This is a genomic window from Citrobacter sp. wls619, from assembly GCF_005281345.1.
GTDB lineage: Bacteria > Pseudomonadota > Gammaproteobacteria > Enterobacterales > Enterobacteriaceae > Citrobacter.
Genome location: NZ_SZXJ01000005.1, coordinates 319 through 115,588, shown reverse-complemented (window position 1 = coordinate 115,588; position 115,270 = coordinate 319). Strand labels below are relative to the sequence as shown.

Sequence of the window (115,270 nt, the reverse complement as noted above, 5' to 3'; positions counted from 1 at the left end):
GACGGATGGGCTTTTTTGCGTCTGTGCGGGATAAAAACCGCCGGATGCGGCGTCCCGCCTTATCCGGCCTACAACTGTCTACATCATTACCCGAGCACCAGTTTCAGTAGCGGATACGGTCGTCCGAGATCGTCTACTTCCGTGCGTCCCGTCACTTTAAAGCCCATCTTCTTATAAAACCCCACCGCTTGATCATTTTGTTCGTTAACGTCAGTCGTCAGTGTCGATGTTAACGATAAAGCATGTTCAATCAGCAGCTTACCGACACCGCTACCGCGCATATCCGGATCAACAAACAGAGCATCTATATGCTGTTCGGTCAGCAGCATAAATGCGACTGGCTCATCATTTTCCGTTACCGCAACCCAGAGCGGAGCTTCTGGCAAAAACGAACGTACCAGCTCTTCCAGCTCAATTCGGTAATCAGGTGAGAGAAAATGGTGCGTGGCATCGACTGAACGACACCAGATAGAAACTAACTTCTCGCCTTCATCCCGGCGTGAACGACGAATGGTCAGGGCCATAGCATTCTCCTTTTATGTTAACTGCACTATTCTACAGCAAGGAACCGTGAAACTTTCTCAACTTGAACATGCAAGCTCGACATTCATATGATTCCTGGGTATCTTCAGCTATCTGGATGTCTAAACGTTTAAACGTATGTAGTGAGGTTATCAGGTTATGCCAATTCGCGTGCAGGACGAGCTACCCGCCGTCAGTTTCTTACGTGAGGAAAACGTCTTTGTCATGACGACATCCCGCGCTTCCGGCCAGGAAATTCGTCCACTGAAGGTGCTTATCCTCAACCTGATGCCAAAGAAGATTGAAACGGAAAACCAGTTCCTGCGTTTACTGTCAAACTCCCCCCTGCAGGTGGATGTTCAGCTGTTACGCATTGATGCCCGCGAGTCACGCAACACGCCAACGGAACATCTGAATAACTTCTACTGTAATTTCGAGGATATCTGCGATCAGAACTTTGACGGGCTGATCGTGACCGGTGCGCCACTGGGCCTGGTTGAGTTTAACGATGTGGCATACTGGCCGCAGATTAAGCAGGTGCTTGAATGGGCGAAAGATCACGTCACATCGACGCTATTTGTCTGTTGGGCGGTACAAGCCGCACTGAATATTCTTTATGGCATTCCAAAGCAAACCCGCACAGACAAACTCTCTGGCGTTTATGAGCACCATATTCTGCATCCTCATGCGCTGCTGACGCGTGGTTTTGATGATGCGTTTCTGGCTCCGCACTCTCGCTATGCAGATTTCCCTGCTGCACTGATCAGGGACTACACCGATCTTGAGATCTTTGCGGAAACAGAGGAAGGGGATGCCTACCTGTTTGCCAGCAAAGATAAGCGTATTGCCTTCGTGACGGGTCATCCGGAATATGATGCCCACACATTGGGTAGTGAGTATTTTCGGGATGTAGAAGCGGGTTTAACACCGGAAGTACCGTATAACTACTTTCCCAAAAATGATCCGCAAAACAAACCGCGAGCGACCTGGCGTAGCCATGGCAATTTGCTGTTTACCAACTGGCTCAACTATTACGTCTACCAGATCACGCCATATGATCTGCGTCACATGAATCCAACGCTGGATTAATCTTCTGCGGTAAACGATCCTTAAGCGTTTCAGCATGTTGAATCAGGCACCTTCGGGTGCCTTTTTTATTTCCGAAATGCACCTCACAGTGTAATTAATTTTTATTTTTATTGTTATCAATAAGTTAATTGATAATTAAATCAAAAATGGAAATTGTTTTTGATTTTGAAATTTAAATGGGTAGTCTTAGTTGTGCTGAACGAAAACCGCACAACGATCCTTCGTTCGCATTGGGGATGTGTTTGGATCAATGACGAGGAACTACGCAATGAATCAACAGGCAACAACAACCGATGAGCTGGTCTTTACCAGGCCGCATGGCGAGCAGGAACAGCAAATTCTGACTGCAGAGGCGGTTGAGTTTCTGACTGAACTGGTGACACGATTTACGCCAAAGCGCAATAAACTTCTCGCTGCCCGTATCCAGCAGCAGCAGGATATTGATGACGGTAAGTTGCCTGATTTTATTTCGGAAACAGCTTCCATTCGTGAAGGTAACTGGAAAATTCGCGGAATTCCTGATGATTTACTGGATCGCCGCGTAGAGATCACCGGGCCCGTTGAGCGCAAGATGGTGATCAACGCACTGAATGCGAACGTCAAAGTTTTTATGGCTGACTTTGAAGATTCGCTGGCACCTGAGTGGAGCAAAGTTATCGACGGGCAGATCAACCTGCGCGATGCGGTCAATGGCACCATCAGCTACACCAACGAAGCCGGTAAAATTTACCAACTTAAACCTGACCCGGCCCTGCTGGTGTGTCGTGTGCGCGGTCTGCATCTGCCGGAAAAACACGTCACATGGCGTGGCGAATCTATCCCTGGCAGCTTGTTCGACTTTGCCCTCTATTTCTTCCACAACTACAAAGCGTTGCTGGCAAAAGGTAGTGGCCCCTATTTCTATCTGCCGAAAACACAGGCCTGGCAAGAAGCCGCCTGGTGGAGCGAAGTATTCAGTTATGCAGAGGACCGCTTTAACCTACCGCGCGGTACCATTAAAGCCACGCTGCTGATTGAAACGCTGCCGGCCGTCTTCCAGATGGACGAAATCCTGCATGCCCTGCGTGACCATATTGTGGGTCTGAACTGCGGCCGCTGGGATTACATTTTTAGCTATATCAAAACGCTGAAAAATCACCCAGACCGCGTGCTGCCTGACCGTCAGGTGGTGACGATGGATAAGCCTTTCCTCAGCGCCTATTCGCGTCTGCTGATTAAAACCTGTCATAAACGCGGCGCGTTCGCGATGGGCGGCATGGCCGCGTTCATTCCCAGTAAAGACGCCGAGCGTAACAACCAGGTTCTGGCCAAAGTAAAAGCCGATAAATCGCTGGAAGCAAATAACGGTCATGACGGGACCTGGGTTGCACACCCTGGGCTGGCTGATACCGCGATGGCGATTTTCGATGAGGTACTGGGCGATAACAAAAACCAGCTGTTTGTGACCCGCAATGAAGATGCACCGATTACCGCAGAACAACTGCTGGCGCCTTGTGAAGGTGAGCGTACCGAAGAAGGCATGCGCGCCAACATCCGTGTCGCGGTGCAGTACATCGAAGCGTGGATCTCAGGCAACGGCTGCGTACCGATTTACGGTCTGATGGAAGATGCGGCCACCGCCGAAATCTCCCGTACTTCCATCTGGCAGTGGATCCACCACCAGAAAACGCTCAGCAACGGTAAGCCGGTGACCAAGCCGCTGTTCCGTCAGATGCTGGCCGAAGAGATGCTGGTGATTCAGGACGAGCTGGGCGAGCACCGCTACAGCAGCGGGCGTTTTGATGATGCCGCGCGCCTGATGGAGCAAATTACTACCTCTGATGAACTGATCGATTTCTTGACCCTGCCAGGCTACCGCCTGCTGGCGTAATCCACCACATAACAATATGGAGCATCTGCACATGAAAACCCGTACTCAACAAATCGAAGAATTACAGAAAGAATGGACTCAACCGCGCTGGGAAGGCATCACCCGTCCATATAGCGCGGAGGAAGTGGTGAAATTACGTGGCTCGGTCAACCCGGAATGTACGCTGGCGCAGCTTGGTGCAGCGAAAATGTGGCGTTTACTGCACGGCGAAGCGAAGAAAGGGTATATCAACAGCCTCGGTGCGCTGACCGGTGGTCAGGCGCTGCAGCAGGCGAAAGCAGGTATTGAGGCGGTCTACCTTTCTGGCTGGCAGGTCGCGGCGGATGCCAACCTGGCGTCCAGCATGTACCCGGACCAGTCACTGTACCCAGCGAACTCTGTCCCGGCAGTGGTGGACAGGATCAACAACACTTTCCGTCGTGCGGATCAGATCCAGTGGTCAACCGGTATTGAGCCGAACGATCCGCGCTACGTGGATTACTTCCTGCCGATCGTAGCCGATGCTGAAGCGGGTTTTGGCGGTGTACTGAACGCGTTCGAACTGATGAAGTCGATGATTGAGGCCGGTGCAGCGGCCGTTCACTTCGAAGATCAGCTCGCATCTGTCAAAAAATGCGGCCATATGGGCGGCAAAGTGCTGGTGCCGACCCAGGAAGCTATCCAGAAACTGGTAGCCGCTCGCCTGGCGGCTGACGTGATGGGCGTACCGACACTGGTGATTGCCCGTACCGATGCCGATGCGGCAGATTTGATCACCTCCGACTGCGATCCGTACGACAGTGAATTCATCACTGGTGAACGCACCAGTGAAGGCTTCTACCGTACGCATGCGGGTATTGAGCAGGCGATCAGCCGTGGTCTGGCGTATGCGCCGTATGCGGACCTGGTATGGTGTGAAACTTCCACGCCGGACCTCGAACTGGCGAAGCGTTTTGCCGATGCGATCCACGCTAAGTACCCTGGCAAACTGCTGGCCTATAACTGCTCGCCGTCATTTAACTGGCAGAAAAATCTGGACGATAAAACCATCGCCAGCTTCCAGCAGCAGCTGTCTGACATGGGCTATAAATACCAGTTTATTACCCTGGCGGGCATCCACAGCATGTGGTTCAACATGTTCGACCTCGCACATTCCTATGCGCAGGGTGAAGGCATGCGCCACTACGTTGAAAAAGTTCAGCAACCAGAATTTGCTGCAGCCAAAGACGGGTATACCTTCGTTTCCCACCAGCAGGAAGTGGGGACAGGCTACTTCGATAAAGTGACTACCATCATTCAGGGTGGTGCCTCTTCAGTGACCGCATTAACGGGCTCTACCGAAGAATCGCAGTTCTGATCACTGCCCGGTGGCGCTGCGCTTACCGGGCCTACAAAAGAATGTAGGCCGGATAAGCGAACGCGCCATCCGGCATGACGTTGTGCCGGATGGGAGAAATCGATGTCGCGTGGCCTGGAATTACTGATAGCTCAAACCATCCTGCAAGGTTTCGACGCGCAGTATGGTCGATTTCTGGAAGTTACCTCCGGCGCGCAACAGCGTTTTGAACATGCCGACTGGCATGCTGTTCAACAGGCGATGAAAAGTCGTATCCACCTTTACGATCATCATGTGGGTCTGGTGGTGGAACAACTGCGCTGTATTACTGACGGTAAAAGCACCGACGCGGGTTTTTTACTTCGCGTGAAAGAGCACTATACCCGGCTATTGCCGGACTACCCTCGCTTCGAGATTGCGGAGAGCTTTTTTAACTCCGTGTATTGTCGGTTATTTGACCACCGCTCGCTGACTCCCGAGCGGTTGTTTATTTTCAGCTCTCAGCCGGAACGTCGATTTCGCACTATCCCACGCCCGTTGGCGAAAGACTTTTTCCCCGACTCTGGTTGGGAATGGCTGCTGACGCGTGTCCTCAGCGATCTCCCTTTGCGTCTGCCGTGGCAAAACAAACAGCGAGATATCCACTACATCATCGAACACCTGACGGAAACCTTTGGCGGGGAGGTGTTGTCGCGCTGTCATTTGCAGGCGGCAAACGAGCTGTTTTATCGCAACAAAGCCGCCTGGCTGGTCGGGAAGCTCATTACACCTTCGGGGACATTGCCCTTTCTATTACCGATACACCGTACTGATGAAGGCGAGTTGTTTATCGATACCTGCCTGACCACGACGGCGGAAGCCAGTATCGTGTTCGGCTTCGCCCGCTCCTATTTTATGGTTTATGCGCCACTGCCTGCAGCGACGGTGGAGTGGTTGCGTGAGATCCTACCCGGCAAAACCACCGCTGAACTGTACATGGCGATTGGCTGCCAGAAGCACGCGAAAACGGAAAGCTATCGCGAATATCTGCTCTATCTTGCCGGGAGCGATGAACAGTTTATTGAAGCGCCGGGCATTCGTGGCATGGTGATGCTGGTGTTTACCCTGCCGGGGTTCGACCGGGTCTTTAAAGTTATCAAAGACAAATTTGCACCGCAGAAAGAGATGTCGGCTGCCCATGTTCGCGCCTGCTATCAACTGGTAAAGGAGCACGATCGCGTCGGTCGGATGGCGGATACCCAGGAATTCGAGAACTTTGTGCTGGATAAACGGCAAATCGACCCGGCGCTGATGGCGCTGTTGTTACAGGAAGCACCGGAAAAAATTACCGACCTCGGCGATCAGATTGTGATTCGCCATCTGTATATCGAACGGCGGATGGTACCGCTGAATATCTGGCTGGAGCAGGTTGAAGGCCAGCAACTGCGTGATGCCATTGAAGAGTACGGCAACGCGATTCGCCAACTGGCAGCGGCCAATATTTTCCCCGGTGATATGCTGTTTAAGAACTTCGGCGTGACCCGTCACGGACGGGTGGTGTTCTACGATTACGATGAAATTTGCTACATGACGGAAGTGAATTTCCGCCACATCCCTCCACCGCGTTACCCGGAAGATGAGATGAGCGCAGAGCCGTGGTATAGCGTGTCGCCGGGAGATGTTTTCCCGGAAGAATTTCGTCACTGGCTTTGTGCCGACCCGCGTATCGGGCCGCTATTTGAAGAGATGCACGCCGAGCTGTTTAGCGCCGACTATTGGCGGGGTTTGCAAACGCGGATCCGCGAAGGACATGTGGAAGATGTTTACGCTTATCGGCGAAAGCAACGGTTTAGCGTAAGGTTTGCATGATTCTCTGTAGGCCGGGTAAGGCGTAGCTGCCACCCGGCATCCCATCTTAACGAAACCCGCCGTACGCCAGCGTCACTTCTTTTGCTGCTTTGATAGCCAGTGCGCCAAACTCGGTAACGCGGTCGTCGGTAATCCGTGAGATTGGCCCTGAGATAGAGATGGCGGCGAACGGCTCGCGGTGCTCGTCATAGATGCACGATGCCACGCAGCGCAAACCCAGCGCATGTTCTTCATCATCAAATGAGTAGCCGCGTTTGCGTGTTTGCGCGAGATCTTCTTTCAGATGGACGGGGGAAACCAGCGTGGCGTGAGTATAAGCGTGTAGTCCTTTGCGGTGCAGCAGACCGGTAACCTGTTCTTCGCTCAGTTGGGATAAAAACGCCTTACCCGCGCCGGAGGCATGCATCGGCAGCTTGCCACCGATGGGCGCGGACATACGCATCAGCTGGGTACACTGCACCTGGTCGATAATAATGGCCTGATGGTCGCTCTGATCCAGCACGGCCAGATTTACCGTCTCACCAGAGTCTTCCATTAGCTTGCGTAGAATCGGGTGGACAATCGCCAGCAGGTTGCGGCTTTGCAAAAAGCTGCTGCCAACAATAAACGCATGTGCGCCGACGGCCCAGTGGCCTAATTCACCCACCTGGCGGACAAAACCCTGCTGCTGCATGGTCGTCAACAATCGGTGAGTGGTGGAGTTAGGCAAGCCAGCCTGCTGTGCCAGCTCGGTTAGCGCAACGCTACCGTTAGATTCCGCAATCCACTCGAGGAGTTTCAGGCCTCGGGTCAGAGACTGAACCTGCCCGGTTGCAGGCGTAGTAGTGGCGGCGGGTTTTCTTCCGCGTTTCGCGGGGACAGTGGCAACCATAGCAGACTCCTTTTCTGTATCGTGGAAATCATTTTCGTTTTATTCGATTATAATGCAAGAATTCCTGCACTGATCGGATGAGTGAAGCTGAACATGTCTCATGTTGCCCGTTGTTTGCTTTTCCGTCTCTCAGGTTTGTGCCAGTATGACCTGTTGAGTTTTTTTCGGTCTGGTTGAGCGTTGTCGGGAGCGAGTGTGAGCAGCAAAGTTGAACAATTACGTCAGCAGTTAAAAGAACGTATTCTGGTATTGGACGGCGGTATGGGCACCATGATCCAGGGTTACCGTCTGAGCGAAGAGGATTTCCGCGGCGAACGCTTTGCCGACTGGCCGTGCGATCTGAAAGGCAACAACGACCTGTTGGTGCTTAGCAAACCGGAGGTGATCACCGCGATTCATAACGCCTACTTTGAAGCCGGCGCGGATATCATCGAAACCAACACCTTTAACTCCACGACTATCGCCATGGCGGATTACCAGATGGAATCCCTGTCGGCGGAAATCAACTTTACGGCAGCTAAACTGGCGCGTGCGGCGGCTGACGAATGGACAGCGCGTACACCAGAAAAACCGCGCTATGTTGCGGGCGTGCTCGGCCCAACTAACCGTACGGCGTCTATCTCGCCTGATGTTAACGACCCGGCTTATCGCAACATTACCTTTGATCAGCTGGTGGCCGCCTACCGTGAATCCACCAAAGCGCTGGTGGAAGGCGGCAGTGACCTGATTCTGATTGAAACTGTTTTCGATACCCTCAACGCCAAGGCGGCGATTTTTGCGGTGAAAACCGAATTTGAAGCGCTGGGCGTTGAGCTGCCGATCATGCTCTCCGGCACGATAACCGATGCCTCCGGACGTACGCTCTCCGGCCAGACCACCGAAGCGTTTTATAATTCGCTGCGCCACGCCGATGCGCTGACCTTTGGTCTGAACTGCGCCTTAGGTCCGGACGAGCTGCGCCAGTATGTGCAGGAGTTGTCGCGCATTGCCGAATGCTACGTTACCGCACACCCGAATGCCGGGCTGCCAAACGCCTTTGGTGAGTACGATCTCGACGCCGATACCATGGCGGCGCAGATTCGCGAGTGGGCTGAGGCCGGTTTCCTGAATATCGTCGGCGGTTGCTGCGGCACCACGCCAGAACATATTGCCGCCATGAGCCGCGCGGTGGATGGCTTGCCGCCGCGCCAGCTGCCTGAAATCCCGGTAGCCTGTCGTCTGTCCGGCCTTGAGCCGCTGAACATTGGCGACGACAGTTTATTCGTCAACGTCGGTGAACGGACTAACGTCACCGGTTCTGCCAAATTTAAGCGCCTGATTAAAGAAGAGAAATACAGCGAAGCGCTGGACGTGGCCCGCCAGCAGGTGGAAAGCGGCGCACAGATCATCGATATCAACATGGATGAGGGGATGCTCGACGCCGAAGCGGCGATGGTGCGTTTCCTCAACCTGATCGCCGGGGAGCCGGATATCGCCCGTGTACCGATTATGATCGACTCCTCGAAGTGGGACGTCATCGAGAAAGGCCTGAAGTGCATTCAGGGTAAAGGCATCGTTAACTCCATCTCGATGAAAGAGGGGGTTGAGACCTTTATCCATCACGCGAAGCTGCTGCGTCGTTACGGTGCTGCGGTGGTGGTGATGGCCTTTGACGAGCAAGGGCAGGCCGACACCCGCGCACGTAAAATCGAAATCTGCCGTCGGGCGTACAAAATTCTTACCGAAGAGGTGGGCTTCCCGCCGGAAGACATCATCTTCGACCCGAACATCTTTGCGGTTGCAACGGGTATCGACGAGCACAACAACTATGCTCAGGACTTTATCGGCGCGTGCGAAGATATTAAACGTGAACTGCCGCATGCACTGATCTCTGGCGGCGTCTCCAACGTGTCGTTCTCGTTCCGTGGTAACGACCCGGTGCGTGAAGCTATCCACGCGGTATTCCTCTACTACGCCATCCGTAACGGTATGGATATGGGGATCGTCAACGCCGGACAGCTGGCAATTTACGACGACCTGCCTGCAGAACTGCGCGATGCGGTTGAAGATGTGATCCTCAACCGTCGCGACGATGGTACTGAACGTCTGCTGGAGCTGGCCGAAAAGTACCGCGGCAGTAAAACTGACGACACCGCAAACACCCAACTGGCGGAATGGCGTAGCTGGGACGTGAAAAAACGCCTCGAATACTCGCTGGTGAAAGGCATTACTGAATTTATTGAGCTGGATACCGAAGAAGCGCGCCAGCAGGCTGCCCGCCCGATCGAAGTTATCGAAGGACCGCTGATGGACGGTATGAATGTGGTCGGCGACCTGTTCGGCGAGGGAAAAATGTTCCTGCCGCAGGTAGTGAAATCCGCCCGCGTAATGAAGCAGGCAGTGGCCTACCTTGAGCCGTACATTGAAGCCAGCAAAGAGAAAGGCTCCAGCAACGGCAAGATGGTCATCGCGACCGTGAAGGGCGACGTGCACGATATCGGTAAAAACATTGTCGGCGTGGTGCTGCAATGTAACAACTACGAAATCGTCGATCTGGGTGTGATGGTGCCGGCGGAGAAAATCCTGCGCACCGCACGCGAAGTGAATGCGGATCTGATTGGCCTTTCCGGGCTGATCACCCCGTCGCTGGATGAAATGGTTAACGTGGCGAAAGAGATGGAGCGTCAGGGCTTTACCATTCCGCTGTTGATTGGCGGAGCGACCACATCCAAAGCGCATACAGCGGTGAAAATCGAGCAGAACTACAGCGGCCCGACGGTGTACGTGCAGAACGCCTCGCGTACCGTTGGCGTCGTTGCCGCGTTGCTTTCCGATACTCAGCGTGACGACTTCGTTGCCCGTACGCGTAAAGAGTACGAAACCGTACGTATCCAGCATGCGCGTAAAAAACCGCGCACCCCACCGGTAACGCTGGCCGCGGCGCGTGAAAACGATCTGGCGTTTGACTGGGAAAGTTATACCCCGCCGGTGGCCCATCGCCTGGGCGTACAGGAAGTGGAAGCCAGCATCGAAACTCTGCGCAACTACATCGACTGGACGCCGTTCTTTATGACCTGGTCGCTGGCCGGGAAATATCCGCGCATTCTTGAAGATGAGGTGGTAGGAGAAGAGGCGAAGCGCCTGTTCAAAGACGCCAACGACATGCTGGATACACTCAGCGCTGAGAAGACCCTGAATCCGCGCGGCGTGGTGGGTTTATTCCCGGCCAACCGCGTGGGTGACGACATCGAGATTTACCGTGACGAGACGCGTACGCACGTCATCAACGTGAGTCATCATCTGCGCCAGCAGACGGAAAAAGTCGGTTTCGCCAACTACTGCCTGTCTGACTTTGTCGCGCCGAAATTGAGCGGCAAAGCGGATTACATCGGTGCTTTCGCGGTGACCGGTGGTCTGGAAGAAGATGCGCTGGCGGATGCCTTCGAAGCCCAGCACGACGACTACAACAAGATCATGGTGAAAGCGATCGCCGACCGTCTGGCGGAAGCGTTCGCGGAATATCTGCATGAGCGCGTACGTAAAGTCTACTGGGGCTATGCGGCGAATGAGAACCTCAGTAACGAGGAGCTGATCCGCGAAAACTACCAGGGGATTCGCCCGGCACCAGGCTATCCGGCGTGCCCGGAACACACCGAAAAGGCCACCATCTGGGAACTGCTGGATGTGGAAGCGCACACCGGGATGAAGCTCACCGAATCTTTCGCCATGTGGCCAGGCGCGTCGGTCTCCGGCTGGTATTTCAGCCATCCGGACAGCAAGTACTACGCCGTGGCGCAAATCCAGCGCGATCAGGTTGAAGATTATGCCTTCCGTAAAGGGATGAGCGTGGCGGAAGTGGAGCGCTGGTTAGCGCCAAACCTCGGCTACGACGCTGACTGATTCACAAAACTGTCATCTTTCTTTACAACAAACAGGGCGCTCAATGAGTGCCCTGTCTCTTTCTTACGTTTAAACCCTTATACTGAAAGAACGTTCATCGTTACTGCTTGCCGGATGGCACATTTTTGTCGGCCTGATAAGCGTAGCGCCATCAGGCGGTATGTCATGGCGATGAACCTCAGGAACATATAACGATAAGGAGAACCTGATTCCGTGCTGACTCTGTTACACCTGCTTTCTGCGGTTTCTATGCTGGTCTGGGGTACGCATATTGTGCGTACCGGCGTGATGCGCGTCTTTGGTGCCCGTTTACGCACTGTGCTCAGCCGTAGTGTTGAAAAGAAGCCGCTCGCCTTTTGTGCGGGGATCGGCGTGACTGCTCTGGTGCAAAGCAGCAACGCTACCACTATGCTGGTGACCTCATTCGTCGCGCAGGACCTGGTGGCGCTTACCCCTGCGTTAGTCATTGTGCTGGGTGCCGACGTGGGGACCGCGCTGATGGCGCGTATCCTGACCTTCGATCTCTCCTGGCTGTCGCCCTTGCTGATTTTTATCGGCGTCATTTTCTTTCTTGGGCGCAAGCAGTCTCGTGCCGGACAGCTGGGCCGGGTAGGTATTGGTCTGGGGTTGATTTTGCTGGCGCTGGAGCTGATTGTGCAGGCGGTAACGCCGATCACTCAGGCCAATGGTGTACAGGTGATTTTCGCCTCGCTAACCGGCGATATCATGCTCGATGCGCTGATCGGCGCCATGTTCGCGATTATCAGTTACTCCAGTCTGGCAGCGGTGCTGCTGACGGCAACGCTGACCGCAGCGGGCATTATCTCGTTCCCGGTGGCGCTGTGCCTGGTGATTGGTGCCAACCTCGGCTCTGGCCTGTTGGCGATGCTCAACAACAGCGCTGCGAATGCCGCTGCCCGTCGCGTGGCGCTCGGCAGCCTGCTGTTTAAGCTGGTGGGCAGCCTGATTATCCTGCCATTTGTTCATCCGTTGGCGAATTTGATGGATGAGCTACCGCTGCCGAAATCCGAACTGGTTATCTACTTCCACGTGTTCTACAACCTGGTGCGCTGCGTGGCGATGGTACCGTTTGCCGAACCGATGGCGCGTTTTTGTAAGCGTATCATCCGCGATGAGCCGGAACTGGACGCGCATCTGAAGCCCAAGCATCTGGATGTCAGCGCGCTGGACACGCCTACGCTCGCTCTGGCGAATGCTGCCCGCGAAGCTCTGCGTATTGGCGATGCGATGGAGCAGATGATGGATGGGCTAAAAAAGGTGATGCATGGCGAACCGCGCGAAGAGAAAGAGCTGCGCAGGATGGCGGACGACATTAACGTGCTGTACACGGCAATTAAGCTCTATCTGGCGCGGATGCCAAAGGATGAACTGGCGGAAGAAGAGTCGCGTCGCTGGGCGGAGATTATCGAAATGTCGCTCAACCTCGAGCAGGCTTCCGATATCGTTGAACGTATGGGCAGCGAGATAGCCGATAAGTCGTTGGCGGCGCGGCGGGCATTCTCTGTCGAAGGGCTGAAAGAGCTGGATGCGCTCTACGATCTGCTGCTCAGTAACCTGCAACTGGCGATGTCGGTGTTCTTCTCTGGTGATGTGACCAGCGCCCGCCGTCTGCGCCGCAGCAAGCACCGTTTCCGTATTCTCAATCGTCGTTATTCGCATGCGCACGTCGACCGCCTGCATCAGCAGAACGTGCAGAGCATTGAGACCAGCTCCCTGCATCTGGCATTGCTGGGCGATATGCAGCGTCTGAATTCACTGTTTTGCTCCGTGGCTTACAGTGTGCTGGAACAGCCGGATGAAGATGACGAGCGTGAGTACTAACGAGGACAGGTGAAATGTTGCCCGGTGGCGCTGCGCTTATCCGGCCTACAGTGGTAGCCCGGATAAGACGAAGCCGCATCCGGCATCAGACAACCCATCAACTAAAAGCAGTGACCGGCCTCAACGGCAACCGCCTCTTCACCCGCTTTAAAGATGTACGTGGTGTTCGGGCCGCCGAGCACGGACTGACCGTTACTCACCTTGATCCAGTTACCTTCCGGCAGGCCAATCACCGTCAGCTCTGGTGCTACCACCAGCAGCTCGCGAATACGCTGTTCACGCGTTTCGCCTTTATGGCCTTCCGGCAGCGCGTTGGTGAAGTGTGGGTTAATCTGCAGCGGAAACAGACCCAGCGCATCAAAACCTTTTGGATCGACAATCGGCATATCGTTGGTAGTGCGAATGGTCTGGCAGGCGAGGTTGGAACCTGCGCTCCAGCCGATGTACAGCGCACCACGTTTGACGACATCCACAATCGGCGCCAGCAGTCCGCGTTCGCGGCTTTCTTTCAGTAACTGGAAGGTATTACCCCCGCCGACAATCACCAGCTCTGCATTTTCAATAGCGGCAATCGGATCGACAACGGTATGAATACCCGTAACGTTGACGCCCATTGGCGCAAAGATGGCTGCCGTTTTCGCCGTGTACTCATCCCAGGTTTGCGTCACGCCAGCGAACGGAATAAACACCGCCGTACGGCGACCATTCAGCTGCTCAGCAATTAGCGGCAGCGCATGTTCCATCCAGCCTTTGCCCGGCAGCGTCGAGTTACTCAATAAAAGCAGTTCCATCATTTCTCCATGTAATCAGAAAATTACCAACCGCAGTCATGTTACCACCGTCAGTATAACGCCTCACTGATATGGCTCACGATGTTGGAAGTGAGGTTCTGGAAAGCGGCTCGCAGACTGGCGTTTTAATTCGGCTGAAAGCGAGATTGTTGATTTATTCTTCTGGCGGGTGATGGTGTTTTATACCTATATGGATATAATCAAGGGGGAGGGATGACGAAACCACTTTACTGGGTTGGGCATGCCAGGAAAGATCTACAGGGAATGCCAGAACATGTTCGGGATATGTTTGGGTTTGCTCTTTGGCTGGCGCAGCAGGGTAGGCAGCATTCACAGACTAAACCGTTAAAAGGATTTGGTGGGGCGGGGGTTCTGGAAGTTGTAGAGGATTATCACGGCAACACATGGCGGGCGGTTTACACTATCCAGTTGAAAAATGCAGTTTATGTTCTGCATGTTTTTCAGAAAAAATCTGTTTCCGGGAAGGCAACGCCCAAACCCGAAATTAATTTGATTTACCAGCGGCTTAAGGCTGCACAGCGGCATGCGCAGGAGAGTGGATATGTCACATGATGTCGAAACCAGTAGCGGCAACGTTTACGCTGATTTGGGTGAGTATGACGCGGAACAGATGCAGTTGAAGGCGCAACTGGCAATGGTGATTGGTGAGATTTTGCAATGCAAAGGGTTAACACAGCAGCAGGCTGCACAGATGCTGGGGATGACGCAGCCCAAGCTTTCCAACTTATTACGCGGGCAGTTTCGCGGTATCAGTGAAGCAAAGATGCTGGAGTGTCTGGTGAAACTGGGCCGCGATGTGGAGATTGTGGTAGGAAAAGAGGGTAATGTGCAGGGCACGCTGAAAGTAAGCTTTGGCTGATATCCCCATTCAAGCTTAAATGGTCAATCCAATACCCAGCGCCTTCATCATTGCCAGCGTGGTTTTCAGCGTCGGATTTGTGCCAGAAGCGGACCTTTGGGATACGTGCTCCACTGTTAAAACAGTGATATACACAAGTACCAAAAAAATGCACACAACGAAAAGGGGACAATACAAAGGAAACGACGCTTGAGAAAACGAGGCCAAAGTGAAAATTATCGTCATAGCTTTTGAAAACATAAGTGTTTGTAAACTAGCCAGCTATAACGTCTTTGATAAGCATTCCCGGCCGAGAAGCGACCGGGAGAAAAGGCTAACAGTTAGTCGATCATTTCTCTACTACAGTTTTAAATGCTTTTAGGGCTGCCTGCCCCATCTGCTCATCCTGTTCCCAACTACCACCGCCAACCCCTAGCGCACCGACCACCTTACCTTTATAAGTCAGAGGATAGCCACCTGCGATCAGGATCAGTTTTGGATCTGCCGTGTTTATGCCGTAAAGCGGAGCACCCGGCGCGGTCAGTTTTTCCAGTTCACCCGAAGGCAAGCGGGTAATAGCCGAGGTGTAAGCCTTTTTGGGCACCAGCACGGTCGTTAACAGCATGGCTGTTATCGTAGCGTTGGAAAAATACCGGCCACCCTTTTTCATCTACTACGGAAAAGCTGATATCAACGCCCAGCTTACGTGCTTCATCGTGCGCTGCGGTGCTCATGGCATTGATGAGTTGCGGGTTCAGTACTGATGTGTCCTGAGCATAAGTCACTGCACTTGCAATAGACAAAGACAATACTATTGCTGTATTTCTAATATTTAACATTCTGATTCCTCATCAAATATATCAGGCAGTGGTTCTACAGACTCACTGACCGCCCAACCGGTTCAGGTCGTTATTATCAGGCCGGCTGATGTCTGATTACTTGCTCAATCATCGCGTTTTTTAATACGTTCCTTTCGCCAGTGGAATGACTGCGTCAGTGACATGCGGCGATAAATGAAGGAAGCAGGATCGTGTCTTTTTCTCACTGTTTCGGGCAAGCCTCTCTGAAAACACCTTTCTAAAATAAGCGTCACTTCGGTCATCTGATGAATTGTTCATCTGACCGTACTTTTAAAACACGCAATACAGGAGATGCCCTGACATGGCAAAAATGAAAGCGATTCAGGTTCTGGCAAAAGGCGAGCCGATGACACTTGTTGAGATCGACATCCCGGAACCACAGGAAGGACAGGTTCTGATCCGGGTTGAAGCCTGCGGCGTGTGCCACGGAGACGCTAAAGTCAGCGAAGGCATGTCCTCCGCCTTCCCTCGTATTCCCGGTCATGAAGTGGTGGGCATTGTGGAAAAATCAGGCCCTGGAGCCTCAAAGTGGAAAACAGGTCAGCGAGTAGGGGCTGGTTGGCATGGCGGTCACGGGCATACGACGGCTCTGACCATCGATGGGGGATATGCAGAATATATGGTGGCCTATGAAGACGGCCTTATTCTTATCCCTGACGATCTCTCCTCCACAGATGCGGCACCGCTACTTTGTGCTGGCGAAACTGTTTTCAGTGCGCTTCGAAACAGTAAGGCTCGTCCCGGCGATTTGGTTGCCATTTCTGGCGTTGGTGGCCTGGGGCATCTGGCCATTCAATACGCTAAAAAATCGGGCTTCCGTACCGTCGCAATTTCACGCGGGACTGATAAAGAAACGCTGTGTCGTGAGTTAGGCGCTCATGAGTACATCGATACTCAGACCACCGATATTGCTAATGCGCTGCAGGCAATGGGGGGGGCTAAAGTGATTATCGCAACAGCTCCCGTTGCCAGTGCCATCAATCCCTTAATCAAAGGCCTGGGTAAAGACGGTGAACTGATTATTGCTGCCGTTTCTGATGAAAAACTTGACTGGTCTGCAATGGACTTCCTGATGGGGCCAAATGCGGTAAAAGGGACATTCACCGACATTAACGAAATGGAAGCCGCAATCAAATTCAGCGTGCTGACGGATGTTCGCCCAATGACAGAAGTTTTCCCTCTCGAACGCGCAAAAGAAGCGTTTGATAAAATGATGGCAGCCAAAACGCACTTCCGTGCAGTTCTCAGCATGAATGCCTGATAGTTAGCATTTCTTACCGCAGCCCGCTCTTAAGCGGGCTATTTTTTTGTTGCGCTACGCAGTTGCTGAATATCTTTGAGAGGGGTGAGCCCAAACTGGCGGCGATAGTCCCGTATAAACTGCGAAAGGCTTTCGTAACCCACTTCCATGCCGGCTTCTGTGACGGACAGGTCTTGTACCAGCATAAGTCGCCTTGCTTCGCTCAGACGTAATTGCTTCTGGCACTGTAGCGGCCCCATACCGACTGCTGTTTTAAACTTTTGATGAAAGCGTGAAACACTCATCCGGGTTTTATCTGCGAGTTCCTGTACACTGAAAACATCTCTGAAATTCTGTTTTATCCAGCTGTTAACCTGATAGATATCCCCGGCATTTTGAATATTCATCACGCCTTTAAGCAAAGCATCACCAAAACGGCCAGTAAGAATGGCAAACATCAATTCCCGTTTAAGGTGATTCCCCATAAAGCCAACCCTTGACGGGTGGCTGCTCAACGACAACATACGCTCCAGAATGGAGAGTAAATACTCAGTATTTTCAATATCATCGTGATTTTTCTTGCCTGCTGAACTCTCAAAAGGTGTATCTCCTTCAGTATCCAGAATGACGCCAATGATATCTGCCAGGGAGAAATTCACTGATAAGGCTAAAAAAGGCTTTGATTCCTTTGCCTCAGGAAAAACGCCAGAGGAGGGAACATCGACAGGGGAAATAAAATATTGCCCCTGTCTGCATTCACTGATGCCATTGGCATTAAAAAGCAGAAGACGGCCTCTGATAACCATATACAGAAACGGCTCTCCGGGATCAGGAACAGGGATATGCATCGTATTGAACCGGTGAATGTGCATATAGGGCAGAATAGTTTCCGCCTCCCCGTTTTTTGAGACTAGTGCTTCGACAGATGCTTCGATGCGTGCGAGTAAGTTATTCATATCAGTTACCCGTGAATTCATGATAATGACGGTTCATGCCAGGAAGTCTAAGCGCACCAATGTTTTTTCCAGGGCCGATCGTTCTTTCCCAATCAGTGTCTGAAGCGGGAAGGGTAAGCAAGGAACTGGAACGGTACCGAGGAGCTCAGCGACCGTGGCGATAACCCTCAGGCTGCCGTGACGGCGGTAAAACACCCACAGAGGTTCAAGTGCCGTATTGAGCTGATGTGTCTCACTTTCATCCTTACTTAGCGCAGCCTGCGCCAGACTCAGGGAATAGTGAGGGAACAGCCCGCCAAGTACTGAATACCAGACATCACAGCCGGCAATCATACCGAAGGCAGACTGTGCGTCACCGCTGATCCCAATGGTAACGCCTTCAGAAACCCTGCTTTTCAGGCTTCCTACACGCCCCAGGGCTGCATTCCAGTCAGCTGGAAGATCGCCGATTTTAATCGAGCCAATGTTCTTGAGGTAGGAAAGTGCAACCAACAATTCATCCGTGAACTCGAACCCTGTGGTGGCCGCATTATCATAAATGCAAAGCGGTACAGACAGCTCTGTTGATACTCTGTCATACAGACGAAACACTTCATCGGATGTCAGTCTTTGATAGGACACCGGTGCCAGAAGCACACCGCTGACACCGGCGTTTTGTGCATCTTCCGCGAGCCTCATCACTTCATCAGTACTGACATGCCCAATACTGGTCATTACCGGGATTTCTGCAGCTGCGTTTACCGCCAGCCTTGTAGCTCTGAGCCGCTGTTCGCGAGTCAGATAGGCATAACTGCCTGTCGAACCCAGCGCGCCGATAGAATTCACTCCTGCGCCAGCCAGATTCTCAATCAACGATACAAATGAAGCTTCTGCTATTTCACCATCGGCAAGGGGCGTGAGGGGAAATGCACTCAGACCAGTAAACATGTTTGCTTCCTTATAAAAGAAATAATTATTCCCCGGACCAGGATGATTTCCGGCGAGCGTTTCCTATTGGGCGAACTTACGGGAACCGATCACACACAGAATGACTCCCAGTGTGATCAGCACCATCAGGGGGCTGACGGTTTCATGCAGGAGCGTGGCCGAAAGACCCAGACCAAAGAAAGGCTGCAGAAGTTGCAGCTGGCCGACCGCAGCAATGCCTCCGATTGCCAGCCCTTTGTACCAGAAGATAAAACCAATCAGCATGCTGAAGATCGACACATACCCCAGCGAGACCCAGGCTGACGTTCCGATGCCGGAAAATGTGGTTGGCATGGTGAGCAAGGACGCGATGAGCATGAAGGGCAGAGAAATAATCAGTGCCCAACTGATAACCTGCCATCCGCCCAGTACGCGGGTCAGTTTGGCACCCTCGGCATAACCCAGACCACAGGCAATCACAGCCGACAGCATCAGTAAATCACCGGTAAGCGAAACGGAGGCACCTTGCGAGAGAGCAAATCCCATCACCAGCAGACTGCCAATCACTGAGAAGATCCAGAAGGCCAGTTTAGGTCGTTCGCCACCCCGCAGGACGCCAAAAGTCGCGGTTGTCAGGGGCAGAAGCCCCAGAAAGACGATCGAGTGGGCAGAGGTGACATGTTGCAAGGCCATCGCCGTCAGCAGCGGAAAGCCAATCACCACGCCCAGAGCCACGATGACAAGTGGGATGAGGTGCGATGCGTGTGGGCGTTTTTCCCGGAAACCGAAGATCAACATGACTGCCAGTATTCCGGCAATGGACGCCCGGAGGAATGTCAGGAAAAACGGATCCATATCAAGTACGGCGACACGCGTGGCAGGTAACGAGCCACTAAAAATCACGACTCCCAACAGGCCGTTAACCCAGCCGGAAACTGAGCTGGGATCGGTTTTATGTACCACTGAATTAACCACGTTGACCTCGTTATCTACGTTTTGCCCGCAGGCTTGAGCATTTGTCAGACAGATGGTAATCTCAGTAATCTGATACAATCAAATTATTGTCATGGATACATTTGATGAAAGCGCGTTACAAAGCCATCGTGGATAAATTTGCGGAGATGATTCGCAGCGGGAAAATCCTAGCTGGTAGCCGTTTGCCGACTCACCGCGATCTTTCTGCTCAGGAACATATCTCGCTGGCTACGGCGACACGGGTCTACAGCGAACTGGAAGCAATGGGTCTTGTCAGCGGTGAGACCGGTCGGGGGACATTTGTCCGGGAAATTTCGTTGCCTTATGGCCATGGTATCGACCAGCTTGCCGTGGCAACGGACGTGCTGGATTTGAATTTCAACTATCCCGCCCTGCCAGGGCAAGGTGAGCTGCTGCGCGACGCACTCCGGCAGATATCTACCGCCGGGGATATCGAATCACATCTGCGTTACCAGCCTCATGCAGGCAGGCTCTCTGAGCGAGAGATCATTGCAGAACACCTGTCAGGAAGGGGGTTTAAACCGACAGCGGATAATGTTGTGATTGTGAATGGCGCACAACATGGGCTGACGGTGACAGCAATGGGCCTGCTGAGGCCTGGAGACGTTGTCGCTGTGGATGCACTTACCTATCCGGGGTTTAAAGTCCTGGCCGAGTTGTTCCATCTTGAACTCATCGCGATCCCATCACTGATCGATGGGCCGGATTTCAGCGTACTCAGGCAGTTATGTCAGAAAAGACATATCAAGGCAGTGTATGCCATGCCGACCTTACATAACCCCCTGGGATGGGTGCTGACACATCGTCAGAGAAAGGATCTGGCGGCCATTGCCCGTGAACATGACTTACTGATTATTGAAGATACCGCCTATTCCTGGCTAATCCGACGCCCCCCGCCACCGATTGCATTTTACGCACCTGAGCGTACGGTTTACGTCACCGGCTATTCGAAGAATGTCGCAACCGGTCTTCGGGTTGGTGCCGTTGTGTGCCCTGAAGCATACCGTCCCGCTCTCGAAAGGGCCGTTCGGGCAACAACTTGGAATACCCCGTCAGTAATGACCACGCTGGTGTGCAACTGGATACAGGATGGCACTGTTGAACGCTTTGAAGAACTTAAGCGACAGGATGCCCGTCAGAGACAAACGGTGCTCAGAGATGCTCTGGGCGATATTCCCTGTATTACACATCCAGGTTCCTATTTTGCCTGGCTGCCACTTTCCGATGAATCACGGGCCGATCGTGTCGTTAAGGTTCTGATGGATAGCCATATTTCTGTTTCAACTGCCGAACCGTTCTGCACCTCACAGACCATTCCCCAGGCTATTCGGGTAGCGCTTGGCTCTGTCTCGATTGAGAACTTGCACAAAGCATTATTGAAAGTACGCAACGCCGTTGAAAATGAACAATATCGTTAATTGCAGAGGTGGGGTTCAGTAATGAAAAAAGCTAATTTTGCCCAGCTAAAAACGGGAAAATTCACTATATAAACAATTATGTGAACGTCCGTTTTTCGCTCTAAACAGACCTTCAGAAAGGCGATATAAAGTACTGCCTCTTACACTTCAATTCCTTTCTGTTTCAGCTCTTTTCTAATCACTCGTTTAATCCAGGCTGCCAACGATTCGTCGCCATCCTGCCGTTGTGCTTCTTCCATCGCTTTGCGCAGTTCCGGGTCCAGACGGAATTGAAACGGGGGATTGCCTCTTCTTTCGTTCATGTGTGTTGACACCTTAATTACATGAGATGTGTGATGACACACTACTCTTACATGTCATAAATTCCAGCTTCTAAACTTCAATTCCTTTCTGCTTCAGCTCTTTTCTGATAATGCGCTTAATCCATGCGGATATTGAAGCGTCACCATCCATTGAAAGCGCTTTCTGAATCCCTGCTTCCAGCTCTGGCTCGACACGTAACGCGATTTGTTTGTTACCTTTCTTTTTAAACTCTACCGTTGACATGTGTCTGACACCTGATTTACATTGATAATCGTAAGACAAGTGTAAGTCAATTGTCTTACAGAAACAACGAAGCCCGGCAGTGCGCGAACACATACCGAGCTTCTAACCACAACATTATACGAGGTAATGCTATGGCTGATGCTAATAGTACCACTAACGCTTGTTTTGCGTCTTCTTCTCTCATTTCACAGGCCGATCTGCTTTATTTTCCACTCGCCGAGGCGTTCCGCCATCTTGATTGTAGCCATCTCACCACCGAAGAAAATCTGGCGCTATCGTTTGGCTGTGAAGAGGCGCTGGCGGGGTTGTACCAGACGCTGAATTTTATGGGCGAAAGCCTGCTGACCATGGCGGGTGAAGGTCAGGAACATTTTGCGTATGAGAGCATATGCCAGTTAGGACACAGTCTGGTAAACATCAGCCAGTTGATTCCCGCGCTGGCGCAGTTGGAAGCGAAAGCTGACCAGCAATTGTTTGCTGTTGCATAGTACCTAAAATAAACAGAGCGCCCATCCCTGGCGCTCTGTTCCTGCTTCGTTACTCCGCCCGCGCAAATTCTGCCGCTTCGGCGATTAGCGCGTCATCCGGGCGTACGCCGGTGTACATGGCGAACTGCTCTACGGCCTGTAAGGCAATCACCTCTGCACCGCTGATGGTCTTTTTACCCAACTGCTGTGCCAGCTTAATCACTGGTGTTTCTGGCGGCAGGGCGACCACGTCAAACACCACGCTGGCGGCAGCGACCATCGCTTCGCTGTAGGCCAGTTCGTCGCTCTCTTTACCGCCCGCCATGCCGACGGGCGTCACGTTGACCAGAATATCGCAGGCAATCCCTTCCGGCTGGGGTTGCCACTGAAAACCGTACTGTTTTGCCAGCGCCGGGCCGCTCTCCCGGTTACGGGCGGCGACGATGACATCGTGAAAACCGGCATCGCGAAATGCGGCAATGACCGCTTTACCCATTCCACCGCTGCCGCGGATCATGGCGCGTGCGTGGGTATCAAGCTGGTGGCTGGTAATCAGGCTTTTTACCGCAATGTAGTCGGTGTTAAATCCTGTCAGCTTACCGTTGTCATTGACGATAGTGTTGACGGAATCAATGACTTTTGCGGAGGGATCGATGGCATCCAGAAACGGCATGCAACTCTCTTTAAACGGCATAGAGACCGCACAGCCGCGAATTCCGAGTGCGCGAACACCTTTCACTGCGGCCTCAATATCCTGCGTAGTAAAGGCTTTGTAGATAAAATTTAACCCTAGCTTTTCATACAGATAGTTGTGAAAGCGTGTGCCAAAGTTGCCGGGGCGTCCGGCAAGCGACATGCACAACTGGGTGTCGCGGTTAATCATGTTAAATTTCCTCGGCATGAGACAATATGTACTGTTCGGCTTCCTGCGACCAGATCCCCTGATTACGCTCCAGGATATCGCGCAAGGCCGGATCGTCAATCTGGGTGAGCGCAGTTAACGGCAATGCTTTTCCGGTATAAACCAGTTTTTTACCCCCACCGACCTGCGGCAGTTCCAGCGTTGTTTCTCCTGCCGCATTTAATCCCAGAATGTGCGTCACCACTTTTGCCGCCTGAACTTTCTTCTCTTCGATCAGTTTTACCGCCGCGCGCATGTCGTCGGTATTGCCGCCAGACGTCCCAACATAATGGGTGAAGGCGTAGTGCACGTCGTAGAAGTTAATCGGCGCGCTAAACTGCTTATCCTGCGGACCGGCAAAGAAGTTCATGCAGCCATCGGCAGCCAGCAGGGAAGAGGCCAGCGTAACCAACTGTTCGTTGGGCACAAACACAAAGATGTCATCAAACCCGTGCCCGCCGCTCAGCGTCATCAAGGTGTCATAACCCGCATCCTGGGCGTGGAGATAATGGATCAACGTTTGTGGTTCTGATGGGTAGTGTTTGCGGGCGTAGCTCAGCTTGTCGTTATTGGTGTCGGTTACCACCAGCAGCGCCGGGTTAATCGGGCCATGCAACGCATAGTCGATCGCCAGTAGTCCCATTGGCCCGGTGCCGCCGAGAATTAACGTGCGCCCCTGCGGACGAATGCCCATCTTGTGGTTATAAGTGCCTTCCTGTAGGTGATAGTTGGCGTTGAATGCGCCAATCACGCAGGACAGCGGCTCAACCAGCGAGCCTTCAAAATAGGTTTCACCTTCGTAGGCTAACAGGCAGTCCTGCTCCATAACTTCATCAGGAATGATAACGTGCGTGGCTTCACCGCCTACCCACGGGAAGGAGTAGCCGGGGCAGTCCGGGCGATCCGGCAGTTGCAGGTTAGCCTGAATGACATAGCGTTGGCCGGGCTGAAACTTATGCTGCCATTTTTTGCCTACGGCAATAATGTCGCCGCAAAACTCGTGACCGATGATGATCGGGTTGGTGGCCACATCGTCCGGCACCTTTTTGTGGTTCTCGCCCTGGTTAGCCTCTTTCCAGGAAGAAAGGCACAGGCTGTCGGTCACGACTGAGGCCAGAATTTCATCGTCCTGCATTTCAGGAAGATCGAAGGTTTCCAGACGCAGATCGCGTTTACCATAAAGGCGTAAAGCTGTTGTTGTTTGCATTGTTACCACCTCTTCCTCTTTCGAGGACAATTTGTTGAAGTAGCCCCAGCATCGCCGGGGCGGAAAAATCAGGACAGGAAGCCCAGCGCGTTGCCGATAATCCCCAGCGCAAACAGGGCGAAGATCAGCCACACCGGATTAATTTTCTTGTTGAGTAGCCGCACCATCAGCAGCGTCAGACCCAGCGCCAGCAGGCCAGGGCAGAGCTGATCGAGTATGTTCTGCACGGTCATGGTGACGGTGGTGCCGTCTGCGCCAGGCGTTTGCGACACCACCAGCGGCACGTTGATGCTGGTCCATTTGGTGACCAACACCCCCATGACAAACAGGCCGAGAATCGATGCGCCTTCGGTCAGTTTCTGCAGCAGGTTTCCGCCCATGTCGCTGACGATATTGACCCCTTTACGAAAGCCAAGCTGTAAGCCGTACCACTTCATTGCCAAACGTACTGCATTGAAAATAAAGAAGAACAATAGTGGGCCGAGAATGTTTCCGGACAGCGCCAGCGATGCACCGAGCGCGGCGGTAATCGGGCGCAATGTTCCCCAGACCAACGGATCGCCAACACCGGCCAGCGGACCCATTAACCCAACTTTGATACCGTTGATGGCCCCGTCATCAATTTCCGCACCGTTGGCGCGAGCTTCCTCCATCGCGGCGGTCACGCCAATCACCGGGCCGCAAACGGCAGGTGTAGTGTTGAAAAACACCAGGTGGCGTTTGAGTGCTGCAACCTGGTCCTCTTTCAGTGGATACAGGCGCTTAATGGCAGGGATCATGTCGTAGCAAAAGCCCAGCCCATGAATGCGTTCAAAGTTGAATGACGCCTGTTGCAGGTTGGAGCGAACAAACATGCTAAACAGGTCGGATTTGGTCAGTTTTTTCTGTTCCATGGCTGGCTCCATTAGTCATCAAGCTGATCGAGAGCTTGAGAAGAGGCGGGTTGCGCCTGCGGTTCGGCTTTACGCCACTGTGGGTTCAGCTGGATGTAGACCAACGCGATGATCACGCCAACCCCACCGAAAGCCAGCAGGCTCAAATCGAGATAACCCCCGGCGATAAAACCGAGGAAGAAGAAGGGCATCAGGTACTTCACGCCCATCATGCGCAGCACCATGGCGTAGCCGACCACCACGATAAAACCACCGGCAATCTGCAACCCACGGGTGACGAAGTCCGGAATGGCGTTCAGCATGTTGCTGACCATATCGGCGCTGACAAACAGTGAGACAATTAATGCAGGAATGGCAACGCGCAGCGCCTGTACGCCGAGCGCGGAAACGTGGAGCATATCGATGGTACGAAAGCGTGCGTCTTCCGCGGCTTTATCCGCCGCGTGCTGGAACACCACGGTAATGGTACGGGCGAATACCGTCAGTACCTGGCCTGCCGCCGCGACGGGCAGGGCGATGGCGATACCGGTGGCGATACTCTGTTGCCCGACGATAACCAAAATGGCGGAGATAATACTGGCAAGCGCCGAATCGGGGGACTGCGCGGCACCGACGTTCATCCAACCCAGAGCAATCAACTCCAGCGTGCCGCCGAGCATAATCCCGGTTTTTAAATCACCAAGGATCAGGCCGATAACGGTACAGGCGATCAGCGGACGGTGGGTCTGGAATTCATCCAGCACGCTGCCCATTCCGGCAATACAGGAAAATATAAATATGGCGATAATTTGTAGGGTACTAATTTCCATAATTTGTCACCTTAAGGGTATAACGATCCCTGCCTGTTACGGCATATTTCTACAGGCGCTATTTATTATTCGCTAACGGACTGCTCTTTTATTTTCTCAAGAATATTAATTGTGGGGTCGGAGGCAACGACGCGTAAATCCAGTTTCACTCCCAGCTGATCCAGTTGGTGAAAAGCATTAATATCGTTGTCATCTAAAGAAACGGCTTTGGTTAATTGTTTTTTACCCGGTCGCCAGGCCATGCCGCCAATATTTAACGTGGTGATTTTTACTCCTTGTTTTACCATTGCTAAAGCATCCTGCGGGCGGGTAAAGAGATAAAAAACGGTTTCGTTCTGGTATTGCGGATTATGATAAACCGCGACCGCCTTTTCGATATTCACGACGTTGACCTTCATTCCCGGCGGGGCGGCCTGACGTAATAATGTTCGACGTACTTCATCGTTATATACCTCGTCATTGCAGATAATAATCCGCTGGGCGTTTGCCACTTTCGACCAGACGGTAGTGACCTGGCCGTGGATCAGGCGGTCATCAATACGGGCAAGGGTAATGTTCATCAGAAATCCTCTTCGGTTGTTGCCAGATGCTGCCAGACAACGCAGGTTTGTTGCGCAATGGTCGTCAGGTGTTCGCACAGCTCATCCACATTCATACTGCTCTGGTTGTCAACCAGTTCCAATGCCAGCGGCAGCGACAACCCGCTAATAACGCGTATCGCCGGATTGTGCATTGCCAGCGTCGCGGCGGCATTCCATGGACTGCCACACTGCAGATCGACGGCAATCAGCCATTCATCATTGGTGTGAGCGCTTACTAACTTTTTCAGCTTTGCCACGATGTCGCTGGCGTTCTCGCCGGGGACAAACGTTACCGCTTCAACGTTGGCATTGCCGTAGACCATTTGCACCGATTCCAGCATGGCGCAGGCCAGTTTGCCGTGGGCGCAGAAGATTGCATGGACCATAAAACCTCCTTAGCCGCGCGTTTTACCGCCCGCAATGTTAGTGGTTACTCCGGTGATGTAGCTGGCACGTTCAGACAAAAGATAACAAACAAAATCAGCGACTTCGCTTAAGCGTCCTGAGCGACCAATCGGGATCGCGTTCTTGGTGTAGCCCTCGCGCAGCTGTTCGACGGTGATGTTGCGGGTCCAGGCCAGCGCTTCTTCATACTCGGGGGTGCGCAGCCCGGTTTTTTCCAGAATGCCAGGTGCAATACCCACCACGCGAATGCCGTGTTTGCCCAGTTCTTTCGACCACGAGCGGGTAAAGCTATTCAGCGCGGCTTTGGTCGCGGCATAGCAGCTCTGACCTTCAGAACCTTCCAGTCCGCTTTCTGAAGAGACATTCACAATCACGCCGTCATGCTGTATTACCATCTGGCGCGCTACCGCTTGTGACATTAAAAAAACGCCTTTTTGGTTGATGTTGACCATTTTTTCAAAAGCGGCTTCATTGAGTTCATATTGCCCGGCCGGGGCTTTTTCATCGACCAGCAGACGTGGGAAATTCACCCCCGCGTTATTCACCAGCCCATCAATACGGCCGAAACGCCGGATGATTTCAGCAACGGTGTGGCTGACTTCTTTGGCGCTGGAAATATCCGTCGGCCAGAAATGATATTTGCTGTGGTCGGTATATTTACCATCGCCACCATGAATATCTGCCATTTGCACGTTAGCACCTTGCGCTAATAACTCTTCAACAATGGCCAGGCCAATTCCTGATGCGCCACCGGTAACAATAATGACTTTATCCTGCAGATTTAACCACGTTTTCATAATCAACTCCCAATTTCAGATAAGGGGATCCTGCATAAAGTAAATTATGTCAGGATCAATTCGAATATATTTACTTCAACAGCAATTCAGCGGTATGACTGTTAGTGACTAAACCGTTAATATAATTTCCACGTAATGCACCAAGTATTCCACTCAGTTTTTCTTCCCCCATGGCAATGCCAATGGAGTAACGCGCCTGCTTTAATTTATTGGTTTCGATCGAGAGTGTTTTTTCACTCATACTGGTCTCTACCGTCACGCCGTCAATATCATAAAAGCGCGAGCAGATATCTCCGGCGACATGACGGGCATGCAGGTCATCACTCTCTTCACTGCCGTAAAAGGCGTGCCAGTTGGCACCGTCACGGATCGCCGGGGAGCCAATGCCGACCAGCGCGACGTCCAGATTATCCCAATAGGCGGAAATCGACCGGAAGTGCCGGGACTGCATAATCCCGTTACGGATCAGCGGGTTTTCCAGCAGTGCCGGGAAATCGGCCAGGTGCGATTCACCCTTGAGCTTTGCCGCGGCGCCATAGGTCAGCGTATTGACGTGGTAACGGCTTTCAAGCTTGCCGGAGGGGCCGCCGATAATCGGCACACAGATCAGCTGGCGCGACTGGCTAGCGGGGGATAACCCTTCGACCAGCCCCCGAACGGCGCGCCCCCATGAGAAGCCGATAATATCGCCGGGTTCCAGTAAGCGCTCCAGCAGCTGTGCACCGTGCACACCCATCATCGCAAGTTGTTCGTCTTCCTGTTCGCTGTCGCAGGAGACCACCACCGCTTCTTTCAGGCCAAATTTCTGTTTTAGCTGTTGTTCCAGCCACAGGTTCTCGTTGAAGTCGTAATTAATGGCAATGGTAACGATGCCTGATTCGCGGCCACGTTTGAGCAGGCGGCTGATCGTGGTGCGATAAATTCCCAGCTCGCGGGCGATTTGCGCTTGCGTCATATCCTGTTCGTAATAGAGCTGCGCTATTTTTACGATCAGGCGGATATCATCGCTGTTTTCCGTTGCCATCTTTGGGCTCCTGCACATTTGTGCAAATCACTATATTGTCTTCTTGATCTGATATAACCCCATCGATGGCCCAGTTCAAAGTAATTTTCTCTTCTTTCAGCGCCATGAACTGGCAGTTTGTGTTGCACATTTGATGTGCCGATAGCGCGTTGTCGGCACATATGTGCTTATTGATGTAATGCCTTGATTCTGTGTATTTTCGTGCAACAAAATTGCAGGCATGGGTTGCGGACACTTTTGTGTCGAAAGGTGTGACGGATCACAAATAGCGCCCGGGCGTGAGAACACGATTATTTTTTATCGCCCGCAAGGTAGGGTATATTTCGCTTTTAATACACAAAGTCCTTCAAGTTGTATCAAGGCGGCAAGGGAGCGAATCCCTGGGAGCATAGAGTGCTATGTGACCTGGGTGAGTGAGGGCCGCCAACGCAGAGACAGCCTGAAGGATGACGTGTATACAGGAGAAATTATGCTGCCCGACTCATCCATCCGATTAAATAAATACATCAGTGAAAGCGGAATCTGCTCGCGTCGCGAGGCAGATCGCTTTATCGAACAAGGGAATGTCTTCCTGAATGGCAAACGCGCCACCATTGGCGATCAGGTGATGCCTGGCGACGTCGTAAAAGTAAATGGTCGGTTGATTGAGCCGCGTGAAGCGGAAGATCTGGTTTTTATTGCGCTGAATAAGCCGGTAGGGATTGTCAGCACCACCGAAGACAGCGAACGCGACAACATTGTTGATTTTGTTAACCACAGTAAACGCGTGTTCCCAATTGGCCGTCTGGACAAAGACTCTCAGGGCTTAATCTTCCTGACCAACCACGGCGATCTGGTGAATAAAATCCTGCGCGCCGGTAACGATCACGAAAAAGAGTATCTGGTGACGGTTGATAAACCAGTCACTGATGACTTTATCCGTGGGATGGGGGCCGGTGTGCCAATCCTCGGCACCGTCACCAAAAAATGTAAGGTGAAGAAAGAAGCGCCGTTTGTGTTTCGCATTACGCTGATTCAGGGGCTGAACCGTCAGATCCGTCGTATGTGCGAGCACTTTGGTTATGAAGTTACTAAGCTTGAGCGTACGCGTATCATGAACGTGGGTTTGTCCGGTCTGCCGCTGGGTGAATGGCGCGATCTGACGGATGACGAACTGATCGGTCTGTTCAAGCTGATTGAGAACTCGTCCTCAGAAGCCAAACCGAAGGCCAAAGCAAAGCCAAAAACCGCAGGCATTAAGCGTCCGGTGGTGAAAATCGAAAAATCGGCGGAGAAAGAGAAATCGCGCCCGGCGGCAAACGGTAAGCGTTTTACCTCGCCGGGGCGTAAGAAGAAAGGGCGTTAACGTCTGCCGCGCGTCGGCGTATTCGCTGACCAGGAAAACGATGCTTCCGCATCCGGTTTATAAGCCTGCTTTTTCTTCAACTGGCGGGCTTTTTTTGCCTCTGCTTCGCGCAAAACCATCAGTTTATCGATGTACTCTTTCTTGATGCTGTTGGTCTCTGCGTTGGTGAGTAGTCGACCATGCGCAATGCGCGCGCGGTCGAGCAGCGTTTTCAGTTCACGCTGTTCGCGTTCGGTCATCTCTTTTTGGGTAATGCGGGGGAGTGCCATAAGGGTGCCCTCTGTTAGCCGATATCCTCAGTGTACGGTAATCCGGAACCTGCTGATAGCGTCACGCATTGTATTATTCAGCAATACGTAATTTTCCGTCGAAGTCCTGCTGTGTATAGCCCGTTGTTCTGAATCGCTTATCTGTGATGATGTTATCGATCTCTTTTAACGTAGCGATACACATCACACCGTCCTGGCCAAATTTTGTATGGTCGGCAAGAATTACCGACTTTTTACTCATAGCAATCATTGATTTGGCAACATACGCTTCGTCAAAGCTTTTCACCAGCACACCATGTTGAGGCGAAATGCCACCCGCGCCGATGAAGCAGATATCTGCGTGAATGGTGTTTATTTGCTGACAAACGGAGACGCCGAGATTGGCGCGGAAATGGTAGTCATATTCACCACCTAATACATAAACCCGCGCTTTAAGATTATGTTCTTTGATTTTATCGGCAATTAAGGCTGAATTGGTAATAACGGAATAGGCCAGGGGAGGTAATTGTTCGGCCAGAATAAGATTGGTTGTGCAGGAATCAATGAATAGAGTATCGTGCTCGCTGACCATCCCGGCGGCAAGTTTACCAATTGCCATTTTTTCTTCGCGGTGTATATCAATCCGCGCGCCAAATTCATCCTCCTGAACAACCTGCTTTTTGACGGCGCCGCCGTGAATCTTGGTAATTTGCCCTTCAGACTCCAGAATGGAGAGATCGCGGCGAATGGTCTCTGATGTGACGTTTAGCGTTTCCGATAATTTGATAACCGTCACTTCACCGAATTTATTTAATTCATCGAGGATATGTTTTCTTCTTTTAATCGGGTTCATTATTTTCCGCCAACGTCGTGCTTTGGCGCATGGTAACTGGATGTGCAGAGCAACGCAACCACTCCAACGCACAGACAATACCCTCATCGTCATTAGAGGCCGTTACATAGCTGGCTTGTCGTTTTACTGCCTCAGGCGCATTCCCCATTGCAATACCAATGCCGGCGGCGGAAAACATACTGATATCGTTTTGCTGGTCGCCAATCGCCGCAACCTTTTCTGCTGCTATATTTAGCTGGCGCATTAATATGCTAATAGCATAACCTTTATTTATTTCGCTACGTTGGATATCAATGTAATTTTCTCCAGTGACAGTCGCTGTATAGCCATAAGGCAATTTATTGTTCACTTCTGTACACAGTGCATTTATTTTTAACTGATCGGTAACGAGCGTTATTTTATAAATATCCTGCCGATTTATAATGTTTCCGGGCGCTGCCGAAATAAGGGGTAATTCAAATAAACGGGCTTCATACGTTGTCCATGGTGCTACCTGCTGGTCGCAACGATGATAAATAGCATCGGCGCTAAAAAAATGATGAGGACAGAGGGAAAGCGCAATATGTCGGTCAATATCCCGAAGATTCATACAAGAGAGCGCCGCAGAATGAATATTGCGCTGCTGCGCCATCTCGAGGATCTGACCTCCGTTGAAGCCTGCGCACCAGTCAAACAGCGTATTAACCTGCTGCTGCTGTAGCAGGCGCATCATAGAGGAGACCGGTCTGGCAGAACAAGCGGCCAGCAGGCCACCGCGCTGGTGGAATTCAATGAGTGCCTGACGCGTGCGTGGACTGATTGTCTTTTGCGAAGTCAGTAGCGTTCCATCCAGATCGGTGACCAGTAACATGTTGCTTTTCCCTTAATATCAATGCGCAATAAACGGTGTGACAGCCTCTTTGGCGGCGTTGCAGACCATATTGTCGATTGCCGTACCGACGACCAGAATATTGACCCCGGTATCCTTAAACGCTTTGGCATTGGCGAGGTTAATTCCGCCTTCCGCCAGCGTAGGCACGCTTACCGCGCCGACCAGTGCCCACAGGCGATCTTTGATGGCCTGCGGAATATCGCCCGCTGCTACGCCTTCGTAGCTCATGCCGGTCATCAGACCAATCATGTCGACGCCAATCTCCTGCATCCGTTTTGCTACGCTGGCGACCTCTTCTGGCGTGCGTGCAGGAATACCGAAGGTATGCAGGTCATCCGGATGCCCAATATAAGCATCAACGGTCAGCCCATACTGATGGGCGAGATTAACGATGTCCTGTAGATCGTCCCAGTCAGATTTGTGGGTGTGTAAGCCATCGGCACCCGCACGGGCAATCTCCAGGATCTCTGTTTCCGTGAGCGGGACCGGTAACGTTTCGGTAAAGCCACCGGCGATACCGACGGTAATGAAGATATCGTCAGGAACCACATTACGCACGCCATGTACTGCTTCGGCCATCTGGCTGTTAGTGATTTCGTGGCGGATTTGTTCCGCCGCGTGCATGTTGCTCACCCCCTTATGCCCACGCGCCAGCGCCAGTGCGGGATGGTTCGGTTCAAGCAGCTTAACGCCCGCCTCACATACTGCTTTCGCCAGGCGCGCATCATCGCCGGTTATCCCTGTGCTGAGGATGGTTTGCCCGCCGTGCAGCGTGATGGCATCTTTCACTTTCTGTAACGCTTTAGCGCGTTTTTTATTCATATCGCCTTTAAACATGGTGTACCTCTGGTGTTGGTGCATTAATTAATGGGCCGACGCGGTAGAGTCTTTCTGTGCGACAGCCTTAAAACGGTTGGCAATAATGGTGGAAATACAGGTCAGGCCCATGACGGTAACCATCACAATGGCCATTTCAAGCGCATTACTGGACAAAAACGGGGAGGCGAAAGCAGGGACATACGCCACGCCTTTGACGTTAAAGAAACCCAGCATCATGCCGCCCAGACCGGCCCAAACGATCGCTGAACCAAAGACAATTTTGTTGGCAAACATGAACGGATAGGCCGACTCAACGAAGGTCCCAAAGCCGAGGTTGATAAGCAGGCCGGGCGTCGCGACGGCTGCTTCGCTTTTTTCTCGTGGTGCGATGACGTTAGCCAGGTTGATTCCTGCTGCAACCATCACCAGGCCCACCATATCGACAGCACCGAGGAAGCTGACACCGGATTTTTCCATTTCCAGCAGTACCAGCGGCAGGATGACCGCGTGATAGACGCCGCCCAGAATAGCTGGCCAGATAACCAACCCAGCCAGCAGGCCTGCAAGGATAGGGCTGAAGGCCAGCGTGCTTTCGATAGCCAGTTTGATGTAATTACCTGCTGACAGCGCTAGCGGACTCAGCAGATAGTGCATGATTAACCCAGCGGCAAGGCCCGAGATCCCACCCGCAACAATGTTGACGGTGGTCATCGGAAAGCGCCAGTTCAGGCATAATTCAAACAGCCAACGAACGAAAATTCCCGCCATCAAACCACCGATGATCCCGCCAATCAGACCGCCTTCGACGGAAAGCACCCCGGCGACCACCCCGGCAACAATAGAGACTTCATCCAGTTCCGAAATCTGTTTCGCTGCGAGAACCGCAACTAAAACCGGCAGGCCTTTCAGCAGAATTTCAAAGATATCGTTGAGTTTTTCCAGGCCTGGGATGTGACTGAGTGCGAGCACGATTGCCATGGCGATAAAGCCCGGTAGCGCAGGGATCATAATGCTGCGAATATTGAAGCGCTTAAGCAGGCTTTTGCCGGAACCGCCCTGTGCAGGAGAAGCGCTGCCCAACTGTGGTTTATATTTAACGCCCCAGTGCTTACACAGCGATGCGATGAAGGAGACTGCGCGGGTTCGGCTGGTGGTACCGGTCGTACCCGAGGTTGCGACGACATTTGCCCCCTTTGCCGCGACCAGCGCCATTGAGGTGCCGCCGGTGCCAACAATCGGTGTTTTCATCTCAACGGCTGCGGCAAAGACAGCCTGATTGGCCTTCACCGGATCGGCGCTCATCACGATGATCCCATCGATCTCACCGTTACGGATCATTTCAGCAATCCTGTTATCGCTCTCAACGACCGAGTCGTTCACTTCTGAAAGTTTGCCCTGAAATATCCTTTGTGGTTTTTGTTGGTTTTCTGTGGTTAGTGCAAATACCGACGCTGGCGTGTGCGGTTTGGCTGCGTCCATTGAGGCTTCTGCCGCAATGAACTGCACAGCGGCAACGTCCACGCCTGCGGCTTCGCACTGCTGGTAAATTTCCTGGAGTAGCTTTTCTGGTTCAGCACCACCCAGGTTGTAGAGGTTGCCTCCACTGCTTCCAATAATCGCAATTTTTTTCATAGCGGCCTCGAAGATAGGGTAAGGGTTTATCTGTGTTGTAGTGAAATCATATTCCCAATTAAAACAAAACAAATCAACATTTGAAGGGGCGCTAATTTTGGATATAAAACGAATATGTTTATTCAATTAATTGAAATTTAAAGATTAAATAAATATTTTGTTTTATGTTGATATTTGTTGTTTTGTGATGAGGTTCAAATGCGGGTAGGGAGAAATGGAGGATGCCTCCTCCATTATGAAGATTAGTGTTGTTTTACTGTCTGCGGTTTCTCTTCAATCGGCTTACCGGACCAGTAGCCAGCCAGCAGCGAACCAGAAAGGTTATGCCAGACGGAGAACAACGCGCCGGGCAGGGCAGCGAGCGGGCCAAAGTAGATTTTGCCCAGCGCAGCGGCAAGCCCTGAATTCTGCATGCCCACTTCGATAGCCAACGTACGGCAGGTTGACTCGTCGAAACCAAACAGTTTTCCGCCCCAGTAGCCGCCGAGCAGGCCAATGGTGTTATGCAGGATTACGGCGATAATCACCACAAAACCGACGGACGCAATGTGCGCGGCAGAACCCGCTACGACGGCGCTGATGATTGCCAGAATGCACACCATAGAAAATGCGGGAAGATACGGTTCCACGGTTTTTACGACGCGTGGGAACAGGTGGTGAATGACCAATCCCAACGCAATCGGAATGACCACGATCTGCAGGATACTCAGCAACATACCCATCACATCTACCTGGATATGCGCATCGACATACAGCCGTGTCAGCAGCGGTGTGGCGACAACGCCGACCAGCGTTGAAACCGATGAAATAGTCACAGAGAGCGCCACATCGCCTTTTGCCAGATAGATCATGACGTTTGATGCCGTTCCGCTGGCGACGCTCCCGACCAGCACCATCCCTGCGGACAATTCCGGCGGCATATTAAATGCCAGCGCTAAAATCCATGCGGCGAGCGGCATCACCAGATAGTGCAGGAAAATACCCGCCGCGACGGGTGCGGGACGTGAGAGTACGCGTTTAAAGTCGTCCACCTTCAGGTGAACGCCCATGCCGAACATGATCAGCATCAGTAATGATGGCACGAATGGTCCGACGGGCGTAAAGGTGGAGGGCGTGTAATACGCAACAACAGAGAGCAGCAGCGCCCATAACGGGAACAGCCGCGTGAGAGTAGCGAGCATGTTATATTCCTTGCGATTGAAATGTGTTGTGTTGTTATAAAAAAGCCGGGTTCGAGCCCGGCTATAGTTATTGTTTATCGCGTGATGGAATATTATTCAAACAAATTATGGTGCAGTTTCTGGACGACCAACTCGGCTTCGGTGCCCGGCACCAGGAAGCACAGGTTGTGGCTGGATGCGCCGTAGCAAATCATGCGAATGTTGAATGGCTCCAGTACACCGAACACCTCTTTGCCGACGCCGCAGGCTTTCGACAGGTCATTACCAATCAGCGCGACCAGCGCCAGGCCTTCTTCAACTTCAACCCGACACAGGGCAGACAGTTCCATCAGCAGAGACTGTGTTAACAGCGTATCGCCGGTGGAGGTGGAGCCGGTGGTATCCAGCGTCAGCGCCACGCTGACTTCGGATGTGGTGATCAAATCTACCGAGATATTGTGGCGTGCCAGAATGCCGAATACTTCCGCTAAAAAGCCGCGAGAGTGCAGCATATTCAGGCTATGCAGCGTCAACAGCGTTTGTTTACGGCGCAGGGCCAGCGCCCGGAACAGCGGTGGATTCGCGGTTTTATTACATACCAGCGTGCCGCCTGCTTTTGGATCTTTGCTCGAGCCCACAAATACCGGAATATCGCTACGTACGGCAGGTAACAGGGTTGCCGGGTGCAAGACTTTCGCACCGAAGGTTGCCATTTCCGCGGCCTCTTCGAAGGCAATCTCATCGATACGCTGCGCTGCGGGAACAACGCGCGGATCGGTGGTGTAAATGCCAGGAACATCGGTCCAGATATCGACGCGCGTGGCGTGCAGCGCTTCGGCCAGCAGGGCGGCCGTATAATCGCTGCCGCCGCGTCCGAGTGTGGTGGTGCGGCCTTTGCTTTCGCTACCGATAAAGCCCTGAGTAATGACCAGACCTTCGCTCAGCCGCGGGGCAAGCTGGATGGCTGCCAGTTCGGCCAACGCCGCCACATCTGGCTCAGCACGACCAAAGCGATCGTTGGTGCGCATCACTTTACGTACGTCAAACCATTGGGCCTGCACGTTACGCTCGCGCAGGATCTCAACAAACAGCAGGGTAGACATCAGTTCACCGTGGCTGACCAGTTCATCCGTTAGCGCGGTTGAGGTCGCCAGTGAGGCCGCCTCGGCCAGCGTAGTGATGTTTTCCAGCAGACGTTCGATCTCTTCACGGATCACGTTCGGATAACGCAGGCGTTCCAGAATATTGAACTGAATTTGACGAATGGCGTCGAGTTTCTCGAAGCGCTCAGTCGGCTCCAGCCCTTCTGCCAGTGCAACCAGCAGATTGGTAATGCCTGCGGAAGCGGAAAGTACCACTACACGGACATTAGCATCAGAAAGCACTACATCAGCGCTGCGATTCATGGCGTCAAAATCCGCCACGCTGGTACCGCCAAACTTGGAGACAACTACATCAGTCATAACTACCTCGTGTCAGGGAATGAATAGAGCGACCATGGCACATAAGGCAGAACGGAAACCGGTGCAGGCGCAAATGCAAATACCGTATTTATAAATAAAATGTGTAGCTTGCACTGTCAACGCTGGGATTATGCGGATTTTTCATGCTGCAACTGCGTTGAGTAACGGTACTAATAACAACGCTGATAACCGCTATACTTTTTAGCCACGTTTGGCGGATGCCCTGGCAATGGCATTAAAACAATCACACTTTTCTGTGACTGGCGTTACAATCGATCTCAGTCACAATTCTCAAAATCAGAAGAGTATTGCTAATGAAAAACATCAATCCAACGCAGACCTCAGCCTGGCAGGCATTACAAAAACACTTTGAAGAAATGAAAGACGTTACTATCGCGGATCTGTTCGCGAAAGATAGCGATCGCTTCACTAAGTTTTCCGCGACGTTTGACGATCTGATGCTGGTGGATTTCTCCAAAAACCGCATCACTGAGGAGACGCTGGCTAAACTGCAGGATCTGGCGAAAGAAACCGATTTGGCGGGTGCCATCAAGTCCATGTTCTCCGGTGAGAAAATCAACCGCACCGAAGACCGTGCCGTGCTGCACGTGGCGCTGCGCAACCGTAGCAATACGCCTATCATCGTTGACGGCAAAGATGTCATGCCGGAAGTGAACGCGGTGCTGGAGAAGATGAAATCCTTCTCTGAAGCGATCATCTCCGGAAGCTGGAAAGGCTATACCGGTAAAGCCATCACTGATGTAGTAAACATCGGTATCGGCGGTTCTGACCTCGGCCCGTTCATGGTGACCGAAGCGCTGCGTCCGTACAAAAATCACCTGAACATGCACTTTGTGTCTAACGTCGATGGTACGCACATTGCCGAAGTGCTGAAGAAAGTGAACCCGGAAACCACGCTGTTCCTGGTCGCTTCCAAAACCTTCACCACCCAGGAAACCATGACCAACGCCCACAGCGCGCGCGACTGGTTCCTGGCGACCGCAGGCGACAACAAGCACGTTGCCAAACACTTCGCTGCGCTCTCCACTAACGGTAAAGCGGTTGGCGAGTTTGGTATTGATACCGCCAATATGTTTGAGTTCTGGGACTGGGTTGGCGGTCGTTACTCCCTGTGGTCTGCCATTGGCCTGTCCATCATTCTGTCCGTGGGCTTCGACAACTTCGTTGAGTTGCTCTCCGGCGCGCACGCGATGGACAAACACTTCTCCACCACGCCGGCTGAGAAAAACCTGCCAGTGCTGCTGGCGCTGATCGGTATCTGGTACAACAACTTCTTCGGTGCCGAAACCGAAGCGATTCTGCCGTATGACCAGTATATGCACCGTTTCGCGGCCTACTTCCAGCAGGGCAATATGGAATCCAACGGTAAATACGTTGACCGTAACGGCAATGCGGTGGATTACCAGACTGGCCCAATCATCTGGGGTGAGCCGGGTACTAACGGCCAGCATGCGTTCTACCAGCTGATTCATCAGGGCACCAAAATGGTTCCTTGTGACTTTATCGCGCCGGCGATCACCCACAACCCGCTGTCCGATCACCATCCGAAACTGCTGTCGAATTTCTTCGCGCAAACCGAAGCGCTGGCATTCGGTAAATCTCGTGAAGTGGTTGAGCAGGAATACCGCGACCAGGGTAAAGATCCGGCCCAGCTCGAACATGTTGTGCCGTTCAAAGTGTTTGAAGGCAACCGCCCGACCAACTCCATTCTGCTGCGTGAAATCACGCCGTTTAGCCTGGGTGCGCTAATTGCACTGTATGAGCACAAAATCTTTACTCAGGGCGCTATCCTGAACATCTTCACTTTCGACCAGTGGGGCGTGGAGCTGGGCAAACAGCTGGCAAACCGCATTCTGCCAGAGCTGAAAGATGGTTCCGAAGTGAGCAGCCACGACAGTTCTACCAACGGTTTGATTAACCGTTATAAGTCCTGGCGTGCCTGATGGCGCTGCGCTAATCAGGCCTACAGGCGCACACTTGTAGGCCGGATAAGGCGTTTCGCCGCCATCCGGCATTAATGAAATAAAAAAGCCGATATTAATATCGGCTTTTTTTATAAGATTACTCCAGGATATCTACGCCTTTGTTTCATTTCTTAATTGAGCTTAATCCTAAAATAATTCATTCAACGTTGTCATGTCTCTGATATTTTCAGATTTGCCGGATATTGTATTTTTTATTTATATATAATAACTGATTGATTATTTTAATTTTATTATCGACAGATAATTATTTTCTCTCTTGCTGGCTAATTATCCTAAATTCCCGCATGGCGTAATTTGCGCACTTTCGCTTGTGTATACTCGATCTCGCCCGAAATTCTTTTGGGTAAATCTCCATTCATACAATGAAGGGAATTTGTGATGAAAAAAGTTCTGTATGGCCTGTGGGCTATATCTGCGCTTGCGGCGACTTCTGTCTATGCCGCCCCCGTTGAGGTGGGTGAGGCTGCAGGGTCGGCTGCCGCGTCGGTTTCGGCAGGAAGTTCCTCCGCAACCAGCGTGAGCACCGTAAGTTCTGCGGTGGGGGTTGCCCTGGCGGCGACCGGTGGTGGCGATGGCTCTAATACCGGAACCACCACAACAACAACCACCAGTACCCAGTAATACCGGTACGTTTAATTCTAACCACACTTCGGTGTGGTTATTTTGCCGCTGCGGAGAAACGTCGTGAAGCGACCAGCGATCATAATGGTTTGCCTGTTACTGCAGGCGTGCTCAGCCACCACCGAAGGGTTGGGTCATTCGCTATGGGAGAGCGTGTTTGGTACTCCCGGCGTACAGATGACGGACGATGAAATCCAAAACATGCCCTACGCCAGCCAGTACATGCAACTCAACGGCGGTCCCCAGTTGTTTGTGGTACTCGCGTTCGCAGAAAACGGACAGCAAAAATGGGTGACTCAGGATCGGGCCATTCTCGTCACGCAGCATGGGCGCATTGTGAAAACGCAGCTCGGTGGTGACAACCTGATCGAGATGAATAATCTGGCGGCAGACCCGCTCATCAAACCAAATCAAATAATCGATGGCGCAACGTGGACCCGTACGATGGGCTGGACTGAACATCAGCAGGTACGCTATGCCACCGCACGCTCAGTTTTCAAATGGGATGGCGCAGACACCATCAAAGTCGGCAGCGATAACACGCCGGTACGGCTCCTCGATGAAGAGATAACTACCGAACAAACACGCTGGCATAACCGCTACTGGATAGACAGTGAAGGGCAGATTCGCCAGTCGGAACAGTATCTTGGCGCACGTTACTTCCCGGTGAAAACCACGCTGATTAAGGCGGCAAAATCATGATCAAACGAGCCGTACTGGCGCTGCTGTTAAGTCTGAGCACAGCGTCCGTTTTTGCTGCGGGCAGCGTTAAGGTCTTTACCTCCGCCAGCGCAGAGCCAAAAACGCTGACCGGGGCCGAACATCTGCTCGATCTTGTCGGACAGCCGCTGTTGAGCAATAGCTGGTGGCCAGGCGCGGTTATCAGCGAAGAGCGGGCAACCACGGAGGCGCAACGTCAGCAGCAGGCGTTACTGGCGCGCCTGGCGACGCTGAGCGCTGAAGAAAGCGGTGACGATGCCGCGTCTATCAACGCATTACGCCAGCAAATTCAGGCGCTGAAGGTGACCGGCAGACAGATGATTAATCTTGACCCGGATGTGGTGCGCGTCAGCGAGCGAGGCAACCCGCCGTTGCAGGGCCATTACACGCTGTGGGTCGGTCCACAGCCAACTGATATCACGCTGTTTGGCCTGCTAAGCCGCCCAGGTAAACAACCGTTTATGCCCGGGCGTGATGTTGCCAGCTATCTCGATGGGCAAAGTCGGCTCAGCGGTGCAGATCGCAGCTACGCCTGGGTCATCTATCCCGACGGACGCACGCAAAAAGTTTCGGTCGCTTACTGGAACAAACGCCACGTTGAGCCGATGCCCGGCAGCATTATTTTTGTTGGACTCTCTGATGCTGTCTGGAGCAGCGCCCCAGATGAAATCAATGCCGACATTCTTCGCACCCTGACCCAGCGGATACCCGAATAATGAGAAAAACTTACCTGCTCAGCTTACTGGCGCTGGGCGTAAGCGTTGCCTGCCACGGTGAAACCTGGCCCGCGCCCATAGGACCATCACAGTCCGATTTTGGCGGCGTGGGGTTGCTGCAAACCCCAACCGCACGCATGGCGCGTGAGGGCGAAATGAGCCTCAACTACCGCGATAACGATCAGTACCGTTACTACTCAGGGTCGGTGCAGCTTTTCCCCTGGCTGGAAACCACGCTGCGCTACACCGATGTGCGTACCAAACAATACAGCAGCGTGGCGTCGTTTTCTGGCGATCAGACTTACAAGGATAAAGCTTTTGATCTCAAACTGCGGTTGTGGGAAGAGAGCTACTGGCTGCCGCAGGTGGCGGTGGGCGCACGCGATATTGGTGGAACGGGCCTGTTTGACGCGGAGTACATTGTGGCGAGTAAAGCCTGGGGACCGTTTGATTTCTCGCTTGGCCTCGGCTGGGGATACCTTGGGACCAGCGGTAATGTCAGCAACCCGCTGTGCTCCTACAGCGATAAATTCTGTTATCGCGACAATAGCTACAAACAGGCGGGTTCTATCGATGGAAGCCAGATGTTCCATGGTCCGGCATCGTTGTTTGGCGGTGTGGAATATCACACCCCTTGGCAGCCGCTGCGTTTGAAGCTGGAGTATGAAGGTAATAATTATCAGCAGGATTTTGCGGGTAAGCTGGATCAGAAGAGCAAGTTTAACGTCGGCGCTATTTATCGCGTCACCGATTGGGCCGACGTTAACCTCAGCTACGAGCGCGGCAACACTGTTATGTTTGGCTTCACGCTGCGGACTAACTTTAACGATCTGCGACCCGCGTATAATGACAATGCCCGCCCGAAATATCAGCCGCAGCCGCAGGATGCCATCCTGCAACATTCGGTGGTGGCGAATCAGCTAACGCTGCTGAAATACAATGCCGGGCTGGCGGATCCTAAAATCCAGGTGCAGGGCGATACGCTGTATGTGACGGGTGAACAGGTGAAATACCGTGATTCGCGTGAAGGGATCGAACGCGCCAACCGGATCGTGATGAACGATCTCCCCGACGGGATCCGTACGATCCGCATTACGGAAAATCGCCTGAACTTACCGCAGGTGACGACCGAAACGGAGGTTTCCAGCCTCAAGCGCCATCTGGAAGGCGAACCGCTGGGCCATGAAACCCAACTGGCGCAAAAACGCGTTGAGCCTGTGGTGCCGAAAACCACCGAGCAGGGCTGGTATATCGACAAATCACGTTTCGATTTTCACATCGATCCGGTACTTAACCAGTCGGTGGGTGGCCCGGAAAACTTCTATATGTATCAACTGGGCGTGATGGGAACGGCGGATCTGTGGGTCACGGATCACCTGCTGACCACCGGTAGCCTGTTTGCCAACCTTGCCAATAACTACGACAAGTTTAACTACACTAACCCACCGCAGGATTCGCATTTACCGCGGGTGCGTACCCATGTGCGTGAGTATGTACAGAACGACGTCTACGTGAATAACCTGCAGGCCAATTACTTCCAGTCTCTCGGTAACGGATTCTACGGACAGGTTTACGGCGGTTATCTGGAAACCATGTACGGCGGAGCGGGGGCAGAAGTGCTGTATCGTCCGCTGGACAGCAACTGGGCGTTTGGCATTGATGCCAACTACGTGAAACAGCGTGACTGGCGTAGCGCACAGGACATGATGAAGTTCACCGACTACAGCGTGAAGACCGGGCATTTGACGGCATACTGGAATCCTTCGTTTGCTCAGGATGTTCTGGTGAAAGCCAGCGTGGGGCAGTATCTGGCGGGTGATAAAGGCGGCACGCTGGAAGTGGCGAAACGCTTCGATAGCGGCGTGGTTGTTGGCGGCTATGCGACCATCACGAATGCATCGCCGGACGAGTACGGAGAGGGGGATTTCACCAAAGGGGTGTACGTTTCCGTGCCGCTGGATCTTTTCTCCTCTGGTCCAACCCGCAGTCGTGCGGCGATAGGCTGGACACCGTTAACGCGTGATGGTGGTCAGCAGCTTGGACGTAAGTTTGGTTTGTACGATATGACCAGTGACAGGAGCGAGAACTTCCGTTGATGTGCATGTTGATCGCCCGGTGGCGCTACGCTTACCGGGCCTACGGTAGGCCGGATAAGGCAAAGCCGCCATCCGGCAAGAACCATTGTGCGAACAAAATCTAAACAAAAAATATAGATCTCTGTCACATTTTTGCGTTATACAGGAACTTCGCCACTGAGTAAGAGGTGCTGTTATGACGTCGCTATCTCGTCCCCGCGTGGAGTTTATCGCCACCATTTTGCAGACCGTGTTGAATCTGGGGCTGCTGAGTCTGGGCCTGATCCTGGTCGTATTCCTCGGGAAAGAAACGCTGCATCTGGCTGATGTGCTGTTCGCGCCGGAACAAACCAGCAAATATGAGCTGGTGGAAGGGCTGGTGGTTTACTTTCTGTATTTTGAATTTATTGCGCTGATTGTTAAGTACTTTCAGTCAGGGTTTCACTTTCCGCTGCGCTACTTTGTCTATATCGGGATCACGGCGATTGTGCGGTTGATCATTGTCGATCATAAAGCCCCCATGGATGTGCTGATCTATTCTGCGGCGATCCTGCTGCTGGTGATCACCCTGTGGCTGTGCAATTCGAAGCGGTTGAAGCGAGAGTAAAAAAACAACACGCCGTTGGGGCGGCGTGTTGCAGGTCAGGATTATTGTGCAGAGACGGGCTTGGCTTTCTCTGCGGCGGGTTCCCACAGTTCTTCAAGTTCTTCCAGTGTTTTGCCTTTGGTTTCCGGCACGAACTTCCACATGAACAGCGCCGCCAGGATGCCCATACAACCGTAGATCCAGTAGGAGAAACCGTTGTGGAAATGGGAAACCAGCCAGGAGTTTTTGTCCATCATCGGGAAGGTCCAGGAGACGAAGTAGTTCGCCAGCCACTGGGCCGCGACCGCAATGGCGAGTGCTTTACCGCGAATCGCGTTCGGGAAGATTTCTGCCAGCAACACCCAACAAACCGGTCCCCAGGACATGGCGAATGCCGCAACATAAAACAGCATCGACAGCAGCGCCACCAGGCCGGAAGCCTGGGTATAAAACGCGGTACCGAGACTGAACATCCCAATTGCCATGCCGAGTGCGCCAATGATCTGCAGCGGTTTGCGACCAAACTTGTCTACCGTCATGATAGCCAGCACGGTGAAGCTCAGGTTGATTACGCCGACAATAATGGTCTGCAATAGCGCCACATCGGTGCTGGCACCAAGCGTTTTGAAGACTTCCGGCGCGTAGTACAGCACGACGTTAATACCGACAAACTGCTGGAAGATGGACAACATCACGCCGATGACGATCACGCCTGCACCAAACATCAACAAACGACCACCGGTTTTACGGCCATGCTCGAGTGACTGATTAATCTCCTGCATTGCCTGGGTGGCGAGAGTGCTACCCATAATCTTGCGCAGAATACCTTCTGCCTGTTCATGTCTGCCGCGCGCCATCAGCCAACGTGGGCTTTCTGGTACGGTATACAGCAGCAGTAAAAACAGCAGGGCGGGGATACTTTCGGAGGCAAACATATATCGCCAGCCATCGGTATTCAGCCAGTTGGCATCACCAGAACGGGCAATAAAATAGTTAACGCAGTACACCAGCAACTGGCCAAAAATAATCGCGAACTGGTTAAATGACACCAGTTTTCCACGAATATGAGCCGGAGCCAGCTCAGCAATATACATAGGTGAGAGCATTGAGGCTAAACCTACGCCAATACCACCGATGATGCGATAAATAACGAATTCGGGGACGTATCCTGCCAGATAAACAGGCACAGCATTATCGGGGTTTATGGTGGTAAAACCTAATTCCGGCCATGCGGAGCCGATGCCGGAAATAAAAAATAACAGCGCGGCGATTTTCAGCGAATCCCGACGACCAAAGCGGTTACTGCAATACCCGCCCAGCGCACCGCCGATGATGCAACCAATCAGTGCACTGGCAACGCAGAAGCCTAGCAGCGAGTTAGCGGCAGATTCACTTAAGTGTTGTGGGGCAACAAAAACGGTATTTAAGGACTCTACCGTACCGGATATGACCGCAGTATCATAACCAAATAATAAACCTCCTAATGTAGCAACTAGCGTAATCGAAAATATATAGCTGGAATTATATTGGGTATTCATTCAGACCTGCCTTAGACGATACAGCTCTTTTTATCAGTATTGGAGATGGTGGATTTAACAGGCAGGGAAGACAATTATCATTTTTTACATTGCAATTACGTTTTGTCTTTTCTGTGATCTTAGCTCTGTTTAATATGTTGCCAGTCAGGCGGAGAATTGAATTGCAGTGATGGAGAGCACGAAAGGAAATAATCATAACGGCAATGCAAAATAACATAAAAAAAGGGCGCTCCGTAGAGCGCCGAATAACAGTCACAGGTTGGGATAACATAAGTTGAGGGTTGCAGTGGCATTGCCCGTTGCCGGGCGGGGTAACACAACTACTTTGATGAAACTTAACCTTTCACACCACCCGCGGTCAGGCCGTTGACCAGCCAGCGTTGCGCCAGCAGGAACACCAGCGTGATCGGAATGGCGGAAAGTACAGCTGCGGCGGCAAAGTCGCCCCACAAATAGTTCTGTGGATTGAGGTACTGCTGCATACCTACCGCAAGGGTGTAGCTGTTCACATCACGCAGCAGCAGTGATGCGACCGGGACTTCAGTGATTGCGGCAATGAACGACAGAATAAACACGACCGCCAGAATCGGTACCGAGAGCGGCAACAGCACCAGGCGGAATGCCTGCCACGGCGTTGCGCCATCCAGCGCGGCCGCTTCTTCCAGCGAACCGTCAATGGTTTCGAAATAGCCTTTAATCGTCCACACATGCAGTGCGATACCGCCAAGATAGGCGAAGATCACGCCACCGTGGGTGTTGAGACCGATAAACGGAATGTACTGGCCCAGGCGGTCAAACAACGCGTATAACGCCACCAGAGACAGTACCGCCGGGAACATCTGGAAAATCAGCATCCCTTTCAGCAGCGTTGCTTTGCCCGGGAAACGCATGCGGGCAAAGGCATAAGCACAGGTGGTGGAAAGCGTCACGATACCGATCGCGGTAATGGTGGCCACTTTCACTGAGTTCCACAGCCATAACAGCACCGGGAACGGCGGCGGGGTCACGCGGCCATCCGCGTGCTCTACGCTAAAGCCCAGCGCCAGTTTCCAGTGCTCCCAGGAGATGTTTTCTGGGATCAGGCTGCCAGTAGCAAAGTTACCTTCGCGCAGCGAGATGGCGATAACCATCAGCAGCGGGAACATGATCGCCGCAATGAAAATCAGTAGCCCTAAGTGCGTGATTAGAAGGCGGAGCTTCTGAGATTTAGGTTGTACCATAGCCATATTCCGTGCCCTCCTTAGTCGAATTTCATACGTGTGGCTTTCAGGTTCACGATCGCCAGTGCGCCTACCAGCAGGAAGATCAGCGTGGCAATCGCCGCCGCCAGACCGAAGTCCTGCCCGCCACCGCCTTCAAAGGCGATACGGTAGGTGTAGCTCACGAGCAGGTCGGTATAACCGGCTGGCGTGGTGGTGCCAAGTCGATCCGGGCCCCCGTTGGTCAACAGCTGAATCAGCACGAAGTTGTTAAAGTTAAAGGCAAAGCTGGCAATCATCAGCGGCGTTAGCGGCTTAATCAGCAGCGGAAGCGTAATCTTAAAGAAGTTCTGGAACGGGCCTGCGCCATCCATTGCTGATGCTTCATACAGGTCATCAGGAATCGCCTTCAGCAGCCCCATGCACAGGATCATCATGTACGGATAACCCAGCCAGGTGTTGACGATAATAATCATCGAGCGTGCGGTGGTCGGGTCGCTGAACCAGGCCGGTTTGATGCCAAACAGTGTGCTCAGCATCATGTTGATTTCACCAAAGCTTTGGTTGAACAATCCTTTGAAAATCAGAATCGAGATAAACGACGGCACGGCATAGGGCAGGATCAGCAGGACGCGGTAAATCGCTTTACCTTTCAGGGATTCCCATTGCACCAGACAGGCCAGCACCATTCCTACGGCAACGGTCAAAATAACGGTCAGTACCGAGAAGACTACCGTCCAGACAAAGATGGCGAAGAACGGCTTCTGGATGCCTTCATCGGTAAAGACGCGGGTGAAGTTGTCCCACCCAATGGCGACGGTATAGCCTGGACTGAGTTTTTCTGTACCCCAGCTCCCGTCAGCGTTAATCGCCTGATAGTAACCAACATCGTTGTTGGCGCGGTATTTTACGCCGCTCTGGTTATTGGTGAGCGTGCCGTCATCAGCGAGCGTATAGAGCGGCTGCGTGCCGGAGAACTGACGCAGTGAACTCATGATAACTTTGCTGTCATCCGGCAGAATGGCCGTTAACTGCGTCAGCGCCTGACGATTCTGGGTGATGATGCGCAGCGTCGCGCGTTCGCCAGTTGGCAGTGCATCTGCGTCCTTCAGTTGCAGTTTCTGCTCGCCGCCAAATTTAAAGGCGTCGGAAACGTAATTTTTTCCTGTTTCACCGTCGGTAAGGGCCAGTTGCCACTCATCACCCGCCGGATACAAGCCGAAATTATAGGTTTTGCCCGCCTGATATGAACGCTCCATCAGGACTTGTTGAGCGCGTTCAAAGGTCAGCTGGTTAGTGCTGCTGTAGTTGGTAAAGGCAATGGCGATGGTGCAAACCAACGGAAACAGAACAAACAGCCCCATCCCCGCGACGCCAGGATAAACATAACGCCAGGCATAGGCTTTACGGTTAGCGAAAATATACAGGCCTGCAGAGCTTAAAATCAGCGTCATGATGGCAAACAGGTACTCCCCCTGAGCGTACATCAAAACAACAAGGTAACCGACCAGTAGCCCAAGCAGACCCATCACTGACCATTTCAGTGTGTCGCTTTGCCACCAGTGTTTCTTTTTAATGACATCCATGGGGTTCAATCCTCAACAACAATGAAAACCTGTTGGTCAGCGTGCCTGATGGCGCTGCGCTTATCAGGCCTACGGTAAGTTGTAGGCCGGATAAGGCATTTATGCCGCCATCTGGCACGTGTGCTACAGCACTACTTGGTGATACGACCCTGCGCGTCTTTCAGTGCAGCATCAACAGTCTGACGACCGCTGGCTGCGTTGATCACTGCGGTACGAACGGCGTACCAGAATGCTGACATCTGCGGGATGTTCGGCATGATTTCGCCTTTCTGGGCGTTATCCATGGTGGCCGCGATGCGTGGATCTTTTGCTAATTGATCCTGGAAGGATTTCAGCGCAACGGCACCCAGCGGTTTGTCCTTGTTCACTTCATCCAGACCCTGATCGGTCAGCAGGTAGTTTTCGAGGAACTCTTTTGCCAGTTCTTTGTTCGGGCTGGCGGCGTTAATACCGGCGCTCAGTACCCCGACAAACGGTTTAGACGCTTTGCCTTTAAAGGTTGGCAGCAGCGTGACGCCGTAGTTGATTTTGCTCTTGTCGATGTTCGACCATGCCCACGGGCCGTTAATGGTCATCGCGGTATCGCCTTTGTTAAAGGCCGCTTCAGCGATGGAGTAGTCGGTATCCGCGTTCATGTGTTTGTTCTTGATGAGATCAACCAGGAAGGTCAGACCGGCTTTCGCGCCAGCGTTATCCACACCGACGTCTTTCACATCGTACTTGCCGTTTTCAAACTTGAATGCGTAACCACCGTCGGCAGCAATCAGCGGCCAGGTGAAGTACGGTTCTTGCAGGTTGAACATCAGTGCAGATTTACCTTTCGCCTTCAGCTCTTTATCCAGCGCCGGGATTTCTTCCCAGGTTTTTGGTGGGTTCGGCACGAGGTCTTTGTTATAAATCAGCGACAGCGCTTCAACCGCGATTGGGTAGGCAATCAGCTTGCCGTTATAGCGTACGGCATCCCAGGTGAACGGATAGAGTTTGTCCTGGAACGCTTTGTCAGGCGTGATTTCAGCCAGCAGGCCAGACTGTGCGTAACCACCAAAACGGTCATGCGCCCAGAAGATGATGTCCGGGCCATCACCGGTCGCGGCAACCTGCGGGAATTTTTCTTCCAGCTTGTCAGGATGCTCAATGGTGACTTTGATTCCCGTGTCTTTCTCGAATTTTTTGCCCACTTCAGCGAGGCCGTTGTAGCCTTTATCGCCGTTAATCCAGATAACCAGCTTACCTTCTTCAATCTTGGCGAGAGCCGAGGCGGAGAACATCATCGTCGTCAATGCGGACAATGCGAGGATGCGTGCGCCAGTTTTGATTTTCATAGTTCCCATCCTGTTTGGTGATTTTGCAGAGGTGGCTTAACGGTTACTAGTTTCTTTATACGACAACCTCTTTCCATCCTCCTTACCCCTACGCCCCACCCGTTCTTTATGTGATCTGTGTTACATAAATGTGAGTAATGCGTACTGGCGCACATAAAAACCCACTGATTTTTGCAGGCTGCATCACGAAATTCCTCTGAGGCAGGTAGCCAGGGTCTCAGACGCTGCTCTCTCATCCTCCCGCCTCCTCCCCCATAAAAAAGCTGGGGGGTGGAGGATTCACGCCGTTAAGGGATAACGCATAGTCAATCCATCAATGAATGTTGCTGTCGATGACAGGTTGTAACGAAGGGAGAAGGGCATGGCGAGCGTACAGCTGCGAAATGTAACGAAAGCCTGGGGTGACGTGGTGGTATCGAAAGATATCAATCTCGACATTCACGAAGGGGAATTCGTGGTGTTTGTCGGACCGTCAGGCTGTGGTAAGTCAACCTTGCTGCGTATGATCGCCGGACTTGAAACCATTACCAGTGGTGATTTGTTTATCGGGGAGACCCGGATGAACGACATTCCACCCGCTGAACGTGGTGTGGGGATGGTCTTCCAGTCCTATGCGCTGTATCCCCATTTGTCCGTCGCTGAAAACATGTCATTCGGCCTCAAACTCGCTGGTGCGAAAAAAGAGGTGATGAACCAGCGTGTTAATCAGGTCGCGGAAGTGCTGCAACTGGCCCATCTGCTGGAGCGCAAACCCAAAGCGCTCTCCGGTGGACAACGTCAGCGTGTGGCGATTGGCCGTACGTTGGTTGCAGAGCCGCGTGTCTTTCTGTTGGACGAACCGCTGTCAAACCTCGATGCCGCACTGCGCGTCCAGATGCGCATTGAAATCTCCCGCCTGCATAAGCGTCTTGGTCGCACGATGATTTACGTCACCCACGATCAGGTCGAAGCGATGACCCTGGCCGACAAAATTGTGGTGCTGGATGCCGGCCGCGTTGCGCAGGTCGGTAAACCCCTCGAGCTGTACCACTACCCGGCTGACCGCTTTGTTGCCGGGTTTATTGGTTCGCCAAAGATGAACTTCCTGCCGGTGAAAGTGACGGCAACGGCGATCGATCAGGTTCAGGTTGAGCTGCCTAACCGCCAGCAAATATGGCTACCAGTGGAAAGCCGCGCAGTGCAGGTCGGCGCCAATATGTCTTTAGGTATCCGCCCGGAACATCTGCTGCCCAGTGATATTGCTGATGTCACCCTCGAAGGTGAAGTACAGGTAGTCGAGCAGTTGGGTCACGAAACACAAATCCATATCCAGATCCCCGCCATCCGTCAGAACCTGGTTTACCGCCAGAACGACGTGGTGTTGGTAGAAGAGGGTGCCACATTCGCTATCGGCCTGCCGCCAGAGCGTTGCCATCTGTTCCGTGAGGATGGCACTGCATGTCGTCGGTTGCATCAGGAGCCGGGCGTTTAAGGTCCCCATAAAAAAACGAAACGCAAAACCATTCGTAGTTGCAGAAGGTGGCAGCGTTTAAAGAAAAGCAATGATCTCAGGAGATAGAACGATGATTACTCTGCGCAAACTCCCTCTGGCGGTTGCTGTAGCAGCAGGCATTATGTCTGTTCAGGCAATGGCTGTGGATTTCCATGGTTATGCTCGTTCCGGCATTGGCTGGACAGGTAGCGGCGGTGAACAACAGTGTTTCCAGGCAACTGGTGCCCAAAGTAAATACCGTCTTGGTAACGAATGTGAAACCTATGCGGAAATCAAATTAGGTCAGGAAGTGTGGAAAGAGGGCGATAAGAGCTTCTACTTCGACACCAACGTTGCCTACTCCGTTGCACAGCAGAATGACTGGGAAGCGACCGATCCTGCTTTCCGCGAAGCCAACGTGCAGGGTAAAAACCTGATTGAATGGCTGCCGGGTTCCACCATCTGGGCCGGTAAACGTTTCTATCAGCGTCATGACGTCCATATGATCGACTTCTACTACTGGGATATTTCAGGTCCTGGTGCCGGTATTGAAAACATCGATCTGGGCTTCGGTAAACTGTCTCTGGCCGCAACCCGTTCTCAGGAAGCGGGTGGTTCTTACACCTTCAGTAGCCAGAATATCTACGACACATCCAAAGATACCGCGAACGACGTATTCGACATGCGTTTAGCGCAGATGGCCATTAACCCGGACGGCATGTTGGAACTGGGTGTTGACTACGGTCGTGCGAATAAAACTGACGGTTATAGCTACGCGGATAGCGCGTCTAAAGATGGCTGGATGTTCACTGCAGAACATACTCAGAGCATGCTGAAGGGCTATAACAAGTTCGTGGTTCAGTATGCAACTGATGCGATGACCACGCAGGGTAAAGGTGGCTCGCAGGGTACTTACGGTTCAACCTTCGATACCCAGGCAACACCAAATGATCCCGTTATCCATCATATAAACAACAACATCAATAACAACGGTAGCCTGGTGCGCGTACTTGACCACGGTGCTATCTCTCTGGGCGACAAGTGGGACCTGATGTACGTCGGTATGTATCAGAATATCGACATGGATAACGACCTGGGTACTGAATGGTACACCGTGGGTATTCGTCCGATGTACAAATGGACGCCAATCATGAGCACCCTGATGGAAGTCGGCTACGACAACGTCAAATCTCAACAGACTGGCGATCGCAACAGCCAATACAAAATCACCCTGGCGCAACAGTGGCAGGCAGGCGATAGCATCTGGTCTCGTCCGGCAATCCGCGTCTTTGCAACCTATGCCAAATGGGATGAAGAATGGGGCTACGTGAAAAACGGAGATTCGGTCTCTAAATATGCTGCTGCAACCAACTCCGGTATCAGCACAACCAGCCGTGGCGATAGCGACGAGTGGTCCTTCGGTGCCCAGATGGAAATCTGGTGGTAATCCAGCATTAACCTGACGTAATGACCTAAAGAGGGGCGTAAGCCCCTCTTACTTACGGTTTAGCGCGCTATTGCCTGGCCACCGCTGAACCCATGCTATCTGAGGTGATAACAATGAAAATGAAGAAAAGTCTCGTTGCCCTTTGTTTATCGGCAGGGTTATTTGCCAGCGTTCCTGGAATCAGCCTGGCCGATGTGAATATCGTTCCGCAGGACACCGCCGCTGCACCGTCGATTCCGACGGCTGCATTGCAACAGCTGACCTGGACGCCAGTCGACCAATCGAAAACCCAGTCAACCCCGTTGGCGACAGCGGGACAGCGTCTGGACATTGCCGGTATTAGCGGCCCGGTTGCCGCCTATAGCGTACCGGCCAACATTGGTGAACTGACCCTGACGCTGAGCAGTGAAGTTAACAAACAAACCAGCGTATTTGCGCCAAACGTTTTAATTCTTGATCAGAACATGACGCCATCTGCGTTCTTCCCCAGCAGTTACTTTACCTACCAGGCACCGGGTGTAATGAGTGCGGATCGCCTGGAAGGGGTGATGCGTCTGACGCCTGCACTGGGACAACAAAAGCTTTATGTTCTGGTCTTTACTACTGATAAAGATCTCCAACAGACCACCACGCTGCTTGACCCGGCGAAAGCGTATGCCAAGGGCGTGGGCAACGCTGTTCCGGATATTCCGGACCCGATTGCTCGCCATACTACCGATGGCCTGGTGAAACTACAGGTGAAAACTAACAGCACCTCCAGCGTGCTGGTTGGGCCGTTATTTGGTTCCTCTGGCCCGGGGCCGGTGACGGTGGGTAATACCGCAGCGCCTGCGGTGGCTTATGCGGCTCCGGCTGCCGCGGTAGCCGCGCCGGCACCGCAACCCGTGAAGAAAAGTGAACCGGTGCTGAATGACACTGAGAACTATTTTAACCAGGCGATTAAGGATGCCGTGGCGAAAGGTGATGTTGATAAAGCGCTGAAGCTGCTTGATGAAGCTGAACGTCTGGGATCCAAATCTGCCCGTTCCACCTTTATCAGCAGTGTAAAAGGCAAGGGGTAACCATCTCCCCACATTGTTGATTTTGCAACAACTGGTGCGTCTCCTGGCGCACCTTTTTTTATCCTTCGATGCTACTTGTTACACTTATGTTGCCCTACCGATCACTTAATCGTGTTTGCTCACCCCGCAAAGCCTTTTCTGCGATACAATGCCCTCAGGTTATGAATCGGAGAGTAAGGCATGCCACACCCCGCGTTAACGCAACTGCGTGCTCTGCGTTATTTTGATGCGATCCCGTCGCTTGACCCCCAATTGCTCGACTGGTTGTTACTGGAAGATTCCATGACCAAACGTTTTGAGCAGCAGGGAAAACAGGTCACCGTAACATTGATACGAGAAGGATTCGTTGGGCAAAATGAGGTCACTGAAGAGTTGACGCTGTTGCCGGCAGAATCCCGCTATTGGTTGCGGGAAATCCTGTTATGCGCGGATGGTGAGCCGTGGCTTGCCGGTCGGACTGTCGTGCCGGAATCCACCTTGTGCGGCCCCGAACTGGCTTTACAAAATCTGGGGAAAACCCCGCTCGGGCGCTATCTGTTTACATCATCGACATTGACCCGCGATTTTATTGAGATTGGCCGCGATGCAGCGCTGTGGGGACGTCGTTCCCGCCTGCGGCTGAGCGGTAAGCCGCTGATGCTTACCGAGCTTTTTTTGCCTGCATCGCCGTTGTACTGAGAGGAAGATAAAGATGGAGTGGAGTCTGACGCAGAATAAGCTGCTGGCGTTTCACCGCTTGATGCGTACGGATAAGCCAATCGGTGCCTTACTGCTGCTCTGGCCGACGCTGTGGGCGCTGTGGGTAGCGACCCCTGGCGTACCGCAATTGTGGATACTGGCGGTGTTTGTCGCCGGTGTGTGGCTGATGCGCGCCGCCGGCTGCGTGGTGAATGATTATGCCGACAGGAAATTTGACGGACACGTCAAACGCACCGCAAACCGGCCGCTGCCGAGCGGTGCAGTCACGGAGAAAGAGGCCCGAACGCTGTTTGTTGTGCTGGTGTTGCTCGCCTTTCTGCTGGTTCTGACTCTTAACACGATGACGATTTTGTTGTCCGTTGCGGCGTTAGCACTGGCGTGGGTTTATCCCTTCATGAAACGCTATACGCACCTGCCGCAGGTGGTGCTGGGGGCGGCGTTTGGCTGGTCTATTCCCATGGCGTTTGCCGCCGTCAGTGAATCTGTACCGCTGAGCTGCTGGTTGATGTTCCTCGCCAACATTCTCTGGGCGGTGGCGTATGACACCCAGTATGCGATGGTTGATCGTGATGACGATCTGAAGATTGGCATTAAATCGACCGCCATTCTGTTCGGTCAGAACGACAAGCTGATTATTGGCATTCTGCAGGTCGGTGTTTTGGCGCTGATGGCGACGGTGGGTTGGTTAAACGGGTTGGGGCTGGGCTATTACTGGTCACTGCTGGTGGCGGGCGCGCTGTTTGTGTATCAGCAGAAACTGATTGTCGATCGTGAACGGGATGCCTGCTTTAAAGCGTTTATGAACAATAACTATGTGGGGCTGGTGCTGTTCTTAGGGCTGGCGATGAGCTACTGGCACCTTTGAGTTTGGCTTAGCCCGCAAAATAAAAACCGGTCATTTCATTTTGACCGGTTTTTTTATGCTTACTCGCCCTGCGTTGCGCTTTCGATGGTCAGACGCACATCGGATGTGACCAGCTCGGCCAGCATCTGATAGATCTTCATCGTTTCTTCCGGTTCGGCATCACCGGTATCGCTGATGTAGCCCTCGTCACGCAGCGTCAGCACCAGGGAGCTGAACACGGCTTTATCGAAGAACTCAGGCGCGTTGATACCGTGCAGCACGGAAAGACGTTGCGCCACGGTGCGGCTCTCTTTCTCCAGTGTGCTGCGGTTGATGGACGGGTTCGCACTCAGCAGCCAGAAGGTAATGGCATAGCGCTGTAGCGTTTCACGTGCGCCCGCAGCCAACAGCTGCAGCGTGCGAGAATGAACCGGGTTGATATGCAGTTCATCGTTCTGCAGGGTTATCAGACCCTGACGCTGCATTTCGCTGGCCAGCTCATCAATCACGCCGGCTAGCTCATCACGCTCCCAACGCAGGAACAGCTCTGCTTTCAGCATCGGGTACAGCGCATCAATATGCTGCTGCAATGCGGCGCGTGAAATTCGACGGTGCTGAGTCACAATCGCGGCCATCAACGAAGGCAGAACCAGCATGTGCGCAATGTTGTTGCGGTAGTAGGTCATCAGTACCGCCTGCTCGCGCGGCAGAATGATGATGTCACCGATCGTGTCTTTCTCAACCTCAAACTTGTTCATCTGCAAGGCGTGGTCGATCAGTTCACTGGCACTTTGTGTCGGCACTGTCGTATCCGAAGCATACGGTACATTGCGTAACAGGCTCAGGTAGCAATCGAGCTGTTCGGTTAGCTGCTCGCGGGTCAGAGAACGCTGACGGGAAGCCAGTAACGCGGTACAACACAGGTTCATGGCGTTGGCCGCGCCCGCGTTGTTAATGCGTACCATCAGATCGGCAGCAATGTTATTCACCGTCGGCGTCAGCCAGGCCGGGCGAATAGACTCGATAGGATCGATAGATTCACGCCACTCCGGCACATGCTGATTCAGGTAGGTCATCAATGGCATAGGTTCGCCAAAGTTGACATAGCCCTGACCCAGGTTACGCAGCTTGCTTAAGCCACGCAGCATTTGTGGCAGGCTCTCTTTCTCTTTGGTCGCGCCACGCAGCTCTTTGGCGTAAGTTCCCACTTCCATCACATGCTCATAGCCGATGTAAATCGGAACGAGGGTAATTGGACGCGTACCGCCGCGCAGCATCGCCTGAATAGTCATCGACAGCGTGCCAGTTTTCGGGTCGAGCAGACGACCGGTACGTGAGCGACCACCTTCGACAAAGTATTCAACCGAGTAACCGCGGCTGAACAACTCGCCCAGGTATTCGCGAAATACGGTGGAATAGAGCTTATTGCCTTTAAATGTACGACGAATAAAGAACGCGCCCAGACGGCGGAAAATCGGACCTGCCGGCCAGAAGTTCAGGTTGATCCCTGCCGCGATATGCGGTGGAACCAGCCCCTGATGGTACAGAACATACGACAGCAGCATGTAGTCCATATGGCTGCGGTGGCACGGCACATAGACGATTTCATGCCCGTCGTGCGCCAGTTGGCGTACGCGCTCGGCATTGTGAACATTAATCCCCTGGTACAGTCGGTTCCAGGTAAAGCCCAGGATACGGTCCGTCAGGCGGATCATCTCATAGGAGAAGTTCGCGGCAATCTCTTCCATCAATGCGATAGCGTTTTGCTGTGCTTTTTCATGGGAGATTTTTTTGCTGCGTGCTTCATCTTCCACCGCGCGAGCGATGGCTTTTGAGGCCAGCAGTTTATTAAACAGATCCTGGCGGGCAGGGAGGCGAGGGCCAACCGCGGCTAAGCGCTGGCGGGCAAAGTGCATACGCGCCACGCGTGCCAGTTTCTGTGCGATAGTTTTATCTGTGCCGTGTTCGTCTGCCATGCGGCGCAGGGAGACGGAAGGTGAGAAGCGGACAAAACTGTCGCGCCCCAGCCAGGAGACGGCAAAGAATTTCTGCACGCCATTCAGCATGCGCAGTGGCGGATTGACTTCGCCTTTCTCGCGCCCTGGAGCACGGCCAAACATCACCGACACCGGCACCATCTGCACATCCAAATCGGGGTTGCTGCGATGCAGATCGAGATAGTTATGGAACAGCTTGATGGACTCTTCTTTTGGCGTGTAATAGGTGAATACACGCGGGCCGCCGTGTATAAACACGTAGCGCGGCAGCAAAGTCCCGTCTATCTCCAGCGGTTCCAGGGGATCGGGGAGGTCGTGCACCAGACATTGGGCACGCAGTGTCAGCAAGTCAGCTTTTGAGTTGTACGGTAAGACGTACATAATGGGACGAGAGGTATCGAGTCCCAATTCCGGGGCGGGTTCCGCCGGGATAGACTTGCTTTTTACCAGGATGCTTAATGGTAAATTCAGTAATTTGTAGTAAATTCGTGGCCAGCCGGACATAAACGATGTAAAGCCTCTGGTTAATAATGCAAATGCGCTGCAAGGATATCAGAAAGTTTAGTGAATTTCTGTGGTATCCCGTCATACTTCGCGCAGCTTTGCTTATGCCCTGAAACAAACAGGGTAACGAGACAATAATACTCACGCTAATAATGTAAAAAGGTTCTTTTGATGGCCAATAATACCACTGGATTCACTCGGATTATCAAAGCAGCAGGCTATTCCTGGCAAGGTTTCCGCGCCGCATGGATCAATGAGGCGGCATTCCGTCAGGAAAGCGTTGCCGTACTGTTGGGGGTGGCAATTGCCTGCTGGCTGGACGTTGACGCGATTACCCGCGTACTGCTGATTGGTTCGGTGATGCTGGTGATGATCGTTGAAATTCTGAATAGCGCCATTGAGGCGGTCGTCGACCGAATTGGTTCTGAGTATCACGAGCTTTCTGGCCGGGCGAAAGATATGGGATCGGCTGCAGTATTGCTGTCTATTTTTGTCGCTCTGATCACCTGGGGCATCCTGTTGTGGTCGCATTTGCGATAAAGATTCCACAACTTCATAAATCTCCTGTTTTTTGTGCAGTTTGCGGTTCCAAATTCGCCTTTAGCTGTATATACTCACAGCATAACTGTATATACACCCAGGGGGCGGAATGAAAGCGTTAACGGCCAGGCAGCAAGAGGTGTTTGATCTCATTAGGGATCACATCAGCCAGACAGGTATGCCACCGACGCGTGCGGAGATCGCGCAGCGTTTGGGGTTCCGTTCCCCAAACGCGGCTGAAGAACACCTGAAAGCGCTGGCGCGTAAAGGTGTGCTGGAAATCGTTTCTGGCGCATCGCGTGGTATTCGCCTGCTGCAGGAAGAAGAGGAAGGTTTACCGCTTGTTGGTCGTGTCGCGGCCGGTGAGCCACTTCTGGCACAGCAGCACATTGAAGGCCATTACCAGGTTGACCCCTCACTGTTCAAACCGAACGCCGACTTTCTGCTGCGCGTCAGCGGTATGTCGATGAAAGATATCGGGATTATGGATGGCGATTTACTGGCTGTGCATAAAACGCAGGACGTACGTAACGGCCAGGTCGTTGTTGCCCGTATTGATGATGAAGTCACGGTTAAGCGCCTGAAAAAGCAGGGCAACAAGGTTGAACTTCTGCCAGAAAACAGCGAGTTTAAGCCAATCATCGTTGATCTGCGTGAGCAAAGCTTCACTATTGAAGGGTTGGCTGTTGGCGTGATTCGTAACGGTGAATGGCTGTAATGATCTGCTGATTTCCTGTAGGCCGGAAAGGGCGTTTACGCCGCTCTCCGGCAAATTACCCGATGACGCTACGCTTATCGGGTCTACAAAAACGCGTTAATTTCTTTTCAGGCTCCTTTCCATGCCTTTCTTTACCTCCTCTGATAAAGCACTTTGGCACCTTGCCTTACCGATGATTTTCTCCAACATCACTGTTCCACTGCTGGGGCTGGTGGACACGGCGATGATTGGTCATCTGGATAGCCCGGTTTACCTTGGCGGCGTTGCCGTTGGCGCAACAGCGACCAGTTTTCTCTTTATGCTGCTGCTGTTTTTACGCATGAGTACCACCGGTCTGACAGCCCAGGCGTTCGGCGCGAAAAATCCGCAGGCACTGGCACGCGCGCTGGTTCAGCCGCTGATGCTGGCGTTGGGTGCCGGATTGCTTATTGCACTGTTTCGCGCACCGATTATCAGCCTGGCGTTGCATATCGTGGGAGGTAGCGAAGCGGTGCTGGAGCAGGCCCGAAGGTTCCTGGAAATCCGCTGGCTCAGCGCGCCCGCCTCACTGGCCAATCTGGTGCTGCTTGGCTGGCTGCTTGGCGTCCAGTATGCGCGTGCGCCGGTTATCCTGCTGATTGTTGGCAATGTGCTTAACATCGCGCTCGATTTGTGGCTGGTGATGGGCCTGCATATGAACGTGCAGGGCGCGGCGCTGGCGACGGTGATTGCCGAGTATGCCACTTTGCTGATCGGCCTGATGATGGTACGTAAAGTCCTGCATTTGCGCGGAATTTCACTGGCAATGCTGAAGCAGGCGTGGCGTGGAAACTTCCGCCGTTTACTGGCGCTTAACCGCGACATCATGCTGCGCTCGCTGCTGCTGCAACTCTGTTTTGGCGCTATCACGGTGCTGGGCGCGCGTCTGGGGGGCGATATCATTGCGGTTAATGCCGTTCTGATGACCCTGCTGACGTTCACCGCCTACGCGCTGGACGGATTTGCCTATGCAGTAGAAGCGCACTCTGGCCAGGCCTATGGGGCACGCGATGGTAGCCAGTTGCTGGATGTCTGGCGGGCAGCTTGCCGACAGTCGGGTATCGTGGCGATCCTGTTTTCCCTGGTCTATGCCCTGTTCGGCGAGCAGATTGTGGCGCTATTGACCTCGCTGCCGCAGATCCAACTGCTGGCCGATCGCTATCTCATCTGGCAGGTGATTTTACCGCTGGTGGGCGTCTGGTGTTATCTGCTGGACGGGATGTTTATTGGCGCAACGCGTGCCGCGGAAATGCGTAACAGCATGGCCGTTGCGGCCGCGGGTTTCGCGTTAACGCTACTGACTTTACCGTGGCTTGGAAACCACGGCTTGTGGCTGGCGTTAACCGTTTTTCTCGCGCTGCGCGGGCTTTCACTGGCCTTCATCTGGCGACGTCACTGGCGTAATGACACCTGGTTTGCCTGATGCTTATGGTTAAAAATTCTGAATAGTAAATAAAACCCAGAATCCCTGACTACACTTATTATCACGCCCGGCAAAAACAGCATGTATCCGGGCGCAGCACTCTCGCTATTCACAACCTAACGATGAGGACTTGATGATGAATAAAGACGAAGTCAGCGGTAACTGGAAACAGTTCAAAGGTAAAGTGAAAGAGCAATGGGGCAAACTGACCGATGATGATATGACGGTCATTGAAGGTAAACGCGACCAGCTGGTAGGTAAAGTCCAGGAACGATACGGGTACGCGAAAGATCAGGCGGAGAAAGAAGTTAAAGATTGGGAAAAACGCAACGATTACCGCTGGTAATTAACCCCTCCCTCCTGAGAGTACAAGGATGTACGCTCTTTTATTTACCGCCCGACTTTCTTCTTCACCTGAATGGTATGGTCATGCTGGCAATCGCCAGGATGGCGGCATGATTCCACTTCCACACATGCCGGACACAGGCCGTGGGCCTCAATCACGTTATGGCGCAGAGCAAATCCCATTTTAGCTGCCAGCGTATGCATAATATCTTCCACGCCTTCCGCACACTCTTCTTTTACCACGCCACAGCGGTCACAGATGAACATTGCCGAGCTATGGGTTGGCTGATCGAACAGATGACAGAGCACATAGCTGTTGGTGGATTCCACTTTGTGCACAAAACCTTGTTCAAGCAGAAAATCGAGCGCACGATACACGGTAGGGGGTTTGGCCTGCGGCTCGGTTTCCCGCAGCAGATCAAGCAGATCATAGGCGCTGATCGCCCCTTCCTGCAGGCTCATCAGGCGCAGCACTTCGAGGCGTTGTGGCGTTAGTCGCACGTTACGTTGCACACAGAGTTTTTCAGCTTGAGCCAATAACTCCTGCGTGGTGGTTTTGTCCATTTGGCGCCTCGATTTGTGTGGAAGGTTAATCCCTTACTTTATCATGTTCTGCTTAAAACGCCGAGATCCACCGCTGTGTGCTATACCTGACGCATCGCAACACTGGAAAATTAACATGAAAAGACCCGATTGTATTCGCCACTGGCGTGAAGTTGAGGGGCCTGATGACGCCACCTATCCAGGCAGCGATGAGCTTTTTTCTATTGGCGCGCCGCTGGCCCGCAGGTTGGGGTTAGGGCGACTCGGTATTCATCACGAACGCCTGCCGCCGGGGCGTCGTACTTCTTATCCACACGCTGAAAGCGATGAAGAAGAGTTCATCTACGTGCTGGAAGGCTACCCGGAAGCCTGGATAAATGGTTACTTATGGAGGCTGGAACCCGGCGATAGCGTCGGTTTTCCGGCAGGAACCGGTGTGTGCCACACTTTTATCAACAACACCAGCGACGAAGTGCGGCTGCTGGTCGTCGGTGAGGCGAACAAGAAGCATAACCGCATCTACTATCCGCTCAATCCGGTCTATGCGGTCACGCGTGAGGATCGCTGGGTTGACCATCCTCCACAGTTTTTTGGTCCACACGACGGAAAACCTGGGCGGAAATGACGATCCACGCGGACGAAGGGCGCTATCCACGACGATGTGGCTCACTATCGCAACGGTCTATGCTATAGTAGCGCCCCTTTTTTAACCGGATGCTTGAATATTCGCCATGCTGCCTGAATCTCAGTCTACCGCTTTTCCCGCTCATCGTTTTTCTATCGCGCCGATGCTCGACTGGACGGACAGACACTGCCGCTACTTTTTGCGCCTGTTGTCCCGTCAGACGTTGCTCTATACGGAGATGGTGACCACCGGGGCAATTATTCATGGCAAAGGCGATTACCTGGCGTATAGCGAAGAAGAACATCCGGTTGCACTGCAGCTAGGTGGGAGCGATCCGGCCGCGCTGGCCCAGTGTGCAAAGTTGGCTGAAGCACGAGGTTATGACGAGATTAACCTCAACGTCGGCTGCCCTTCCGATCGCGTACAAAACGGGATGTTTGGCGCTTGCCTGATGGGGAATGCGCAACTGGTCGCCGATTGCGTGAAGGCGATGCGCGATGTGGTGTCGATTCCGGTGACGGTGAAAACGCGTATCGGCATTGATGACCAGGACAGCTACGAATTCCTGTGTGACTTCATCAATACGGTTTCCGGTAAAGGTGAGTGTGAGATGTTTATCATCCACGCCCGCAAGGCCTGGCTGTCCGGGTTAAGCCCGAAAGAAAACCGTGAGATCCCGCCGCTGGATTATGACCGTGTTTATCAGTTGAAGCGTGATTTCCCGCACCTGACGATGTCGATTAACGGTGGAATTAAATCACTGGAAGAAGCAAAAACGCATCTGCAATATATGGACGGCGTAATGGTGGGTCGGGAAGCCTATCAAAACCCGGGGATTCTGGCATCGGTCGACCGTGAAATTTTTGCTGCGACTACTCCGGATGCTGACCCTGTCGCCGTGGTGCGCGCCATGTATCCCTATATTGAGCGGGAGCTGAGTCAGGGGACGTATCTGGGGCATGTGACCCGCCATATGCTCGGGTTGTTCCAGGGAATTCCAGGCGCACGCCAGTGGCGTCGTTATCTGAGTGAAAATGCACATAAAGCCGGGGCCGATATTAACGTTCTGGAACATGCGCTGAAACTGGTCGCAGATAAGCGTTAATTTCTCACCAAAAGTTAGTCAATTTCACCACGCCCTGCGTTTCATCGTGGGGCGTTTTCGTTATAAATCAATGCATTAATTTTGGCATGTTTCTTGTAATGCAATGGAGAGAATTTCATTTCGGGAGAGCGTCATGCTGGAACTACTTTTTGTGATTGGCTTTTTTATCATGCTGATGGTCACTGGCATATCACTGTTGGGCATCCTCGCCGCGCTGATGGTGGCGACGGCAGTGATGTTCCTCGGTGGGATGTTTGCGTTGATGATTAAACTGCTTCCCTGGCTGCTGCTGGCCGTCGCCGTGGTGTGGGTGATTAAGGCGATAAAAGCGCCAAAAGTCCCACAGTATCAGCGCAATAACCGCCGCTTTTACTAAGGTATTGAGCGGTGCGTCACAACCTGCAACATTGCCTTTAGAACCAAATAGGAATTGATTATCAAATCTGTCACTATTGCGTGGTTAACGAATTCATCGAGCTGTACCCTACATACAGCCGAACTAAAAAAGAAAGGGCTTCCTGCGGGAAGCCCTAATTCTTTCTTTCCCCGTCATAATTCAAACCGCAGGTGTGTTGGCTGCTTGAATTATTTAAGAGGGAAGTCTCACGGGATCAGCAAACTCGATCCTTGCGTGACCCGGCTTTCCAGCACTTCATGAGCACGCTGCGCGTCGTGCAGTGCGAATGTCTGACCAGGCGCGACACCCACTTTAATCACCCCACTGGCAATCAATGAGAAAAGCTCATTGCTGGCTTCGGTTAATTCGTGGCGGTTGGTGATGTAACCCTGCAGAGAAGGGCGCGTGACATACAGCGAGCCTTTCTGATTCAGAATACCTAAGTTAACGCCAGTTACCGGCCCGGAGGCGTTGCCAAAGCTGACCATCAATCCCCGGCGTTGCAGGCAATCCAGTGAGGCTTCCCAGGTATCTTTCCCCACCGAGTCGTATACCACCCGCACTTTTTTACCGCCGGTTATCTCCTTAACCCGTTCGACGATACTTTCTTCACGGTAGTTAATCACCTGCCATGCACCGGCCTGCTGCGCTATTTGCGCCTTCTGCGCATTGCCGACAGTACCAATCAGCTTCGCTCCCAGCGCTTTTGCCCACTGGCAGGCAATCAGCCCAACGCCGCCCGCTGCAGCATGGAACAAGAAGGGCTCGTCGGGCTGGATTTCATAGGTTTTACGTAACAGATAAAAAACCGTTAACCCTTTCAGAAATGAGGCCGCTGCCTGCTCAAAAGAGATGGCATTAGGCAGAATGGCGGCTTTATCGGCTGGCACGTTGTGCACAGAACTGTACGCGCCAAGTGTTGACTGGGCATACACCACACGGTCGCCAACTTTAATGTGCGTCACTTTGCTGCCGACTTTGCTGACCACGCCTGCGGCTTCTGTGCCCAGACCACTGGGTAACGAGGGAGGCGGATAAAGTCCACTGCGGATGTAGGTATCGATGTAGTTGATGCCAATCGCTTTGTTCTCGACCTGGATTTCATGTTCCGCCGGGTCAACGGGCGTAAACTCCACAGCCTTCAGTACATCAGGGCCGCCGTGCTTGTGAAATTCAATACGTGTTGCCATGCTTCCTCCAGAAATGTGGTAATCTTTCGACCCAATCATTATCTCGGTAACTCCATTCACTATGGCAGGAAATAAACCCTTCAACAAACAACAGACTGATGCTCGTGAGCGCGATCTGCAGGTCGCCGGGCTGAAAGTACCGCCGCACTCGATTGAAGCGGAACAGTCGGTGTTGGGCGGTTTAATGCTGGATAACGAACGCTGGGACGATGTCGCCGAGCGCGTGGTGGCGGAGGATTTTTACACCCGCCCGCATCGGCATATTTTCACCGAAATGCATCGCCTGCAGGAGATGGGAAAACCTATCGACCTGATTACGCTGGCAGAGTCGCTGGAAGTTCAGGGACAACTGGACAGCGTCGGCGGTTTTGCATACCTGGCTGAGTTATCTAAAAACACGCCAAGTGCGGCGAATATTAGCGCCTATGCTGATATCGTCCGCGAACGCGCCGTTGTTCGTGACATGATTTCGGTGGCCCATGAAATTGCGGAGGCTGGTTTCGATCCGCAAGGGCGCTCCAGTGAAGACCTGCTGGATCTCGCGGAATCCCGCGTCTTTAAAATCGCCGAAAGCCGTGCCAATAAAGACGAAGGCCCGAAAAATATTACCGATGTGCTCGACGCCACCGTCGCGCGTATTGAACAGCTGTTCCAGCAGCCGCACGACGGCGTCACCGGGGTGAATACCGGCTATGACGACCTCAACAAAAAGACCGCGGGTCTACAGCCGTCGGACTTGATTATTGTCGCGGCACGTCCGTCAATGGGCAAAACGACATTTGCAATGAACCTCGTCGAAAATGCGGCGATGTTGCAGGATAAGCCGGTTCTTATCTTCAGTCTTGAAATGCCCTCAGAACAGATCATGATGCGTTCTTTGGCCTCGCTCTCACGCGTAGACCAGACCAAAATCCGTACCGGTCAACTGGATGATGAAGACTGGGCGCGAATTTCCGGAACAATGGGTATTTTGCTGGAGAAACGAAACATCTATATTGATGACTCCTCCGGTCTGACGCCAACGGAAGTGCGTTCGCGCGCGCGCCGTATCGCCCGTGAGCACGGCGGTATCGGACTGATCATGATCGACTACCTGCAGCTGATGCGTGTGCCGTCGCTTTCCGATAACCGTACGCTGGAAATTGCCGAAATTTCCCGCTCGCTGAAAGCGTTAGCGAAAGAACTGCATGTGCCGGTGGTGGCGCTGTCACAGCTTAACCGCTCTCTGGAACAACGTGCTGACAAGCGTCCGGTCAACTCAGATTTACGTGAATCAGGCTCCATCGAGCAGGATGCCGACTTAATCATGTTTATCTATCGTGATGAGGTTTATCACGAAAACAGCGATCTGAAAGGGATCGCAGAAATCATTATTGGTAAGCAACGTAACGGCCCAATCGGTACGGTACGTCTGACGTTTAACGGACAGTGGTCACGATTCGACAATTATGCGGGCCCACAATACGACGACGAATAAATCTCCGTCATCCTTCATGCTGCAGATGCGTTGACTACGCCTGTTCACCCTGGTCACTTAGTTTACTAAGCTCCCTGGGATTCTCAGGCTTGTCGCCTTTCTGCAACACGAATGATTTAGGCGATTCTTTTATTAAGGAATTAAAATGCAAGCGGCAACTGTTGTCATTAACCGCCGCGCTCTGCGACACAACCTGCAACGTCTGCGTGAACTGGCACCTGCCAGTAAACTGGTTGCGGTCGTGAAAGCGAACGCTTACGGCCATGGTCTGTTAGAGACCGCGCGAACGCTCCCGGATGCGGATGCTTTTGGTGTCGCTCGTCTTGAAGAAGCTCTGCGGCTACGCGCGGGTGGGATCACGCAACCTATCCTGCTGCTGGAAGGTTTTTTTGATGCTTCCGATTTGCCGACCATCTCCGCGCAGCGTCTGCATACTGCCGTACATAACCAGGAGCAGCTCGATGCTCTGGAAGCGGCCGATCTGGCTGAACCTGTCACTGTCTGGATGAAGCTCGACACGGGCATGCACCGCCTGGGTGTACGTCCGGAACAGGCTGAGGCGTTTTATCAGCGCTTAACGCAATGTGAAAACGTGCGCCAGCCGGTCAATATCGTTAGCCACTTTGCCCGTGCCGACGAACCTGAGTGTGGCGCGACCGAAAAGCAGCTCGATATTTTCAACAGTTTTTGTGAAGGCAAACCGGGGCAGCGTTCGATTGCCGCATCGGGTGGTATTCTGCTGTGGCCGCAGTCTCATTTCGACTGGGCGCGGCCGGGTCTGATTCTGTACGGTGTATCGCCGCTGGAAAATCACTCCATCGGCGAAGATTTTGGCTGCCAACCGGTGATGTCGCTGACCTCAAGCCTGATTGCCGTGCGCGAGCATAAAGCCGGTGAGCCAGTGGGTTATGGTGGCACATGGCAGAGCGAGCGCGACACGCGTCTTGGCGTGGTAGCGATGGGCTATGGCGATGGTTATCCGCGCGCAGCGCCTTCGGGGACGCCGGTACTGGTTAACGGCCGTGAAGTGCCGATTGTCGGTCGTGTTGCGATGGATATGATCTGCGTCGATTTAGGCCCCGAGGCGCAGGACAAAGCGGGTGATTCGGTGATTCTGTGGGGCGAGGGGCTGCCCGTTGAACGTATCGCTGAAATGACAAAAGTAAGTGCTTACGAACTTATCACGCGCCTGACCTCAAGGGTGGCGATGAAATATATCGATTAATTACCTGATATGCCGGATCAGGCGTGACCGCCGCCATCCGGCAATATTCTCACCGACTGCAACATCCTCTCGATCTTCTTCCGCTTCCGGTTTATTGTGTTCTTATCCCACTGCCTGTAAACCTGGAGAACCACACGTGTTTCAAAAAGTTGACGCCTACGCTGGCGACCCGATTTTATCGCTCATGGAGCGCTTTAAAGAGGATTCACGTAGCGACAAAGTGAACCTCAGCATTGGTCTGTATTACAACGAAGATGGGATTATTCCTCAGCTTAAAGCCGTTGCAGAAGCGGAAGCTCGTCTCAATGCGAAGCCGCATGGCGCTTCGCTGTATCTGCCGATGGAAGGCCTGAACACGTATCGCCATACCATTGCGCCGCTCCTGTTTGGGGCGCAGCATCCGGTACTTCAGCAACAGCGCGTGGCAACGATTCAGACGCTGGGGGGGTCTGGTGCGTTAAAAGTGGGAGCGGACTTCCTGAAACGTTACTTCCCTGATTCTGGCGTATGGGTCAGCGATCCGACGTGGGAAAACCATATCGCGATTTTTGAAGGGGCGGGATTCGAAGTAAGTACTTACCCATGGTATGACGACGCGACTAATGGCGTTCGTTTCAACGATCTGCTGGCAACATTGAGCACCTTACCGGCGCGTAGCATTGTGCTGCTGCATCCGTGCTGCCATAACCCGACGGGTGCGGATTTAACTCCCGCGCAGTGGGATGCGGTTATTGAGATCCTGAAAGCACGCGACCTGATCCCGTTCCTGGATATTGCTTACCAGGGTTTTGGTGGCGGAATGGAAGATGATGCGTACGCCATCCGCGCCATTGCCAGCGCCGGATTGCCTGCTCTGGTCAGCAACTCATTCTCGAAGATTTTCTCGTTGTATGGCGAACGTGTTGGCGGGCTTTCTGTGGTGTGTGAAGACGCAGATGCCGCCAGCCGCGTTCTGGGGCAGCTAAAAGCGACGGTTCGTCGTAACTACTCCAGCCCGCCAAACTTTGGTGCACAGGTTGTTGCCGCGGTACTGGGTGATGAAGAGCTGAAAGCCAGCTGGCTGGCGGAAGTTGAGGTCATGCGTACCCGTATTCTGGCGATGCGTCAGGAACTGGTCAATGTGCTGAACGCTGAGATTCCGGGCCGTAATTTCGACTACCTGCTGCAACAGCGTGGAATGTTCAGCTATACCGGGCTGAGTGCGGCTCAGGTTGACCGTCTGCGTGATGAGTTTGGTGTTTACCTGATTGCCAGCGGACGTATGTGCGTCGCCGGGTTGAACCACGCTAACGTTCAGCGTGTGGCGAAGGCATTTGCCGCAGTAATGTAATTAGGTGCCGGATGGCGGCGTAAATGCCTTATCCGGCCTACAAAGGCCTGATAAGCACAGCGCCATCCGGCACGTTTTCCTGTGTGATCGTCCTCTTTTTCTGTAACAAAACCAGAGAAAATCCTTCCTTTCCCTTCCCCCAGGGGGTAAGGTCAGATAGTTTTTTGACCAGTTGTTAAATAAAAAATCATAACTAACTGACTACTTAGGGAAAAATATGCGCAAGATTACGTTGGCACTGAGTGCCGTTTGTTTATTGTTCACGTTGAATCAGCCTGCCCAGGCACTCGTTTCTTCTCCCTCTCAGCTTAATCCAGGCACTAACGTTGCAAAACTTGCTGAGCAGGCCCCCATTCACTGGGTCTCTGTTGCACAAATTGAAAATAGTCTGACGGGCCGCCCGCCGATGGCCGTTGGCTTTGATATCGATGATACCGTTCTCTTTTCCAGTCCGGGCTTCTGGCGCGGTAAAAAAACGTACTCCCCGGACAGCGAGGATTACCTGAAAAATCCAGCCTTTTGGGAGAAAATGAACAACGGTTGGGATGAATTCAGCATTCCGAAAGAAGTGGCGCGCCAGCTGATTGATATGCACGTACGTCGTGGAGACAGCATCTTTTTCGTGACCGGACGCAGCCCGACGAAGACCGAAACGGTCTCTAAAACGCTGTCTGATAACTTCCACATCCCGTCTGCAAATATGAACCCGGTTATTTTTGCCGGTGACAAGCCTGGGCAGAACACCAAAACGCAGTGGTTGCAGGAAAAAAATATCCGCATGTTCTACGGCGACTCCGATAATGACATCACTGCCGCTCGCGATGTCGGTATCCGCGGGATTCGTATTCTGCGCGCCTCTAACTCTACCTATAAGCCGCTGCCACAGGCCGGAGGGTTTGGCGAAGAGGTGATCGTAAACTCAGAGTACTGAGGTCACCGAATGCGGGTTGATGATTTTTTAAACAAATTTACGTTACCGGCTTTTACCTTTTGCGGACTTGCTGCACACTGAATAGATGATGTTCTCATTAGGCGATTTGCTGGTAAGGGGAATAAAAATGACGAATTCGGAGTTGCTGCAATACTGCATGGCGAAAACAGGCGCGGAGCAGAGCGTGCACAGTGACTGGAAAGCCACACAAATCAAAGTCGAAGATGTGCTCTTTGCCATGGTAAAAGAGGTGGAAGAACGCCCGGCGGTCTCTCTGAAAACCAGCCCCGAACTGGCGGAGTTGTTACGTCAGCAGCATAGTGATGTCCGGCCAAGCCGGCATCTGAACAAAGCTCACTGGAGTACGGTGTATCTGGACGGCTCGTTGCCGGATTCGCAAATTTATTATCTGGTCGATGCTTCTTATCAGCAGGCGGTGAACACGCTGCCGGAAGGTAAACGCCGGATACTGGCGCAGCCCTGATCCGTTTCGCCAAATGCGGCACAAGCGTCTTATCAGGCCTACAAGCTTGATGCCTATACCGCAGGCCTGATAAGTGCAGCGCTATTACAGCAGCGGTTTGAGGAAGCGGGCCGTGTGTGAGGCTTCACATTCAGCAACCGTTTCTGGCGTGCCGGATACGAGAATTTCCCCGCCGCCGCTGCCGCCTTCCGGACCGAGGTCGACAATCCAGTCGGCTGTTTTAATCACGTCCAGATTGTGCTCAATCACCACGATGGTGTTGCCCTGATCCCGGAGCTGATGCAGCACATCAAGTAGTTGCTGAATATCGGCAAAATGTAGCCCGGTTGTGGGCTCATCAAGAATATACAGCGTCTGTCCGGTGCCGCGTTTTGACAGCTCGCGCGCCAGCTTCACGCGCTGGGCTTCACCGCCAGAAAGCGTGGTCGCAGACTGACCCAGTCGAATGTACGTCAAGCCAACGTCCATCAGCGTTTGCAGCTTACGCGCCAGCGCAGGAACCGCATCGAAGAACTCGCGCGCTTCTTCAATCGTCATATCCAGCACTTCGTGGATGGTCTTGCCCTTGTACTTAATCTCCAGCGTTTCACGGTTATAACGCTTCCCTTTACACTGGTCGCACGGCACGTAAATATCTGGCAGGAAGTGCATTTCGACTTTGATCACGCCGTCACCCTGGCAGGCCTCGCAGCGTCCGCCGCGGACGTTAAAGCTGAAACGACCTGGCGTGTAACCACGCGCACGGGATTCCGGTACGCCGGCAAACAGTTCGCGCACTGGCGTAAACACGCCAGTGTAGGTTGCCGGGTTGGAACGCGGTGTACGGCCAATCGGGCTTTGGTCAATGTCGATCACTTTGTCGAAATGTTCCAGCCCCTGGATATCCCGGTATGGCGCGGGCTCTGCCAGCGTGGCGCCGTTAAGCTGGGTTTGGGCAATCGGGAACAAGGTGTCGTTAATCAGCGTCGACTTCCCGGAACCGGACACGCCGGTAATACAGGTAAACAGACCCACCGGCAGCGTCAGGGTGACATCTTTCAGGTTGTTGCCGCGTGCGCCGGTTAGCTTCAGCACTTTTTCCGGGTCGGCTGCCACGCGTTGTTTTGGCACTTCAATCTTACGCTTACCGCTCATGTACTGGCCGGTTAACGATTCTGGTACGGCCATGATGTCTTCCAGCGTCCCTTCGGCCACAACCTGACCACCGTGAACGCCTGCACCTGGGCCAATGTCGATAACGTGGTCGGCGGCGCGAATGGCATCCTCATCGTGCTCAACCACAATTACAGTGTTACCCAGATTGCGCAGATGGATAAGCGTCCCGAGCAGGCGTTCGTTATCGCGCTGATGCAAACCGATTGACGGTTCATCCAGTACGTACATCACGCCGACCAGACCGGCGCCAATCTGGCTAGCCAGACGAATACGTTGTGCTTCGCCACCGGAGAGCGTTTCTGCTGAACGGGACAGCGTCAGATAGTTCAGGCCGACGTTGACCAGGAACTTAAGGCGGTCACCGATCTCTTTGAGGATTTTCTCAGCAATCTTCGCCCGTTGACCGGCAAGTTTCAGGTTGTTGAAGAAGTCCATTGCATGGCCGATGCTCATGTCGGAAATCGCAGGCAATGGCGTATTCTCGACAAACACGTGACGCGCTTCCCGGCGTAGACGGGTTCCGTCACAGCTGGCGCACGGTCTGTTGCTGATAAACTTGGCTAACTCTTCGCGGACTGCACTGGATTCCGTCTCTTTATAGCGGCGTTCCATATTGTGCAATACACCTTCAAACGGGTGGCGACGTACGGACGTATCGCCGCGATCGTTCATATATTTGAATTCGATATTCTCTTTGCCGGAACCGTAGAGCACCACTTTGTGAACCGCAGGATTCAGGCTGGCCCACGGGGCTTCTACATCGAATTGATAGTGCTCAGCCAGAGACTTAAGCATCTGGAAGTAATAGAAGTTACGGCGATCCCAGCCGCGAATCGCCCCGCCTGCCAGCGACAGTTCCGGGTTTTGGATCACGCGGTCCGGGTCGAAGTACTGCTGTACGCCAAGACCATCGCAGGTTGGACACGCGCCAGCCGGGTTGTTGAACGAGAACAACCGTGGCTCCAGCTCACGCATGCTATAGCCACAAATAGGGCAGGCGAAGTTGGCGGAGAACAGCAGCTCTTCTGCTTTCGGGTCATCCATATCAGCGACCACTGCCGTACCACCGGAAAGCTCCAGCGCGGTCTCAAACGATTCGGCCAGTCGCTGGGTGAGATCGTCACGTACCTTGAAGCGGTCAATCACCACTTCGATAGTGTGTTTCTTTTGCAGCTCAAGCTTAGGCGGATCGGAAAGGTCGCACACTTCACCATCAATACGTGCTCGGATATAGCCCTGGCCTGCCAGGTTTTCCAGCGTTTTGGTGTGCTCACCTTTACGTTCTTTAATGACCGGCGCCAGCAGCATCAGGCGCTTGCCCTCTGGCTGCGACAGGACGTTGTCTACCATCTGGCTGACCGTTTGCGCTGCCAGCGGCACGTCGTGATCCGGGCAGCGTGGCTCGCCAACGCGGGCATACAGCAGGCGCAGATAATCGTGAATTTCGGTAATGGTCCCAACCGTGGAGCGCGGGTTATGCGATGTCGATTTTTGCTCGATTGAGATGGCGGGAGAAAGCCCCTCAATGTGGTCGACGTCCGGTTTTTCCATCAGCGACAGAAACTGACGTGCGTACGCGGAAAGGGATTCAACGTAACGACGCTGCCCTTCGGCATATAAGGTGTCGAAAGCGAGCGAAGATTTGCCTGAGCCCGAAAGCCCGGTGACGACAATCAGCTTGTCGCGCGGGATGACGAGGTTGATGTTTTTGAGATTATGGGTGCGGGCGCCCCGAACTTCGATCTTATCCATTCATCTTTCCCGGATTAAACGCTTTTTTGCCTGGCTGCATGGTGCTACCGGCGATCACAAACGGTTAATTATGACACAACCTAACCTGAATGGATATACAGTATTGGAATGCAAAACACAGGCGCCTGTGCAACAATGTCTGGCTGAGGTTGTTTACTGGAATCAACTTCGCAACGTAGTAAAAGCGCTATTGGAAATGCTACAATCCCGCGCTTACACTTATTAAGAAACGTTTTTCAGGAGACACGATCATGGCCAGCAGAGGCGTAAACAAGGTGATTCTCGTCGGTAATCTGGGCCAGGACCCGGAAGTACGCTATATGCCGAATGGTGGCGCAGTTGCCAACATTACGCTGGCTACTTCCGAATCCTGGCGTGATAAAGCGACCGGCGAAATGAAAGAGCAGACTGAGTGGCACCGTGTTGTGCTGTTTGGCAAACTGGCGGAAGTGGCCAGCGAATATCTGCGTAAAGGTTCTCAGGTTTATATCGAAGGTCAGCTGCGTACCCGCAAATGGACCGATCAGTCCGGCGTAGAAAAGTACACCACAGAAGTTGTAGTTAACGTTGGCGGCACCATGCAAATGCTGGGTGGTCGTCAGGGTGGTGGTGCTCCGGCAGGTGGCGGTCAGCAGCAGGGCGGTTGGGGTCAGCCTCAGCAGCCGCAGGGTGGCAACCAGTTCAGCGGCGGCGCGCAGTCTCGCCCGCAACAATCCGCTCCGGCAGCACCGTCTAACGAGCCGCCGATGGATTTCGACGACGATATTCCGTTCTAATCCCACTGCGTTACGCTGAAAATAATGGCTACCTCAAGACTGGGGTAGCCATATGCAATTTTGTTATCAGTTCAACACCATTGGCCAGTCTGGCGGTGTGTGGCTCATCACGTCAACCATCACGGTTTCAATGTTCTTCCAGATAGCGGACATATCCACCAGGGTTATGCCGAGCAATCCAGTCGCAAACCAGCAGGCAAAAACCAGCCCCAAACCGCTGCTAATGACGGCCAGGCCAATATAATCTGATTTACGAAAACGGATATTGAGCGTACTGGCTAAAAACATCAGTACCGCGCTGAGTAGTTGCCACCGCAGAAGAACCACGCCAGTTGTTATTGTTGCCATGAAAAACGTCCTCAGAAAGTCTTGATGCCCAGGACAGCGCGGGGGTGTTCACCGAGGGTGTGATACTCTGGCTATCGACGGGCAATAACATGAATGAAACAATGTTTCTTTTACATTATTTCTGTGAACTATATCACAATTGCTCGTTTGTTCACCAGTATCTGACGTTATTTTTGCCGGCCTTTATCCATGGCAATTGTATGGTTATCTTGATTCATAAACGAATAATTAATTATGCGTTATGTAAGATGCATTCATGTTGCTTGTTTTCTTTATCCGAAATTAATCGTTAAAAAAGTTAATGTATTTTATACGTACCGTCAGTATAACGCGTGTAAAACATTACTCCTTCTTGATAATGATGTTGCAAAATAAGCGTAACTTTAAGTTTGCCTTACGGGAAAATAATATCATCATCCACTATTATCAGACTTTTACATAGAGACGTCTGTTGATAATGTTGATAGATTCATGCAACTTAACCAGCTGGTGTTTATAGCATCCTGCCTTGATGGGTACTGGCATATACGAAACAGGGAAATAGGGCTGACATGAATCTCAGTGCGCATAGCAAGATGCTGAAGCTCCTCGGCACGCTCACGGTGGTATTGCTCCCCGTGGTGCTGGCGCTATGGTTTGCTCATATCCGGGCGATGTCCGAAACCCGCACTCAACTCCGCTCTTTTGCTCAACTGGTGTTAAATAAAACGGAACTGGTGATCCAGCAAGCCGATTTAGCGCGTGATATGGCTCAGCTGTATCAGGGCAAGATGTGTACCCCTGCACATCAGAAAAGTATGCTGAATATTATTCGCGGGCGTTTATATATCAGCGAGCTAATTTATGCACAAGCTGATCATTTTTTGTGCTCCACGTCGATGGCGCCGTCAGTTCCCTATATTATGCCAACCGCTGACTATAAACGTACGCCGGACGTTTCGATCTATTACTATCGCGATACGCCTTTCTTCTCTGGCTACAACATGACGTATATGCAAAGAGGAAACTACGTCGCTGTCATTAACCCATTATCTTACAGCGAAGTCATGTCAGATGATCCTGGCCTATTGTGGGGCGTCTATGACACGATAACGGATACTTTCTTCTCTGCCAGCAATCAGGCGCATGTTAAGCAATTTCTGCCGCTGGTGCGCGGTAAAACCTCTACCTTCCAACTGGACGATCGGTTCTATACCATCGTTCGTTCTGAGAAGCGGCCAATCGCGATTATTGTTTCGACTACCCACGATCGCGTCCATCAAAATTTTTATCACGAAGCCGCACTCACGATCCCCTTTGGGGTGATCTGCAGCATTCTGATGCTGTTGATGTGGTGGCGCACGCGCCAGCAGTACCATTCCCCTCGTCGCTTGTTAAGACGTGCTCTGGAAAAACGCCAGCTACGCCTGCATTACCAGCCGATCATCGATATCAAGAATGGTCAATGTGTGGGGGCCGAGGCGCTGATGCGTTGGCCTGGTTGCAAAGGTGAGGTCATGAGCCCGACGGAATTTATTCCGCTGGCTGAAAAAGAAGGCATGATTGAAAGGATCACGGATTATGTGGTCGAAGAAGTGTTCAATGATTTAGGGTATTTTCTTTCTGCGCATCCCCAGATTTATATCTCAATTAACCTCTCAGCTTCTGATTTCCATTCATCCCGACTGATTGCCCTGCTCGCCGAGAAAGCGCGTGATTACTCAGTGGCTGCCCAGCAAATTAAAGTCGAAGTGACGGAGCGTGGATTTATTGATGTGCATAAAATGACTCCGGTAATCCAGGCATTCCGTCAGGCAGGTTATGAAGTGGCATTTGATGATTTTGGGACGGGATATTCCAATCTGCACAATCTGGCGGCGCTGAACGTGGATATCCTGAAGATTGATAAATCTTTTATTAGTACGCTGGCGACCAACAGTACCAGCCACCTGATTGCCGAACATATCATCGAGATGGCGCAAAGCTTACATCTGAAGACAATTGCTGAAGGGGTGGAAACGGCAGATCAAATTGAATGGCTGCTTGAACGCGGCGTTCAGTATTGTCAGGGATGGTATTTTGCGAAAGCGTTACCGCCGCAGGAGTTTATGCACTGGCTACAGCGCTCGCCCGCCATACTGACGCAGAGCGGGCAATAATCCTACAGGCGATGACGGTAGTCGCTGGGAGTACGATCAAACTCGCGGCGGAACACGCGTGAGAACGTTTGTTGCGACACATAACCGAGATCCATCGCGATATCGAAAATAGGTCGTTCGGTCGTCCGTAGTTCCACGGCGGCCAATAAAAGTCGGCGCTGGCGGATATAGTCACCCAACGTCTGACGCATCACCGTGCGGAACATCCTCTGTAAATACCACTTCGAGTAACCTGATTTTTTCGCCACCGCCTCAATGTTCAGCGGTTGATCGATATGTTCATCAATCCATTCAATAAGGGTCTGAATTATCTGCTGATGGGACATAGGGCTGCCTCTTTCTCAGTATTCGATTCGTCGTTTTGTCTGTGGGCGAGTATAATTCCTCAAGTTAACTTGAGGTAAAGCGATTTATGGAAAAGAAATTACCCCGGATAAAAGCGCTGCTCACGCCAGGTGAAGTCGCAAAACGTAGCGGTGTCGCGGTATCAACTCTGCACTTCTATGAAAGCAAAGGGCTAATCAGCAGCATGCGCAACAGCGGTAATCAGCGTCGATACAAACGTGATGTGTTGCGTTATGTCGCGATTATCAAGATTGCCCAGCGTATCGGTATACCGTTGGCGACGATTGGCGACGCGCTAGGGGTACTACCCGAAGGACATTCGCTCAGCGCCAAAGAGTGGAAACAGCTCTCGTCGCAATGGCGTGAAGAACTGGACCGGCGTATTCATACCCTGGTGGCGTTGCGTGATGAACTGGATGGATGCATTGGCTGCGGCTGTTTGTCGCGTAGTGATTGCCCGTTGCGTAACCCAGGCGACCAGCTTGGCGAGCAGGGAACCGGGGCGCGCCTGCTGGAAGATGATTGATGGGTTTGAAATATGTGACGGGTATAAAACTAAAGCGCCACAGAGGGCGCTTTAGTTTGGTTCCGGTCTTTGTCTTTCACTCTATCCCGCTGGTTCACGGGAGGGTTTCCCCCGACATCAACACCCCTCAGTCGAGCACATTAGGGGAGGTTCCGGCTTGTGTTGATAAGGTAAGTGTATGCCACCCCCGTCTATTTGCCAGTCAATTGATGGTTTTTTAGCCGAAAAATTTTCCGCATCTTCATCCATTTTTTTGCGCGAGTGAACGTAAAGGATTACCGCCGGGGTTGTAATAACTGCGCGAAATTTGTTGCCAGATTGCGCATTGACGATAACGTTTGCGCATCGACTGGCTATTTCTTGTGCGTTATAAGAAGAAATGAGTAAAAAGCGGCAAAGTTCAGTTGAAAACCGGTACATGATCGCTAGATAATCGTTTGCTTTTTTTTACCACCCGTTTTTTATGCGCGGAGCTAAACGTTTGCTTTTTTGCGACACCCCTACTGACGCAAACCTGGCACAGGGAGAAAACGTTAAGCAGGCAGTGGATTGTCCAGCACGCATAATGACGAAAAATAAACTCTCAGGGGATGTTTTCTATGTCTACGCCTTCAGCGCGTACCGGCGGTTCACTCGACGCCTGGTTTAAAATTTCGCACCGTGGCAGTACCGTTCGACAGGAAGTCGTTGCCGGATTAACGACGTTTCTGGCGATGGTCTACTCTGTTATCGTGGTTCCTGGCATGCTGGGTAAAGCCGGTTTCCCGCCAGCCGCTGTATTTGTGGCAACCTGCCTGGTAGCCGGTGTCGGCTCTATTGTGATGGGCCTGTGGGCAAACCTGCCGCTGGCGATTGGTTGCGCCATTTCGTTAACGGCGTTTACCGCATTCAGTCTGGTGCTGGGGCAGCATATTAGCGTGCCTGTTGCGCTGGGCGCGGTGTTCCTGATGGGTGTTCTGTTTACCATCATTTCCGCGACAGGTATTCGTAGCTGGATCCTGCGCAATCTGCCACAGGGCGTTGCGCATGGTACCGGTATTGGTATCGGCCTGTTCCTGCTGCTGATTGCGGCAAACGGTGTTGGTCTGGTCATTAAGAACCCGCTGGATGGCCTGCCGGTTGCGCTGGGTGACTTCGATACCTTCCCGGTCATTATGTCGTTGATTGGTCTGGCGGTGATTATTGGCCTCGAAAAACTGAAAGTACCGGGTGGCATCCTGTTGACCATTATTGGTATTTCCGTCGTTGGCCTGATTTTCGACCCCGCAGTGCATTTTTCCGGTATCTTCGCCATGCCTTCTCTGAGTGATGCTGAAGGTAACTCTCTGATTGGCAGCCTGGACATTATGGGGGCGCTGAACCCTGTCGTTCTGCCGAGCGTGCTGGCGCTGGTTATGACTGCGGTCTTTGATGCGACCGGAACCATCCGCGCGGTTGCGGGTCAGGCGAATCTGCTGGATAAAGACGGTCAGATTATCGATGGCGGCAAAGCGTTAACGACGGACTCCCTGAGCAGCGTGTTCTCTGGTCTGGTAGGGGCAGCTCCGGCGGCGGTTTACATTGAATCTGCAGCGGGTACCGCGGCAGGGGGGAAAACCGGTCTGACGGCGATCACCGTAGGTGTTCTGTTCCTGCTGATCCTGTTCCTTTCCCCGCTCTCATACCTTGTTCCTGCTTACGCAACGGCACCGGCCCTGATGTATGTTGGTCTGCTGATGCTGAGCAACGTGGCGAAAATCGATTTTACCGACTTCGTCGATGCGATGGCGGGCCTGATTACCGCCGTCTTTATCGTGCTGACCTGTAATATCGTTACCGGAATTATGATCGGTTTTGCCACTCTGGTTATTGGCCGTATTGTTTCCGGCGAATGGCGCAAACTGAATATCGGAACGGTGGTGATTGCTGTGGCGCTGGTTGCATTCTATGCAGGCGGTTGGGCTATTTAATCCCGATACGCTCTTGATCCTGAAAACGGGTGGCTTTTGCCGCCCGTTTTTATTTTCAGAACACACTCGTTGTCTTTTGCGTTACTCTCGAGTAGATAGAATTGAGGCACGACGCCTCTCATCACTAATCATAAGAAACATCGCAAACAGGGAACGCATGGAAATCTTTTTTACCATACTCATCATGACCCTTGTGGTCTCGCTGTCGGGGGTATTTACTCGCGTATTGCCCTTCCAACTCCCTTTACCCCTTATGCAGATCGCCATCGGCGCGTTGCTGGCGTGGCCGACATTTGGTTTGCATGTGGAATTTGACCCTGAACTGTTTTTGGTTCTGTTCATCCCGCCGTTGCTGTTTGCCGATGGCTGGAAGACGCCAACGCGGGAGTTTCTGGAGCACGGACGAGAGATCTTCGGTCTGGCACTGGCGCTCGTACTGGTTACGGTGGTCGGCATTGGTTTTATGATTTATTGGCTGGTCCCGGGGATTCCGCTGATCCCCGCTTTTGCGCTGGCTGCAGTGTTGTCGCCAACCGATGCCGTTGCCCTTTCTGGCATTGTCGGTGAGGGGCGTATACCGAAGAAAATCATGGGCATCCTGCAGGGCGAAGCGCTGATGAACGATGCGTCTGGCCTGGTATCGCTGAAATTTGCTGTGGCCGTGGCAATGGGAACGATGGTGTTTACCGTTGGTGGTGCGACGGTGGAGTTCTTTAAGGTAGCGATTGGCGGCATCCTGGCGGGTTTTGTCGTCAGCTGGTTGTATGGACGCTCTCTGCGCTTTCTTAGCCGCTGGGGCGGCGATGAGCCGGCAACGCAAATTGTTCTGCTGTTCCTGCTGCCGTTTGCTTCTTATCTGATTGCCGAACACATCGGTGTTTCCGGGATCCTCGCGGCGGTCGCGGCCGGGATGACGATAACCCGTTCAGGCGTAATGCGCCGTGCGCCATTGGCGATGCGCTTACGTGCTAACAGCACCTGGGCAATGCTGGAGTTCGTCTTTAACGGCATGGTCTTCCTGCTGTTAGGGCTGCAATTACCGGGAATTCTGGAGTCTTCGCTGGTGGCGGCAGAAGCCGATCCGAACGTTGAAACCTGGATGCTGTTTACCGATATCGTGCTGATTTACGTGGCGCTGATGTTGGTGCGTTTTGGCTGGCTGTGGACGATGAAAAAATTCAGTCTGCGCTTCCTGAAGAAAAAGCCGATGGAGTTTGGCTCCTGGACAACGCGTGAAATCCTGATCGCCTCCTTTGCGGGGGTTCGCGGGGCGATTACGCTTGCCGGTGTGCTCTCCATCCCGCTGCTGTTGCCGGATGGCAGCGGCTTCCCGGCGCGCTACGAGTTAGTATTCCTTGCCGCGGGCGTGATCCTGTTCTCGCTGTTTGTCGGTGTGGTGATGCTACCGATTCTGCTGCAACACCTGGAAGTGGCGGATCACTCGCAGCAACTGAAAGAAGAGCGGATAGCCCGCGCTGCGACGGCGGAAGTCGCGATTGTCGCTATCCAGAAAATGGAAGAGCGTCTGGCGGCGGACAGCGAAGAGAATATTGATAATCAACTGCTGACCGAAGTGAGTTCTCGTGTAATCGGTAACCTGCGCCGTCGCGTCGATGGACGTAACGATGTGGAAAGCTCATTACAGGAAGAGAACCTCGAGCGACGTTTCCGCCTGGCGGCATTGCGTTCAGAACGTGCAGAGCTTTATCACCTGCGCGCCACGCGCGAAATCAGCAATGAAACGCTGCAAAAACTGTTGCACGATCTGGACTTGCTGGAAGCACTGTTGATCGAAAATCAATAAACGGTTGTGCCTGATGCGCTACGCTTATCAGGCCTACAAAATCGGTAATAGTGAGGTAGGCCGGATAAGGCGTTAGCCGCATCCGGCACTTACGATTCTTGCGTTAACCAGAACCCTTCGCAGCATGTCAGCCACGCCTGAGCGCTGTGCGACAGATACACGCCTTCGCGCCAAATCATGCCCAGTTGCCAGCGTAAATCGCTCTCCAGCGGGATCCAGCGCAGCGTCTGTTTGTCCAGTCGTTGGCAAATCGGCTCCGGTAAAATGGCGATACCGACCCCGGCTTGCACCATGGCCGCCAGAAAATCCCACTGCCCGCTACGTACCGCGATGCGGGGTTTTACATCGTGCTGGTTAAACAGTTCCAGTAACTGACGGCTCAGGGCGAAATCTTCGTTGTAGATAAGCAGCGGGTGTTCCGCCAGCGCCTCGGGGGAAATGGATTCGCAGGTTGTCCACTGGCCCGAGCGCGGAACCAGCACGCAGAGCGGATGGCTGAAAAGCGGCAAGGTTGCCAGTCCGCTCTCTTCTTCGACCGGAAGAGCCGTCATTGCGACATCCAAATCACCGCTCATGACTGCCTGCTGGACGGTTAAGCCACCAAATTCCGATATTTTAAGCTCAACGCCGGGATAACGCTGGCGAAACAGGCTGATGGGACCTGCCATCAACATACCGACCATTGGCGGGATACCAAGGCGCAATAGCCCTTTGTTCAGATGGTTAATGTCGCTAAGTTCGGCTTCAAGCTGACGAAACTCGGCCAAAATCGCCAGACCGCGCTCAAAAACAACCTGTCCGGTATCGGTCAGCAACAGCCGTCGTCCGTCGCGGATTAACAGCGTGCAGTTCAGCTCGTCTTCAAGGTTCTTCAACATTTTGCTGATGGTGGGTTGGGTGACAAAAAGCTTCTCCGCTGCGCGGGTAAAGCTCTGCTGACGCACCACCTCAACAAAATATCGCAGCGTTCTGATATCCATGATTATTCCTTAAGACTATGCCTGCAATGAGTTTAATTCATTTCAGTCCTGGACGGGGGCTCTCTATACTGGCGCTCTCTATTTTTTAAGGACATACCCTCATGGCTGTGGCGATAAGCCGCGTGACGCCTGCTGTCATTCACCGACTCCAGATACCTGTCCAGGTACTGTTGTACGCAGGTTTATTTGTATTTGCTCAATATCTTGTCTCCTGGCTGCATTTACCGCTTCCCGCCAATCTGGTTGGGATGGTGCTGATGTTGGCGCTGATTGTCTGTCGGATTATCCCGCTGAGCTGGATACGCGCCGGTGCCCGCTGGTTACTGGCTGAAATGCTGCTGTTTTTTGTCCCGGCGGTGGTTGCCGTCGTCAACTATACGCAGCTGCTGTTGGTCGATGGCTGGCGTATTTTTGCCGTCATTGCGATAAGCACGCTGATGGTTCTCGGCGCAACCGCGTGGGTTGTGGATAAAGTGTATCGCTATGAAATGAGCAGGTTAACCCGTGAGTAACTTCCAGCTAAGCGTGCTGTGTCTGGTGATTACGCTGGGGATCTATTTTGCCAACAAGCGTCTGTATCGCCGTTTTCGCAAATTGCCGCTGATGCCGCTGGTTCTCACGCCAGCGTTACTGGTGCTGATGCTGGTCTTCGGACATATCTCCTGGCAGAACTATATTGGCGAATCACACTGGCTGCTGTGGCTATTAGGTCCCGCGACCATTGCTTTCGCTGTTCCGGTTTACGATAACCTCGCGGTGATTAAGCGTCACTGGATGTCGTTGACGGCGGGGGTAATCACGGCGACGCTGGTGGCTGTCACCAGTTCCGTGTGGCTTGCGCGTCTGTTTATGCTGCCTGATGAGATCCAACGTAGCCTGGCGGTACGTTCCGTCACCACGCCTTTTGCGCTGGCAGCGGCAGAACCCTTGGGCGGGCAGCCAGATCTGGTGGCGTTGTTTGTGGTGGTGACCGGTGTATTCGGCATGGCCGTCGGCGATGTGCTGTTTTTACGGCTTTCCATCCGCGAAGGTATGGCAAAAGGCGCAGGTTTTGGCGCAGCATCGCACGGTGCGGGCACGGCTCGCTCGTATGAGCTTGGTCAGCAGGAAGGCGTAGTGGCAAGTCTGGTGATGATGCTGTCTGGTGTGGTGATGGTTCTGGTTGCACCGCTGGTTGCGAGGGTGATGTTCTGACCAGCGGCTGTGTGCTATTTCAAGCGTGAAATCAGCACAAACTCTTTTAAAATTCACCGGCTGTTATTGCTGCATTGAAATATTCCCGGCGATACCGGTCAAAATCGATATGGCGCCGACGCGATGGCCGGCGGCGCGCGGCAACGGATCGGCCAGCATCGCCGTAACAGCCTTCGCTGTCCCGCTCTCCTGTAGGATTTCTCAACGATTATCATTTCCAGGCGGCTTTCGCTGCCGTTAAAGACTACGTCAAACCTTCCCATGGCATCCAGGTAGAGTGTGTTAAGCGGAGGATTTTCGGCCATATGCAGCGCAAGCGGATGCGCATAGCCGTGAGCACGTAGTGCCCGTCCGCTCTGGACGCTATTGCGCAGAAAAATGAATTGAGTAGTAAATTTGCACAATATCTTCTCTTGGGTGGGCGATGCATTAATTTGTCGCGCCAGGGTGACGGCGTAAGGAACGGCTCATTAATAATAAAAATTAATTTGTTAAGGAACCCTAATATTCATTCCTCACATTTACCATGTGCTAAATATAAAAATGAAGCACTTTTTGAAAGTTTCATCATCCTGTCTCGTGTAATCTCGGCTTATTTTAAACGTTTACGCAGGCACTCTATTTTATAAGGACATCCAATGGATTCACTAAAGTGCGTCATTCACAACGCCATCCAGCACATCCGTCATCCTGTTCATGCAGAGAAGCGGCATCTTGAGGCACGGACTGCTCCAGTCACACAACAGGGGGCGATTGTGGCGGATCCACATATATTACCCAATGCAGTCCAGCCGACAGTCACCAGTACAAAGCATACAACACACAGAGAAAATGGTTCTCAATCCGTTGATTTTAATCTACATGGAAGGAATGTTAAATTACCTGTAAAGTCCAAAGTAAATAATGATGATATTATTTTAATGTGTAAAAAAGGTGAGGAGGTATATAGAAAACTGATAACTGATAGTGATGTAGAATCGACTGAGGATAATGTTGCTAACTTAATGTGGTATTTACAGGCGCGGGCATCTGATAAAGTGTCAGTTTCTGCAGGGATGGTAGAAAGTGGTCCGCAAAGTTTCAAAGTGGGTGCTTTCAGTATTGAAGATAAAAACCATAACATAGAAAGTTTTTTGCGTGAAGTTGGTAGTTATTCAAGAAAGTCAAGACATCTTAAAGAATTTAAAAATGCCGGAAAAGAGTATGATTCACAGGGCTTAGATGTTGACCAAAAAGATATATTCTTACCAAATGGTCGTAAGACAGTGCTGTTTGCCAGGATGCCGGAAAAAAGTGATGCTATGCCCAATGGTATTCCCGGTAAAAATATGTTGTTTATTAAAATGGAAGGGCATGGTTGCCCTCGGATAAGCGATAAAATTAGGCATGGAATAACGTTCATTCCTACATTATTGGAGCAGAAGTTTGGCAGGGTAAAAAGCGATGGTGGTGTCGATAATAGGGAGAGGATTCCTCCTGAATTAAAGGAAAAATATATCGGTATTTGTGCTTCATATAAAGAATTATCGGCTGATGAATTACTTTCTCCCGCAACGCTCTCCACTACGGGCGGCATTAAAAATATGATCGAAGATTTAACCAAGATGGAGAGTGACGTTAACACACAGCTAAGGTCAGAGAGCGACGATAGTCGCAGAGACGATTTAGAAAAGTTTCTATCTGCCGTATCTGAGATGCAAGAGAAATTACAACTACGCGATAATAGTCGTCTGAGGATTGGCAATGAAATAATCATTACAAATGACGAGCCAATCTATTTTTTTCCAAAAGACGCATTAAATGATAATTTAGAACTTCAGGATTTTTTTCGCAATTATGTAAAAGGTTCAATGAATCCCAAGTTATCAGATGATATGAAGAATGTTCAGTATTGTCTGAATAACAGTGCTGTAGTTGGCGACTTTATGAGATTGCTAAAAATAAAGAGCACACAAGATTCAATTTCAATCGAAGAATTAGATGAATCTACTAAGAAGTTGCTCAGCAGAGGCGTCACTGGTTCCGAAATTTATAATTCTCTATTATCCACCGTTGGCCTTGAACGACTCATAGAGTCAGCAACAGTGGGGGGGGAGAGGATTCCTCAAGGTGTTACAGCAAAATTACAGGCGTTATTAGCCGTAGAGAACCACAACGACATACCTTTAGAGACAAAGGTAGCAGAAAGAAAAAGGATTCTGGATGGTGAGAACGGTGTTAAAAATGGCTATTTACAAAACCAAGTCATCATCGAAGAAATTACAAAATTCATATCAAAATCTATAACCTCTGTATATCCTGATATTGAACAGCATACTGAGCACCTATCTAAACTATCTATGGCCATTGCTTCTTCATGTGATCAGACATCTATACACCCTCTAACAGACATTGGGCTTATGATATCTGGGAATCGGGATTTTCTTAAGGGTGAAACGAGTGAAATCGATTTTGATAAAATAAAAGAACATATCAATGTGGGCGTTTCAGACAGAACGGAATATGCGTTCACTGTTGTGCCGCACTCCTGTTCCAATTTGGAAACTGTCGTTGACCTTGTGGGTTCATGCCCTTATTTTACTGGCAAGATCTTTTCGAACAACGGCATGGATATGCCACCTACCGGTCAGCGCATTGATAATAACTATGTTTCATTTACGTTATTAATGAGATTTAACATGGATAATGCCACGGGATCAATCACTGCGTTTGTTTATGATGCTGTGTATGAATTCCACGATGATTTTAAATTCAGCGCATGTTATTCAAGGTGAATTAAATGAAATATATAAACAACACTAATATGTTACTGGAAGGCCTTAGCCAATATACTGGCGGAAAAGTTTTTACTCTGGATAAAAATGGATGTTCTTTTGTATTGTTATCGGAGATGTTATTTTCATTCATCCTCAGTGATGAGGATGAAAATTGCCAGCGTGAGGTGATATGTATCGCACATATTGCTCCTCTGCCCGAGAATAATGACGAAGTGTCCTGTGATTTACTCATTCAACTACTAAAGGATAATCATGCCTGGTCCAATACGGCAGGAGGTATCTTCGGATTTGATGATAAAACCGGGTTTATCTGTTTGAGCCTGCGTCTGGACCCTTTACAACAAACGCCAGAGCTCTTTGCTCAAAAGATTGCTTGCCTCTATCAAGTCGCGCTTGTATGCAAGTCCAGACTGGTCGTACAAAGCGGCACTACAATCACTGACTATTAAAGGAAATGCCATGAATTCGAGTACTAACACAGTTCTTTTACTTGAATGCCTGTTTCGGGCATATGGTTTTCCCGAATTTATCGAATCTGAAACGGGTCAGTATACTCTCGAAATTGATGATATTACATTCTATTTTTTTGATGAGAAAGATAGCTCCGAGATTTATATTCAGGCAGATGTAGCGGAATATACATCTACAGAAAATGTTGCCACCCTGATTGCATTACTGAAGATAAACCACCTTTGGGATGCGACCAACGGAGGTATTATCGGCCTGTCTTCTGAGAATAATGTTTTTTCCTATACATATAAAATTAATCTTCCTCTTGGTGAGAGTGATGATTATGATGAGTATTTGATTGATCTTCTTCCTGAAATCATTCGCTGTATTCAGTATGCAAGGAATAAATTAATCCCGGTGCTTTTATAATCAATCGCATAAAATACTAGGGCTCACCAGTTCAATGTAGACCTGGTGGAGACGTCTTTTTAAGGTGCGTTATTGCACGCCCTCCAGGGAGTACCATAACTGACTGATACAATTATTAATAAGGTTATATCAATGAATGATATTAATGCCCTCGCTAAAAGTCGTATGGATACGCTAGTAACTGCCGCCCTGAACCCTAACGATAAATCGTTATATAATGAGGCGACAAGATTGCTAGTTTAGGTGAATATTTGAAGTGTATTTTCTCGTTTGGATTTAAGGACCCCGGCCAAAGTGGCCGGGGAAGAGGGGGAGAGATTAATGCGCGCGGCCTTGTTCTACGCCGTACCCGGTCTGGGAACGGATGAACTGAGCACGGAACTGCTCGCGTTCGCGATTGCCTTCTTCTGAGTTGTCGGTAGCAGAGAAAAACCAAATCCCGAGGAATGCTATGCTAATGGAGAACAGCGCCGGATACTCATACGGGAAAATGGCTTTTTCGTGACCGAGGATCTGGACCCAAATCGTCGGGCCAAGAATCATCAGCACCACCGCCGTCAGCAGACCTAACCAGCCGCCCAGCATTGCGCCACGCGTGGTCAGTCTTGACCAGTACATGGAGAGCAGAATGATGGGGAAGTTACAGCTGGCCGCGATGGCAAACGCCAGGCCTACCATGAAGGCGATGTTCTGGTTCTCAAACAGCACGCCGAGCACGATGGCAATCACACCCAAGATCAGTACGGTAATTTTCGAGACGCGCAGCTCTTCACGTTCGGTAGCGCCTTTACGGAATACGTTGGCGTACAGGTCGTGAGAAACCGCCGATGCGCCCGCCAGCGTCAGACCTGCAACCACCGCCAGGATAGTGGCAAAGGCTACTGCTGAGATAAAGCCGAGGAACAGGTTACCGCCCACCGCGTTAGCCAGATGCACCGCCGCCATGTTGTTACCACCGATCAGCGCGCCTGCAGCATCTTTATATGCCGGATTTGCACCGACCAGCATGATGGCACCAAAGCCGATGATAAAGGTCAGGATGTAGAAATAACCCATAAAACCGGTGGCATAGAACACACTCTTACGTGCTTCGCGGGCATCGCTGACCGTGAAGAAGCGCATCAGAATATGCGGCAAGCCTGCCGTACCGAACATCAGACCGAGGCCTAACGACAGCGCGGATATCGGATCTTTAACCAGCCCGCCCGGGCTCATGATTGCGGAGCCTTTCGGGTGTACCGCCATTGCTTCAGTGAACAGATTGTTGAAGCTGAAGCCGACATGTTTCATGACCATGAAAGCCATAAAGCTGGCGCCGAACAGCAGCAGTACCGCTTTGATGATTTGCACCCAGGTGGTCGCCAACATGCCGCCGAACAGTACGTACATCATCATCAGTACGCCAACCAGCACCACGGCAATGTGATAGTTCAGACCAAACAGCAGTTCAATCAGCTTGCCTGCGCCAACCATCTGCGCGATCAGATACAGCGCGACCACCACCAGCGAACCACATGCTGACAGAATACGGATGGGGCCTTGCTTCAGGCGATAAGAGGCCACATCGGCAAAGGTGTAACGACCGAGATTACGCAGACGTTCAGCAATCAGGAACAGAATGATCGGCCAGCCGACGAGGAAGCCGAGTGAATAGATCAGCCCGTCATAACCCGAGGTAAACACCAGCGCGGAAATCCCGAGGAACGATGCCGCCGACATATAGTCGCCCGCAATCGCCAGCCCGTTCTGGAAACCAGTGATGTTACCGCCAGCGGTGTAGTAGTCATTCCGCGAACGTACGCGCTTAGACGCCCAGTAGGTAATGCCGAGCGTAAAGATGACGAAAATCAGGAACATAACAATCGCCTGCCAGTTGGTTGGCTGGCGTTGGACTGCACCACTAATAGCATCCGCCGCGTTTGCGGCGAAGGGCAGCGTGGCGGCAAGCGCCGTCAGGACTCTCTTCATGATGCTTTAACCTCGTGCAGAACCGCATTGTTCAGGCGATCGAATTCACCATTTGCCCGCCAGATGTAGATCCCGGTCAGGATGAAAGAGATGAGGATCACACCGACCCCAATCGGAATACCGCGGGTGACGCTGGTTCCCGCGTGTAGCGGAGTACCCAGCCAGCCCGGCGCAAAGGCAATCAATAATATAAAGCTGATATAAACTGCCAGCATGATGATGGACAGAATGGTGGCAAACCGTTGCCGTTTTTCAACTAACTCCCTGAAACGCGCACTGTCTTCTATCCGCTGATAAATATTGTCATTCATCACAGAGCTCTCCAGAGGTCCCCTTCGTCTTTCGCGCAGCAGGCATGACCTGACTGCTGTCGCAGCCCTGCAACGCGAAATCCTTTGGGGGAGGTTTTTTATATTTCCCTCCCGGATGAAGAGAGGGTAGGGTCAGATTTGTAGGCCGGATAAGACGCTTTCGCGTCTTATCCGGCATTTTCAGGACTTTGTTATGATGGCATCGCGATGGCCTGCTTCTCTTCGAGCAGTTTCTCTACCACACCAGGATCGGCGAGGGTCGAGGTATCGCCCAGATTGCTGGTATCGCCCGCCGCGATTTTACGCAGAATGCGGCGCATGATTTTGCCGGAGCGGGTTTTCGGCAGTGAGTCGGTCCAGTGCAGCACGTCTGGCGTTGCCAGCGGGCCAATTTCTTTACGCACCCAGTTGCGAACCTCGGCGTACAACTCAGGTGACGGCTCTTCGCCGTGATTCAGCGTGACGTAGGCGTAAATGGCCTGGCCTTTAATACTATGTGGAATGCCGACTACGGCGGCTTCGGCAATCTTTGGATGCGACACCAGCGCCGACTCGATTTCTGCTGTACCCAGGCGGTGACCTGAGACGTTCAGCACGTCATCCACGCGTCCGGTTATCCAGTAATAACCATCTTCATCACGGCGTGCGCCGTCGCCGCTGAAGTACATATTCTTGAAGGTAGAGAAGTAGGTTTGCTCAAAGCGTTCGTGATCGCCAAACAGCGTTCTCGCCTGACCTGGCCAGGAGTCGGTGATCACCAGGTTGCCTTCGGTCGCACCTTCCAGCGGATTGCCCTCGTTATCAACGATGGCCGGTTGTACGCCAAAGAATGGACGCGTTGCCGAACCCGCTTTCAGCTCGGTTGCACCCGGCAGTGGGGTGATCATGAACCCGCCGGTTTCGGTCTGCCACCAGGTATCGACGACCGGGCATTTTTCATTACCGATCTTCTTCCAGTACCACTCCCATGCTTCCGGGTTAATCGGCTCGCCAACGGAACCCAGGATACGTAGCGATGAACGGTTAGTGCCTTCAATCGCCTTATCACCTTCTGCCATCAGGGCGCGGATAGCCGTTGGCGCAGTATAGAGGATTGTGACCTGGTGCTTGTCCACGACCTGTGACATACGCGCCGGGGTCGGCCAGTTAGGTACGCCTTCAAACATCAGCGTGGTGGCACCGCAGGCCAGCGGACCGTATAGCAGGTAGCTGTGGCCGGTAACCCAACCCACATCAGCGGTACACCAGTAGATATCGTCCTGATGGTAATCAAACACATACTTAAAGGTGGTTGCCGCGTAAACCAGATATCCGCCGGTAGTATGCAGCACGCCTTTTGGCTTACCGGTTGAACCAGAGGTATACAGGATAAACAGCGGATCTTCTGCGTTCATCTCTGCCGGCTGATGTTCAGGGCTTGCTTTTTCAATAAGATCGGACCACCACAGATCGCGGTCTTCCTTCCAGTCCGTTTTTCCACCGGTACGTTTGAGAACGACCACATGCTCAACGGTTTTCACGTTTGGATTTTTCAGCGCATCATCAACGTTCTTTTTCAGCGGGATACTGCGTCCGGCGCGTACGCCTTCATCGGCAGTGATCACCAGACGTGAGTTGGAATCGATAATACGTCCGGCCACGGCTTCTGGTGAGAAACCGCCAAAGATGACCGAATGTACCGCGCCAATACGGGCGCAGGCCAGCATGGCAACCGCAGCTTCCGGGACCATTGGCATATAAATAGCCACGACATCGCCTTTTTTAATTCCCAAGTCCAGCAGGGTATTAGCAAAACGGCAGACATCGCGATGCAGTTCGCGATAGGTAATGTTTTTACTCTGGGTAGCATCATCGCCTTCCCAGATAATGGCGATGCGATCGCCGTTTTCCTGTAGGTGGCGATCGAGGCAGTTTGCTGCCAGATTCAGCGTGCCGTCTTCGTACCATTTAATGGATACGTTGCCAGGGGCAAAAGAGGTGTTCTTTACCTGGCTGTACGGCGTGATCCAATCAAGAATTTTTCCCTGCTCGCCCCAAAATGTGTCGGGATCGGTAATGGACTGTTGGTATTTCGCTTCGTACTGCTCCGGGTTTATCAGGCAACGGTCCGCAATATTTGCGGGAATAGCGTGTTTGTGTATTTGGCTCATGGCTTTTGTTCTCCTTGTAGGATGTTAATAATATGTCGCACAAACGTTAAATGTAGGGGCTTTGCGAGTTTTGTTTAGTATTTGGGCGGCAGATCACGCAATAACCGAATTGTGCAAATTAGCGGCAAGCTGAATTTTGAAGAGAACTAGCAAAAATTGATTAAACCTCGCGATAACATGCGGTTATATAGAGAGTTTTGAAAAGGTGATCTGTGTCGGGTATAGACAAAAGAGTGAGGGGTTAGAGGGGGTAAATAACTCTAAAGTGGTATTTTACATACACTTACAATTGATTAAAAACAACATTTCTTGTGTGGTTTCTTGTTACAAATAGGGTGGAGCAATGTCATGACAGTATTGTGTGGTTGCTGTTATGGAAAACAATAAAAGAACCGCCATTGCAGATAATGGCGACATCTGGATGAGACCCCTATGGCAAGGACAAAATCACGCGTACGCCGTTTCTTCAGCCTGATATTACCGTTTTTATTTATTACTGCCGTTCACGCTGAGCAAACCTCTGTACCCGCAAAGACCGTCACCGTTGAAGCGAAGAATGAAACCTTCGCCCCTCAGCATCCCGATCAATACCTCTCCTGGAAAGCCACGTCTGAACAGTCAGCCCGTGAAGATGCGCTGGCAGAAGACCCTCGTCTGGTGATCCTGTGGGCGGGATATCCTTTCTCCCGCGATTACAACAAACCGCGTGGACACGCGTATGCGGTTACCGATGTGCGTGAAACGTTACGTACCGGTGCGCCAAAAACGGCTGAAGATGGTCCGTTGCCGATGGCCTGCTGGAGCTGTAAAAGCCCGGATGTGGCGCGTCTGATCCAGAAAGACGGTGAAGATGGATACTTCCACGGTAAATGGGCGCGTGGCGGCCCGGAAATTGTGAACAACCTCGGCTGTGCTGACTGCCATAACACGGCATCAGCAGATTTCGCGAAAGGGAAACCGGAACTGACGCTGTCGCGTCCTTATGCCGAGCGTGCGATGGAAACCATCGGCAAACCGTTTGAAAAAGCCAGCCGCTTTGATCAGCAATCCATGGTCTGCGGTCAGTGCCACGTGGAGTACTACTTCGACGGTAAGAACAAAGCCGTTAAGTTCCCATGGGATGACGGTATGAAAGTCGAGAACATGGAGAAATACTACGACAACATAGCTTTCTCTGACTGGACCAACTCTCTGTCTAAAACCCCAATGCTGAAAGCGCAGCACCCGGAGTATGAAACCTGGAGCGCAGGTATTCACGGCAAAAACAACGTGACCTGTATCGACTGCCACATGCCGAAAGTGCAGAACGCAGAAGGCAAAATCTACACCGACCATAAGATTGGTAACCCGTTCGACAACTTCCCACAGACTTGCGCCAACTGCCACACCCAGGACAAAGCGTCCCTGCAAAAAGTGGTTGCTGAGCGTAAACAAGCGATTCATGACCTGAAAATCAAAGTTGAAGATCAGCTGGTACATGCGCACTTCGAAGCGAAGGCTGCGTGGGATGCGGGTGCGACGGAAGCGGAAATGAAGCCGATTCTGGAAGACATTCGCCACGCACAATGGCGCTGGGATCTGTCGATTGCTTCTCACGGTATCCATATGCACGCACCGGAAGAAGGCCTGCGGATGCTGGGTAGCGCGATGGATAAAGCCGCTGATGCACGTACCAAACTGGTCCGTCTGCTGGCGACCAAAGGCATCACGCATGAAATCCCGCTGCCGGATATCTCTACCAAAGAGAAAGCCCAGCAGGCGATTGGTCTGAACATGCAGCAAATCAACGCTGAGAAGCAGGACTTCATCAAAACGGTGATTCCGCAATGGGAAGATCAGGCGCGTAAAAACGGTCTGTTAAGCCAATAACCCCATTCCGCCTCGCAAGGGGCGGATAACTCAACGGAGTGAATATGAGCGTATTACGTTCGTTATTAACTGCTGGGGTGCTGGCGTCAGGTCTGTTCTGGAGCCTGAGCGGGATAACCGCCACGCCAACCCCGCAGGAGTCAGATCAACGCTGGACGGTCACCCAACAGCGTAATCCGGATGCGGCGTGCCTCGATTGTCACAAGCCGGATACCGAAGGCATGCATGGTAAACATGCAGAAGTCATCAACCCAAATAATAAACTGCCGGTTACCTGCACCAACTGTCACGGCCAGCCATCGCCAAACCACCGTGAAGGGGTGAAGGATGTGATGCGCTTTAACGAGCCGATGTACAACGTGGAGCAGCAGAACAGCGTCTGTATGTCCTGTCACCTGCCTGAGCAGTTGCAAAAAGCGTTCTGGCCGCACGATGTTCACGTGACGAAAGTAGCGTGCGCCAGCTGTCACTCACTGCATCCGAAGCAAGACACGATGCAGACGCTAAGCGATAAAGGACGGATCAAGATTTGCGTCGATTGCCACAGCGATCAGCGTAACAATCCAAACTTTAACCCAGCGTCTATTCCCTTGCTTAAGGAGCATCCATGAGTTGCTCTCGTCGCCAGTTTATCACCGGCGTCAGCGCGCTGGTGGCTGTTAGCGGGACGGCGGGACGCGTCGTAGCGAAGACGTTAAACATTAATGGCGTGCGTTACGGCATGGTACATGATGAGTCATTATGCATCGGCTGTACCGCGTGCATGGATGCCTGTCGGGAAGTTAACAGCGTACCGGAAGGCGTCTCGCGTCTGACGATCATTCGCAGTGAACCGCTGGGGGCGTTTCCCGATGTGAAGTATCGTTTCTTCCGTCACTCGTGCCAGCACTGCGATCACGCGCCCTGCGTTGACGTCTGCCCGACGGGGGCATCGTACCGCGATGCCGCCAGCGGCATTGTGGATGTGAACCCGGATTTGTGCGTCGGTTGCCAGTATTGCATCGCCGCCTGTCCATATCGCGTGCGCTTTATTCATCCGGTCAGCAAGACGGCGGATAAATGCGATTTTTGCCGCAAAACCAACCTGAAAGCGGGCAAGCAGCCCGCCTGCGTGGAGTCATGTCCGACGAAAGCGCTGACGTTTGGTAATCTGGACGACCCCAACAGCGAAATCTCGCGGTTGTTGCACCAGAAAAATACCTACCGTTACAAGCTGGCGCTGGGCACGAAACCGAAGGTCTACCGCGTTCCCTTTAAATATGGGGAGGTGAGCCAATGACACCCGCTTCTGCATTTCATTTTGAATCACTGGTGTGGGACTGGCCCATTGCCATCTATCTGTTTCTGATAGGTATCTCTGCCGGGCTGGTGACGCTGTCGGTATTGTTACGACGGCTGCACCCGGAAGCGGGCGGTGCCGACAGCACGTTACTGCGTACCACGCTGGTACTGGGTCCGGGAGCCATTATTCTTGGTCTGCTGATCCTGGTATTCCACCTGACGCGTCCATGGACTTTCTGGAAGCTGATGTTCCACTACAGCTTCACGTCAGTGATGTCGATGGGGGTCATGCTGTTTCAATTGTACATGGTGGTGTTGGCGCTGTGGTTGGCAAAAATCTTTGAAAAAGAGGTGATTGCCTTACAACAGCGCTTCATTCCACGCCTGAGCATCGTGCCGAAACTGCTGGCGTTGATCGCACCGTTCCACCGGATGCTTGAAACGGTGATGCTGGTGCTGGCTGTACTGCTCGGGGCGTACACCGGGTTCTTGCTGTCGGCGTTGAAATCCTACCCGTTCCTGAATAACCCGATCCTGCCGGTGCTGTTCCTGTTCTCCGGGATCTCCTCCGGGGCAGCGGTGGCGCTGATCGCCATGGCGTTACGCCATCGTAGCAACCCGCACAGCACCGAAGCGCACTTTGTCCACCGTATGGAAACGCCGGTGGTGTGGCTGGAAATCTTCCTGCTGGCGGCTTTCTTTGTCGGGCTGGCGCTGGGCGATGACGGCAAAATGCGCGCGCTGGCGGCGGCACTGGGCGGCGGTTTCTGGACCTGGTGGTTCTGGCTTGGCGTGGCTGGGCTTGGGCTGATACTACCGATGCTGCTAAAACCCTGGGCCAACCGCAGTTCGACGTTTCATGGCGTGCTGGCAGTCTGCGGCGCCAGCCTGACCGGCGTACTGCTGCTGCGCTTTTTTATACTCTATGCGGGTCAGCTAACCGTTGCGTAAGGTGATATCTGGACGTTCTCCTTCCTGAAGCCGGTTTTCTGGCGCTGTTATTAAGCCTCGGGGTCAACGTGTTGACCCCGCTTGCCGTGTTGGTGGGTGTCCGCCTGCGCTGGCAAGGGGTGATGCGCCTGGCAAGCGTGGGTACGTGGGCGCAATTTACCCTGCTGCTGCTGGCTTTTGCCATTCTGGTATTCTGCTTTTTGACCAGCGATTTTTCGGTGGTCTACGTTGCTCAGCACAGCTACAGCCTGCTGCCGTGGGGATTAAAACTGGCGGCGGTATGGGGCGGTCATGAAGGTTCATTGCTGCTGTGGGTGCTGTTTCTTTCCGGCTGGAGCGCACTGTTTGCTCTTCGCTATCGGCGTGATACCGACGCGCTGTTTCCGCTGACGCTCAGCGTCCTTTCAATGATAACGGCCCTGCTGCTGCTGTTTGTGGTGGTATGGTCCGATCCATTCGTGCGTATCTTCCCGCCAGCCATTGAAGGGCGCGACCTTAACCCGATGCTGCAACATCTCGGGTTAATCCTCCATCCACCGCTACTGTATCTGGGTTACGGTGGTTTGATGGTGGCGGCAGGCGTGGCGCTGGCCTCGCTGCTGCGCGGTGACTTTAATGCGCAAGGTGCCTGGGTGTGCTGGCGCTGGGCGTTGCCCGGCTGGTGCGCGCTGACGCTGGGGATTATCCTCGGCTCCTGGTGGGCCTATTGCGAGCTGGGCTGGGGCGGCTGGTGGTTCTGGGACCCGGTTGAAAATGCCTCCTTATTACCCTGGCTTTCCGCCAGCGCGTTGCTGCATAGCCTGTATATCACGCGCCAGCGCGGAATCTTCCGCCACTGGTCGCTGCTGCTGGCGATCGTCACGCTGATTTTATCGCTGCTGGGGACGCTGATTGTGCGTTCCGGCATACTCGTTTCGGTACACGCTTTCGCGCTGGATAATGTCCGCGCCGCGCCGCTGTTTGCGCTGTTTACCGTGTTGAGTCTGGCGTCGCTCGGGCTATACGCCTGGCGGGGCCAGCAAGTCCGGCAGAATGCGCGTTTTGGCGGTTGGTCACGCGAGATGCTCATTCTGGTCGCGTTATTACTTTTTTGTGCGGTGCTACTGATTGTGCTGATCGGCACGCTCTATCCCATGATTTACGGTCTGTTTGGCTGGGGGCGACTCTCGGTTGGCGCGCCGTACTTTAACCGCGCCACGTTGCCGTTTGGGCTGTTGATGCTGGCGGTCATCGTTATCGCAACTATCAGAAGCTGGAAAGGATCGCTGCGAAGCCAGCTTCCGGCCCTGTTAGCGCACAGTGGGGTACTGATTTTCGCGGCGGGGATCGTCTTTTCCAGCGGTAGTCGTCAGGAGATTAGCCTGAATCTGAGTCCGGGCCAGCAGGTTGAGCTGGCAGGTTATCACTTCCGTTTTGAGCGCCTCGACCTGGAAGCAAAAGGAAATTACACCAGTGAAAAAGCACTGATCACGCTGTGGCAGGATGAGAAACGTATCGGCAGTCTTCAACCCGAACGGCGCTTCTATGCCGCGCGTCGCCAGCAAATGATGGAGCCGGGTATCCGCTGGAATTTGCTGCATGACTGGTATGCGGTAATGGGCGAAAAAACCGGACAAGATCGTTATGCCATGCGCCTGTATGTGCAAAGCGGCGTGCGCTGGATTTGGGGGGGAGGGCTGCTGATGGTATTTGGTGCGCTGCTCAGCGGCTGGCGGGGGAGAAAACGTGATGCGTAAATTAATTACAGTGTTGCCGGATGGTGGCGTAAACGCCTTATCCGGCCTACAGGGTACGCAAACCGTAGGCCGGATAAGCGCAGCGCCATCCGGCAGAAAGTTTTTACTCTTAACGCTCGTCCTGTTTTTCATTTCTTTCGCTACACATGCTCAGGTTGTGGACACCTGGCGCTTTGCAAACCCGCAACAGCAGGAAAAGGCGCTGTTTATTGCCAGCCAGCTGCGGTGTCCGCAGTGCCAAAACCAAAACTTACTGGAATCCAATGCGCCGGTGGCGGTCAGTATGCGTCACCAGGTTTATAGCATGGTTGAAGAGGGTAAAAACGAAGCAGAGATCACTGCCTGGATGACCGCGCGTTACGGTGATTTCGTTCGTTATAACCCCCCACTGAATGAGCAAACGCTGCTGCTATGGGCGCTACCGTGCGTGTTATTGCTGCTGGTGGGCGTGGCGATTTGGCGAGTGAGATCGCGCCAGCGTACCGAGGAGGATGAGCGATGAGTCAGCCCGAACGCGCCGTGGCAGCGTTTCGTCCGATGCCGGTGAAACGGCTGGTTGTCGCGGTTGTGATGATGGTTATTGCCTGCATCGGAGGTTATCTGTTAACACCAAAATGGCAGGCTGTCCGTCAGGAGCAAGCCCGACTGGCCGATCCATTACACGCGTTCTCTGATGAAAATATTCAGGAAAAACAGCTACTTTCTTTGCAGTCGCAGATTCGTGCCACGCCACAGGACGGGGTGTTATGGGCGCAACTGGGGGAATATTATCTTTGGCAAAATGCGTATCACAATGCACTGCTGGCCTATGAACAGGCGCTGCGTTTTCGGGGTGAAAACGCCGAAATCTACTCGGCGTTGGCGACGGTATTGTATTACCAGGCCGGACAGCATATGACACCGCAAACGCGCGAAATGATAGATAAATCCCTGGCGCTGGACGGCAACGAAGTCACCGCGCTGATGCTGTTGGCTTCTGATGCGTTTATGCAGGCTGATTACGCGCAGGCGATTTCAATGTGGCAAAAAGTAATGGATTTAAACTCGCCTAGGGTGAATCGTGCGCAGTTGATCGACTCCATTAATATGGCGAAATTGTTGCAGAATCGGCAAAAATAAATTTGTTTTTTTTGTGATTTGTATCATTTTGCCTGTTTAAAAAACAGGCAGTCGAACAAGTGGGTAAAAAAAACTCACGGAAGAACTTCTTCATTTTTTATCAAATAAAAATTCTTTTATAACAAAAAGTTATTCATGATTATCGATATAAACTCGCGTTTTTATGCATAATTTCAGCTAAACCCCCTGTTCTGAAAGGCTTGCGCGAGATAGCGTGCAAATGATAATGATAATAAGCGTTAAAAAACTCTATAAACGAACGCAACACAAATCATACCCTTTCAGTATGTACTGTTCTCGCATTTTTATATGCGGAATAGCGCTCCATCGAGGAAGTCCGTTGTTATGAAAAATTTGAAAGTCAGCCTGGCATGGCAGATCCTCATCGCCATGGTGCTGGGCATTTTGCTGGGGAGTTACCTGCACTACCATAGTGACAGCCGCGAATGGCTGGTGTTAAACCTGCTGCAACCGGCGGGTGATATCTTTATCCACCTGATTAAAATGATCGTCGTGCCCATTGTGATTTCCACGCTGATTGTGGGTATCGCCGGGGTGGGGGATGCAAAACAGCTGGGCCGTATTGGCGCGAAAACCATTATCTATTTCGAAGTGATCACCACCGTGGCGATTATCCTCGGTATTACGCTGGCAAACGTATTCCAGCCAGGTACCGGCGTTGATATGTCGCAGCTGGCGACCGTGGATATTTCGAAATATCAAAGCACAACGGCAGAAGTGCAGAGTCATGCACATGGCCTGATGGGCACAATTTTGTCACTGGTGCCGACCAACATCGTTGCGTCGATGGCGAAAGGTGACATGCTGCCGATTATCTTCTTCTCGGTGCTGTTCGGTTTAGGTCTGTCTTCTCTGCCTGCCACGCACCGTGAACCGCTGGTTACCGTGTTCCGCTCGATCTCCGAAACCATGTTTAAAGTGACCCACATGGTCATGCGCTATGCGCCGGTCGGTGTTTTCGCGCTGATCGCCGTCACGGTCGCAAACTTTGGCTTTGCCTCCCTGTGGCCGCTGGCGAAGCTGGTGCTGTTGGTGCATTTTGCCATCCTGTTCTTTGCACTGGTGGTGCTGGGTATCGTGGCGCGAGTCTGTGGTCTGAGCATCTGGATCTTAATCCGTATCCTGAAAGACGAACTGATTCTGGCCTACTCTACCGCCAGTTCTGAGAGCGTACTGCCGCGTATTATTGAGAAGATGGAAGCCTACGGCGCACCGGCATCAATCACCAGTTTCGTGGTGCCGACCGGCTATTCATTCAACCTGGATGGTTCGACGTTGTACCAGAGTATCGCGGCTATCTTTATTGCCCAGCTGTACGGTATTGACCTGTCATTGTGGCAGGAAATCGTGCTGGTACTGACGCTGATGGTAACCTCGAAAGGGATTGCAGGCGTACCGGGCGTATCGTTTGTGGTGCTGTTGGCGACGCTGGGCAGTGTGGGGATCCCGCTGGAAGGTCTGGCGTTTATCGCCGGTGTTGACCGTATTCTTGATATGGCGCGTACCGCGCTGAACGTGGTGGGTAACGCGCTGGCGGTACTGGTAATCGCCAAGTGGGAACACAAGTTTGACCGTAAGAAAGCGCTGGCTTATGAGCGCGACGTGCTGGGTAAATTTGATAAGACCGCGAATCAGTAAGTAATGACAGATTGCCGGATAAGGCGCTTGCGCCGCCATCCGGCAATCTGCTCCGGGTTGCCTGATGGCGCTACGCTTATCAGGCCTACAACGACAATGTTTACACCATTACCTGTTCGTTAATGTATCAAACTCTTCACAGCCGGTATCGAACCCTTCTGTACAGCTCAGATTCAGCCAGTGCAGCGCCTTCTGTTTATTCTTTTCAATAAAACCCTGCTCACCGTTTAAGAACATCATCCCGGCCCAGTATTCGGAATATCCGGTGCGGGAAATGGCCGAGCTGCGCTTGAAATACCATGTGGCCTTTTCATCGTCGGCAGGAATACCCACGCCATTGGCGTAGATCAGTCCGAGCAGCATTTGCGCATCGACAGTGGAGTCGTTCTCCAGATTTTCCGAGGCGTTTTGCAGCAATGTAATCGCTTTGGGGTAATCTGTGCGCCCGGCCTGCGTGTTCACCAGAATTCTCGCCAGCGTAATTTCCCCCGCCTTACTGCCTGCCTGGGTCGCTTTTTCGGCCAGCGTTTTGGCCTCGGGGTAATCCAGACTGACCGGATTGGTAATCTTAATCTGTGCCAGCAATGCGTAAGCATCGGCATCACCATTGTCGGCGGCTTTTTGCGCCCAATATTCCGCTTTACCCAAATCGCCTGAGCTAAACCAGGTATCAGCGAGGAAATATTGTGCGCGTCGGTCTCCGGACTCGGCGGCTTTCAAAAACTGACTACCGGGCTCTTCGGCATGGACAAAGCATGTCATTAACACCATCAAGGCGAAAAGTCGTTTCATCTTATATTTAGATTTAGTGTAGGGAATGAACAGTATAGAGAGATTATGTGCATAAAAAAACGGCCTCCGAATGGAGGCCGTCAGGGGAAGCTTAACCCATCGCGCTTTCGCGCAGGCTGGCTTTCAGCTTGGTGTACTCATCAATGACATACTGCTCGGCAGCGCGCTGATCGGCAATGCGTTCAACGTTTACAGCACAGTACTTGTACTCCGGCGTTTTGGTAATCGGGCTTAAGTTCTCGGTTACAAGTTCATTACATGCGCCAATCCACCACTGGTAGGTCATGTAAATCGCGCCTTTGTTTGGACGATCGCTGACTGCCGCACGGGTAATGACCCGGCCTTTACGCGAGTTCACCCACACCAGCTCTTCATCCTGGATGCCCAGGCGTTCTGCGTCGGCGGTGTTGATCTGGGCATAGCCCGGCTCATCTGCCAGCGCGGCCAGCGCCGCACAGTTACCGGTCATCGAACGGCAAGAGTAGTGGCCGACTTCACGCACCGTTGACAGTACCATTGGGTACTCTGGGGTGAGTTTGTCGATTGGCGCTACCCAGTCGCAGGTGAAGAACTGCGCCAGGCCGTTCGGGGTGTCAAACTTCTCTTTGAAGAGGTAAGACGTACCCTGGTCGGCATCTGAGGTGTCGCGGCAAGGCCACTGGATATAACCCAGTTCGCCCATCTTCTCGTAAGTGGCACCGTAGAAATCCGGGCACAGATGACGCAACTCGTCCCAGATTTCCTGGGTGTTGTTGTAGTGCATCGGGTAACCCATACGGGTGGCGATTTCACTGATAATCTGCCAGTCCGTTTTCAGATCCCACTTCGGCTCAACGGCTTTAAAGAAGCGCTGGAAGCCACGGTCAGCCGCGGAGAATACGCCTTCATGTTCGCCCCATGACGTAGACGGTAAAATAACGTCTGCGGCAGCAGCGGTTTTGGTCATGAAGATATCCTGCACGATAACCAGTTCCAGATCTTCGAAGCCTTTACGTACTGCGGAAAGCTCAGCGTCGGTCTGTAATGGATCTTCGCCCATAATGTAGGCCGCGCGAACTTCGCCATGGGCCGCACGGTGCGGCAGCTCGCTGATGCGATAGCCGGTATGTGCCGGCAGGCTTTCCACGCCCCAGGCTTTGGCGAATTTCTCGCGGTTAGCCGGATCTTTCACGTATTGATAGCCCGGATAGGTATCCGGCAGCGCACCCATGTCACATGCGCCCTGAACGTTGTTCTGGCCACGAACCGGGTTAACACCGACGCTTGGCTTACCGAGGTTACCGGTCAGCATGGCGAGGCTGGTCAGTGAACGCACGGTTTCCACGCCCTGATAGAACTGGGTAACACCCATGCCCCACAGGATGGCCGCGCTTTTCGCCGAAGCATACATACGTGCAGCCTGACGGATATCCTGAGCGCTAACGCCAGTAATATCTTCGACGGACTCCGGCGTGTAGCCTTCGACAATCTTGCTGTACTCTTCGAATCCTTCCGTACGCGAGGCGACGAACGCCTGGTCGTACAGTTTTTCTTCGATGATGACATGACCCATAGCGTTAAGCAGCGCGATATTCGAGCCGTTTCTCAACGCGATGTGCATGTCAGCAATACGCGCAGTTTCAATTTTGCGCGGATCGCAGACGATAATTTTCGCCCCTTTGCGTTTAGCGTTGATCACGTGATTCGCCACGATAGGGTGGGAATCCGCCGGGTTATACCCGAAGATGAACACTAAATCGGTGTCATCAATTTCATTGATGGCATTACTCATTGCGCCGTTACCGACCGATTGGTGCAGACCTGCAACCGAAGGGCCGTGTCAGACGCGAGCGCAGCAGTCAACGTTATTGGTACCAATAACGGCGCGCGCGAATTTTTGCATTACATAGTTGGTTTCGTTACCTGTACCGCGAGATGAACCGGTCGTCTGAATGGCGTCCGGGCCATACTTCGCTTTGATGGCGCTCAGGCGATCGGCGACGTAATTAAGCGCTTCATCCCAGGAAACGGATTCCAGTTTGCCGCCACGCTGGCGACGGATCATGGGGGTTTTCAGACGAGGGGTCAGGATCTGGGTATCATTGATAAAATCCCAGCCATAGTAGCCCTTCAGACACAGGGTACCCTGGTTGGTTTTCCCCTGCGCCGCTTCAGCCCGGACGATTTTGCCGTTATCGACCACCAGGTTGATTTTGCAACCTGATGCGCAATATGGGCAAACCGTGACGACTTTTTTCATCGGTCTCGCTCCAGTTAATCAAATCGCGCATACGCGCTTGTCGCTTTGCTTATGCATCTTTTATGCCATGTTTTTATCAGGGGCATTCGTCGATATTACGGGCGAATTTTGCGCAAAACCCTGACGAAAAACAGGCTGTCGTCATATTTGACGTGACGAAAGAAAAAGCCGTCTGACGTAAATCAGAGGGCGTGGGGAGAACATAGGGCGGATAAGGCGAAGCCGCCATCCGGCAATCTGTGCGCGATAGTCTGATGGCGCTGCGCTTATCAGGCCTTGTCGGACGTGGCCTGATAGCCGCGCCAAGGGATTTAATCAGCTGTAGACTTTGAATCACGCGCTGACTGTCCAGCATCAATAACGACATCTGCTCGGCGAGCACCATGCCACCATCATCTGGCAGCACGCCGTAGCCGATGGAATCCACTTTGCAGCTAAACGTTTTGCTGCTGTCGCCCATCAATCGCAGGGAGGCTGGCGTACCGGTCTGGATATTCTTTAATTCGGTTTCGCGGAAATTGGCAGTCACATACCAGTGGCGAGTATCAATCAGAGTAAAGATGGGGTTCATTGCGGAAGCGAATTGACCGATAGCGGTTTTTAACGAGACCACACGACCATCAAAGGGTGCGCGTACCGTGGCCATTTCCAGATGTAACTGGGTGAGTGCGATATCCGCCTGGACCGCCACGCGTTGGTCGACCAGAGCATCCACGCCGCTGACCGCAGCGGCGTGGATGCTGTGCCTGTAACAACACAGCGTTGAGATCGGCTTCGCTGGCACGCTGCGCGGTGCGGGCGCGGTCAGCGTCTTCCGCTGAAACAAAGTCTTGGGACAGCAGCGGCTCGGTACGCTTCAGGGTATTGCTGGCCTGGTTTGCCGCCGCACGAGCTTTAGCAACCGTGGCTTCTACGGAACCGGCGGCAAGTTTCTGTGCGTCGACAGTACGTTGGGTCAACATAATCTGTTGATCGAGTGCGCTCAGCGCCACTATACGCCCGCTTACTTCCGGGACAACATCAATGGTGTCAGCTGCGGCGTAGGCGTCGCTGGCGGACGGGGAGTTATCCATACGCCAGATGACAAATATCATCACCACAAGTGTAAGAATAACCAGAGCCAGGGTAGGCACTTTGTTACGAGGAACTTTTTTCTGCGAGCTTTCCATGGGCGCATCTCAATGTGAGTTAAAAAAATACCAGCCAGAACAGCATGGAGTAGAGTGCAAAGAGGGTGGTATAAATAATCCCTGCGAATGACAGAACGTTATATTTATGCAGCATGACCCGTCGGGTGATGAGCGTAAGAATAACGCCAGCGATCATGCAAAAAAACCAGTCAGGGTAATAAGCTCCAATAACAGGAATAGCCGGGGGCAGTGAGCATCCTGTAAGTAATGCGGCAAGCGAAAGCCAACCACTTTTTTTTATTTGCATCACAATCCGGGATTTAACTATTTGCATATTAAAATACATCCTGTGTATTACGAACAATATTCGGGGTGAATATAAAAATACCAGTATGGCTATTTTTATCGAGGAGAAAAATAGCTTTATTGCGCAACCGTATTCATAACTTATTCGATAGTTTTATTGCATTTCATTTCTTGGGTGAATAAAAAGTTCAGGGGGTAATTCCCCTGAACGTCGGTCATATTAATTGGGGGTGACAATATTTACCCACAGGTCAAATTGATCCAGACATGCGATAATTTCATCCAGCTTCGCCGCATTCCCGATGACTTTGACTTTTTTCGCTTTCACCAGGTCTGCCATCTTTGTTTCGCCAGTCAGCACGCGATGCAGATCGGCACGGCTCATATAGAACGAGGTATCCGCTTTTGGCAAAAGTGTCTTACGGTAATTAAGCACGCTGTCATTGAGTGTCAGGTTCAGGTTATCACCTTCTGCCAGATTAAAGTTCAGGCTGATATCTTTACCTGCTGCTTTGTCGCTATCCAGGCGGACCGCCATATAGTCAAACAGCATTTCTACCGTCATGCCTTTAATGGTGTCACTGGAGTTTGAGGTGCCGTGGCTAAACTTATGTACTCCTTCACGCAGTTCTTTCGCACCGGTCAGGTAGAACCCGCGCCAGGTTGCGGACTCTGCCTGATAGCCCAACTGTTCAAAGGTATCCGCCTGTAGGTTTCTCGCGATCTGGTCGCCTGGATTAGCCGCGATTACCTGTTTGAGAAGCTCGGCGGCCCAGCGGTAATCCCCTTGTTTGTAGGCATCGCGTGCCAGCCCAATTGCATGTGTGGTGCCACCCAGCGCTTTCACGTAGCGTTTGCCCATTTCGACTTGTCCATAAGGATGGAGGTTCGCTGGGTTGCCGTCATAGTAGCCAAGATAGTAGTTATAAACGGCGCGGGCGTTGTGACTGACCGAGCCATAGTAACCGCGGCTGGCCCAGTTATTCGCCAGCGCAGGTGGGAGTTTTATCATGTCTCCCACTTCATTCAGCGTGTAACCCTGGTTGGCTAAATGTAGCGTTTGGTCGTGAATATACTTAATGGTGTCACGGTATTTATTAATATAATTATTAATATGATCATTACCCCATACCGGCCAGGTGTGCGGCATAAACAGGACTTCAGCCTGGCTTCCCCACGCATCAAGTGTTTCATTCAGATAGGATGACCACTTGCTAACATCACGGGTCTTCGCTCCGCGCAGAGTATAGAAGTTGTGCAGCGTATGAGTCGCATTCTCTGCAGTGCAGAGCGCTTTCAGTTTCGGAATATAGAAGTGCATTTCTGCTGGTGCTTCGCTGCCTGGCGCCATCAGAAAGTCGAATTCCAACCCATCAATCGTGCGTTTTTCTCCTGTTTTGGTGATTGAGGTTGTCGGAGCGATAATGGTTGGATTACCTGGGGCAATCGTAACGCCCAAACCGTTGCCAACGTTACCTTGCGCATTGTGCGGCAGCAGCAGACCATAAGAATACAGCACCCGACGGTTCATAATATTGCCGGCCAGCACATTTTCGCTGATAGCCTCTTCCATAAACCCGGCTGGCGCGATGATTTGCACTTTGCCTGCTTTGACATCCTCTTCGCTGACGATGCCTTTGACACCACCAAAGTGATCGGTATGACTATGGGTATAGATGACAGCAACGATAGGTTTTTGCGGACGATGTTGGAAATAGAGATCTAAACTGGGTTTTGCTGACTCAGGGCTGACCAACGGATCCACGACGATGATGCCGGTATCACCTTCAATAAAGGTGATGTTTGAGATATCCTGGCTGCGTACCTGATACATCCGGTCGGTGACTTTAAACAGCCCGGAAATACCATTGAGTTGTGACTGACGCCAGAAGCTTGGGTTGACGGTATCGGGAGCGGGGGCATTGATGTCGAATTTATAATCTTCGGCACGGTAAAACACTTTACCATCTGCATTTTTGAGTTCGCCATGGCTCAGTAGCGGCGCAATGAATCCGCGTTGTGCGTCAGCAAAATCCTGTTTATCACTAAAAGGTAACGATTTTATATATTGCTGATTTATTTGTTTGGTAAATGATGTTGCTTCTTTTGGGGTTTCGGTCGCGAATGCGGTATTCACTATAAAGCTTGTTGCGACTGAAATAGCAATAAGCACCCTGTTTAAACGGAATGACATGGCGTTATTCATATAAATCTCCATTTTATAATTAATACTGTGAATTTATTATCTTGGCTAATTTCGTTGTTTTAATTTCATGCTTATCATAAGGACTAGATATTTATTTTTTGAATATAATTATGTGAGCTGCGTTGTCATTTTTGTTAGGTATTAGTGCTTCATGGTTCGAATGGCGTTGGATTATTTAGTTAGCAAATAATGTGATGGACATTATATTTTCACCAGATAGATCATGAGTGCTCTTTCACTTCGCCTGAAATTACTCACAATTAGAAAGATAAAACGAATGAACGGAGCTACATGATGAAACCCGTTATTCTGGTTGTGGATGATGACGAGGCAATCTGCACACTGCTCCAGGATGTGCTGAGTGAACACGTCTTTGCGGTGACCGCCTGTCACACTGGGCAGGATGCGCTGTGCTGCATTGAGGCTCAGCCGGATATCGCGCTGGTATTGCTGGACATGATGTTGCCCGATATTAATGGCCTGATGGTGCTTCAGCAGGTGCAAAAAATAAGGCCGGGATTACCGGTGGTGATGCTGACAGGGTTAGGTAGCGAATCGGATGTGGTTGTGGGGCTGGAAATGGGAGCTGACGATTATATCGGCAAACCGTTCAATGCGCGGGTACTGGTGGCGCGGGTAAAAGCCGTGCTCAGACGTGTCGGTGTTTTAACACCCGAAAGCAGCGGCCCACAAACTACGGGGTTATCCTTTAATGGCTGGCATCTTGACACCGCAGGTTGTCAGTTACGTAATCCTCAGCAATTGAAGGTGGACCTGACGCAGGGTGAATACAGTTTGCTGCTGGCGTTGGCACAGAACGCCCGCCGGGTGCTGAGCCGCGAACAATTACTGGAGTTGACGCGCAGCGACAGCGTTGAGGTGTTTGACCGCACTATTGATGTGTTAATCATGCGGCTGCGGCGAAAGATAGAGGTTAACCCGCATCAGCCGATGTTAATTAAAACCCTGCGCGGGCTGGGTTATGTTTTTGCCGCCGACGTGCAGCATCACGATAAGGCGGCGTGATCGTGCGCAGTTGCCGGATGCGGCGTAAACGCCTTATCCGGCCTACAAAAGCGATAACGACCCCGAGGCCGGATAAGCGTAGCGCATCAGGCATCAGCCATTCCGGCTTTTAATTCCTCCAGCGTTTTTGCGCCGTCGATTGCATTGGCACACAGCAGGCTTGCCCGCGCGCAGGCGTGTGCCAGCCTGATACTGTCCGCCAGCGGCCAGCGCTCGTGGCAGCCATACAAAAATCCGGCGCAAAACGCATCTCCTGCCCCGACGCTGCCGACGATCTCCTCCTGCGCCAGATAGTGTGAGGGTATCCAGGCGCCAGCCTGATCCGGACTTTCACCCCATGCGCCTTCCGGACAGTGGATCACCACCCGCTGGCGTACACCCGCGTCCAGCAGTTCACGGGCGGCGGTGGCGATGTGCGCAGTATGCAACTCGCCGTTGGGCTGGCGGATCTCCAGTCCGCTGAATTCCCCGGCCTCCAGTTCATTGATCACCAGATAGTCGAGATGGCGCAGCGCTGGCATCACCAGCGGCTGGTAGCGCGGATCGCCTTTACGTGAAACCAGATCCAGCGACGTTTCAAAGCCATTTTCACGCATTTGTGCCAATAGTCGTGCGCTTCGCGTACCGAACTCATCGTCCGGCATGTCCAGACTATCGAGCAACAGCAGATACCCCAGATGGAAGATTTTCATCGAGGTGTCCAGTTGCTCAAACGCAGGCAGATCGAGTAGCCGATTGGCACCCGGCGAGTGGAAAAAGGTGCGCTGGCCGCTGGGATCGGTCATCACCTGCGACATCGACGTGGGGGCGGATGTCGTGCGCTGAACATGCTGGCGATTAACGTGATACTGTTCCAGCATCGCCATGATGTAGTCGCCATCGCTGTCCTTGCCAATTAAGCCCACTGCCTGCAGCGGTAGCCCGGTGTGCATTTTTGCCAGCGTTAGTAGCACGTTCAGCGGCGCACCGCCCGTAGCGCGTTCGCTACGGGTGATCTCCGCCAGCCAGCCGCGTTCCGGCCACTGCACAATCTGGTGTACATGGTCGACCAGCATATTGCCTGCGGCGATAACGCCTTTGCGTTCCATCAGACCCGTCCCGCGCTGCCAAAAATGCGCATCTGCTCTGAAACGGTATCGGTAATGGCTTCTTCAATGCCGAGCAGCAGTTCGGCGAATTCGTCATACAGCGGCTGGCGATTCGCCATCCGCGTCTCCACTGCCGACAGCGCCGACTGCGACATGCCGGTATAGAAGTTGATTTTGTGAATGCCAAGCTCGATTGCCCGACGGAAATCGTCGTCGCTGATGCCGGAACCGCCGTGCAGTACCAGCGGGATCGCCGCCTGTTGGCGAATAGCGTCCAGACGCGGGAAGTCGAGCATCGGTTCGCCTTTATATTTGCCGTGGGCATTGCCAATGGCAACGGCCAGCGCGTCAATCCCGGTTCTGTCGACGAAATCACGCGCCATCATCGGATCGGTAAATAGCGACTCGTCGGCATGACCGTACAACGCGCCGCCCTCATCACCGCCCACCGCGCCCAGCTCTGCCTCCACCGATACGCCGACGGCGTGGCACATCTTCACCACTTCGCGGGTTTGACGGATATTTTCTTCATACTCCAGCGTGGAACCATCGAACATCACTGAACTGAAACCTAAGCGTAGCGCCCGAACCACTGACTCAAAGTGCAGGCCGTGGTCGAGGTTCAGCACCACCGGAATGTCATGGCGTGCGGCTTCGAACTTGACCGCTTCGACTAAAGAATCCAGCGAGATATATTTAAAATGCACCTCGGCAATATTGATGATAAACGGCGAACGTTCCTGCTTTGCCGCGGCAAACAGCGCACGCAGGAAGTGTGAGTCCAGAACGTTAAATGCCCCTAAGGCATAGCGGTGCTCGCGGGCATGGGCAAGGCCATCAGCGAGAGATATCAACGGCATAATGCGCTCCTTGGTTAGCGGAACAGGCGATATTCGTTACACAGCACCAGCAGCGCCGGTTCGTCTTCTTCAATGTCGTTATAGCGGGCGATCGGTTGCAAAAAGTGGTTATCGTGGTCGTCGTCATTAACAGAAGAAACCTCGCCGACCAGCACGTCGCCAAAACCTTCTTCCGCCCAGAAGCTGTGATACAGGCCCGGCGGCAGACAGATGCTTTCCCCTGGAGCCAGGCGTAACTGGCTACCTGCGGCATGGGTTTGTCGGCAACCATCAATGACCACATTGACGTCGCTGTCCTCCGTTTGTTCTCTGATACCGGCGTTCCACAGTTCGACAATCAGATTGCCGCCGCCGCGATTGATGATGTCTTCACGCTTGCGCCAGTGAAAATGCATCGGCGTAACCTGGGCATCGCGAACATGCATGATTTTCTCGGCGTAGCATTTCTCATAAGGCATACCTTTCGGCGAGCCGTTACGTAGAGTGAACAGCGTTAACCCTTGCGCGGCGAAATTGTTGCCGCCAAACGCGGTGACATCCCAACCGAGTTTGAGGTCGAACACTTCGCCCCAGGCAGAGGCATCAAGCTTGCGCCATTGCGTGGGCGGGAAACTGGCGAAAGCGGGGAGATGCACGTCGTGCAGGGAAAAAAACTGGCGTGTGTGGCCAAGGATTTCGTTTATTGCGGAGCGTTTCATGGATTCTCCTGTGGCTGAGCAGATGACCTTTATGCGGCTCTCTCTCAAGGAAGAGGGAGAAAACCAAAATCTTTCCTGGGGAACAGATGGGCATAATCCAGTTACCTCTCCCCTCACAGCAGAATAGGGAATAGTTATATTTTATTGTGTTTTTTTATGGGAGGATGTGATTTATTCAATAAAATAATAAATAAACAGAATTTTTCTATAAATGTTATTGTAAATCATTGGCTTAGTGTTTTGTCTTTTTAGTTGCCTCTCAGCTTTTGGAACCATTTGGATTTGTCTGCTGGATTGTTGCCTTACCAGGAAAAAACGAATGCTGCACGATATACACCGTTTTGTAAGAAAACGATGCTATTAAATATAAAATCGCACCAGTTAACCGTTTATTTATATGTCAGGGTTATATTACATGTTTGACTCATGATAATTAACTCACTTCCCAGATTTGTTTTCAGTAAAAAATACCCCTTTTTTATTATTGTTGATATGCTGACTGGACTTTATTTCTTATGTATTACTTTCTTTGGGTAAGGGATGCGATAATGAAAAAAGGTTCAGGATTCTATAATCTGGAAGGTATAGTTTCAGAGGAGAGTATCAATAAGTATTTATTCTCCGTGAGGGGGGAGGGTAGGTTAGAGGGGCTGGATGTTGAAACAATTAAAGGCCATGAAAATTTAAGTAAACCATACAGTTATAAAATCACATTTACATCAAAACTAAAAAATATCTCCCCTGACTCAATTCTAAATATTGAAGGGTCGCTACAAATCAGAGCACCTAACCATAACTGGAATAAATATATTCAGGGTTCTGAGAAGTGGCTATATGAACGGCAAATTGAAGGCATAATTACGTCATTTTCACTTATTAGCACATCAGCGGATGAATCACTGTACGAAATCAGGCTGGAGCATAAGCTGGCATTACTCTCACGACGTAAGCGATCGGCTATTTACCTGAACATAAATGTGCCGAAACTGGTCACGCAGATCCTCAAAGAACATGCTTTTGCCGATTATGAAATTGACTTTGATAATCTTGTTTGTCTCTATCCCAACCGGGAAATGATCGTCCAGTGGGAGGAGTCAGATTTAGCATTTATTAGCCGCATCCTGTCAGAAGTCGGGATCTGGTTCAGGATCGCAAATCATCATGCTGTTCCGCACATTATGGTGCTTATCTTCAGTGATTCACAATGCCAATACATCTTTGATCAAAAGATTATGCACTCATCCCATGCCGGGCTGACATCAAATGATTATTCGATCGATAAGCTGGTATCAAAGCATAACGTTGTTTCCGCAGGCGTTAAAGCAAAGAACTTTGACTACCGGCTTGCCAACTCGCTAATACTTCATGCTGATGCCTATGGGGCGGAACAAACATCGGCGACGTATGGAATGGATTATCGTTATGCGGATATTCACCATCAGCCGGGATCGAAATTTGCTGAGGAACAACCGGGCGAGTCCAGTTGGTTCTATGCCAAACTACATCACGAAATTATTCTTAATAATCAGTCCATTTTAAACGGCGTGACCACCAGCCCGTTAATTGTGCCTGGGATGGTGCTGGAAATCGGCGGCGTCATTCCACATGCCTTCACCTCGGGATTTGTGGTAACGGCAATGCGGGTGACGGGCAGGCGTGATGCAGCCCTTCAATCCCAACTGAGTGGTATTCCTTACCGTGAGCGCGTTTGCTTTCGACCGCGGCCATTACCCCGGCCACGTATCGCCGGTACTGTTCCCGCGATCGTTTCATCACCAATAGACAATGACCAATATGCTCACATCGATGTGCAGGGTCGTTATTGGGTGAAGTTTGATTTTGACCTCGACCAGCACAGGCAAGGTTATGAAAGCATGCCCGTTCGTCTGGCGCGGGTTTATGCCGGTGATACTTATGGTCATCACTTTCCGTTAATCCAGGGCACAGAGGTCGCCATTGCGTTTGAAGGCGGCGATCCGGAAAGACCTTTTATTGCACATGCTCTGCATCATGCTCCAAAGCCGGACCCCGTTACCAGCCGCAACAATACCCGCAACGTCATCCGCACTGCGGGTCTTAATAAGCTGCGGATGGAGGACCGACGCGGGCAGGAACACGTCAAGCTGAGTACCGAGTATGCCAAAACGCAGTTGAACATGGGCCATCTTGTTGATGCTGGCGGTAAACCCCGCGGCGAAGGCGCAGAACTACGCACCGATGACCGCGCGGTCCTGAGGGCTGCAAAGGGGATACTACTCACGACTGAGGCGCAGCCAAAAGCCCAGGGTAAGCAGCTCGATATGAGCGCGGTTGTTCAGCAGCTTCAGGCCGCGCTTACGTTGGCAACGTCGCTTCAGCAGAGCGCGCTGACGGCACAGGCGTTAAATGTCGAAATGGGACCGCAGCAGCAGCTTAACGCCGCGCTTGAACAGCTTACCCGCTCGGGGCTGGTGGCCTACGCCGATCACGGTATGGCCCTGCTTACACCGCAAACGATGGCATTATCAGCAGACAAAGATTTGTCGCTAAACGCCGCCAGCAACGGCAGTTTTAACGTCTTTAAAAAACTCTCAATGGCCGTTGGACAGGGCCTGTCACTTTTCAGCAGAGCTATCGGAATCAAAATCATCGCCGCAAAAGATGATATTTCCGTCCAGGCGCAGCGCGGGGAAATGGGGTTGCTTTCTGATAAGCATTTTCATATTCAGAGTATGAACGGCAACGTAACCATCAGCGCCAGGAAAAATATCCAGCTTTTGTGCGGTGGTGGCGGTATCAGAATAAATGAAGACGGCTCAGTAAAAATATTCTCTCCCGCAAAAGTGCAGTTGAAAGGCACCACTCTTGACTGGAGCGGACCGGTGTCGGCAAAAGATAAAACCCCTGTCTTTCAGGAAGAGCAGTTTCATCGCCGCATTAAATTACATGGCTCTGGCAACCCAGACGATGTTCTGAAAAAGACAAAATTCAGACTGACTAAGGCGTCAGGTGAGACCATTGAAGGCGTCACAGACGATGAAGGAATGACGCCGTTATTGGATATGACTGAAATGGACGAAATGAAAATGGAGATTTTACCAAATGAGTAACAGTCCCTTTAATCCGCGGGTGGTGGCGACAGGTGTACAGGGCGTGCCTAAATCTACGGGCGGAAAAATGGCGGTCTGCGACGTGCCCGTTAAGTATCCCATGCCCTGCATTGTGATCCTTGTGCACGGCGTCAATGATGTGGGCGAGGCCTATCAGAATCAGGAGCAGGGTATTATCGCTGGCCTGAATGAACGTATGGGCCGCACGGATATGTATCCGCATGAATGGCAGCAGTACAAAATGGATATGGGCGATGGCGAGCAGCAGAATGTAAAAATGCCCGGACGCAGCCCGGTAATTCCATTTTATTGGGGGTATAAACCCGTCGATCATGCGACATATATAGAAGACCAGCGGCGTTATCGCGAAGAACGGGCTAAATCAGGAGACGCCGCAAAACTGCCTTACAACGCCTATCAGGAAGATGACCACGCAAAGCTGGAAAAACTGGGCCATATTCCCCAAACCACCTTGAAATATCAGAATGATAATTTCGGTAATGTTCTCGATGATGTGTACGCCAAAGGCGGGGGTACCTTTGCCAATGCGACAACCACTATTCCGGATATGTTAGGCCCGGGCTCCGGCGGCCTGGCGAACGGTGCGGCAGGATTTGCATCACTGTATATGAATGCCGGGGATTTTACGCACCCTATTTATGATAATCCGCACCGTATTTATCAGTTTTTTGCCGCGCAGCGGCTGGCTGATTTAATCCTGATGATTCGAAGAGAACCGGCAACAAAATTCGATCCCATTAATATCATTGCGCACTCCCAGGGAACGATTATTACCATGCTCGCGAATATGCTGGTAAAAGCAACAGGTGCCGATCCCGCCGATTGCGTGATTCTGAATCATTCCCCCTACGCACTGGAAAAAACGGCTGCTGAAGGTATGACGCCTGGACATCACCAGACGGATCGCGCCCGGCAGCAGACGTTCCGCAATTTCTGCCAGTTGATGGCGACCAACGCCAGATACGGTAAGGGGCAATATCACACGCAGGCCGAGATTGATGAATTAGAAGGCGCGCTGTGTCTGAGTAAAACACATGCACAGTGGCGGCAGAATAAACTCTATACGCGTAATAACTTTGGCAAGGTATATAACTATTTTTGCCCCAATGACAGTGTGGTTTCATTACTTAACGTCCAGGGTTTGGGCTGGCGGGGAGTCCCCCATAACATTGCCAGCGGAATAGACAATCTGCGCCAGCGGGTTTTCTGCGAAAATGGTCCGGAAATAGGCGGCAGCCCGCTGAGCGTGCCTTTTGAAATGCCGACGTTAGAAAAGGACTGCTTTAATCAGGATACGGGCGCGACCAGACAATATACGTTTGCGGATGTGGTTGTTAACGGCGAGCAGCTCCCTGTCACCTTCAGACACCAGTTACAGGGTGCGGGAAGTCAGTATAAATATTCGATAGCGCCAGGTTCACCCGATCAGGACATCTCATTTTCTGCAAAAGCCACGGTTATTGCGCGCACTGAAACCGACACCAGAACGCTGATTGGGGCCGGTTTTGATTCTTTACAGCCGGGCCAGGCGTTAACGCCCGCAGAACTTACGATGTTCGCCAAAAAATATGGCAAGCCTTATACCAAAGGCGTTGTCCTGGGCGGGGGATACAATAAGACCGTTCAGTTGATTTATGAAAAAACGCCGGATGAGCTGCAAAAAGAATGGATGCAATCAGAGCAGATTGGTTACAGCCAGCATTCCTCTATTGTGATGTCAAAAGATGCCCCCGCGAAAGCGATGGCCTTCGATCTGGCGGTGGGAATATGCAGGGCATTTGATCACCGCTGCGGAGAATTCTGGACCGAGCTACTCTTGCGCGGGGACTGGCGTATGAAGCGTAATGGTCTGCCAAGAACTGTAGATTATTATAATACTGGACAGTTGAGCAAAGACCGTACGAAAGATTTCATGAACAGGCCGGATGATATTTTGCCCAAGGGTCAATTTGGTGTGGTTAATGAATATTGTCATTCAACAACGGTTCAACCTGCCAGACATAATGAAATATATAATACCGAGACACCCAATCTGCAATGGGATATGCCCAAACCTCTTAACGTTTAAGGATGAATTATGAAACCAGGAATTACGATAAGAGTATTAATTGGCGCAGTTTCA

102 protein-coding genes and 2 pseudogenes are annotated in these 115,270 nt (G+C 52.2%); 56 read left to right on the top strand and 48 right to left on the bottom strand.

Annotated elements, in window-relative coordinates:
* Nucleotides 1-86: 86 nt before the first annotated feature.
* A complete protein-coding gene (locus FDX19_RS00725; protein WP_137381224.1) occupies nucleotides 87-524 on the bottom strand; it encodes an acetyltransferase in 438 nt (145 codons plus the stop codon).
* A 157-nt stretch (nucleotides 525-681) separates the two neighbouring features.
* On the opposite strand from FDX19_RS00725, the gene metA reads away from it, so the two are divergent.
* The 4 genes from metA to aceK all read left to right on the top strand — a co-directional run bounded on the left by metA (nucleotide 682) and on the right by aceK (nucleotide 6,644).
* Nucleotides 682-1,611, top strand: a complete 930-nt coding sequence (gene metA, locus FDX19_RS00720; RefSeq protein ID WP_137381223.1) for a homoserine O-succinyltransferase — start codon at nucleotides 682-684, stop codon at nucleotides 1,609-1,611.
* Nucleotides 1,612-1,879: 268 nt separating this feature from the next.
* The gene (gene aceB / locus FDX19_RS00715) at nucleotides 1,880-3,481 is read left to right on the top strand and encodes a malate synthase A (protein ID WP_137381222.1); all 1,602 of its coding nucleotides are present in this window, start codon (nucleotides 1,880-1,882) and stop codon (nucleotides 3,479-3,481) included.
* A gap of 31 nt (nucleotides 3,482-3,512) precedes the next feature.
* On the top strand, nucleotides 3,513-4,817 hold the full coding sequence (aceA, locus tag FDX19_RS00710; protein ID WP_137381221.1) for an isocitrate lyase: 1,305 nt from the start codon (nucleotides 3,513-3,515) through the stop codon (nucleotides 4,815-4,817).
* Between the two features lie 102 nt (nucleotides 4,818-4,919).
* Entirely contained in the window at nucleotides 4,920-6,644 is a 1,725-nt protein-coding gene (gene aceK / locus FDX19_RS00705; protein ID WP_137381220.1) for a bifunctional isocitrate dehydrogenase kinase/phosphatase, read from the top strand.
* A gap of 46 nt (nucleotides 6,645-6,690) precedes the next feature.
* Here aceK and iclR read toward each other — a convergent pair whose 3' ends face one another.
* On the bottom strand, nucleotides 6,691-7,515 hold the full coding sequence (gene iclR / locus FDX19_RS00700) for a glyoxylate bypass operon transcriptional repressor IclR (protein WP_137381219.1): 825 nt from the start codon (nucleotides 7,513-7,515) through the stop codon (nucleotides 6,691-6,693).
* A 195-nt stretch (nucleotides 7,516-7,710) separates the two neighbouring features.
* Here iclR and metH point away from each other — a divergent pair, with 195 nt between their 5' ends.
* Nucleotides 7,711-11,394, top strand: a complete 3,684-nt coding sequence (gene metH, locus FDX19_RS00695) for a methionine synthase (RefSeq protein ID WP_137381218.1) — start codon at nucleotides 7,711-7,713, stop codon at nucleotides 11,392-11,394.
* A gap of 213 nt (nucleotides 11,395-11,607) precedes the next feature.
* A complete protein-coding gene (locus FDX19_RS00690) occupies nucleotides 11,608-13,236 on the top strand; it encodes a Na/Pi cotransporter family protein (RefSeq protein WP_061067006.1) in 1,629 nt (542 codons plus the stop codon).
* 101 nt (nucleotides 13,237-13,337) lie between these two features.
* On the opposite strand, the gene pepE is transcribed toward FDX19_RS00690, so the two are convergent.
* Nucleotides 13,338-14,027, bottom strand: coding sequence for a dipeptidase PepE (gene pepE, locus FDX19_RS00685; RefSeq protein WP_137345885.1), 690 nt, complete (start codon nucleotides 14,025-14,027; stop codon nucleotides 13,338-13,340).
* A 213-nt stretch (nucleotides 14,028-14,240) separates the two neighbouring features.
* Here pepE and FDX19_RS00680 point away from each other — a divergent pair, with 213 nt between their 5' ends.
* Both FDX19_RS00680 and FDX19_RS00675 read left to right on the top strand, forming a co-directional pair.
* A complete protein-coding gene (locus tag FDX19_RS00680; RefSeq protein ID WP_137381217.1) occupies nucleotides 14,241-14,600 on the top strand; it encodes a type II toxin-antitoxin system RelE/ParE family toxin in 360 nt (119 codons plus the stop codon).
* Nucleotides 14,590-14,907, top strand: coding sequence for a helix-turn-helix domain-containing protein (locus FDX19_RS00675; RefSeq protein WP_006688335.1), 318 nt, complete (start codon nucleotides 14,590-14,592; stop codon nucleotides 14,905-14,907). The genes FDX19_RS00680 and FDX19_RS00675 overlap by 11 nt, the downstream gene beginning before the upstream one ends.
* Before the next feature lie 328 nt (nucleotides 14,908-15,235).
* Here FDX19_RS00675 and FDX19_RS00670 read toward each other — a convergent pair whose 3' ends face one another.
* Together FDX19_RS00670 and FDX19_RS25645 are read right to left on the bottom strand one after the other, a co-directional pair.
* Nucleotides 15,236-15,556 carry a heme-binding protein gene (locus tag FDX19_RS00670; protein WP_137381216.1) on the bottom strand — a complete coding sequence of 107 codons (321 nt, stop codon included), beginning with the start codon at nucleotides 15,554-15,556 and terminating at the stop codon, nucleotides 15,236-15,238.
* Nucleotides 15,441-15,725: a heme-binding protein gene (locus FDX19_RS25645; RefSeq protein WP_137381215.1), complete on the bottom strand. Its 285-nt coding sequence runs from the start codon at nucleotides 15,723-15,725 to the stop codon at nucleotides 15,441-15,443. The genes FDX19_RS00670 and FDX19_RS25645 overlap by 116 nt, the downstream gene beginning before the upstream one ends.
* Before the next feature lie 322 nt (nucleotides 15,726-16,047).
* On the opposite strand from FDX19_RS25645, the gene FDX19_RS00660 reads away from it, so the two are divergent.
* Entirely contained in the window at nucleotides 16,048-17,007 is a 960-nt protein-coding gene (locus tag FDX19_RS00660) for a zinc-binding dehydrogenase (RefSeq protein ID WP_137381214.1), read from the top strand.
* A 38-nt stretch (nucleotides 17,008-17,045) separates the two neighbouring features.
* On the opposite strand, the gene FDX19_RS00655 is transcribed toward FDX19_RS00660, so the two are convergent.
* The 3 genes from FDX19_RS00655 to FDX19_RS00645 all read right to left on the bottom strand — a co-directional run bounded on the left by FDX19_RS00655 (nucleotide 17,046) and on the right by FDX19_RS00645 (nucleotide 19,823).
* Nucleotides 17,046-17,942, bottom strand: coding sequence for an AraC family transcriptional regulator (locus FDX19_RS00655; RefSeq protein WP_170974321.1), 897 nt, complete (start codon nucleotides 17,940-17,942; stop codon nucleotides 17,046-17,048).
* A 33-nt stretch (nucleotides 17,943-17,975) separates the two neighbouring features.
* Nucleotides 17,976-18,869: a dihydrodipicolinate synthase family protein gene (locus FDX19_RS00650; protein ID WP_137381212.1), complete on the bottom strand. Its 894-nt coding sequence runs from the start codon at nucleotides 18,867-18,869 to the stop codon at nucleotides 17,976-17,978.
* A 63-nt stretch (nucleotides 18,870-18,932) separates the two neighbouring features.
* On the bottom strand, nucleotides 18,933-19,823 hold the full coding sequence (locus tag FDX19_RS00645) for a DMT family transporter (protein ID WP_137381211.1): 891 nt from the start codon (nucleotides 19,821-19,823) through the stop codon (nucleotides 18,933-18,935).
* A gap of 104 nt (nucleotides 19,824-19,927) precedes the next feature.
* Between FDX19_RS00645 and FDX19_RS00640 the strand changes: the two genes are divergently transcribed.
* On the top strand, nucleotides 19,928-21,262 hold the full coding sequence (locus tag FDX19_RS00640) for a PLP-dependent aminotransferase family protein (RefSeq protein ID WP_137381210.1): 1,335 nt from the start codon (nucleotides 19,928-19,930) through the stop codon (nucleotides 21,260-21,262).
* 140 nt (nucleotides 21,263-21,402) lie between these two features.
* Here FDX19_RS00640 and FDX19_RS00635 read toward each other — a convergent pair whose 3' ends face one another.
* The gene (locus FDX19_RS00635) at nucleotides 21,403-21,564 is read right to left on the bottom strand and encodes a phage protein (protein ID WP_003841416.1); all 162 of its coding nucleotides are present in this window, start codon (nucleotides 21,562-21,564) and stop codon (nucleotides 21,403-21,405) included.
* Nucleotides 21,565-21,634: 70 nt separating this feature from the next.
* Entirely contained in the window at nucleotides 21,635-21,808 is a 174-nt protein-coding gene (locus FDX19_RS25025) for a hypothetical protein (RefSeq protein WP_032938222.1), read from the bottom strand.
* 131 nt (nucleotides 21,809-21,939) lie between these two features.
* On the opposite strand from FDX19_RS25025, the gene FDX19_RS00630 reads away from it, so the two are divergent.
* The gene (locus tag FDX19_RS00630; RefSeq protein WP_137381209.1) at nucleotides 21,940-22,296 is read left to right on the top strand and encodes a hypothetical protein; all 357 of its coding nucleotides are present in this window, start codon (nucleotides 21,940-21,942) and stop codon (nucleotides 22,294-22,296) included.
* Nucleotides 22,297-22,345: 49 nt separating this feature from the next.
* Here FDX19_RS00630 and FDX19_RS00625 read toward each other — a convergent pair whose 3' ends face one another.
* The 8 genes from FDX19_RS00625 to FDX19_RS00590 all read right to left on the bottom strand — a co-directional run bounded on the left by FDX19_RS00625 (nucleotide 22,346) and on the right by FDX19_RS00590 (nucleotide 28,892).
* Entirely contained in the window at nucleotides 22,346-23,158 is an 813-nt protein-coding gene (locus tag FDX19_RS00625) for a shikimate 5-dehydrogenase (protein ID WP_137381208.1), read from the bottom strand.
* 1 nt (nucleotide 23,159) lies between these two features.
* Nucleotides 23,160-24,383 (bottom strand): L-sorbose 1-phosphate reductase, encoded by a 1,224-nt coding sequence (gene sorE / locus FDX19_RS00620; protein ID WP_137381207.1) that lies wholly within the window; start codon nucleotides 24,381-24,383, stop codon nucleotides 23,160-23,162.
* Between the two features lie 68 nt (nucleotides 24,384-24,451).
* Nucleotides 24,452-25,276, bottom strand: coding sequence for a PTS system mannose/fructose/sorbose family transporter subunit IID (locus tag FDX19_RS00615; RefSeq protein ID WP_003031641.1), 825 nt, complete (start codon nucleotides 25,274-25,276; stop codon nucleotides 24,452-24,454).
* A gap of 11 nt (nucleotides 25,277-25,287) precedes the next feature.
* Complete coding sequence (locus tag FDX19_RS00610; protein WP_137381206.1) at nucleotides 25,288-26,085, bottom strand: PTS mannose/fructose/sorbose transporter subunit IIC; 798 nt, start codon at nucleotides 26,083-26,085, stop codon at nucleotides 25,288-25,290.
* 65 nt (nucleotides 26,086-26,150) lie between these two features.
* The gene (locus FDX19_RS00605; RefSeq protein WP_137381205.1) at nucleotides 26,151-26,645 is read right to left on the bottom strand and encodes a PTS system mannose/fructose/N-acetylgalactosamine-transporter subunit IIB; all 495 of its coding nucleotides are present in this window, start codon (nucleotides 26,643-26,645) and stop codon (nucleotides 26,151-26,153) included.
* Nucleotides 26,645-27,052: a mannose/fructose/sorbose PTS transporter subunit IIA gene (locus tag FDX19_RS00600; RefSeq protein ID WP_137381204.1), complete on the bottom strand. Its 408-nt coding sequence runs from the start codon at nucleotides 27,050-27,052 to the stop codon at nucleotides 26,645-26,647. The genes FDX19_RS00605 and FDX19_RS00600 overlap by 1 nt, the downstream gene beginning before the upstream one ends.
* A 9-nt stretch (nucleotides 27,053-27,061) precedes the next feature.
* Nucleotides 27,062-27,868: an SDR family oxidoreductase gene (locus FDX19_RS00595; protein ID WP_137381203.1), complete on the bottom strand. Its 807-nt coding sequence runs from the start codon at nucleotides 27,866-27,868 to the stop codon at nucleotides 27,062-27,064.
* Between the two features lie 70 nt (nucleotides 27,869-27,938).
* The gene (locus FDX19_RS00590) at nucleotides 27,939-28,892 is read right to left on the bottom strand and encodes a sugar-binding transcriptional regulator (protein WP_137381202.1); all 954 of its coding nucleotides are present in this window, start codon (nucleotides 28,890-28,892) and stop codon (nucleotides 27,939-27,941) included.
* Nucleotides 28,893-29,361: 469 nt separating this feature from the next.
* Between FDX19_RS00590 and rluF the strand changes: the two genes are divergently transcribed.
* Nucleotides 29,362-30,237: a 23S rRNA pseudouridine(2604) synthase RluF gene (gene rluF / locus FDX19_RS00585; protein ID WP_137381201.1), complete on the top strand. Its 876-nt coding sequence runs from the start codon at nucleotides 29,362-29,364 to the stop codon at nucleotides 30,235-30,237.
* On the opposite strand, the gene FDX19_RS00580 is transcribed toward rluF, so the two are convergent.
* The 7 genes from FDX19_RS00580 to lysC all read right to left on the bottom strand — a co-directional run bounded on the left by FDX19_RS00580 (nucleotide 30,234) and on the right by lysC (nucleotide 37,283).
* Entirely contained in the window at nucleotides 30,234-30,506 is a 273-nt protein-coding gene (locus FDX19_RS00580) for a DUF3811 domain-containing protein (RefSeq protein ID WP_137381200.1), read from the bottom strand. The genes rluF and FDX19_RS00580 overlap by 4 nt on opposite strands.
* Before the next feature lie 73 nt (nucleotides 30,507-30,579).
* A complete protein-coding gene (locus tag FDX19_RS00575) occupies nucleotides 30,580-31,338 on the bottom strand; it encodes a DeoR/GlpR family DNA-binding transcription regulator (protein WP_137381199.1) in 759 nt (252 codons plus the stop codon).
* On the bottom strand, nucleotides 31,325-32,188 hold the full coding sequence (locus FDX19_RS00570; RefSeq protein ID WP_137381198.1) for a Cof-type HAD-IIB family hydrolase: 864 nt from the start codon (nucleotides 32,186-32,188) through the stop codon (nucleotides 31,325-31,327). Before FDX19_RS00570 ends, FDX19_RS00575 begins: the two co-directional genes overlap by 14 nt.
* Before the next feature lie 18 nt (nucleotides 32,189-32,206).
* On the bottom strand, nucleotides 32,207-33,046 hold the full coding sequence (locus FDX19_RS00565; RefSeq protein ID WP_032942081.1) for a histidine biosynthesis protein: 840 nt from the start codon (nucleotides 33,044-33,046) through the stop codon (nucleotides 32,207-32,209).
* A gap of 27 nt (nucleotides 33,047-33,073) precedes the next feature.
* On the bottom strand, nucleotides 33,074-34,660 hold the full coding sequence (locus FDX19_RS00560) for a PTS sugar transporter (protein ID WP_170974320.1): 1,587 nt from the start codon (nucleotides 34,658-34,660) through the stop codon (nucleotides 33,074-33,076).
* A 242-nt stretch (nucleotides 34,661-34,902) separates the two neighbouring features.
* Nucleotides 34,903-35,841: a ketopantoate/pantoate/pantothenate transporter PanS gene (gene panS, locus FDX19_RS00555; RefSeq protein ID WP_137381197.1), complete on the bottom strand. Its 939-nt coding sequence runs from the start codon at nucleotides 35,839-35,841 to the stop codon at nucleotides 34,903-34,905.
* Between the two features lie 92 nt (nucleotides 35,842-35,933).
* Entirely contained in the window at nucleotides 35,934-37,283 is a 1,350-nt protein-coding gene (lysC, locus tag FDX19_RS00550; protein WP_137381196.1) for a lysine-sensitive aspartokinase 3, read from the bottom strand.
* A gap of 314 nt (nucleotides 37,284-37,597) precedes the next feature.
* On the opposite strand from lysC, the gene pgi reads away from it, so the two are divergent.
* The 6 genes from pgi (at nucleotide 37,598) to psiE (ending at nucleotide 44,028) form a co-directional block, all read left to right on the top strand.
* Nucleotides 37,598-39,247, top strand: coding sequence for a glucose-6-phosphate isomerase (pgi, locus tag FDX19_RS00545; protein ID WP_137381195.1), 1,650 nt, complete (start codon nucleotides 37,598-37,600; stop codon nucleotides 39,245-39,247).
* Between the two features lie 420 nt (nucleotides 39,248-39,667).
* Nucleotides 39,668-39,910 (top strand): exopolysaccharide production protein YjbE, encoded by a 243-nt coding sequence (gene yjbE, locus FDX19_RS00540; protein ID WP_043018063.1) that lies wholly within the window; start codon nucleotides 39,668-39,670, stop codon nucleotides 39,908-39,910.
* A gap of 63 nt (nucleotides 39,911-39,973) precedes the next feature.
* The gene (locus FDX19_RS00535; protein WP_047407247.1) at nucleotides 39,974-40,612 is read left to right on the top strand and encodes a YjbF family lipoprotein; all 639 of its coding nucleotides are present in this window, start codon (nucleotides 39,974-39,976) and stop codon (nucleotides 40,610-40,612) included.
* Nucleotides 40,609-41,346: a capsule biosynthesis GfcC family protein gene (locus tag FDX19_RS00530; RefSeq protein WP_137381194.1), complete on the top strand. Its 738-nt coding sequence runs from the start codon at nucleotides 40,609-40,611 to the stop codon at nucleotides 41,344-41,346. Before FDX19_RS00535 ends, FDX19_RS00530 begins: the two co-directional genes overlap by 4 nt.
* The gene (locus FDX19_RS00525) at nucleotides 41,346-43,442 is read left to right on the top strand and encodes a YjbH domain-containing protein (RefSeq protein WP_137381193.1); all 2,097 of its coding nucleotides are present in this window, start codon (nucleotides 41,346-41,348) and stop codon (nucleotides 43,440-43,442) included. Before FDX19_RS00530 ends, FDX19_RS00525 begins: the two co-directional genes overlap by 1 nt.
* 175 nt (nucleotides 43,443-43,617) lie before the next feature.
* Nucleotides 43,618-44,028 carry a phosphate-starvation-inducible protein PsiE gene (gene psiE, locus FDX19_RS00515; protein ID WP_137381192.1) on the top strand — a complete coding sequence of 137 codons (411 nt, stop codon included), beginning with the start codon at nucleotides 43,618-43,620 and terminating at the stop codon, nucleotides 44,026-44,028.
* A gap of 41 nt (nucleotides 44,029-44,069) precedes the next feature.
* Here the strand turns inward: psiE and xylE are convergent, their stop codons facing one another.
* The 4 genes from xylE to malE all read right to left on the bottom strand — a co-directional run bounded on the left by xylE (nucleotide 44,070) and on the right by malE (nucleotide 49,652).
* Nucleotides 44,070-45,545: a D-xylose transporter XylE gene (gene xylE, locus FDX19_RS00510; protein ID WP_137381191.1), complete on the bottom strand. Its 1,476-nt coding sequence runs from the start codon at nucleotides 45,543-45,545 to the stop codon at nucleotides 44,070-44,072.
* A gap of 335 nt (nucleotides 45,546-45,880) precedes the next feature.
* Nucleotides 45,881-46,771: a maltose ABC transporter permease MalG gene (gene malG / locus FDX19_RS00505; protein ID WP_137381190.1), complete on the bottom strand. Its 891-nt coding sequence runs from the start codon at nucleotides 46,769-46,771 to the stop codon at nucleotides 45,881-45,883.
* Between the two features lie 14 nt (nucleotides 46,772-46,785).
* On the bottom strand, nucleotides 46,786-48,330 hold the full coding sequence (gene malF, locus FDX19_RS00500) for a maltose ABC transporter permease MalF (RefSeq protein ID WP_137381189.1): 1,545 nt from the start codon (nucleotides 48,328-48,330) through the stop codon (nucleotides 46,786-46,788).
* Nucleotides 48,331-48,461: 131 nt separating this feature from the next.
* Entirely contained in the window at nucleotides 48,462-49,652 is a 1,191-nt protein-coding gene (gene malE, locus FDX19_RS00495) for a maltose/maltodextrin ABC transporter substrate-binding protein MalE (protein ID WP_003031680.1), read from the bottom strand.
* A gap of 361 nt (nucleotides 49,653-50,013) precedes the next feature.
* On the opposite strand from malE, the gene malK reads away from it, so the two are divergent.
* The 5 genes from malK (at nucleotide 50,014) to ubiA (ending at nucleotide 55,195) form a co-directional block, all read left to right on the top strand.
* Nucleotides 50,014-51,123, top strand: coding sequence for a maltose/maltodextrin ABC transporter ATP-binding protein MalK (malK, locus tag FDX19_RS00485; RefSeq protein ID WP_005132674.1), 1,110 nt, complete (start codon nucleotides 50,014-50,016; stop codon nucleotides 51,121-51,123).
* Nucleotides 51,124-51,214: 91 nt separating this feature from the next.
* A complete protein-coding gene (locus FDX19_RS00480) occupies nucleotides 51,215-52,570 on the top strand; it encodes a maltoporin (RefSeq protein WP_137381188.1) in 1,356 nt (451 codons plus the stop codon).
* 113 nt (nucleotides 52,571-52,683) lie between these two features.
* Nucleotides 52,684-53,631, top strand: a complete 948-nt coding sequence (gene malM / locus FDX19_RS00475; RefSeq protein ID WP_137381187.1) for a maltose operon protein MalM — start codon at nucleotides 52,684-52,686, stop codon at nucleotides 53,629-53,631.
* Between the two features lie 180 nt (nucleotides 53,632-53,811).
* On the top strand, nucleotides 53,812-54,309 hold the full coding sequence (gene ubiC / locus FDX19_RS00470) for a chorismate lyase (RefSeq protein WP_005132668.1): 498 nt from the start codon (nucleotides 53,812-53,814) through the stop codon (nucleotides 54,307-54,309).
* Nucleotides 54,310-54,322: 13 nt separating this feature from the next.
* Nucleotides 54,323-55,195 (top strand): 4-hydroxybenzoate octaprenyltransferase, encoded by an 873-nt coding sequence (gene ubiA / locus FDX19_RS00465; protein ID WP_137381186.1) that lies wholly within the window; start codon nucleotides 54,323-54,325, stop codon nucleotides 55,193-55,195.
* Nucleotides 55,196-55,254: 59 nt separating this feature from the next.
* Here ubiA and plsB read toward each other — a convergent pair whose 3' ends face one another.
* The gene (gene plsB / locus FDX19_RS00460; protein WP_137381185.1) at nucleotides 55,255-57,675 is read right to left on the bottom strand and encodes a glycerol-3-phosphate 1-O-acyltransferase PlsB; all 2,421 of its coding nucleotides are present in this window, start codon (nucleotides 57,673-57,675) and stop codon (nucleotides 55,255-55,257) included.
* A 171-nt stretch (nucleotides 57,676-57,846) separates the two neighbouring features.
* Here plsB and FDX19_RS00455 point away from each other — a divergent pair, with 171 nt between their 5' ends.
* From FDX19_RS00455 to FDX19_RS00440, 4 genes are all read left to right on the top strand, one after another.
* A complete protein-coding gene (locus FDX19_RS00455; protein ID WP_005132664.1) occupies nucleotides 57,847-58,215 on the top strand; it encodes a diacylglycerol kinase in 369 nt (122 codons plus the stop codon).
* A gap of 109 nt (nucleotides 58,216-58,324) precedes the next feature.
* A complete protein-coding gene (lexA, locus tag FDX19_RS00450; protein ID WP_103777801.1) occupies nucleotides 58,325-58,933 on the top strand; it encodes a transcriptional repressor LexA in 609 nt (202 codons plus the stop codon).
* 121 nt (nucleotides 58,934-59,054) lie between these two features.
* Nucleotides 59,055-60,374: an MATE family efflux transporter DinF gene (gene dinF, locus FDX19_RS00445; protein WP_137381184.1), complete on the top strand. Its 1,320-nt coding sequence runs from the start codon at nucleotides 59,055-59,057 to the stop codon at nucleotides 60,372-60,374.
* Nucleotides 60,375-60,510: 136 nt separating this feature from the next.
* On the top strand, nucleotides 60,511-60,720 hold the full coding sequence (locus FDX19_RS00440; protein WP_005132658.1) for a CsbD family protein: 210 nt from the start codon (nucleotides 60,511-60,513) through the stop codon (nucleotides 60,718-60,720).
* Between the two features lie 44 nt (nucleotides 60,721-60,764).
* On the opposite strand, the gene zur is transcribed toward FDX19_RS00440, so the two are convergent.
* Nucleotides 60,765-61,283 carry a zinc uptake transcriptional repressor Zur gene (zur, locus tag FDX19_RS00435; RefSeq protein ID WP_137381183.1) on the bottom strand — a complete coding sequence of 173 codons (519 nt, stop codon included), beginning with the start codon at nucleotides 61,281-61,283 and terminating at the stop codon, nucleotides 60,765-60,767.
* A 115-nt stretch (nucleotides 61,284-61,398) separates the two neighbouring features.
* On the opposite strand from zur, the gene FDX19_RS00430 reads away from it, so the two are divergent.
* The 3 genes from FDX19_RS00430 (at nucleotide 61,399) to pspG (ending at nucleotide 63,368) form a co-directional block, all read left to right on the top strand.
* A complete protein-coding gene (locus tag FDX19_RS00430) occupies nucleotides 61,399-61,887 on the top strand; it encodes a cupin domain-containing protein (protein ID WP_137381182.1) in 489 nt (162 codons plus the stop codon).
* A 106-nt stretch (nucleotides 61,888-61,993) separates the two neighbouring features.
* Nucleotides 61,994-62,992, top strand: coding sequence for a tRNA dihydrouridine(20/20a) synthase DusA (dusA, locus tag FDX19_RS00425; RefSeq protein WP_137381181.1), 999 nt, complete (start codon nucleotides 61,994-61,996; stop codon nucleotides 62,990-62,992).
* Between the two features lie 133 nt (nucleotides 62,993-63,125).
* Nucleotides 63,126-63,368: an envelope stress response protein PspG gene (gene pspG / locus FDX19_RS00420; protein ID WP_048213926.1), complete on the top strand. Its 243-nt coding sequence runs from the start codon at nucleotides 63,126-63,128 to the stop codon at nucleotides 63,366-63,368.
* A gap of 227 nt (nucleotides 63,369-63,595) precedes the next feature.
* On the opposite strand, the gene FDX19_RS00415 is transcribed toward pspG, so the two are convergent.
* Nucleotides 63,596-64,579 (bottom strand): quinone oxidoreductase, encoded by a 984-nt coding sequence (locus tag FDX19_RS00415; protein WP_137381180.1) that lies wholly within the window; start codon nucleotides 64,577-64,579, stop codon nucleotides 63,596-63,598.
* 61 nt (nucleotides 64,580-64,640) lie between these two features.
* Between FDX19_RS00415 and dnaB the strand changes: the two genes are divergently transcribed.
* From dnaB to FDX19_RS00390, 5 genes are all read left to right on the top strand, one after another.
* Nucleotides 64,641-66,056, top strand: a complete 1,416-nt coding sequence (gene dnaB, locus FDX19_RS00410; RefSeq protein WP_137381179.1) for a replicative DNA helicase — start codon at nucleotides 64,641-64,643, stop codon at nucleotides 66,054-66,056.
* A 145-nt stretch (nucleotides 66,057-66,201) separates the two neighbouring features.
* Nucleotides 66,202-67,281 (top strand): alanine racemase, encoded by a 1,080-nt coding sequence (gene alr / locus FDX19_RS00405; RefSeq protein ID WP_137381178.1) that lies wholly within the window; start codon nucleotides 66,202-66,204, stop codon nucleotides 67,279-67,281.
* A 136-nt stretch (nucleotides 67,282-67,417) separates the two neighbouring features.
* Nucleotides 67,418-68,611: an aromatic amino acid transaminase gene (gene tyrB, locus FDX19_RS00400; protein ID WP_137381177.1), complete on the top strand. Its 1,194-nt coding sequence runs from the start codon at nucleotides 67,418-67,420 to the stop codon at nucleotides 68,609-68,611.
* 217 nt (nucleotides 68,612-68,828) lie between these two features.
* Nucleotides 68,829-69,542 (top strand): acid phosphatase AphA, encoded by a 714-nt coding sequence (gene aphA, locus FDX19_RS00395; RefSeq protein ID WP_137381176.1) that lies wholly within the window; start codon nucleotides 68,829-68,831, stop codon nucleotides 69,540-69,542.
* Nucleotides 69,543-69,669: 127 nt separating this feature from the next.
* Entirely contained in the window at nucleotides 69,670-70,026 is a 357-nt protein-coding gene (locus FDX19_RS00390) for an MmcQ/YjbR family DNA-binding protein (RefSeq protein WP_137381175.1), read from the top strand.
* 84 nt (nucleotides 70,027-70,110) lie between these two features.
* On the opposite strand, the gene uvrA is transcribed toward FDX19_RS00390, so the two are convergent.
* Complete coding sequence (gene uvrA, locus FDX19_RS00385; protein WP_137381174.1) at nucleotides 70,111-72,933, bottom strand: excinuclease ABC subunit UvrA; 2,823 nt, start codon at nucleotides 72,931-72,933, stop codon at nucleotides 70,111-70,113.
* Between the two features lie 251 nt (nucleotides 72,934-73,184).
* Here uvrA and ssb1 point away from each other — a divergent pair, with 251 nt between their 5' ends.
* Nucleotides 73,185-73,709, top strand: coding sequence for a single-stranded DNA-binding protein SSB1 (gene ssb1, locus FDX19_RS00375; RefSeq protein ID WP_003826621.1), 525 nt, complete (start codon nucleotides 73,185-73,187; stop codon nucleotides 73,707-73,709).
* Nucleotides 73,710-73,775: 66 nt separating this feature from the next.
* Here the strand turns inward: ssb1 and FDX19_RS00370 are convergent, their stop codons facing one another.
* Nucleotides 73,776-74,057 carry a YjcB family protein gene (locus tag FDX19_RS00370; protein WP_003826625.1) on the bottom strand — a complete coding sequence of 94 codons (282 nt, stop codon included), beginning with the start codon at nucleotides 74,055-74,057 and terminating at the stop codon, nucleotides 73,776-73,778.
* 551 nt (nucleotides 74,058-74,608) lie between these two features.
* Between FDX19_RS00370 and FDX19_RS00365 the strand changes: the two genes are divergently transcribed.
* Nucleotides 74,609-76,195, top strand: a complete 1,587-nt coding sequence (locus FDX19_RS00365) for an EAL domain-containing protein (protein ID WP_137381173.1) — start codon at nucleotides 74,609-74,611, stop codon at nucleotides 76,193-76,195.
* Between the two features lie 2 nt (nucleotides 76,196-76,197).
* Here FDX19_RS00365 and soxS read toward each other — a convergent pair whose 3' ends face one another.
* A complete protein-coding gene (gene soxS, locus FDX19_RS00360; protein WP_005132611.1) occupies nucleotides 76,198-76,521 on the bottom strand; it encodes a superoxide response transcriptional regulator SoxS in 324 nt (107 codons plus the stop codon).
* Nucleotides 76,522-76,607: 86 nt separating this feature from the next.
* On the opposite strand from soxS, the gene soxR reads away from it, so the two are divergent.
* From soxR to FDX19_RS00345, 3 genes are all read left to right on the top strand, one after another.
* Complete coding sequence (gene soxR / locus FDX19_RS00355) at nucleotides 76,608-77,066, top strand: redox-sensitive transcriptional activator SoxR (RefSeq protein ID WP_003826630.1); 459 nt, start codon at nucleotides 76,608-76,610, stop codon at nucleotides 77,064-77,066.
* A 599-nt stretch (nucleotides 77,067-77,665) separates the two neighbouring features.
* Complete coding sequence (gene ghxP / locus FDX19_RS00350) at nucleotides 77,666-79,015, top strand: guanine/hypoxanthine transporter GhxP (protein ID WP_137381172.1); 1,350 nt, start codon at nucleotides 77,666-77,668, stop codon at nucleotides 79,013-79,015.
* A 157-nt stretch (nucleotides 79,016-79,172) separates the two neighbouring features.
* Nucleotides 79,173-80,819, top strand: coding sequence for a Na+/H+ antiporter (locus FDX19_RS00345; RefSeq protein WP_040229801.1), 1,647 nt, complete (start codon nucleotides 79,173-79,175; stop codon nucleotides 80,817-80,819).
* Between the two features lie 89 nt (nucleotides 80,820-80,908).
* On the opposite strand, the gene FDX19_RS00340 is transcribed toward FDX19_RS00345, so the two are convergent.
* Nucleotides 80,909-81,799, bottom strand: a complete 891-nt coding sequence (locus FDX19_RS00340; protein ID WP_005132605.1) for a LysR family transcriptional regulator — start codon at nucleotides 81,797-81,799, stop codon at nucleotides 80,909-80,911.
* 101 nt (nucleotides 81,800-81,900) lie between these two features.
* Between FDX19_RS00340 and FDX19_RS00335 the strand changes: the two genes are divergently transcribed.
* Together FDX19_RS00335 and FDX19_RS00330 are read left to right on the top strand one after the other, a co-directional pair.
* Nucleotides 81,901-82,311 (top strand): CidA/LrgA family protein, encoded by a 411-nt coding sequence (locus FDX19_RS00335; protein WP_137381171.1) that lies wholly within the window; start codon nucleotides 81,901-81,903, stop codon nucleotides 82,309-82,311.
* Nucleotides 82,304-82,993 (top strand): LrgB family protein, encoded by a 690-nt coding sequence (locus tag FDX19_RS00330; RefSeq protein WP_137381170.1) that lies wholly within the window; start codon nucleotides 82,304-82,306, stop codon nucleotides 82,991-82,993. Before FDX19_RS00335 ends, FDX19_RS00330 begins: the two co-directional genes overlap by 8 nt.
* 63 nt (nucleotides 82,994-83,056) lie before the next feature.
* Here FDX19_RS00330 and FDX19_RS25240 read toward each other — a convergent pair.
* Nucleotides 83,057-83,241: pseudogene (locus FDX19_RS25240) on the bottom strand (gfo/Idh/MocA family oxidoreductase); the annotation flags it as partial.
* A 390-nt stretch (nucleotides 83,242-83,631) separates the two neighbouring features.
* Here FDX19_RS25240 and FDX19_RS25235 point away from each other — a divergent pair.
* From FDX19_RS25235 to FDX19_RS00310, 3 genes are read left to right on the top strand one after another with little or no spacing between them, the layout of a single operon-like run.
* Nucleotides 83,632-85,767, top strand: a complete 2,136-nt coding sequence (locus tag FDX19_RS25235) for a hypothetical protein (protein WP_212734692.1) — start codon at nucleotides 83,632-83,634, stop codon at nucleotides 85,765-85,767.
* Nucleotides 85,768-85,772: 5 nt separating this feature from the next.
* The gene (locus tag FDX19_RS00315) at nucleotides 85,773-86,219 is read left to right on the top strand and encodes a CesT family type III secretion system chaperone (RefSeq protein WP_137381169.1); all 447 of its coding nucleotides are present in this window, start codon (nucleotides 85,773-85,775) and stop codon (nucleotides 86,217-86,219) included.
* Between the two features lie 10 nt (nucleotides 86,220-86,229).
* A complete protein-coding gene (locus FDX19_RS00310) occupies nucleotides 86,230-86,649 on the top strand; it encodes a type III secretion system chaperone (RefSeq protein WP_137381168.1) in 420 nt (139 codons plus the stop codon).
* A 318-nt stretch (nucleotides 86,650-86,967) separates the two neighbouring features.
* Here FDX19_RS00310 and actP read toward each other — a convergent pair whose 3' ends face one another.
* The 3 genes from actP to acs form a co-directional block, all read right to left on the bottom strand.
* The gene (gene actP / locus FDX19_RS00305; protein ID WP_137381167.1) at nucleotides 86,968-88,617 is read right to left on the bottom strand and encodes a cation/acetate symporter ActP; all 1,650 of its coding nucleotides are present in this window, start codon (nucleotides 88,615-88,617) and stop codon (nucleotides 86,968-86,970) included.
* Entirely contained in the window at nucleotides 88,614-88,928 is a 315-nt protein-coding gene (locus tag FDX19_RS00300; protein ID WP_006688274.1) for a DUF485 domain-containing protein, read from the bottom strand. Before FDX19_RS00300 ends, actP begins: the two co-directional genes overlap by 4 nt.
* Nucleotides 88,929-89,119: 191 nt before the next feature.
* On the bottom strand, nucleotides 89,120-91,078 hold the full coding sequence (gene acs / locus FDX19_RS00295; RefSeq protein WP_137381166.1) for an acetate--CoA ligase: 1,959 nt from the start codon (nucleotides 91,076-91,078) through the stop codon (nucleotides 89,120-89,122).
* A 432-nt stretch (nucleotides 91,079-91,510) separates the two neighbouring features.
* On the opposite strand from acs, the gene nrfA reads away from it, so the two are divergent.
* The 8 genes from nrfA (at nucleotide 91,511) to gltP (ending at nucleotide 99,693) form a co-directional block, all read left to right on the top strand.
* On the top strand, nucleotides 91,511-92,947 hold the full coding sequence (gene nrfA, locus FDX19_RS00290; protein ID WP_137381165.1) for an ammonia-forming nitrite reductase cytochrome c552 subunit: 1,437 nt from the start codon (nucleotides 91,511-91,513) through the stop codon (nucleotides 92,945-92,947).
* A 44-nt stretch (nucleotides 92,948-92,991) separates the two neighbouring features.
* Nucleotides 92,992-93,558 carry a cytochrome c nitrite reductase pentaheme subunit gene (nrfB, locus tag FDX19_RS00285; protein ID WP_137381164.1) on the top strand — a complete coding sequence of 189 codons (567 nt, stop codon included), beginning with the start codon at nucleotides 92,992-92,994 and terminating at the stop codon, nucleotides 93,556-93,558.
* Nucleotides 93,555-94,226: a cytochrome c nitrite reductase Fe-S protein gene (gene nrfC / locus FDX19_RS00280; RefSeq protein WP_137381163.1), complete on the top strand. Its 672-nt coding sequence runs from the start codon at nucleotides 93,555-93,557 to the stop codon at nucleotides 94,224-94,226. The genes nrfB and nrfC overlap by 4 nt, the downstream gene beginning before the upstream one ends.
* The gene (nrfD, locus tag FDX19_RS00275) at nucleotides 94,223-95,179 is read left to right on the top strand and encodes a cytochrome c nitrite reductase subunit NrfD (RefSeq protein ID WP_137381162.1); all 957 of its coding nucleotides are present in this window, start codon (nucleotides 94,223-94,225) and stop codon (nucleotides 95,177-95,179) included. The genes nrfC and nrfD overlap by 4 nt, the downstream gene beginning before the upstream one ends.
* A gap of 8 nt (nucleotides 95,180-95,187) precedes the next feature.
* On the top strand, nucleotides 95,188-96,915 hold the full coding sequence (locus FDX19_RS00270) for a heme lyase CcmF/NrfE family subunit (protein WP_137381161.1): 1,728 nt from the start codon (nucleotides 95,188-95,190) through the stop codon (nucleotides 96,913-96,915).
* A 73-nt stretch (nucleotides 96,916-96,988) separates the two neighbouring features.
* On the top strand, nucleotides 96,989-97,417 hold the full coding sequence (nrfF, locus tag FDX19_RS25610; RefSeq protein ID WP_212734693.1) for a heme lyase NrfEFG subunit NrfF: 429 nt from the start codon (nucleotides 96,989-96,991) through the stop codon (nucleotides 97,415-97,417).
* The gene (nrfG, locus tag FDX19_RS00260; protein WP_137381159.1) at nucleotides 97,414-98,034 is read left to right on the top strand and encodes a heme lyase NrfEFG subunit NrfG; all 621 of its coding nucleotides are present in this window, start codon (nucleotides 97,414-97,416) and stop codon (nucleotides 98,032-98,034) included. The genes nrfF and nrfG overlap by 4 nt, the downstream gene beginning before the upstream one ends.
* Before the next feature lie 345 nt (nucleotides 98,035-98,379).
* Nucleotides 98,380-99,693, top strand: coding sequence for a glutamate/aspartate:proton symporter GltP (gltP, locus tag FDX19_RS00255; RefSeq protein WP_137381158.1), 1,314 nt, complete (start codon nucleotides 98,380-98,382; stop codon nucleotides 99,691-99,693).
* A gap of 108 nt (nucleotides 99,694-99,801) precedes the next feature.
* Here the strand turns inward: gltP and yjcO are convergent, their stop codons facing one another.
* From yjcO to FDX19_RS00230, 5 genes and pseudogenes are all read right to left on the bottom strand, one after another.
* Nucleotides 99,802-100,485, bottom strand: coding sequence for a Sel1 family TPR-like repeat protein YjcO (gene yjcO / locus FDX19_RS00250; RefSeq protein WP_137381157.1), 684 nt, complete (start codon nucleotides 100,483-100,485; stop codon nucleotides 99,802-99,804).
* A gap of 91 nt (nucleotides 100,486-100,576) precedes the next feature.
* Nucleotides 100,577-102,724 carry a formate dehydrogenase subunit alpha gene (gene fdhF / locus FDX19_RS00245; protein WP_137381156.1) on the bottom strand — a complete coding sequence of 716 codons (2,148 nt, stop codon included), beginning with the start codon at nucleotides 102,722-102,724 and terminating at the stop codon, nucleotides 100,577-100,579.
* Between the two features lie 376 nt (nucleotides 102,725-103,100).
* A pseudogene (locus FDX19_RS00240) lies at nucleotides 103,101-103,893 on the bottom strand (HlyD family efflux transporter periplasmic adaptor subunit); the annotation flags it as partial.
* A 19-nt stretch (nucleotides 103,894-103,912) separates the two neighbouring features.
* Nucleotides 103,913-104,188 (bottom strand): YtcA family lipoprotein, encoded by a 276-nt coding sequence (locus FDX19_RS00235; RefSeq protein WP_137381155.1) that lies wholly within the window; start codon nucleotides 104,186-104,188, stop codon nucleotides 103,913-103,915.
* A gap of 192 nt (nucleotides 104,189-104,380) precedes the next feature.
* A complete protein-coding gene (locus FDX19_RS00230; RefSeq protein WP_137381154.1) occupies nucleotides 104,381-106,366 on the bottom strand; it encodes an alkyl/aryl-sulfatase in 1,986 nt (661 codons plus the stop codon).
* A gap of 294 nt (nucleotides 106,367-106,660) precedes the next feature.
* On the opposite strand from FDX19_RS00230, the gene FDX19_RS00225 reads away from it, so the two are divergent.
* The gene (locus FDX19_RS00225) at nucleotides 106,661-107,392 is read left to right on the top strand and encodes a response regulator (RefSeq protein ID WP_137381225.1); all 732 of its coding nucleotides are present in this window, start codon (nucleotides 106,661-106,663) and stop codon (nucleotides 107,390-107,392) included.
* 86 nt (nucleotides 107,393-107,478) lie between these two features.
* Here FDX19_RS00225 and FDX19_RS00220 read toward each other — a convergent pair whose 3' ends face one another.
* The 3 genes from FDX19_RS00220 to FDX19_RS00210 are packed head-to-tail and all read right to left on the bottom strand — an operon-like array spanning nucleotide 107,479 to nucleotide 110,038.
* Nucleotides 107,479-108,483, bottom strand: coding sequence for a carbohydrate kinase family protein (locus tag FDX19_RS00220; RefSeq protein WP_137381153.1), 1,005 nt, complete (start codon nucleotides 108,481-108,483; stop codon nucleotides 107,479-107,481).
* Nucleotides 108,480-109,340, bottom strand: coding sequence for a ketose 1,6-bisphosphate aldolase (locus tag FDX19_RS00215; RefSeq protein ID WP_137381152.1), 861 nt, complete (start codon nucleotides 109,338-109,340; stop codon nucleotides 108,480-108,482). The genes FDX19_RS00220 and FDX19_RS00215 overlap by 4 nt, the downstream gene beginning before the upstream one ends.
* A 14-nt stretch (nucleotides 109,341-109,354) precedes the next feature.
* Nucleotides 109,355-110,038, bottom strand: a complete 684-nt coding sequence (locus FDX19_RS00210; protein ID WP_137381151.1) for a D-lyxose/D-mannose family sugar isomerase — start codon at nucleotides 110,036-110,038, stop codon at nucleotides 109,355-109,357.
* 548 nt (nucleotides 110,039-110,586) lie between these two features.
* Here FDX19_RS00210 and FDX19_RS00205 point away from each other — a divergent pair.
* Both FDX19_RS00205 and FDX19_RS00200 read left to right on the top strand, forming a co-directional pair.
* Nucleotides 110,587-113,127: a type VI secretion system Vgr family protein gene (locus FDX19_RS00205; RefSeq protein WP_137381150.1), complete on the top strand. Its 2,541-nt coding sequence runs from the start codon at nucleotides 110,587-110,589 to the stop codon at nucleotides 113,125-113,127.
* Nucleotides 113,120-115,216: a DUF3274 domain-containing protein gene (locus tag FDX19_RS00200; RefSeq protein ID WP_137381149.1), complete on the top strand. Its 2,097-nt coding sequence runs from the start codon at nucleotides 113,120-113,122 to the stop codon at nucleotides 115,214-115,216. Before FDX19_RS00205 ends, FDX19_RS00200 begins: the two co-directional genes overlap by 8 nt.
* Nucleotides 115,217-115,270 lie beyond the last annotated feature (54 nt).

Bases quoted from the DNA above. Each gene is read 5' to 3' on its own strand.
- FDX19_RS00725 (WP_137381224.1), bottom strand. From the start codon at position 524: ATGGCCCTGACCATTCGTCGTTCACGCCGGGATGAAGGCGAGAAGTTA.
- metA (WP_137381223.1), top strand. From the start codon at position 682: ATGCCAATTCGCGTGCAGGACGAGCTACCCGCCGTCAGTTTCTTACGT.
- aceB (WP_137381222.1), top strand. From the start codon at position 1,880: ATGAATCAACAGGCAACAACAACCGATGAGCTGGTCTTTACCAGGCCG.
- aceA (WP_137381221.1), top strand. From the start codon at position 3,513: ATGAAAACCCGTACTCAACAAATCGAAGAATTACAGAAAGAATGGACT.
- aceK (WP_137381220.1), top strand. From the start codon at position 4,920: ATGTCGCGTGGCCTGGAATTACTGATAGCTCAAACCATCCTGCAAGGT.
- iclR (WP_137381219.1), bottom strand. From the start codon at position 7,515: ATGGTTGCCACTGTCCCCGCGAAACGCGGAAGAAAACCCGCCGCCACT.
- pepE (WP_137345885.1), bottom strand. From the start codon at position 14,027: ATGGAACTGCTTTTATTGAGTAACTCGACGCTGCCGGGCAAAGGCTGG.
- FDX19_RS00680 (WP_137381217.1), top strand. From the start codon at position 14,241: ATGACGAAACCACTTTACTGGGTTGGGCATGCCAGGAAAGATCTACAG.
- FDX19_RS00675 (WP_006688335.1), top strand. From the start codon at position 14,590: ATGTCACATGATGTCGAAACCAGTAGCGGCAACGTTTACGCTGATTTG.
- FDX19_RS00670 (WP_137381216.1), bottom strand. From the start codon at position 15,556: ATGAAAAAGGGTGGCCGGTATTTTTCCAACGCTACGATAACAGCCATG.
- FDX19_RS25645 (WP_137381215.1), bottom strand. From the start codon at position 15,725: ATGTTAAATATTAGAAATACAGCAATAGTATTGTCTTTGTCTATTGCA.
- FDX19_RS00660 (WP_137381214.1), top strand. From the start codon at position 16,048: ATGGCAAAAATGAAAGCGATTCAGGTTCTGGCAAAAGGCGAGCCGATG.
- FDX19_RS00655 (WP_170974321.1), bottom strand. From the start codon at position 17,942: ATGAATAACTTACTCGCACGCATCGAAGCATCTGTCGAAGCACTAGTC.
- FDX19_RS00650 (WP_137381212.1), bottom strand. From the start codon at position 18,869: ATGTTTACTGGTCTGAGTGCATTTCCCCTCACGCCCCTTGCCGATGGT.
- FDX19_RS00640 (WP_137381210.1), top strand. From the start codon at position 19,928: ATGAAAGCGCGTTACAAAGCCATCGTGGATAAATTTGCGGAGATGATT.
- FDX19_RS00635 (WP_003841416.1), bottom strand. From the start codon at position 21,564: ATGAACGAAAGAAGAGGCAATCCCCCGTTTCAATTCCGTCTGGACCCG.
- FDX19_RS25025 (WP_032938222.1), bottom strand. From the start codon at position 21,808: ATGTCAACGGTAGAGTTTAAAAAGAAAGGTAACAAACAAATCGCGTTA.
- FDX19_RS00630 (WP_137381209.1), top strand. From the start codon at position 21,940: ATGGCTGATGCTAATAGTACCACTAACGCTTGTTTTGCGTCTTCTTCT.
- FDX19_RS00625 (WP_137381208.1), bottom strand. From the start codon at position 23,158: ATGATTAACCGCGACACCCAGTTGTGCATGTCGCTTGCCGGACGCCCC.
- sorE (WP_137381207.1), bottom strand. From the start codon at position 24,383: ATGCAAACAACAACAGCTTTACGCCTTTATGGTAAACGCGATCTGCGT.
- FDX19_RS00615 (WP_003031641.1), bottom strand. From the start codon at position 25,276: ATGGAACAGAAAAAACTGACCAAATCCGACCTGTTTAGCATGTTTGTT.
- FDX19_RS00610 (WP_137381206.1), bottom strand. From the start codon at position 26,085: ATGGAAATTAGTACCCTACAAATTATCGCCATATTTATATTTTCCTGT.
- FDX19_RS00605 (WP_137381205.1), bottom strand. From the start codon at position 26,645: ATGAACATTACCCTTGCCCGTATTGATGACCGCCTGATCCACGGCCAG.
- FDX19_RS00600 (WP_137381204.1), bottom strand. From the start codon at position 27,052: ATGGTCCATGCAATCTTCTGCGCCCACGGCAAACTGGCCTGCGCCATG.
- FDX19_RS00595 (WP_137381203.1), bottom strand. From the start codon at position 27,868: ATGAAAACGTGGTTAAATCTGCAGGATAAAGTCATTATTGTTACCGGT.
- FDX19_RS00590 (WP_137381202.1), bottom strand. From the start codon at position 28,892: ATGGCAACGGAAAACAGCGATGATATCCGCCTGATCGTAAAAATAGCG.
- rluF (WP_137381201.1), top strand. From the start codon at position 29,362: ATGCTGCCCGACTCATCCATCCGATTAAATAAATACATCAGTGAAAGC.
- FDX19_RS00580 (WP_137381200.1), bottom strand. From the start codon at position 30,506: ATGGCACTCCCCCGCATTACCCAAAAAGAGATGACCGAACGCGAACAG.
- FDX19_RS00575 (WP_137381199.1), bottom strand. From the start codon at position 31,338: ATGAACCCGATTAAAAGAAGAAAACATATCCTCGATGAATTAAATAAA.
- FDX19_RS00570 (WP_137381198.1), bottom strand. From the start codon at position 32,188: ATGTTACTGGTCACCGATCTGGATGGAACGCTACTGACTTCGCAAAAG.
- FDX19_RS00565 (WP_032942081.1), bottom strand. From the start codon at position 33,046: ATGTTTAAAGGCGATATGAATAAAAAACGCGCTAAAGCGTTACAGAAA.
- FDX19_RS00560 (WP_170974320.1), bottom strand. From the start codon at position 34,660: ATGAAAAAAATTGCGATTATTGGAAGCAGTGGAGGCAACCTCTACAAC.
- panS (WP_137381197.1), bottom strand. From the start codon at position 35,841: ATGCTCGCTACTCTCACGCGGCTGTTCCCGTTATGGGCGCTGCTGCTC.
- lysC (WP_137381196.1), bottom strand. From the start codon at position 37,283: ATGACTGATGTAGTTGTCTCCAAGTTTGGCGGTACCAGCGTGGCGGAT.
- pgi (WP_137381195.1), top strand. From the start codon at position 37,598: ATGAAAAACATCAATCCAACGCAGACCTCAGCCTGGCAGGCATTACAA.
- yjbE (WP_043018063.1), top strand. From the start codon at position 39,668: ATGAAAAAAGTTCTGTATGGCCTGTGGGCTATATCTGCGCTTGCGGCG.
- FDX19_RS00530 (WP_137381194.1), top strand. From the start codon at position 40,609: ATGATCAAACGAGCCGTACTGGCGCTGCTGTTAAGTCTGAGCACAGCG.
- FDX19_RS00525 (WP_137381193.1), top strand. From the start codon at position 41,346: ATGAGAAAAACTTACCTGCTCAGCTTACTGGCGCTGGGCGTAAGCGTT.
- psiE (WP_137381192.1), top strand. From the start codon at position 43,618: ATGACGTCGCTATCTCGTCCCCGCGTGGAGTTTATCGCCACCATTTTG.
- xylE (WP_137381191.1), bottom strand. From the start codon at position 45,545: ATGAATACCCAATATAATTCCAGCTATATATTTTCGATTACGCTAGTT.
- malG (WP_137381190.1), bottom strand. From the start codon at position 46,771: ATGGCTATGGTACAACCTAAATCTCAGAAGCTCCGCCTTCTAATCACG.
- malF (WP_137381189.1), bottom strand. From the start codon at position 48,330: ATGGATGTCATTAAAAAGAAACACTGGTGGCAAAGCGACACACTGAAA.
- malE (WP_003031680.1), bottom strand. From the start codon at position 49,652: ATGAAAATCAAAACTGGCGCACGCATCCTCGCATTGTCCGCATTGACG.
- malK (WP_005132674.1), top strand. From the start codon at position 50,014: ATGGCGAGCGTACAGCTGCGAAATGTAACGAAAGCCTGGGGTGACGTG.
- FDX19_RS00480 (WP_137381188.1), top strand. From the start codon at position 51,215: ATGATTACTCTGCGCAAACTCCCTCTGGCGGTTGCTGTAGCAGCAGGC.
- malM (WP_137381187.1), top strand. From the start codon at position 52,684: ATGAAAATGAAGAAAAGTCTCGTTGCCCTTTGTTTATCGGCAGGGTTA.
- ubiC (WP_005132668.1), top strand. From the start codon at position 53,812: ATGCCACACCCCGCGTTAACGCAACTGCGTGCTCTGCGTTATTTTGAT.
- ubiA (WP_137381186.1), top strand. From the start codon at position 54,323: ATGGAGTGGAGTCTGACGCAGAATAAGCTGCTGGCGTTTCACCGCTTG.
- plsB (WP_137381185.1), bottom strand. From the start codon at position 57,675: ATGTCCGGCTGGCCACGAATTTACTACAAATTACTGAATTTACCATTA.
- FDX19_RS00455 (WP_005132664.1), top strand. From the start codon at position 57,847: ATGGCCAATAATACCACTGGATTCACTCGGATTATCAAAGCAGCAGGC.
- lexA (WP_103777801.1), top strand. From the start codon at position 58,325: ATGAAAGCGTTAACGGCCAGGCAGCAAGAGGTGTTTGATCTCATTAGG.
- dinF (WP_137381184.1), top strand. From the start codon at position 59,055: ATGCCTTTCTTTACCTCCTCTGATAAAGCACTTTGGCACCTTGCCTTA.
- FDX19_RS00440 (WP_005132658.1), top strand. From the start codon at position 60,511: ATGAATAAAGACGAAGTCAGCGGTAACTGGAAACAGTTCAAAGGTAAA.
- zur (WP_137381183.1), bottom strand. From the start codon at position 61,283: ATGGACAAAACCACCACGCAGGAGTTATTGGCTCAAGCTGAAAAACTC.
- FDX19_RS00430 (WP_137381182.1), top strand. From the start codon at position 61,399: ATGAAAAGACCCGATTGTATTCGCCACTGGCGTGAAGTTGAGGGGCCT.
- dusA (WP_137381181.1), top strand. From the start codon at position 61,994: ATGCTGCCTGAATCTCAGTCTACCGCTTTTCCCGCTCATCGTTTTTCT.
- pspG (WP_048213926.1), top strand. From the start codon at position 63,126: ATGCTGGAACTACTTTTTGTGATTGGCTTTTTTATCATGCTGATGGTC.
- FDX19_RS00415 (WP_137381180.1), bottom strand. From the start codon at position 64,579: ATGGCAACACGTATTGAATTTCACAAGCACGGCGGCCCTGATGTACTG.
- dnaB (WP_137381179.1), top strand. From the start codon at position 64,641: ATGGCAGGAAATAAACCCTTCAACAAACAACAGACTGATGCTCGTGAG.
- alr (WP_137381178.1), top strand. From the start codon at position 66,202: ATGCAAGCGGCAACTGTTGTCATTAACCGCCGCGCTCTGCGACACAAC.
- aphA (WP_137381176.1), top strand. From the start codon at position 68,829: ATGCGCAAGATTACGTTGGCACTGAGTGCCGTTTGTTTATTGTTCACG.
- FDX19_RS00390 (WP_137381175.1), top strand. From the start codon at position 69,670: ATGACGAATTCGGAGTTGCTGCAATACTGCATGGCGAAAACAGGCGCG.
- uvrA (WP_137381174.1), bottom strand. From the start codon at position 72,933: ATGGATAAGATCGAAGTTCGGGGCGCCCGCACCCATAATCTCAAAAAC.
- ssb1 (WP_003826621.1), top strand. From the start codon at position 73,185: ATGGCCAGCAGAGGCGTAAACAAGGTGATTCTCGTCGGTAATCTGGGC.
- FDX19_RS00370 (WP_003826625.1), bottom strand. From the start codon at position 74,057: ATGGCAACAATAACAACTGGCGTGGTTCTTCTGCGGTGGCAACTACTC.
- FDX19_RS00365 (WP_137381173.1), top strand. From the start codon at position 74,609: ATGAATCTCAGTGCGCATAGCAAGATGCTGAAGCTCCTCGGCACGCTC.
- soxS (WP_005132611.1), bottom strand. From the start codon at position 76,521: ATGTCCCATCAGCAGATAATTCAGACCCTTATTGAATGGATTGATGAA.
- soxR (WP_003826630.1), top strand. From the start codon at position 76,608: ATGGAAAAGAAATTACCCCGGATAAAAGCGCTGCTCACGCCAGGTGAA.
- ghxP (WP_137381172.1), top strand. From the start codon at position 77,666: ATGTCTACGCCTTCAGCGCGTACCGGCGGTTCACTCGACGCCTGGTTT.
- FDX19_RS00345 (WP_040229801.1), top strand. From the start codon at position 79,173: ATGGAAATCTTTTTTACCATACTCATCATGACCCTTGTGGTCTCGCTG.
- FDX19_RS00340 (WP_005132605.1), bottom strand. From the start codon at position 81,799: ATGGATATCAGAACGCTGCGATATTTTGTTGAGGTGGTGCGTCAGCAG.
- FDX19_RS00335 (WP_137381171.1), top strand. From the start codon at position 81,901: ATGGCTGTGGCGATAAGCCGCGTGACGCCTGCTGTCATTCACCGACTC.
- FDX19_RS25235 (WP_212734692.1), top strand. From the start codon at position 83,632: ATGGATTCACTAAAGTGCGTCATTCACAACGCCATCCAGCACATCCGT.
- FDX19_RS00315 (WP_137381169.1), top strand. From the start codon at position 85,773: ATGAAATATATAAACAACACTAATATGTTACTGGAAGGCCTTAGCCAA.
- FDX19_RS00310 (WP_137381168.1), top strand. From the start codon at position 86,230: ATGAATTCGAGTACTAACACAGTTCTTTTACTTGAATGCCTGTTTCGG.
- actP (WP_137381167.1), bottom strand. From the start codon at position 88,617: ATGAAGAGAGTCCTGACGGCGCTTGCCGCCACGCTGCCCTTCGCCGCA.
- FDX19_RS00300 (WP_006688274.1), bottom strand. From the start codon at position 88,928: ATGAATGACAATATTTATCAGCGGATAGAAGACAGTGCGCGTTTCAGG.
- acs (WP_137381166.1), bottom strand. From the start codon at position 91,078: ATGAGCCAAATACACAAACACGCTATTCCCGCAAATATTGCGGACCGT.
- nrfA (WP_137381165.1), top strand. From the start codon at position 91,511: ATGGCAAGGACAAAATCACGCGTACGCCGTTTCTTCAGCCTGATATTA.
- nrfB (WP_137381164.1), top strand. From the start codon at position 92,992: ATGAGCGTATTACGTTCGTTATTAACTGCTGGGGTGCTGGCGTCAGGT.
- nrfC (WP_137381163.1), top strand. From the start codon at position 93,555: ATGAGTTGCTCTCGTCGCCAGTTTATCACCGGCGTCAGCGCGCTGGTG.
- nrfD (WP_137381162.1), top strand. From the start codon at position 94,223: ATGACACCCGCTTCTGCATTTCATTTTGAATCACTGGTGTGGGACTGG.
- nrfG (WP_137381159.1), top strand. From the start codon at position 97,414: ATGAGTCAGCCCGAACGCGCCGTGGCAGCGTTTCGTCCGATGCCGGTG.
- gltP (WP_137381158.1), top strand. From the start codon at position 98,380: ATGAAAAATTTGAAAGTCAGCCTGGCATGGCAGATCCTCATCGCCATG.
- yjcO (WP_137381157.1), bottom strand. From the start codon at position 100,485: ATGAAACGACTTTTCGCCTTGATGGTGTTAATGACATGCTTTGTCCAT.
- FDX19_RS00235 (WP_137381155.1), bottom strand. From the start codon at position 104,188: ATGCAAATAGTTAAATCCCGGATTGTGATGCAAATAAAAAAAAGTGGT.
- FDX19_RS00230 (WP_137381154.1), bottom strand. From the start codon at position 106,366: ATGAATAACGCCATGTCATTCCGTTTAAACAGGGTGCTTATTGCTATT.
- FDX19_RS00225 (WP_137381225.1), top strand. From the start codon at position 106,661: ATGAAACCCGTTATTCTGGTTGTGGATGATGACGAGGCAATCTGCACA.
- FDX19_RS00215 (WP_137381152.1), bottom strand. From the start codon at position 109,340: ATGCCGTTGATATCTCTCGCTGATGGCCTTGCCCATGCCCGCGAGCAC.
- FDX19_RS00210 (WP_137381151.1), bottom strand. From the start codon at position 110,038: ATGAAACGCTCCGCAATAAACGAAATCCTTGGCCACACACGCCAGTTT.
- FDX19_RS00205 (WP_137381150.1), top strand. From the start codon at position 110,587: ATGAAAAAAGGTTCAGGATTCTATAATCTGGAAGGTATAGTTTCAGAG.
- FDX19_RS00200 (WP_137381149.1), top strand. From the start codon at position 113,120: ATGAGTAACAGTCCCTTTAATCCGCGGGTGGTGGCGACAGGTGTACAG.